At 69.8% G+C, this 112,675-nt stretch carries 105 protein-coding genes and 3 tRNA genes (2 of these 108 only partly in view); 41 read left to right on the top strand and 67 right to left on the bottom strand.

The features are described from left to right. The 3 genes from xylA to ACZZZB_RS14430 all read left to right on the top strand — a co-directional run. Positions 1 to 374: the final stretch of a xylose isomerase gene (gene xylA / locus ACZZZB_RS14440; protein WP_064295008.1), read on the top strand. Its footprint begins 817 nt before the window's first position; the window shows 374 of its 1,191 coding nt (coding positions 818-1,191); its start codon lies beyond the left edge, outside the window; its stop codon occupies positions 372 to 374. Between the two features lie 129 nt (positions 375 to 503). Then, positions 504 to 1,937, top strand: a complete 1,434-nt coding sequence (xylB, locus tag ACZZZB_RS14435) for a xylulokinase (protein ID WP_463530034.1) — start codon at positions 504 to 506, stop codon at positions 1,935 to 1,937. Between the two features lie 605 nt (positions 1,938 to 2,542). Beyond that, positions 2,543 to 3,580, top strand: a complete 1,038-nt coding sequence (locus tag ACZZZB_RS14430; protein ID WP_463530033.1) for an NADPH:quinone reductase — start codon at positions 2,543 to 2,545, stop codon at positions 3,578 to 3,580. Positions 3,581 to 3,605: 25 nt separating this feature from the next. Here ACZZZB_RS14430 and ACZZZB_RS14425 read toward each other — a convergent pair whose 3' ends face one another. Genes ACZZZB_RS14425 through ACZZZB_RS14410 form a run of 4 tightly spaced genes read right to left on the bottom strand, consistent with a single transcriptional unit; the run spans position 3,606 to position 8,959 of the window. Further along, a complete protein-coding gene (locus ACZZZB_RS14425) occupies positions 3,606 to 4,718 on the bottom strand; it encodes a glycerate kinase (protein WP_191941731.1) in 1,113 nt (370 codons plus the stop codon). A 4-nt stretch (positions 4,719 to 4,722) separates the two neighbouring features. Further along, positions 4,723 to 5,775, bottom strand: coding sequence for a M24 family metallopeptidase (locus tag ACZZZB_RS14420; RefSeq protein WP_463530032.1), 1,053 nt, complete (start codon positions 5,773 to 5,775; stop codon positions 4,723 to 4,725). Beyond that, positions 5,772 to 6,932, bottom strand: a complete 1,161-nt coding sequence (locus tag ACZZZB_RS14415; RefSeq protein WP_463530031.1) for a Gfo/Idh/MocA family protein — start codon at positions 6,930 to 6,932, stop codon at positions 5,772 to 5,774. The genes ACZZZB_RS14420 and ACZZZB_RS14415 overlap by 4 nt, the downstream gene beginning before the upstream one ends. Next, complete coding sequence (locus ACZZZB_RS14410) at positions 6,929 to 8,959, bottom strand: DUF6807 family protein (protein WP_463530030.1); 2,031 nt, start codon at positions 8,957 to 8,959, stop codon at positions 6,929 to 6,931. Before ACZZZB_RS14410 ends, ACZZZB_RS14415 begins: the two co-directional genes overlap by 4 nt. Positions 8,960 to 9,085: 126 nt before the next feature. On the opposite strand from ACZZZB_RS14410, the gene ACZZZB_RS14405 reads away from it, so the two are divergent. The 4 genes from ACZZZB_RS14405 to ACZZZB_RS14390 all read left to right on the top strand — a co-directional run bounded on the left by ACZZZB_RS14405 (position 9,086) and on the right by ACZZZB_RS14390 (position 13,881). Continuing rightward, a complete protein-coding gene (locus tag ACZZZB_RS14405) occupies positions 9,086 to 10,066 on the top strand; it encodes an NAD-dependent epimerase/dehydratase family protein (protein WP_463530029.1) in 981 nt (326 codons plus the stop codon). A 14-nt stretch (positions 10,067 to 10,080) separates the two neighbouring features. Further along, positions 10,081 to 11,022, top strand: coding sequence for a 5-dehydro-4-deoxyglucarate dehydratase (locus ACZZZB_RS14400; RefSeq protein WP_426737777.1), 942 nt, complete (start codon positions 10,081 to 10,083; stop codon positions 11,020 to 11,022). A gap of 2 nt (positions 11,023 to 11,024) precedes the next feature. After that, the gene (locus ACZZZB_RS14395; protein ID WP_463530028.1) at positions 11,025 to 12,119 is read left to right on the top strand and encodes a mandelate racemase/muconate lactonizing enzyme family protein; all 1,095 of its coding nucleotides are present in this window, start codon (positions 11,025 to 11,027) and stop codon (positions 12,117 to 12,119) included. A gap of 82 nt (positions 12,120 to 12,201) precedes the next feature. Beyond that, positions 12,202 to 13,881 (top strand): aldehyde dehydrogenase (NADP(+)), encoded by a 1,680-nt coding sequence (locus ACZZZB_RS14390; RefSeq protein ID WP_463530027.1) that lies wholly within the window; start codon positions 12,202 to 12,204, stop codon positions 13,879 to 13,881. 693 nt (positions 13,882 to 14,574) lie between these two features. On the opposite strand, the gene ACZZZB_RS14385 is transcribed toward ACZZZB_RS14390, so the two are convergent. From ACZZZB_RS14385 to ACZZZB_RS14360, 6 genes are all read right to left on the bottom strand, one after another. Beyond that, entirely contained in the window at positions 14,575 to 15,807 is a 1,233-nt protein-coding gene (locus tag ACZZZB_RS14385) for a dienelactone hydrolase family protein (protein WP_463530026.1), read from the bottom strand. Between the two features lie 263 nt (positions 15,808 to 16,070). Next, positions 16,071 to 17,432 carry a Gfo/Idh/MocA family protein gene (locus ACZZZB_RS14380; RefSeq protein ID WP_463530025.1) on the bottom strand — a complete coding sequence of 454 codons (1,362 nt, stop codon included), beginning with the start codon at positions 17,430 to 17,432 and terminating at the stop codon, positions 16,071 to 16,073. Then, positions 17,429 to 18,439, bottom strand: a complete 1,011-nt coding sequence (locus ACZZZB_RS14375) for a DUF6807 domain-containing protein (RefSeq protein WP_463530024.1) — start codon at positions 18,437 to 18,439, stop codon at positions 17,429 to 17,431. Before ACZZZB_RS14375 ends, ACZZZB_RS14380 begins: the two co-directional genes overlap by 4 nt. Before the next feature lie 95 nt (positions 18,440 to 18,534). Then, complete coding sequence (locus ACZZZB_RS14370) at positions 18,535 to 19,848, bottom strand: ABC transporter substrate-binding protein (RefSeq protein WP_124767322.1); 1,314 nt, start codon at positions 19,846 to 19,848, stop codon at positions 18,535 to 18,537. Between the two features lie 117 nt (positions 19,849 to 19,965). Further along, positions 19,966 to 20,892: a carbohydrate ABC transporter permease gene (locus tag ACZZZB_RS14365; RefSeq protein WP_079003233.1), complete on the bottom strand. Its 927-nt coding sequence runs from the start codon at positions 20,890 to 20,892 to the stop codon at positions 19,966 to 19,968. Continuing rightward, positions 20,885 to 21,841, bottom strand: a complete 957-nt coding sequence (locus ACZZZB_RS14360) for a carbohydrate ABC transporter permease (protein ID WP_079706748.1) — start codon at positions 21,839 to 21,841, stop codon at positions 20,885 to 20,887. The genes ACZZZB_RS14365 and ACZZZB_RS14360 overlap by 8 nt, the downstream gene beginning before the upstream one ends. A gap of 358 nt (positions 21,842 to 22,199) precedes the next feature. Here ACZZZB_RS14360 and ACZZZB_RS14355 point away from each other — a divergent pair, with 358 nt between their 5' ends. Genes ACZZZB_RS14355 through ACZZZB_RS14340 form a run of 4 tightly spaced genes read left to right on the top strand, consistent with a single transcriptional unit; the run spans position 22,200 to position 26,597 of the window. Beyond that, positions 22,200 to 23,369: a Gfo/Idh/MocA family protein gene (locus tag ACZZZB_RS14355; protein ID WP_463530567.1), complete on the top strand. Its 1,170-nt coding sequence runs from the start codon at positions 22,200 to 22,202 to the stop codon at positions 23,367 to 23,369. Beyond that, positions 23,366 to 24,553 (top strand): dihydrodipicolinate synthase family protein, encoded by a 1,188-nt coding sequence (locus ACZZZB_RS14350; RefSeq protein WP_463530023.1) that lies wholly within the window; start codon positions 23,366 to 23,368, stop codon positions 24,551 to 24,553. The genes ACZZZB_RS14355 and ACZZZB_RS14350 overlap by 4 nt, the downstream gene beginning before the upstream one ends. After that, positions 24,550 to 25,488 carry a sugar phosphate isomerase/epimerase family protein gene (locus tag ACZZZB_RS14345; RefSeq protein WP_463530022.1) on the top strand — a complete coding sequence of 313 codons (939 nt, stop codon included), beginning with the start codon at positions 24,550 to 24,552 and terminating at the stop codon, positions 25,486 to 25,488. The genes ACZZZB_RS14350 and ACZZZB_RS14345 overlap by 4 nt, the downstream gene beginning before the upstream one ends. A 59-nt stretch (positions 25,489 to 25,547) precedes the next feature. Next, positions 25,548 to 26,597, top strand: coding sequence for a LacI family DNA-binding transcriptional regulator (locus tag ACZZZB_RS14340; protein ID WP_194603782.1), 1,050 nt, complete (start codon positions 25,548 to 25,550; stop codon positions 26,595 to 26,597). Between the two features lie 299 nt (positions 26,598 to 26,896). Here the strand turns inward: ACZZZB_RS14340 and ACZZZB_RS14335 are convergent, their stop codons facing one another. The 6 genes from ACZZZB_RS14335 to ACZZZB_RS14310 form a co-directional block, all read right to left on the bottom strand. Further along, positions 26,897 to 27,784: a DarT ssDNA thymidine ADP-ribosyltransferase family protein gene (locus ACZZZB_RS14335; RefSeq protein WP_229940207.1), complete on the bottom strand. Its 888-nt coding sequence runs from the start codon at positions 27,782 to 27,784 to the stop codon at positions 26,897 to 26,899. A 116-nt stretch (positions 27,785 to 27,900) separates the two neighbouring features. Further along, positions 27,901 to 28,467 carry a DUF1648 domain-containing protein gene (locus tag ACZZZB_RS14330; RefSeq protein WP_229940208.1) on the bottom strand — a complete coding sequence of 189 codons (567 nt, stop codon included), beginning with the start codon at positions 28,465 to 28,467 and terminating at the stop codon, positions 27,901 to 27,903. Positions 28,468 to 28,649: 182 nt separating this feature from the next. Next, a complete protein-coding gene (locus ACZZZB_RS14325; RefSeq protein ID WP_229940209.1) occupies positions 28,650 to 30,155 on the bottom strand; it encodes an MFS transporter in 1,506 nt (501 codons plus the stop codon). Between the two features lie 160 nt (positions 30,156 to 30,315). Continuing rightward, on the bottom strand, positions 30,316 to 31,494 hold the full coding sequence (locus tag ACZZZB_RS14320; RefSeq protein ID WP_071258797.1) for a cystathionine gamma-synthase: 1,179 nt from the start codon (positions 31,492 to 31,494) through the stop codon (positions 30,316 to 30,318). Between the two features lie 133 nt (positions 31,495 to 31,627). Then, positions 31,628 to 32,992, bottom strand: coding sequence for a cystathionine beta-synthase (locus ACZZZB_RS14315; RefSeq protein ID WP_064295706.1), 1,365 nt, complete (start codon positions 32,990 to 32,992; stop codon positions 31,628 to 31,630). A 195-nt stretch (positions 32,993 to 33,187) separates the two neighbouring features. Continuing rightward, positions 33,188 to 33,496 (bottom strand): hypothetical protein, encoded by a 309-nt coding sequence (locus tag ACZZZB_RS14310; protein WP_463530021.1) that lies wholly within the window; start codon positions 33,494 to 33,496, stop codon positions 33,188 to 33,190. 171 nt (positions 33,497 to 33,667) lie between these two features. Between ACZZZB_RS14310 and ACZZZB_RS14305 the strand changes: the two genes are divergently transcribed. Then, complete coding sequence (locus ACZZZB_RS14305) at positions 33,668 to 34,345, top strand: metal-dependent transcriptional regulator (RefSeq protein WP_079706739.1); 678 nt, start codon at positions 33,668 to 33,670, stop codon at positions 34,343 to 34,345. On the opposite strand, the gene ACZZZB_RS14300 is transcribed toward ACZZZB_RS14305, so the two are convergent. Continuing rightward, positions 34,346 to 35,599 (bottom strand): Nramp family divalent metal transporter, encoded by a 1,254-nt coding sequence (locus ACZZZB_RS14300; protein WP_137243876.1) that lies wholly within the window; start codon positions 35,597 to 35,599, stop codon positions 34,346 to 34,348. A 166-nt stretch (positions 35,600 to 35,765) separates the two neighbouring features. Here ACZZZB_RS14300 and ACZZZB_RS14295 point away from each other — a divergent pair, with 166 nt between their 5' ends. The 3 genes from ACZZZB_RS14295 to ACZZZB_RS14285 all read left to right on the top strand — a co-directional run bounded on the left by ACZZZB_RS14295 (position 35,766) and on the right by ACZZZB_RS14285 (position 37,590). After that, on the top strand, positions 35,766 to 36,470 hold the full coding sequence (locus tag ACZZZB_RS14295; RefSeq protein WP_124767330.1) for a DUF3105 domain-containing protein: 705 nt from the start codon (positions 35,766 to 35,768) through the stop codon (positions 36,468 to 36,470). A 4-nt stretch (positions 36,471 to 36,474) separates the two neighbouring features. Further along, entirely contained in the window at positions 36,475 to 37,263 is a 789-nt protein-coding gene (locus tag ACZZZB_RS14290) for a DUF305 domain-containing protein (RefSeq protein ID WP_236555538.1), read from the top strand. A gap of 117 nt (positions 37,264 to 37,380) precedes the next feature. Beyond that, positions 37,381 to 37,590 (top strand): antitoxin, encoded by a 210-nt coding sequence (locus ACZZZB_RS14285; protein WP_079706736.1) that lies wholly within the window; start codon positions 37,381 to 37,383, stop codon positions 37,588 to 37,590. A 93-nt stretch (positions 37,591 to 37,683) separates the two neighbouring features. Here the strand turns inward: ACZZZB_RS14285 and ACZZZB_RS14280 are convergent, their stop codons facing one another. From ACZZZB_RS14280 to ACZZZB_RS14255, 6 genes are all read right to left on the bottom strand, one after another. Further along, positions 37,684 to 38,187 carry a hypothetical protein gene (locus tag ACZZZB_RS14280; protein ID WP_124767331.1) on the bottom strand — a complete coding sequence of 168 codons (504 nt, stop codon included), beginning with the start codon at positions 38,185 to 38,187 and terminating at the stop codon, positions 37,684 to 37,686. Positions 38,188 to 38,350: 163 nt separating this feature from the next. Then, entirely contained in the window at positions 38,351 to 39,142 is a 792-nt protein-coding gene (locus tag ACZZZB_RS14275; protein ID WP_124767332.1) for an aquaporin, read from the bottom strand. 122 nt (positions 39,143 to 39,264) lie between these two features. Beyond that, on the bottom strand, positions 39,265 to 39,879 hold the full coding sequence (locus ACZZZB_RS14270; RefSeq protein WP_463530020.1) for a GntR family transcriptional regulator: 615 nt from the start codon (positions 39,877 to 39,879) through the stop codon (positions 39,265 to 39,267). 86 nt (positions 39,880 to 39,965) lie between these two features. After that, positions 39,966 to 41,387: a mechanosensitive ion channel domain-containing protein gene (locus tag ACZZZB_RS14265; protein WP_463530019.1), complete on the bottom strand. Its 1,422-nt coding sequence runs from the start codon at positions 41,385 to 41,387 to the stop codon at positions 39,966 to 39,968. Continuing rightward, entirely contained in the window at positions 41,384 to 43,621 is a 2,238-nt protein-coding gene (locus tag ACZZZB_RS14260; protein ID WP_463530018.1) for an adenylate/guanylate cyclase domain-containing protein, read from the bottom strand. Before ACZZZB_RS14260 ends, ACZZZB_RS14265 begins: the two co-directional genes overlap by 4 nt. A 192-nt stretch (positions 43,622 to 43,813) precedes the next feature. Next, positions 43,814 to 45,703 (bottom strand): ABC transporter ATP-binding protein, encoded by a 1,890-nt coding sequence (locus tag ACZZZB_RS14255; RefSeq protein WP_463530566.1) that lies wholly within the window; start codon positions 45,701 to 45,703, stop codon positions 43,814 to 43,816. Positions 45,704 to 46,205: 502 nt separating this feature from the next. Between ACZZZB_RS14255 and ACZZZB_RS14250 the strand changes: the two genes are divergently transcribed. Then, the gene (locus tag ACZZZB_RS14250; RefSeq protein ID WP_191941750.1) at positions 46,206 to 46,823 is read left to right on the top strand and encodes an endonuclease domain-containing protein; all 618 of its coding nucleotides are present in this window, start codon (positions 46,206 to 46,208) and stop codon (positions 46,821 to 46,823) included. A 344-nt stretch (positions 46,824 to 47,167) separates the two neighbouring features. Here ACZZZB_RS14250 and ACZZZB_RS14245 read toward each other — a convergent pair whose 3' ends face one another. From ACZZZB_RS14245 to ACZZZB_RS14235, 3 genes are all read right to left on the bottom strand, one after another. After that, positions 47,168 to 48,142, bottom strand: coding sequence for a carbohydrate ABC transporter permease (locus tag ACZZZB_RS14245; protein ID WP_463530017.1), 975 nt, complete (start codon positions 48,140 to 48,142; stop codon positions 47,168 to 47,170). Next, complete coding sequence (locus ACZZZB_RS14240) at positions 48,139 to 49,272, bottom strand: carbohydrate ABC transporter permease (RefSeq protein WP_079706729.1); 1,134 nt, start codon at positions 49,270 to 49,272, stop codon at positions 48,139 to 48,141. The genes ACZZZB_RS14245 and ACZZZB_RS14240 overlap by 4 nt, the downstream gene beginning before the upstream one ends. Positions 49,273 to 49,399: 127 nt before the next feature. Next, positions 49,400 to 50,713, bottom strand: coding sequence for an ABC transporter substrate-binding protein (locus ACZZZB_RS14235; protein WP_159879891.1), 1,314 nt, complete (start codon positions 50,711 to 50,713; stop codon positions 49,400 to 49,402). Between the two features lie 298 nt (positions 50,714 to 51,011). Here ACZZZB_RS14235 and ACZZZB_RS14230 point away from each other — a divergent pair, with 298 nt between their 5' ends. After that, complete coding sequence (locus ACZZZB_RS14230; protein WP_191941751.1) at positions 51,012 to 52,061, top strand: LacI family DNA-binding transcriptional regulator; 1,050 nt, start codon at positions 51,012 to 51,014, stop codon at positions 52,059 to 52,061. Between the two features lie 113 nt (positions 52,062 to 52,174). Here the strand turns inward: ACZZZB_RS14230 and ACZZZB_RS14225 are convergent, their stop codons facing one another. From ACZZZB_RS14225 to rplJ, 5 genes are all read right to left on the bottom strand, one after another. Continuing rightward, positions 52,175 to 53,473, bottom strand: coding sequence for an MFS transporter (locus ACZZZB_RS14225; RefSeq protein ID WP_463530016.1), 1,299 nt, complete (start codon positions 53,471 to 53,473; stop codon positions 52,175 to 52,177). Beyond that, positions 53,470 to 53,931, bottom strand: a complete 462-nt coding sequence (locus ACZZZB_RS14220; protein WP_064294532.1) for a MarR family winged helix-turn-helix transcriptional regulator — start codon at positions 53,929 to 53,931, stop codon at positions 53,470 to 53,472. The genes ACZZZB_RS14225 and ACZZZB_RS14220 overlap by 4 nt, the downstream gene beginning before the upstream one ends. Positions 53,932 to 54,071: 140 nt before the next feature. Continuing rightward, positions 54,072 to 54,215: a hypothetical protein gene (locus ACZZZB_RS14215; protein WP_274500405.1), complete on the bottom strand. Its 144-nt coding sequence runs from the start codon at positions 54,213 to 54,215 to the stop codon at positions 54,072 to 54,074. Positions 54,216 to 54,544: 329 nt separating this feature from the next. After that, positions 54,545 to 54,928 (bottom strand): 50S ribosomal protein L7/L12, encoded by a 384-nt coding sequence (gene rplL, locus ACZZZB_RS14210; RefSeq protein WP_056014124.1) that lies wholly within the window; start codon positions 54,926 to 54,928, stop codon positions 54,545 to 54,547. A gap of 78 nt (positions 54,929 to 55,006) precedes the next feature. Beyond that, positions 55,007 to 55,525 carry a 50S ribosomal protein L10 gene (gene rplJ, locus ACZZZB_RS14205; RefSeq protein WP_079706724.1) on the bottom strand — a complete coding sequence of 173 codons (519 nt, stop codon included), beginning with the start codon at positions 55,523 to 55,525 and terminating at the stop codon, positions 55,007 to 55,009. Between the two features lie 317 nt (positions 55,526 to 55,842). Here rplJ and ACZZZB_RS14200 point away from each other — a divergent pair, with 317 nt between their 5' ends. Further along, entirely contained in the window at positions 55,843 to 57,000 is a 1,158-nt protein-coding gene (locus ACZZZB_RS14200) for an AAA family ATPase (RefSeq protein WP_194645148.1), read from the top strand. Positions 57,001 to 57,024: 24 nt separating this feature from the next. Here ACZZZB_RS14200 and ACZZZB_RS14195 read toward each other — a convergent pair whose 3' ends face one another. The 4 genes from ACZZZB_RS14195 to ACZZZB_RS14180 all read right to left on the bottom strand — a co-directional run bounded on the left by ACZZZB_RS14195 (position 57,025) and on the right by ACZZZB_RS14180 (position 60,535). Beyond that, positions 57,025 to 57,435, bottom strand: a complete 411-nt coding sequence (locus ACZZZB_RS14195) for a DUF5684 domain-containing protein (RefSeq protein WP_194645147.1) — start codon at positions 57,433 to 57,435, stop codon at positions 57,025 to 57,027. 101 nt (positions 57,436 to 57,536) lie between these two features. Further along, complete coding sequence (locus tag ACZZZB_RS14190; protein ID WP_426737756.1) at positions 57,537 to 58,157, bottom strand: phosphoribosylanthranilate isomerase; 621 nt, start codon at positions 58,155 to 58,157, stop codon at positions 57,537 to 57,539. A gap of 27 nt (positions 58,158 to 58,184) precedes the next feature. Further along, positions 58,185 to 59,780, bottom strand: coding sequence for a sensor histidine kinase (locus ACZZZB_RS14185; protein WP_463530015.1), 1,596 nt, complete (start codon positions 59,778 to 59,780; stop codon positions 58,185 to 58,187). Continuing rightward, positions 59,777 to 60,535 (bottom strand): response regulator transcription factor, encoded by a 759-nt coding sequence (locus tag ACZZZB_RS14180; protein WP_079003251.1) that lies wholly within the window; start codon positions 60,533 to 60,535, stop codon positions 59,777 to 59,779. The genes ACZZZB_RS14185 and ACZZZB_RS14180 overlap by 4 nt, the downstream gene beginning before the upstream one ends. Positions 60,536 to 60,770: 235 nt before the next feature. On the opposite strand from ACZZZB_RS14180, the gene ACZZZB_RS14175 reads away from it, so the two are divergent. The 4 genes from ACZZZB_RS14175 (at position 60,771) to ACZZZB_RS14160 (ending at position 65,548) form a co-directional block, all read left to right on the top strand. Continuing rightward, a complete protein-coding gene (locus tag ACZZZB_RS14175) occupies positions 60,771 to 62,294 on the top strand; it encodes an ABC transporter permease (RefSeq protein ID WP_463530014.1) in 1,524 nt (507 codons plus the stop codon). A 90-nt stretch (positions 62,295 to 62,384) separates the two neighbouring features. Beyond that, a complete protein-coding gene (locus ACZZZB_RS14170) occupies positions 62,385 to 63,065 on the top strand; it encodes an ABC transporter ATP-binding protein (protein ID WP_192005851.1) in 681 nt (226 codons plus the stop codon). A gap of 222 nt (positions 63,066 to 63,287) precedes the next feature. Beyond that, entirely contained in the window at positions 63,288 to 65,039 is a 1,752-nt protein-coding gene (locus ACZZZB_RS14165; protein ID WP_463530013.1) for an MDR family MFS transporter, read from the top strand. Between the two features lie 17 nt (positions 65,040 to 65,056). Further along, positions 65,057 to 65,548 (top strand): MarR family winged helix-turn-helix transcriptional regulator, encoded by a 492-nt coding sequence (locus ACZZZB_RS14160; protein ID WP_161578662.1) that lies wholly within the window; start codon positions 65,057 to 65,059, stop codon positions 65,546 to 65,548. A gap of 75 nt (positions 65,549 to 65,623) precedes the next feature. Here the strand turns inward: ACZZZB_RS14160 and ACZZZB_RS14155 are convergent, their stop codons facing one another. Continuing rightward, the gene (locus ACZZZB_RS14155) at positions 65,624 to 66,463 is read right to left on the bottom strand and encodes an NAD-dependent epimerase/dehydratase family protein (protein ID WP_463530012.1); all 840 of its coding nucleotides are present in this window, start codon (positions 66,461 to 66,463) and stop codon (positions 65,624 to 65,626) included. Positions 66,464 to 66,572: 109 nt separating this feature from the next. Here ACZZZB_RS14155 and ACZZZB_RS14150 point away from each other — a divergent pair, with 109 nt between their 5' ends. Beyond that, on the top strand, positions 66,573 to 66,833 hold the full coding sequence (locus ACZZZB_RS14150; RefSeq protein ID WP_159879909.1) for a thioredoxin domain-containing protein: 261 nt from the start codon (positions 66,573 to 66,575) through the stop codon (positions 66,831 to 66,833). Positions 66,834 to 66,919: 86 nt separating this feature from the next. Here the strand turns inward: ACZZZB_RS14150 and ACZZZB_RS14145 are convergent, their stop codons facing one another. Genes ACZZZB_RS14145 through ACZZZB_RS14130 form a run of 4 tightly spaced genes read right to left on the bottom strand, consistent with a single transcriptional unit; the run spans position 66,920 to position 70,918 of the window. Beyond that, positions 66,920 to 67,954 carry a sugar phosphate isomerase/epimerase family protein gene (locus ACZZZB_RS14145; RefSeq protein ID WP_064294543.1) on the bottom strand — a complete coding sequence of 345 codons (1,035 nt, stop codon included), beginning with the start codon at positions 67,952 to 67,954 and terminating at the stop codon, positions 66,920 to 66,922. Then, on the bottom strand, positions 67,951 to 69,063 hold the full coding sequence (locus ACZZZB_RS14140; protein WP_463530011.1) for a Gfo/Idh/MocA family protein: 1,113 nt from the start codon (positions 69,061 to 69,063) through the stop codon (positions 67,951 to 67,953). The genes ACZZZB_RS14145 and ACZZZB_RS14140 overlap by 4 nt, the downstream gene beginning before the upstream one ends. A 2-nt stretch (positions 69,064 to 69,065) precedes the next feature. Next, on the bottom strand, positions 69,066 to 70,175 hold the full coding sequence (locus tag ACZZZB_RS14135; RefSeq protein WP_159879913.1) for a Gfo/Idh/MocA family protein: 1,110 nt from the start codon (positions 70,173 to 70,175) through the stop codon (positions 69,066 to 69,068). Beyond that, on the bottom strand, positions 70,172 to 70,918 hold the full coding sequence (locus ACZZZB_RS14130) for a sugar phosphate isomerase/epimerase family protein (RefSeq protein ID WP_274500396.1): 747 nt from the start codon (positions 70,916 to 70,918) through the stop codon (positions 70,172 to 70,174). The genes ACZZZB_RS14135 and ACZZZB_RS14130 overlap by 4 nt, the downstream gene beginning before the upstream one ends. A gap of 154 nt (positions 70,919 to 71,072) precedes the next feature. Here ACZZZB_RS14130 and ACZZZB_RS14125 point away from each other — a divergent pair, with 154 nt between their 5' ends. Together ACZZZB_RS14125 and ACZZZB_RS14120 are read left to right on the top strand one after the other, a co-directional pair. Beyond that, positions 71,073 to 71,735: a YqaJ viral recombinase family protein gene (locus ACZZZB_RS14125; protein WP_463530010.1), complete on the top strand. Its 663-nt coding sequence runs from the start codon at positions 71,073 to 71,075 to the stop codon at positions 71,733 to 71,735. A 42-nt stretch (positions 71,736 to 71,777) separates the two neighbouring features. After that, positions 71,778 to 73,004, top strand: coding sequence for an ROK family transcriptional regulator (locus ACZZZB_RS14120; RefSeq protein WP_192005865.1), 1,227 nt, complete (start codon positions 71,778 to 71,780; stop codon positions 73,002 to 73,004). Here ACZZZB_RS14120 and ACZZZB_RS14115 read toward each other — a convergent pair. Both ACZZZB_RS14115 and ACZZZB_RS14110 read right to left on the bottom strand, forming a co-directional pair. Further along, positions 72,971 to 73,744 (bottom strand): DUF998 domain-containing protein, encoded by a 774-nt coding sequence (locus tag ACZZZB_RS14115; protein WP_192005867.1) that lies wholly within the window; start codon positions 73,742 to 73,744, stop codon positions 72,971 to 72,973. The two genes, ACZZZB_RS14120 and ACZZZB_RS14115, sit on opposite strands and share 34 nt — an antisense overlap. Beyond that, positions 73,741 to 74,370, bottom strand: a complete 630-nt coding sequence (locus tag ACZZZB_RS14110; protein ID WP_159879921.1) for a Pr6Pr family membrane protein — start codon at positions 74,368 to 74,370, stop codon at positions 73,741 to 73,743. Before ACZZZB_RS14110 ends, ACZZZB_RS14115 begins: the two co-directional genes overlap by 4 nt. A 301-nt stretch (positions 74,371 to 74,671) precedes the next feature. On the opposite strand from ACZZZB_RS14110, the gene ACZZZB_RS14105 reads away from it, so the two are divergent. After that, positions 74,672 to 75,628 carry an NADP-dependent oxidoreductase gene (locus tag ACZZZB_RS14105; protein ID WP_124770005.1) on the top strand — a complete coding sequence of 319 codons (957 nt, stop codon included), beginning with the start codon at positions 74,672 to 74,674 and terminating at the stop codon, positions 75,626 to 75,628. A 50-nt stretch (positions 75,629 to 75,678) separates the two neighbouring features. Here the strand turns inward: ACZZZB_RS14105 and ACZZZB_RS14100 are convergent, their stop codons facing one another. The 9 genes from ACZZZB_RS14100 to ACZZZB_RS14060 form a co-directional block, all read right to left on the bottom strand. Next, positions 75,679 to 77,730: a hypothetical protein gene (locus ACZZZB_RS14100; protein ID WP_463530009.1), complete on the bottom strand. Its 2,052-nt coding sequence runs from the start codon at positions 77,728 to 77,730 to the stop codon at positions 75,679 to 75,681. A gap of 175 nt (positions 77,731 to 77,905) precedes the next feature. Next, the gene (locus tag ACZZZB_RS14095) at positions 77,906 to 78,457 is read right to left on the bottom strand and encodes a GNAT family N-acetyltransferase (protein ID WP_463530008.1); all 552 of its coding nucleotides are present in this window, start codon (positions 78,455 to 78,457) and stop codon (positions 77,906 to 77,908) included. 79 nt (positions 78,458 to 78,536) lie between these two features. Then, positions 78,537 to 79,226 carry a 50S ribosomal protein L1 gene (gene rplA / locus ACZZZB_RS14090; protein ID WP_079706704.1) on the bottom strand — a complete coding sequence of 230 codons (690 nt, stop codon included), beginning with the start codon at positions 79,224 to 79,226 and terminating at the stop codon, positions 78,537 to 78,539. Between the two features lie 114 nt (positions 79,227 to 79,340). Then, positions 79,341 to 79,772 carry a 50S ribosomal protein L11 gene (gene rplK / locus ACZZZB_RS14085; protein ID WP_056014074.1) on the bottom strand — a complete coding sequence of 144 codons (432 nt, stop codon included), beginning with the start codon at positions 79,770 to 79,772 and terminating at the stop codon, positions 79,341 to 79,343. Between the two features lie 93 nt (positions 79,773 to 79,865). Beyond that, positions 79,866 to 80,828 carry a transcription termination/antitermination protein NusG gene (gene nusG / locus ACZZZB_RS14080; RefSeq protein ID WP_079706703.1) on the bottom strand — a complete coding sequence of 321 codons (963 nt, stop codon included), beginning with the start codon at positions 80,826 to 80,828 and terminating at the stop codon, positions 79,866 to 79,868. Positions 80,829 to 80,967: 139 nt separating this feature from the next. Next, positions 80,968 to 81,240, bottom strand: coding sequence for a preprotein translocase subunit SecE (gene secE / locus ACZZZB_RS14075; RefSeq protein WP_079706702.1), 273 nt, complete (start codon positions 81,238 to 81,240; stop codon positions 80,968 to 80,970). Between the two features lie 41 nt (positions 81,241 to 81,281). After that, positions 81,282 to 81,354 (bottom strand) — tRNA-Trp (locus ACZZZB_RS14070). A 174-nt stretch (positions 81,355 to 81,528) separates the two neighbouring features. Next, positions 81,529 to 82,884, bottom strand: a complete 1,356-nt coding sequence (locus tag ACZZZB_RS14065) for a signal peptidase I (protein WP_463530007.1) — start codon at positions 82,882 to 82,884, stop codon at positions 81,529 to 81,531. A gap of 81 nt (positions 82,885 to 82,965) precedes the next feature. Then, complete coding sequence (locus ACZZZB_RS14060; RefSeq protein ID WP_124767354.1) at positions 82,966 to 83,565, bottom strand: hypothetical protein; 600 nt, start codon at positions 83,563 to 83,565, stop codon at positions 82,966 to 82,968. Between the two features lie 140 nt (positions 83,566 to 83,705). Between ACZZZB_RS14060 and ACZZZB_RS14055 the strand changes: the two genes are divergently transcribed. Beyond that, the gene (locus ACZZZB_RS14055) at positions 83,706 to 84,266 is read left to right on the top strand and encodes a DUF805 domain-containing protein (protein WP_463530006.1); all 561 of its coding nucleotides are present in this window, start codon (positions 83,706 to 83,708) and stop codon (positions 84,264 to 84,266) included. Here ACZZZB_RS14055 and ACZZZB_RS14050 read toward each other — a convergent pair. Then, positions 84,241 to 85,509 (bottom strand): low temperature requirement protein A, encoded by a 1,269-nt coding sequence (locus tag ACZZZB_RS14050; RefSeq protein ID WP_164486849.1) that lies wholly within the window; start codon positions 85,507 to 85,509, stop codon positions 84,241 to 84,243. The genes ACZZZB_RS14055 and ACZZZB_RS14050 overlap by 26 nt on opposite strands. Positions 85,510 to 85,747: 238 nt before the next feature. On the opposite strand from ACZZZB_RS14050, the gene ACZZZB_RS14045 reads away from it, so the two are divergent. Then, positions 85,748 to 86,821 carry an alkene reductase gene (locus ACZZZB_RS14045; protein ID WP_463530005.1) on the top strand — a complete coding sequence of 358 codons (1,074 nt, stop codon included), beginning with the start codon at positions 85,748 to 85,750 and terminating at the stop codon, positions 86,819 to 86,821. Between the two features lie 60 nt (positions 86,822 to 86,881). On the opposite strand, the gene ACZZZB_RS14040 is transcribed toward ACZZZB_RS14045, so the two are convergent. After that, positions 86,882 to 88,375, bottom strand: coding sequence for a helix-turn-helix domain-containing protein (locus ACZZZB_RS14040; RefSeq protein WP_463530004.1), 1,494 nt, complete (start codon positions 88,373 to 88,375; stop codon positions 86,882 to 86,884). Positions 88,376 to 88,526: 151 nt separating this feature from the next. On the opposite strand from ACZZZB_RS14040, the gene aceA reads away from it, so the two are divergent. The 4 genes from aceA (at position 88,527) to ACZZZB_RS14020 (ending at position 93,697) form a co-directional block, all read left to right on the top strand. Continuing rightward, positions 88,527 to 89,873: an isocitrate lyase gene (gene aceA / locus ACZZZB_RS14035; RefSeq protein ID WP_274500381.1), complete on the top strand. Its 1,347-nt coding sequence runs from the start codon at positions 88,527 to 88,529 to the stop codon at positions 89,871 to 89,873. Positions 89,874 to 89,967: 94 nt separating this feature from the next. Then, positions 89,968 to 91,623, top strand: a complete 1,656-nt coding sequence (gene aceB / locus ACZZZB_RS14030) for a malate synthase A (RefSeq protein ID WP_463530565.1) — start codon at positions 89,968 to 89,970, stop codon at positions 91,621 to 91,623. A gap of 168 nt (positions 91,624 to 91,791) precedes the next feature. Next, a complete protein-coding gene (locus tag ACZZZB_RS14025) occupies positions 91,792 to 92,412 on the top strand; it encodes a hypothetical protein (RefSeq protein ID WP_192005882.1) in 621 nt (206 codons plus the stop codon). 73 nt (positions 92,413 to 92,485) lie between these two features. After that, positions 92,486 to 93,697: a pyridoxal phosphate-dependent aminotransferase gene (locus ACZZZB_RS14020; protein WP_192005884.1), complete on the top strand. Its 1,212-nt coding sequence runs from the start codon at positions 92,486 to 92,488 to the stop codon at positions 93,695 to 93,697. Between the two features lie 48 nt (positions 93,698 to 93,745). Here the strand turns inward: ACZZZB_RS14020 and ACZZZB_RS14015 are convergent, their stop codons facing one another. The 8 genes from ACZZZB_RS14015 to ACZZZB_RS13980 all read right to left on the bottom strand — a co-directional run bounded on the left by ACZZZB_RS14015 (position 93,746) and on the right by ACZZZB_RS13980 (position 98,439). Continuing rightward, entirely contained in the window at positions 93,746 to 94,882 is a 1,137-nt protein-coding gene (locus ACZZZB_RS14015) for a UDP-N-acetylmuramate dehydrogenase (RefSeq protein ID WP_463530003.1), read from the bottom strand. Positions 94,883 to 94,893: 11 nt separating this feature from the next. Then, the gene (locus tag ACZZZB_RS14010) at positions 94,894 to 95,325 is read right to left on the bottom strand and encodes a MaoC family dehydratase (protein ID WP_244175598.1); all 432 of its coding nucleotides are present in this window, start codon (positions 95,323 to 95,325) and stop codon (positions 94,894 to 94,896) included. Next, entirely contained in the window at positions 95,322 to 95,771 is a 450-nt protein-coding gene (locus ACZZZB_RS14005; RefSeq protein ID WP_085512810.1) for a MaoC family dehydratase N-terminal domain-containing protein, read from the bottom strand. The genes ACZZZB_RS14010 and ACZZZB_RS14005 overlap by 4 nt, the downstream gene beginning before the upstream one ends. 63 nt (positions 95,772 to 95,834) lie before the next feature. Next, positions 95,835 to 96,632, bottom strand: a complete 798-nt coding sequence (locus ACZZZB_RS14000) for a sulfite exporter TauE/SafE family protein (protein ID WP_463530002.1) — start codon at positions 96,630 to 96,632, stop codon at positions 95,835 to 95,837. Further along, positions 96,629 to 97,219, bottom strand: a complete 591-nt coding sequence (locus ACZZZB_RS13995; RefSeq protein ID WP_463530001.1) for a histidine phosphatase family protein — start codon at positions 97,217 to 97,219, stop codon at positions 96,629 to 96,631. The genes ACZZZB_RS14000 and ACZZZB_RS13995 overlap by 4 nt, the downstream gene beginning before the upstream one ends. A 58-nt stretch (positions 97,220 to 97,277) precedes the next feature. Next, on the bottom strand, positions 97,278 to 97,583 hold the full coding sequence (locus ACZZZB_RS13990; RefSeq protein ID WP_192005890.1) for a DUF3253 domain-containing protein: 306 nt from the start codon (positions 97,581 to 97,583) through the stop codon (positions 97,278 to 97,280). 21 nt (positions 97,584 to 97,604) lie between these two features. Next, positions 97,605 to 98,033 (bottom strand): ImmA/IrrE family metallo-endopeptidase, encoded by a 429-nt coding sequence (locus ACZZZB_RS13985; protein ID WP_244650706.1) that lies wholly within the window; start codon positions 98,031 to 98,033, stop codon positions 97,605 to 97,607. Beyond that, the gene (locus ACZZZB_RS13980; protein ID WP_463530000.1) at positions 97,996 to 98,439 is read right to left on the bottom strand and encodes a helix-turn-helix domain-containing protein; all 444 of its coding nucleotides are present in this window, start codon (positions 98,437 to 98,439) and stop codon (positions 97,996 to 97,998) included. The genes ACZZZB_RS13985 and ACZZZB_RS13980 overlap by 38 nt, the downstream gene beginning before the upstream one ends. 244 nt (positions 98,440 to 98,683) lie before the next feature. On the opposite strand from ACZZZB_RS13980, the gene ACZZZB_RS13975 reads away from it, so the two are divergent. The 3 genes from ACZZZB_RS13975 (at position 98,684) to ACZZZB_RS13965 (ending at position 100,524) form a co-directional block, all read left to right on the top strand. Continuing rightward, positions 98,684 to 98,974: a hypothetical protein gene (locus ACZZZB_RS13975; protein ID WP_463529999.1), complete on the top strand. Its 291-nt coding sequence runs from the start codon at positions 98,684 to 98,686 to the stop codon at positions 98,972 to 98,974. A gap of 109 nt (positions 98,975 to 99,083) precedes the next feature. Beyond that, the gene (locus ACZZZB_RS13970) at positions 99,084 to 99,758 is read left to right on the top strand and encodes a hypothetical protein (protein WP_161578666.1); all 675 of its coding nucleotides are present in this window, start codon (positions 99,084 to 99,086) and stop codon (positions 99,756 to 99,758) included. Between the two features lie 76 nt (positions 99,759 to 99,834). Then, on the top strand, positions 99,835 to 100,524 hold the full coding sequence (locus ACZZZB_RS13965) for a M23 family metallopeptidase (protein ID WP_463529998.1): 690 nt from the start codon (positions 99,835 to 99,837) through the stop codon (positions 100,522 to 100,524). 103 nt (positions 100,525 to 100,627) lie between these two features. Here the strand turns inward: ACZZZB_RS13965 and ACZZZB_RS13960 are convergent, their stop codons facing one another. After that, a complete protein-coding gene (locus ACZZZB_RS13960; RefSeq protein WP_463529997.1) occupies positions 100,628 to 101,329 on the bottom strand; it encodes an SDR family oxidoreductase in 702 nt (233 codons plus the stop codon). A 92-nt stretch (positions 101,330 to 101,421) separates the two neighbouring features. On the opposite strand from ACZZZB_RS13960, the gene ACZZZB_RS13955 reads away from it, so the two are divergent. The 5 genes from ACZZZB_RS13955 to ACZZZB_RS13935 all read left to right on the top strand — a co-directional run bounded on the left by ACZZZB_RS13955 (position 101,422) and on the right by ACZZZB_RS13935 (position 106,781). Beyond that, positions 101,422 to 101,820: a MerR family transcriptional regulator gene (locus ACZZZB_RS13955; RefSeq protein WP_463529996.1), complete on the top strand. Its 399-nt coding sequence runs from the start codon at positions 101,422 to 101,424 to the stop codon at positions 101,818 to 101,820. Between the two features lie 140 nt (positions 101,821 to 101,960). Next, a complete protein-coding gene (locus ACZZZB_RS13950) occupies positions 101,961 to 102,539 on the top strand; it encodes a hypothetical protein (RefSeq protein WP_137243917.1) in 579 nt (192 codons plus the stop codon). An 82-nt stretch (positions 102,540 to 102,621) separates the two neighbouring features. Next, positions 102,622 to 103,173 carry a hypothetical protein gene (locus ACZZZB_RS13945; RefSeq protein ID WP_463529995.1) on the top strand — a complete coding sequence of 184 codons (552 nt, stop codon included), beginning with the start codon at positions 102,622 to 102,624 and terminating at the stop codon, positions 103,171 to 103,173. 37 nt (positions 103,174 to 103,210) lie between these two features. Then, positions 103,211 to 103,708 carry a DUF3592 domain-containing protein gene (locus ACZZZB_RS13940; RefSeq protein WP_463529994.1) on the top strand — a complete coding sequence of 166 codons (498 nt, stop codon included), beginning with the start codon at positions 103,211 to 103,213 and terminating at the stop codon, positions 103,706 to 103,708. Between the two features lie 271 nt (positions 103,709 to 103,979). Next, positions 103,980 to 106,781, top strand: a complete 2,802-nt coding sequence (locus tag ACZZZB_RS13935) for an immunoglobulin-like domain-containing protein (protein WP_463529993.1) — start codon at positions 103,980 to 103,982, stop codon at positions 106,779 to 106,781. A gap of 464 nt (positions 106,782 to 107,245) precedes the next feature. Here the strand turns inward: ACZZZB_RS13935 and ACZZZB_RS13930 are convergent. The 4 genes from ACZZZB_RS13930 to ACZZZB_RS13915 form a co-directional block, all read right to left on the bottom strand. Then, positions 107,246 to 107,322 (bottom strand) — tRNA-Met (locus tag ACZZZB_RS13930). 42 nt (positions 107,323 to 107,364) lie between these two features. Beyond that, positions 107,365 to 107,436 (bottom strand) — tRNA-Thr (locus tag ACZZZB_RS13925). A gap of 80 nt (positions 107,437 to 107,516) precedes the next feature. Beyond that, positions 107,517 to 108,269, bottom strand: coding sequence for a lytic transglycosylase domain-containing protein (locus ACZZZB_RS13920; protein ID WP_463529992.1), 753 nt, complete (start codon positions 108,267 to 108,269; stop codon positions 107,517 to 107,519). A 229-nt stretch (positions 108,270 to 108,498) separates the two neighbouring features. Beyond that, positions 108,499 to 108,876, bottom strand: a complete 378-nt coding sequence (locus ACZZZB_RS13915; RefSeq protein ID WP_137243944.1) for a PGPGW domain-containing protein — start codon at positions 108,874 to 108,876, stop codon at positions 108,499 to 108,501. A gap of 138 nt (positions 108,877 to 109,014) precedes the next feature. On the opposite strand from ACZZZB_RS13915, the gene ACZZZB_RS13910 reads away from it, so the two are divergent. Further along, positions 109,015 to 110,799: a glycoside hydrolase family 13 protein gene (locus ACZZZB_RS13910; RefSeq protein ID WP_463529991.1), complete on the top strand. Its 1,785-nt coding sequence runs from the start codon at positions 109,015 to 109,017 to the stop codon at positions 110,797 to 110,799. A gap of 202 nt (positions 110,800 to 111,001) precedes the next feature. Here the strand turns inward: ACZZZB_RS13910 and treZ are convergent, their stop codons facing one another. Then, a protein-coding gene (gene treZ, locus ACZZZB_RS13905; RefSeq protein ID WP_463529990.1) for a malto-oligosyltrehalose trehalohydrolase crosses the window boundary here: on the bottom strand, positions 111,002 to 112,675 show its 3' portion. It continues 102 nt past the right edge of the window; 1,674 of the gene's 1,776 nt are visible here — the last part of the coding sequence; the start codon falls outside the window, past its right edge — the gene reads right to left on this strand; the stop codon is at positions 111,002 to 111,004.

Genomic DNA, 112,675 nt, shown 5'->3' with positions numbered 1-112,675 from the left:
ACCTCCTCGAGCACGGTGGCGTGAACGGCGGCCCCGCGTACGACGGCCCGCGTCACTTCGACTACAAGCCGAGCCGCACCGAGGACATCACGGGCGTATGGGACTCCGCAGCCGCCAACATGCGCATGTACCTGCTGCTCAAGGAGCGCGCCGAGGCGTTCCGCGCCGACCCCGAGGTGCAGGAGGCGCTGGCTGCCGCCCGCGTGCCCGAGCTGCGCGAGCCGACGCTCAACCCCGGCGAGACCGTCGAGCAGCTGCTCGCCGATCGCTCGTCCTACGAGGACTTCGACGCCGACGCCTACTTCGGCGGCAAGGGCTTCGGGTTCGTCCGCCTGCAGCAGCTGGCCGTCGACCACCTCATGGGCGCGCGCTAACCGACACCCGCGAACCTGGCGTTCCGTCTCCTGATCCGAGAGGATCGGGGGCGGAACGCCGTTCCGCGTTCCACCCCACAGCAGACCCGGCGGTCACCCGACCGCCCACCACCGAGAACAGGGAGAGCGATGACGCTCGTCGCCGGCATCGATTCGTCCACCCAGAGCTGCAAGGTCGTCATCCGCGACGCCGAGACCGGAGCGCTCGTCCGCGAAGGACGCGCGGCGCACCCCGTCGGCACCGAGGTCGACCCGACCGCGTGGTGGCAGGCGTTGCAGGAGGCGGCCGCCGCCGCCGGCGGGTTGGCCGATGTCGCCGCGGTGTCGGTCGCGGCCCAGCAGCACGGCATGGTCGCGCTCGACGTCGACGGACGCGTCATCCGTCCGGCACTCCTCTGGAACGACACCCGGAGCGCGCAGGCCGCGACGGACCTCATCGCCGAGTTCGGCGCTGCGGAGCTCGCCCAGCGGACCGGGTGCGTCCCCGTCGCCTCCTTCACGATCACGAAGCTGCGCTGGCTGCGCGACGCCGAACCCGCGAACGCCGCCGAGGTCGCCGCCGTCGCGCTCCCCCACGACTGGCTGAGCTGGCGTCTGCGCGGCTTCGGTCCGGCCGACGAGAGCCCACTCGGCGCGGATCTCGCCGAGCTGACGACCGACCGATCCGATGCCTCCGGCACCGGCTACTGGTCCCCCACCGACGGCGAGTACGACCGCGAGCTGCTCGTGGCGGCACTCGGCCACGATGCGATCCTCCCGCGCGTGCTCGCGCCGGAGGAGTCCGCCGGGACCGGAATCGACGGTGGCCTCATCGGGCCGGACACCGTCATCGGGGCGGGTGCCGGCGACAACGCGGGAGCCGCCCTCGGGCTCGGTGCGACGGCCGGCGATGTCGTCGTGTCGATCGGCACGAGCGGGACGGTGTTCGCCGTGACGCCGGCCGTGGTCCGCGACAGCTCCGGCACCGTCGCCGGGTTCGCCTCGGCCGACGGCGCGTTCCTGCCGCTCATCGCGACACTCAACGCCGCCCGGATCCTCGACGCGGTGGCCGCGCTGCTCGGCGTCGACCACACGGAACTCGGTCGACTCGCGCTCGAGGCCCCAGCCGGGGCACGTGGTCTCGTGCTCCAGCCGTACTTCGAGGGCGAGCGCACCCCGAACCGGCCGGACGCGACGGCGACCCTCTTCGGCATGACCCTGGAGTCGACGACGCGCGAGGGCCTCGCTCGCGCGGCGATCGAGGGGCTGCTCTGCGGACTCGCCGACGGCCTCGACGCGGTGCTCGCGCAGGGCGTCACGGCGGAGCGCGTCCTCCTCATCGGTGGTGCGGCTCAGAACCCGGCGGTGCAGGCGATCGCTCGCGAGGTCTTCGACGTGCCGGTCGTCGTGCCGGCCCCCGGGGAGTACGTCGCCGACGGCGCCGCAGTGCAGGCGGCCTGGGCACTGAGTGGCACTCGCCCGGCGTGGGCTGCGGTGGGGGCCGGCGACGGCGCCGACCATGCGGACGCTCTCGCTGCGGACGCGTCCGGGATCGCGCGGGAGCAGTACGCCGCCCGAGCCTGAGGCGGCACCGGTCGCCGGTCTCGGTGCCGGTCACCGCGCAGACCCCTCCCGGTCACCGAGCCGCCCCCTCCGGTCACTGAGCCTGTCGAAGTGCCACACACCGGAGCCCCCAGACCCACAACGCTCCCCGGGGGCCCTTCGACAAGCTCAGGGAACGAGTACCCCCACCCCGGTCACGCGAGCCAGCCCCGGTCACCGAGCAACCCGCACCGGTCACTGAGCCTGTCGAAGTGCCACACACAGAAGCCTCCCGAGACGCAACGTCACCCCGGGGGCCCTTCGACAAGCTCAGGGAACGGGTATCTCCTCCCCGGTCACCGAGCGCCACCCGGCCACTGAGCGAACATCCTCCGGTCACTGAGCGAACATCCCCCGGTCACTGAGCCTGTCGAAGTGCCACACGCAGAAGCCTCCCGAGACGCAACGTCACCCCGGGGGCCCTTCGACAAGCTCAGGGAACGGGTATCCCCTCCCCGGTCACCGAGTAATCCTCCCCCGGTCACTGAGCGAACCCCTCCCGGTCACTGAGCGAACCCCTCCCGGTCACTGAGCCTGTCGAAGTGCCTCCGCGGAATCTTCCGCGGGGCGGAGACGTTGGCCCCGGTATGCGATCGATCGTCTACTCCACCAACGGTGACCCGTCCGTCCTCCACCTCGTCGAGCGCGAGCTCCCCGAGCCCGGCCCCGGCGAGGTCCGCGTCAAGCTCGCGTTCTCCGGCGTCAACCCGACCGACTGGAAGACCAGGCGCGGCGGCGGCCCCTCGGGTGGCATGCCCTTCCCCGAGGTCGTCCCGAACCTCGACGGTGCCGGCGTGATCGACGCGGTCGGCCCCGCTGCCGGCGACGCGGCGACCACCTTCGCCGTCGGCGACCGCGTCTGGGTGTACCTCGCCGCGCACGAGAGCCCGCTGGGCACGGCCCAGGAGTTCACGGTGCAGCCCGTCTCCCGTGTGGTCCCCCTGCCCGACGCCGCGTCATTCGAACTCGGCGCCAGCCTCGGCGTCCCCGCGATGACCGCGCACCGCGCCCTCACCGTCGCGCAGGACGGCCCGACCCGGCTCGCCCCCGGAGCCCTCGACGGCCGGACGGTCCTCGTCCAGGGCGGCGCCGGGGCCGTCGGCAACGCCGCGATCCAGCTCGCGCGCTGGGCGGGCGCGACGGTGATCAGCACCATCAGCAGCGACGAGAAGGCCCGCCTCGCGACCGCCGCGGGAGCGCACCACGTCGTGAACTACCGCGAGGGCGACACCGCCGCGGCGATCCGCGAGGTGGCACCCGAGGGCGTCGACCTCGTCGTGGAGGTCGCGATCGCGCAGAACCTCCCCCTCGACCAGGCGGTCCTCGCCCCGCGCGGCACGGTCGTCAGCTACGCGAACAACGGCGGTGACTCGATCACGCTCGACATCCGTCCGCACATGGGGCTCAACACGCGGCTGCAGTTCATGCTGCTCTACACGGTCGGCGACGCCGCGCTCCACGCCGCAGCCGAGGACATCACCGCCGCGATCGAGGACGGCGCGCTCGACGTCGGCGAAGACCACGGTCTGGCGCTGACGGTGTTCCCCCTCGCCGAGACGGCTGCGGCCCACGCCGCCGTCGAGGACGACACCGTCGGGAAGGTCCTCATCGACGTCACCGCATGACGTACGTCACCGCCAGGTGAGGTGATCAGGGGCGGTACCGGGTGGCCAGTGCCGCCCCTGCCGCACGCAGGTGGACGAGCGGTTCGGCCATCGCCGCCTCGACGCCGCCGGCCAGCTCCGTGAGCGATGCCGCCGCGAGGAAGATCCCCTCGGTGGGCGCCTGGATCGCCCCGGCGACGAGCATGGTCCGGTCCGCCGCGAGCCCGGCGACCCAGGAGGCGACCTTGCCGTCGGCCGTCTGGTCGTCGAAGCGGCCCTCGCCCGTGATCACGATCGACGCCGTCGCGGCCGCTTCCGGGAGGGCGATCGCCTCACCGACGCCGCGCGCGCCCGAGGTGGCGGTGGCGCCCCACAGCAGGAGGGCGTAGCCCGCACCGCCCGCGGCACCGGCGCCGGGTTCGACCGCTGCTCGTGTCGCTCGGTCCGACCCGAACGCGTCCGCAGCGCGGCTCACGAACCGGGCCAGGTTGGCGTCGAGGACCGCGACGTCCGCAGTGGTCGCACCCTTCTGCGGACCGAAGACCGCAGCGGCACCGCGGTCGCCGAGCAGCGGGTTGGTCACGTCGCTGAGGATGACCGCGCCGTCCGGCGGCAGCGCACGGAGTCCGGCGGTGTCGATGTCGCGGAGCGTCGCGAGTCCGGCGTTGCCGGGCGCCACCGGTCCACCGTCGGCGTCCATCAGCCGCGCCCCGAGCGCGGTGAGCAGCCCGGCTCCGCCGTCCGTGCTGGAGCTTCCGCCGATCGCGAGCAGCAGCCGTCGGGCACCGTGGTCTAGCGCGGCCGCGATGGCCTCACCGAAGCCGACGGTGTGCGCCGCGAACGGTTGCAGGGGGTCGAGGAGGGTGAGGCCGCTCGTCTGCGCGAGTTCCACGACCGCCGAACCGTCGGGCAACTCGAGCCACTCGGCGTCCACCGGGTCGCCGACCGGGCCGGTGACCGTGATCGGGTGCCGACGAGCGCCGGGAACGGCTGCCGCGAACGCGTCGAGCGTGCCCTCGCCACCGTCGGCCATCGGGAGCGACTGCAGGAGGTCATCGGGCCGGACGGTCCGCCACCCCTCGGCGATCGCCTCGGCGACCTCCGCGGCGGTCGCCGTGCCTTTGAATGAATCCGGTGCGATGACGATGTGCCGGGTCATGCCTTCAGCCTCCCACGGTGGACGGGGTCGGGCGGGTCGAGGCCGCGCTCGTCGTCAGCACCTCGACACCGTCGGGCGTGACCACGACGGTGTCCTCGACCTTCACGCCGGGGGCGGTCGGGTTCCAGGCGAACGCCTGCCACGGCTGGACGACATCGGTCGCTTCAGGCGTGGCGCGCGGATCGCGTCCCGCGTAGCCGGCCGCACCGCCCTGATGGTGCTTCGTCCACTCGTCGGCGTCGAAGCCCTGCTCGGCGTAGGCCGCGCTCCCTGTTCCGAGGATGTCGGCGAGCGAGGCGCCCGGCACGGTGGCGTCGAGGTAGGCGCGTTCGACGGCCCGGATGCGCTGCATGTCCGTGGCGAACGGCTCAGCCGGGGTGCCGCCCTCGTCGAACCACCGCGTGAGGTTCACGATGAGCCCGTCGCGGCGGCCGCAGGCGACGAGCATTGCCCGGGAACCGAGTCGCCCCCCGGTCGGCAGCGGGTGTCGGTGGGCGAGTCTGCTCTCCCCGGCGACGAGGAGGACGAGCGGGTCGATCCCGGCTGCGACGAGACGCCCGGCGAGGTCTGCGGCGACGGCGCGTTCCGTCCAGGCAGGGTCGAGCCCGTCGACGAGCGTCTCGAGCGCCGACGTCGTCTCCCGCCCGAGCGAACGGAAGCGCGCGAGTTCGGCCGGGAGGAGCGACGCACGTGCGGCGCGCAGCTCGGCAGTGACGTCGGCCTCCTGGAGCACCCCGTCCCCACTCGGCAACACCGTGTCGATCGGCGTGTGCCACGGCACCGTCCGAACCCGGATGTCGGGCAGCTCCTCGGCCTGCAGCCGGTCCACCTCGTTCGACGTCGCGACGAGCCATGCGTCGTCCGGCGAGACCACGACCGCGACGATCGGGTCGGCCGCGAGGCTCACATGGACGCGCGAGCCGTCGAGGTACCAGCTGACCGCGGCGGCGGACCGCAGCACGATCGTGCCGGCTCCGCGGGCTTCCAGGAGCGACACGAGTCGGGCGTGCTTGCGCCGGCGGTCGCCCTCATCCGGCCCGGGCCGCTCGTCGTTCATCGCCGGGCCCACTCGGTCCCGAGCTCGGCGAAGGTGCTGCCGGTGGCGGCCGCTTCCGCGACGAGCTCCTCGATCCTCGGGATGACCGGGCGGCGCTCGTCGCCCGTCCCGAGCCACTCGACGAGATCTGCGGGGATGCGGTGCGGCGCTGGAGCCGACCGGACCGCGTCGAGGACGGCGGTGAAGGCGGACGCGTCGGCCAGGGAGCTGACGAGTGCGGCGTCCTGACCGGCCCGGACCGCCTCGCGCGCGCGGAGGAGGTCGGGGAGCAGGTCGGTCCGGCCCGTCGTCCAGCGTCGCAGGGTGACGCCGTCGACGACCACCTCGACCTCGTCGCGCGTGTAGTGGAACCGGATCGAGCCGAGCTCCCCGTGGACCGTGACCACCGGATCGGTCGTCTCCTGCGCGCACAGGGTGAGCGCCGCGGTCATGATCGGACCGCGCTGTGGGGTGATGCGGACGACCGAGGTGTCATCGGCCTCGATGTCGTTCGCCCGGTACTGGTCGAGGTCGATGGTGGCGATCGCCGCGCGGTCGGTCGTGCCGCCGAGTCGGAGCATGGTCTGGACCGCGTGCGCGAAGGGGTTGGTGACGACGCCGTCCACGACGGGTGTGCCGTCGAGCGTGCGCCTGCCCGACCACGCGGCACGCGTCCAGTAGCCGACGGTGCGGACCCAGGTGCCTCTCGCCTCGAGTGCTGTCACGGCCCCGATCTCCCCGCCGGCGACGACGTCCGCGATCTCGCCGATCGCGTGCGATCCGAGACTCTGGAACCCGACCTGCACGAGTCCGCCGGTCCGGGCGGCGGTGGCCTGCAGCCGGTCGAGTTCGTCGTTCGAGGTCACCGGGGGCTTCTCGAGCAGGACGTCGGCGCCGTGCTCGAGGGCGGCGACGGCGAGGTCCAGGTGCGTGTGGATCGGGGTCGAGAGGATGACCACGTCCACCCGCCCGGCGGCGAAGCACTCCTCGAGCGAGTCGCGGAGCGGCGCGTCCCCGGCAGCGCGGTCCTCCTCGGTGAAGGTCCGGTCGACGAGTCCGACGAGGCGGATCGCGCCGGTCGCGGCGAGCGCCCTGGCTGCCGCCACGTGACTGGCGCCATGGCCGTGGATCCCGACGACCACGACGGTCGGGGCGGTGGGGTGGTCGGTGCTGGTCATGCGTCACTCCCTGTGCTGCGCGGTTCAGTACTGCGCGGTTCGGTGCCGCGTTCCTCGGCGGTGAGGAGCGCGCGGTGGATGGCGTCCGCCTGCTCCGCGTCCAGAGCACCGTCGACGACGACTGCCTCCAGACCGGTGACGAGCGGGGTGTCGGCGGTGATGGCGGTGCGGCTGGTGGCGGCGAGCGAGACCCCGACACCCGGGTACTCGGCCGCACGGAGGAACCAGGGGAAGGCGTTCGCTGCGGACTGTCGGAACAGGACGGTCGTGGGGCGTCGAGGCGGCGTCGGGGCGGGCTCGGCCGCGTCACCCGTCCCCGGGTCGGCGCTCCCGTCGGCGTCGAGGACGAAGGCGACCCACGCCGCACGCGAGCCGTGCGCGGTCGATTCCCCCGGTCCGTCCGCGCTGAGGACGGACCGGTGGGCGTCTGCGGGCAACCGCCAGAACCATCCGCCGTATCCGGCGCCCTCACGGCCGTTCGTGGCCGGCGACCCGATCGTCACCGTCGATCCCGTCGCACGGAGGACGCTGGAGACCGCGACGCGGAGCGCCGACCTCCCGCTCCCGACGCCGGGTACGGGCACAGCGAACTCCTCGACGACCGTGGTGCGCGACTCCCGCAGCTGCGTCGTCCCGTCGCGCCCGACCCAGTCGAGGGACTGACGCAGCACACCGGCGTCCACCTCGGTCTCGGTGACGCGCTGGACACCGTGGTTGTCGAGCATCGTCGACCCCTGCCCGGCGACGTAGGTGCGACCGCCCCAGTAGGAGACACCGTCGACGTCGGCGACGGCCATCGAGAGACCGACATGGTGGGGGTGGTCGTCGGGAGCGGATTCCGTGACGACGGTCCCGCCGAGCGAGGTGACGGGGTGCGCGAACGGTCGCGGGGCGTCGGTCGATTCGAGGCCGCTGCCGTCGTGGAGGACGAGCACCTCGCGGTCGCCGAGCCGGGCGGTCAGCTCCGGTGACGTGGGGTGCTGCTCGGTTCCGCGCCAGACCGGCGGACTCGCGGCCGGGCGGGCTACGGTGCTCTCCCGGGCGACGAACCGCGGTCGGAAGACGAGCGGGTGTCCACCCTCTGCGCCGCCGATGGTGTCGCGCAGTCTGGTCCACGCCTCGGCACCGAGCTCGCGTCGCGGGACGGACACCGTGCTGAGTGCCGGCACCGCGAACGCCGCGAACGGGATGTCGTCGAAGCCGACCACACTGAGCGCCGAGGGGACGGACACACCGGCACCGCGGAGCGCCGAGACGAGCCCGAGGGCCACGAGGTCGTTGAAGGCGACGACGGCGGTCGCATCATGCTGCAGCACCGTGTCGACGACCGCCGCGCCGTCCACCAGCGCAGAACCGGCCGTCACGATGTCGACCGAGAGGTCGTCGTAATCCGAGCGCGCGCGGGCGATGCCGACCCGTCGGAGGCGATCGCCCTGACTCGCGGCGGGCCCGGCGAGGTACAGGATGCGCCGGTGCCCGAGTGCGTGCAGCTCGGCGAGCACCTGCTCCATGCCGCTGGCGTAGTCGATGGACACCGACGGCACGGGCGAGTCGGCGAGCTCACGGTTGACGAGCACGACCGGGTGCAGTTCGGCGAGCAGCGCTCGAAGCTCCGGTTCGGCCAGGCGGGGTGAGCAGAGGACGATCGCGTCGCAGCGACGACGGGCTTCGCGGGCCGCCGCAGCCTCGTCTGCCGGGTCCTCCTCGGTGTCGGTCACGAGGACGCGGTAGCCGTCGGTCGCCGCGGCCCGGGTGACCCCGCGCAGGATCTCCTGGAACATCGGGTTCTCGAGGTCGGGCACGACGACCCCGATGGTGTTCGTGCGGCCGAGCGACAGGCTTCGGGCCAGCATGCTCGGCCGGTAGCCGAGGGCGTCGACCGCGGCGAGGACGCGGTCGGCGATCGTCGCGTCGACGGTCGCCTTGCCGTTGAGCACACGCGACACGGTGGCCTTCGAGACGCCCGCCTGCTCGGCGACGTCGGAGATCGTCGGTGTCGGTCCAGCACTGGGGAACCGGTTGCTCATACGTCCTCGTTCAACTCGTCACGGGTGGTGCCGTCTTCAATCATCCTATAGGCTCACTTCGAGAAACCGGTTTCCCGGTTGGTGCGGTCGGCCTGGTCGACCCGGACGTGGTCAGAGAGGACACCGATGCGCATCATCGTCACCGGCGGCGCAGGACGACTCGGGCGGAGCGTCGCGAGCGCCCTCGCCGAAGCAGGCCACGAGGTCGTCTCCGTCGATCGGACCGACCCCGGACTCCCCGGCGTCGAGGGCCGGACCGCCGACCTCCTCGACCACGACGCCACCCATGAGCTCTTCGCCACCCTGCGGCCCGACGCCGTCGTGCACCTGGCGGCGATCGCCGTGCCCTTCAGCGCGCCGGAGCACGTCATCCTGTCGACCAACCAGACGCTCGCCTTCACCGCCCTCACCGCCGGGATCGCCGCCGGGGCGACCAGGCTGCTGGCCGCGAGCAGCCCGACCGTCATCGGCTACGGCGCCCCGCACGGGTGGACGCCCGAGGCGCTCCCCATCACCGAGGAGCACCGGGTCGCCCCGTGGAACGCCTACGCGCTGTCGAAGGTCGCGATCGAGTCGACGGTCGCGATGCTCGCCCGAGCCCACGGCGACGCCGTCGTGACCGGGGCGTTCCGGCCGTGCTTCGTCGTCTCCCCGGAAGAGTGGGAGGGCGCGCCGACGCAGCAGGGGCACACCATCGTCGACCGGCTCGCCGATCCCGCACTCGCGGCCGTCTCCCTGTACAACTACGTGGACGCTCGTGACGCCGGCAGCTTCGTCGCCGCCTGGATCGATCGTGCCGAAGCCCGGCACTCCGGTGAGGTGTACTTCGTCGGCGCCGACGACGCCCTGGCCCTCGCACCCCTGTCCACCCTGCTGCCCGCGCAGGTCCCGAGCACCGCCGGATTCGCCGACGGACTCGTCGACCGAGCCGCCGCCTTCAGCAGCGCGAAGGCGACCGCCCACCTCGGGTGGCGCCCGGAGCACGACTGGCGGTCCGCACTCAGCCCCGCCGAGGCGGCCCGGCTCACGGATCTGCTCGCCGCCGACACCGGCCGGCCGACCACCACTCCTGTTCCAGCCCCAGCCCCAGCCCCAGCCCCACGATGACGAGGACCTCCACCATGCCAGCACCGCTCGCCTTCGACGGCGTCCTGTACTTCCCGATCACCCCCTTCGACGCCGCGGGCGAGGTCGACCTGGGGCTCCTCGGCACCCACCTCGAGTCGCGACTCGAACACCGGCCCGGTGGGGTGTTCCCCGCCTGCGGCACCGGCGAGCTGCACGCGATGTCGCCGTCGGAGGCCGCCCGCGTCGTCCGACGGACCGTCGAGGTCGTCGACGGCGCCGTCCCGGTCATCGGTGGCGCCGGAGGAGGCGTGGCGACCGCCAAGGAGCTCGCGGTGGCGGCCGAAGAGGCGGGAGCCGACGCGATCCTCCTCATGCCGCCGTACCTCGTCTCCGGGCCGGCGGCCGGTCTGCAGGCGTACGTCGAGGACGTCCTCTCGGCGACGAGCCTCCCGGCGATCGTCTACCACCGGAACAACGCCCGGTACACGACGGCGACGATGCGCCACCTCGCCCGCAACCCGCAGGTCGTCGGTTTCAAGGACGGCGTCGGCGACGTCGCGGCCGCCCAGGACATCGTGCTGGCGGTGCACGAGGAGGGACGCGATGACTTCGCCTTCTTCAACGGCCTCCTCACCGCCGAGCTCACGCAGGCCGCCTACCGCGGCATCGGCATCCCGCTCTACTCCTCGGCCGTCTTCGCCATGCTGCCCGAGCTCGCGACGCTGTTCTACCGCGCGTACACCGAGCACGACGAGCCGCTGCGCGAGCGCCTGCTCCGCGAGTTCTACCGGCCGCTGGTCGCCCTCCGCGACGAGACCCCCGGCTTCGCCGTGTCGCTCATCAAGGCCGGCGTCCGGCTCGACGGCCTGCCGGTCGGTTCCGTGCGGTCGCCCTTCGTCGACCCGACCCCCGAGCAGACCGACCGCCTGGAGGCGCTGCTCGCGACCGGTGCCGACCTCGTCGCCGAGCACGCGACGCTTGCCGCAGGGCGCTGACGATGCCCGGGATCGCCTCCATCACCACCTCGCTCGGCCGGTTCACCATGCCGCGCCCCTGGGTGCCCGAGGCACCGTGGCTGCATCTCATCCGTGTGGACGTCGTCGACGACGAGGGGGCGACCGGGTCGGGCTTCACGTGGACGCCGACCATCGGGGCCACGGCAGTCCGCGCGTTGCTCGACGACGACATCACCGCCGCCGCCGTCGGATCGACGACCGACCCCGAAACGCTCTGGCCGCGGCTGTGGGCGCATCTGCACGAGGCCGGTGGCGGCGGGATCACGACGATCGCGCTCGCCGGGCTCGACACCGCACTCTGGGACCTCCGTGGACGACGGGCCGGTCTCGGGCTCGCCGACCTCCTCGGCCGTCGACGCGACACGGTCCAGGCGTACGGCAGCGGCGTGAACCTCCACCTCGACGCCGCCTCGCTCGCCGCGCAGGTCGAGCGGTGGATCGCGGCGGGCTACGACGCCGTCAAGATCAAGGTCGGCAAGCCCGACCTCGCCGAGGACGTCGACCGCGTGACGATGGTGCGCGAACTGCTCGGACCGGACCGCCGGCTCATGATCGACGCGAACCAGCGCTGGGACGTCGACCAAGCGGTCTCGTCCCTGGAACGGCTCGGCGTCGTCGACCCGGCGTGGATCGAGGAGCCGCTGCGCTCCGACGACACCGCGGGGTACGAACGGCTGCGTCAGGCGACCGACATCCCAATCGCTCTGGGCGAGAACGTGCACACGATCCACCGGTTCCGCGACCTCGTCGACCGTGGCGTCGCCGACGTCCTGCAGCCGAACGTGGTGCGCGTCGGCGGCATCACCCCCTTCCTCGCGATCGCCGCGCTCATCGACGACGCCGGGCTGACGCTCGCCCCGCACCTGCTCCCCGACCTCTCCGGTCAGCTCGCCCTCACCCTCCCGCAGGTCACCGAGGTCGAGGACGTCGAGGACGCGGGCTTCGTGGCGATCGGCGCCATCGACCCACCCGGGCCGGTCACCATCGCCGGGGGCCTGGTGCAGGTCGAGCAGCGACCCGGCCTCGGCTTCGTCATCCGCGACCGGATCGCCGAGACCGTTATCAACGCCGACTGACGTTGTCTGATCGGCTGCCCGCCGGCCGACCAGACGCCCAAATCATCACCTGTCGCATCCGCATCCTCGAGGAGTCACCACCATGCACGACACCGACCACAGCACCGGCACGATCGACCGCACCACCCCCGCCAGGGCGCGCACCGACGACTCGGACGGCGTCGGCGGCCGTATGGACTACACCGACGGCAGCGGCAACGGCAGCAGCAGCAGCAGCAGCAGCAGCAGCAGCAGCGTGGGCCCCGGCGGCGACACCGTCACGCCCGCAGGTCACGCTGGCGACGCCGCGTCCGGCGCGGGACGTGCCGCCGTTCCGACCGTCGACGAGGTCGCCGCGGCAGCAGCCGCGGCCTCCTCCGAGCTCGCGTCCACCGTGCCCTCGACCCGGGCCGCTTGGCTCGAGGCCGTCGCCGACGCCCTCGACGCCCGGGTCGACGAGCTCGTCGCACTCGCCGACGAGGAGTCCCACCTCGGGACCGCGCGCCTCACGGGCGAGGTCGCGCGGACGACGGGCCAGCTGCGGCTGTTCGCCGCCGTCCTCCGCGACGGTGCCTTTCTCGAGGTCGTCATCGACCACGCCGACGCCTCCGCCACCCCGCCCAAGCCGGAGCTGCGACGCATGCTTCGGCCGACGGGGCCGGTCGCGGTCTTCAGCGCGTCGAACTTCCCGTTCGCGTTCTCGGTGGCCGGCGGCGACACGGCGTCGGCGCTGGCGGCCGGATGTCCGGTGGTCGTGAAGGCACACTCCGCCCACCCGCGGCTCTCGCGACTGACCGCGGGGATCGTGGTCGAGGCGTTGCACACGGCGGGTGCCCCGGAGGGCACGTTCGCGCTCGTCGAGGGTCGTGAGCAGGGCACCGCCCTCGTGCAGCACCCGGCGATCACCGCAGTCGGGTTCACCGGCTCACTCGCCGGCGGGCGCGCCCTGTTCGATCTGGCGTCGCAGCGGCCCGCCCCGATCCCGTTCTACGGCGAGCTCGGCAGCACGAACCCGGTCGTCATCACCGAGGCCGCGCTGCAGGGCGAGGCCGCGGGTGACCTCGCTCGCGGGCTGGCGGCGTCGTTCACCCTCGGCGTGGGGCAGTTCTGCACGAACCCCGGTCTCGTCCTCGTGCCGAGCGGCAGCGGGTTCGCCGAGCTCGTCGCGCAGGCCGCGGCGGACACCGTCGCCGGGCGCATGCTGACGCCGGGCATCGCCGAGGCGTACGCCGCGGGCACCGCTCGCGCCGCCGGCCATCCCGGGGTGCGGACGCTCCTCGGCGGCGAGACGGCGGCTGCGGATTCCGGCGTTCCGACCGTCCTCGCGACCACCGCCGCGACGGTGCTCGACGCGCCGGAGGTCCTGCTCGAGGAGATCTTCGGGCCGGCGACGCTCGTCATCGAGGTCGCGGACGACACCGAGCTGCACGCGGTCCTGGCCGAGGTCGGTGGCGCGCTCACCGCGACCGTGCACGCGGCGCCCGGTGAGGACATCGCCGGTCTCGTGTCGCGGCTCGAGCCGATCGCCGGCCGGGTGCTCTTCGGGGGCTGGCCGACGGGTGTCGCTGTGGGCTGGGCGCAGCACCACGGCGGACCGTGGCCGGCGACAACCTCGCTCCACACCTCGGTGGGCGCGTCGGCGGTGCGCCGCTTCCAGCGCCCGATCGTCTACCAGGACGCACCCGAGCGCGTGCTCCCCGAGACCCTGCACGAAGCGAACCCGCTCGGTCTCCCCCGCCGCGTCGACGGCGCCCTCGAACTCCCCGTCCCAGCCCGCGCCTGACCGCCGCCCTGTCCGTCCCCAACTCAGGACTTCCCCGGTGCGCCGCCCCAGCCCAGCCCCGACACACCGGACATCTCCTGAGTTGGGGACACTCCGACCGACCACACCCACCCCTGTTCACAACTCAGGACCCACCCGGCGCGCCACCCACCCCAGCGCCCGCCCCGGGCCCGACACGCCGCAACCGTCCTGAACTGCGAACACCGCGACCACCGTCCCCAACTCAGGACTCCCCCGGCGTGCCGCCCCAGCCCAGCCCCGACACACCGGACATCTCCTGAGTTGGGGACACCCCGACCGAGCACACCCACCCCTGTTCACAACTCAGGACACACCCGGCGCGCCACCCACCCCAGCGCCCGCCCCGGGCCCGACACGCCGCAACCGTCCTGAACTGCGAACACCGCGACCACCGTCCCCAATTCAGGACTCCCCCGGCGCGCCGCCCCAACCCAGCCCCGACACACCGGACTTCTCCTGAGTTGGGGACACCCCACCGCCCACGTTCACAACTCAGGACCCACCCGGCGCGCCACCCACCCAGCCCCGTCCCACACCCCAACACACCGCACCCGTCCTGAAGTGCGAACACCTTGACCACCGTCCCCAACTCAGGACTCCTCCGGCGCGCCGCCCCAGCCCAGCCCCGACACACCGGACGTCTCCTGAGTTGGGGACGAATACCAGGGCGAGTCAGGCGAGGGTGGCGGCGAGCCAGGTGCGCAGCTCGGCCTGCATCGGTGCCGACCAACTGTGCGGTTCGTCGTGGAAGGTGCCCGTGTAGGCCGAGTGCTCGGCACCGGACCGGTACCGCTCGGTGAGGATCGCGTGCGCTTCACGCATGCCCGCCGGCTCGAAGAGCTCGTCGCGCTCGGCGTACTGGACGAGCAGCGGCAGGCGGGGGCGCAGGGATGCGAGCTCCGGCCAGTCGCCGACCCGCGACAGCCCCGGTGAGAGGAACGACCACGAGTGCTGATCGGCGTGCCCGTCGAGCACACCGTCGAACGTCGACATCATCGCGACCACGCCGGCAGCACGGATCCGGTCGTCCATGGCTGCGAGCAGAACGACCCGGGCACCGCCACCGGAGAGACCGAAGCACGCGACGGCTCCGGAACGGACCCCGGGCGCGGCCGCGAGCTGGTCGAGCGCGATGAGGTCGTCGCGGAGGACGAGACCAGCGAGCGAGGTGCCCAGGACGCCCAGCTCCTTCGCGAGCTGCGGCTCGTTGGCCGTCGCGAGGAGCTCGGACCGCTGCCCGAGCGACACCGCCGCGACCTCCATCCCGCGTCGGATCGACTCAGCCCGACGGCCGGCGAGCTGCAGGTCGACGGTCCGATGGAAGCGTTCGGCGACGGCCTCGTCCGGGATCCGACGGGAGCCCCACCCGAACGCATCGTGGACGAGCACGGTGAACCCGTCGCGCGCGAGGTCGGACGCGACGGCGCGGCCTCCGTAGTAGCGGTCGCGGAACGCCTGCAACTCCTCGCGCGTGACGGCCGAGGTGGCAGGGACACCATCGGGTCCGTCAGCGAGTTTCTCCCGCCCGACGCGTGTGAACCCACCGTGGTCGTGCAGCGCCACCGCACCCGGGAGCACGCCCGTCTCGCCGGCCGGCCGTAGGAGCCACGCCGACGTCGACGCGCCGAACCCGGTCGACCAGCGGAGTTCGACCCCGTCGACGCCGTCGCGGGTCCAGCTGCCGAGCTCCTCGGGCGGTTCGGGCTGCGCCGGTCGTGGGAGGACACCGAGGACCTCGGCGAGGCGCGTGCGCGTGGCGTCGAGCGATCCGTCTGCGGTACTGACGCCCCGGATCGACTCGCGGAAGCGAGCTGCGAGCGCCCGCAGATCGGGGTCGCGCGCAGGTGGAGGTGCGACCGGTCGGGACCGCACTTCGACGGGCTCGGCGACCGGGACATGGTCCACGACCGGGACGTGGCCAACGACCGGGACGCCGACCGATACGGGACCGTCCCGCAAGGCAGCATCCGGGGCCGGGACCGACCCTGTCCGGGACCGAACATCGACAGGCTCGGCGACCGGAACAGACTCAGCGGCCGGAACAGACTGAGCGACCGGAACAGACTCGGTGATCTGGGCGGGCTCGGTCACCGGCTCAGCGGCCGGCGTCGATCCGACGTCCGAGTCAGCGCCGGCGCCGGAGCCGGACCCGGCCTCCGAGCCGCTGCTCACGGCCCGATCGTCGCCACCGGACGCCCGGTCAGCAGCGACTCGTTTCCAGCGATGCCGACCGAGATCGCCCGGACGCCGTCGTCGTAGCCGGCGGGCCGTCCCAGTTCGTCCTCGGTGACGCGGTCGAACAGGTGCCGCAGCAGGAACGCGTCGCCGCCGCCGTGTCCGCCGACGCCCTCGGGGATCTCGATCTCGCGGGCCTCCTCCCAGTGGCGTTGCAGCACGAGGCGTTCCCCGCGCGAGCGCACCGGTGCGACGGACGCGGCTCCGTCCGCGGTCTCGCCGTCGCCGCTCAGGCTCGGGTCGAGGACCACGCGGCCATCGGCCCCCACGAGCACGGCGGCGCGCTCCACGACCTCGAGCTCGACCCTGCCCTCCGTCCCGTTGACGGCGACGCGATACCCCTCCCACGGCGCGTGGGCGTTCAGGGAGTAGCTGAGCGAGGCGCCACCGTCGTACTCGACGAGGACGGACAGGTTGTCCTCGATGTCGATCCCGGGTGAGAAGACGTCGCGGTCGCGCAGGTATCCGTCGTGCTGCTCGGCCCGCAGGTAGAGCGACTCGAGCCGAGGGTCGTCGCGCAGGTCGAGGGCGAACGGGTCGTTCGAGCGCCCGCGAGCCGCCGCCTCGGCGTCGTCCGGCACCGATCCACGCCCCGGACGCGCCGCGAGCCCGCGCTCAGCCGCGTTGGCGTCACCGTAGAAGCGGAGGCCTCCGGTGGCGTAGACGGAGGCCGGCCGAGCCCCGATCCACCAGTTGACGAGGTCGAAGTGGTGCGACGCCTTGTGGATGAGGAGCCCGCCGGAGTGCTCCTTCTCGCGGTGCCAGCGGCGGAAGTAGTCGGCGCCGTGCGCGGTGTCGAGCACCCACTCGAAGTGCACGCTCGTCACCCGGCCGATCCCACCGTCCTGCACGATGCGGCGCAGCTCCGAGTTGCGCGGGCTGTAGCGGTAGTTGAAGGTCGTCACGACGTTCCGGCCGCTCTCGGCCACGGCCGCCGCGATGCGCTCGACGCCCTCGCGATCGATGGTGAGCGGCTTCTCGACGACGACGTCGGCACCGGCGAGGAGCGCGCGCGAGACGATCTCGGCGTGTGTGAAGTCCGGGGTCGTCACGATCACCCGGTCGACGCGTTGCTCGGCGATGAGCCGCTCGACGTCGTCCGGGCCGTATCGAGCCGGCAGCGGGACACCCTGCTCGGCGAGGACCCCCTCGTAGTGGTCGAGCCGGCCGGGGTTGCTGTCGCTCCAGGCGACGAGCTCGGCGACGTCGGCGTGCGGGCCGACGATGGCGTCGAGGTACATCTGCGAGCGGTGTCCGGTGCCGATGAGGGCGTAGCGTTCGCGGGTCGTGGTCATGCGTGTGGGTCCTTCCGGGTCGGTGCGGCGAGCGCTGTGGTCGGCGCATTGTCGTGGTGATCGGCGCGGCCCGAACGCGACCGTTCGAGCGCGTCTCGACCGGATGCGGCGAGCGCCGCGGCCCGACCGTCACCGACTGGACCGTCTGCGACGACGACGGCGTAGCGGAACTCGAGGGTCTCGTCGGCTCCGAACGGCAGTTCCTCGCTGAAGAACGGGGCCGGGCAGAGGCCGGCGAACTCCTCGGTGCGCGCGAACCACTGCGGCGGGTGCGCGGGGTTCCGCACGTCGTCGACGATGACGACGCTCGACGCCGCGGCCGTTCCGTCGTGGAGGCCGGTGAACCCCATCCACGCGTGGCGGGTGCCGCGGAGTTCCTCGCCTCCGCTCCCGTCGGGGGTGTGGAGGGTACCGCCGGTGAAGGATCGCGGGCCGCGCCAGAAGAGCCCGCCGTAGCCGGCGTTCTCCCGCCCCTTCGTCGTGGGCGATCCGATCGACAGGTCCCGGCCGGAGACGTTGCGCATCCGGGTCTCGAAGGTCAGCGTCCAGTCGCCGGCGGCCGGTCGCACGGTGAGCGCGCGCTCCTCGCCGACGAGGTGCCGACCGTCCTCCGTGATCCACCTGAGCGTGTGCGCGAACCGCACCTCGCCCGGGTCGGCACGGACGTCCGTGACCGCGACGTGCTCGGAGCGGCCGTTGTTCGCGAGTTGTTCGTAGGCGGTCCCGGTGAAGGTCGGGCCGCCCCAGAAGTTGTCGTCGCCGACGTGCGGGAGGGCCCAGGCGATCCCGGTGTGCCAGACGTGGTCGTGCGGTCGGGTCAGCGTCACGAGTGCGCCACCGGCCGTCCGCACCGGATGGAGGTACGGCTTCGGCGACTCGCGCTGGACCGTGTCCGGACGGTAGGTGTACCGCAGGATGTCGATCCCGTCGAGGTGCACGGTGATGGCCGAACCGACCTCGTGCGTCAGCGCGAGACCGGTCGGACGGGGGCGGTGGTCGGTGGTCACGGGATCCCCTCGGATGAAGCGGTGGTGGAGCTGCCGATCGACCGGCCCGGGGAACGGACGTCGTTCCCTGAGCCGGTCGAGGGGCTGTGGCAGGATCAGCCGGCTGCGACGGCGGCCTTGAGGTCCTTGATGAACCCCTCGGCGGCCTGGTCGGGCGTGTTCTTCCCGAAGAGGACCTGCTCGGTGTACTGCTTCACGAGCGCCTCGATCGCGCTGCCACCGGCGGGCGTGACGGTCGGCGGCTCACCGATGTCGTCGGCGAGACCGTCGAGGAACTCGACGACCGCCTGGTCGGTCTCGGCCAGCTTCGGCGTGATGTACTCGCGGATCTTCGTGTTGGCCGGGACGCCGCGCTCGGTGAGGAGCGAGTCGGCCGCGGTCTCGCTGTTGGCGAGGAAGTCGATGAACAGCGCAGCCTCGGCGGGGTGCTCGGTCCGGGCGGACGCCGACCAGTACATCGACGGCTTGTAGTACGCGGAACCATCGGCGCCGCCGTCCACCGTCGGCACCCGCAGGAGCTCGAGCGGCGACCCGCTCGCCTCGGTCAGGGCCGTCAGCTGGCTGTTCCACCAGGGGGCGAACGCAGCCGAGTTGGTCGCGGTGAAGGACTCGGCGAGCCCGCCGGCCTGCTTCTCGATGATCGCGGAGGGCGACGGCGTCGCTCCCGCGTTCACGAGGTCGAGGAGGTAGGTCCACCAGGAGGACAGGGTCTCCGGCTTGATGGACACCTCGCCCTTGTCGTTGTACAGCTCGTCGCCGTGCTGACGGGCCCAGTTGTTGAGGCCGCCGTCCTCGAAGCCGAAGGGCTGGAAGCCGTAGATCGATCCGCCACCGGCTGCCGAGACCTGCTCGCTCAGCTCGGTGAAGTCGTCCCACGTCCAGGTCTCGTCGTCGGGCATCTCGATGCCGGCCGAGGCGAGGAGGTCGGGGTTCACGACGAAGGAGTAGCTCGTGATGCCCGAGGGGACGCCGTAGAGCGAGTCGTTGACCGTGCCGGACGTCAGCGTCTCCTTGGGGAAGTCGCCGAGGTCGAGCTGGTCGGTGACCGTGTTCAGGTCGAGGAGCGCGCCCCGGTCGCCGTAGGTGGCGATGTACTTCTCGTCCATCTGGATGATGTCGGGGGTGTCGTTCGCCGCCGTCTCGGTGGCGAGCTTGTCCCAGTAGCCGGCCCAGTCCGTGAACTGCGGCTCGATGGTGATGTTCGGATACTCCTTCTCGAAGGCCGCGATGACCTCCTGGGTGGCCGCCGTACGGGCGTCGTTGCCCCACCAGGTGAAGCGGAGGGTGACGGGCTCGTCGGACAGTTCGGTGGCGGCGTCGCCCCCGGCGCTGCAGCCGGCGAGGAGGAGGGCCGCGACGGCTCCCGTCGCGATGAAGCCGGCGGCTCTGCCGTGCTTGCTGATGCTCATGCTGTTCCCTTTCGAATCGATCGATCCGGATCCGGAGCTGCTGGATCCGGTGGTGCTGGGTCTGGTGCTGGTGGTCTGGTGCGGGTGCTTCGGTGGTGCTGGTCGGTGGGTCGGGCCTCACTTGCCGCCGGTCGTCGCGATGCCCTTCAACAGGAACCGCTGACCGAACAGGAAGACGAGGAAGATCGGCAGGAGCGAGACGACACTCATCGCGAACATCGGCCCCCACGAGGTGGAGGATTGCGCGTCCATGAACGCCCGGAGGGCGAGCGGCACCGTGTACATCTCCGGTTTCGTCAGGTAGAGGAGCTGGCTGAAGAAGTCGTTCCAGGTCCAGATGAAGGTGAAGATGGCGGTCGTCGCGAGCGCCGGCACCATGAGCGGCAGGATGATGACCCCGAAGATGCGGGGGTGGCCGCAGCCGTCGATGCGTGCCGCCTCGTCGAGTTCCTTCGGGATGCCGCGGATGAACTGCACCATGAGGAACACGAAGAAGGCGTCCGTCGCGAGGATCTTCGGCAGGATCAGCGGCAGGTACGTGTTCACGAAGCCGAGCTGGGAGAACATGATGTACTGCGGCACGATGATGACGTGGATCGGCAGCATGAGCGTCATGAGCATCGCCGCGAACCACCAGCGCTTGCCGCTGAACTTCAGACGGGCGAAGGCGTAGGCGGCCATCGAGCAGGACACGAGGTTGCCGACGATGCAGCCGAGGACGATGAGCACGGAGTTCAGCAGGAACACGTGGAACGGCTCGGAGAGGGTGTTCCAGCCCTCGCTGTAGTTGCTCACCTCGAAGCTGTCGAGGACGATGCCGGGGTTCCGGAAGATCTCCTCCGTCGGGCGGAGCGAGGAGACGACGAGCCAGATCACCGGGTAGAGCATGATGAAGCCGACGAGGATCAGGCCGATGTGCTTCAGGACCGACTTCCAGGGCGACCACCCACGAGCCCGGCGGTACTGGCGTTCGGCCTCCTTGGCCTCGCGACTGCGGTTCTTGCTGTCCGTCGTGATGGACCGTGTGGTCAGCGTGTCAGTCATCGTAGTTCACCCAGTATTTCGAGGCCCAGAAGTTGATCGCGGTGAAGACTCCGATGATGAGGAGCAGGAACCAGGCCATGGCCGAGGCGTAGCCCATGTCGAAGTTCGAGAAGCCGCGGTTGTAGAGGTACAGCGTGTAGAAGAGCGTCGAGTCGGCCGGGCCGCCCGTTCCGCCCGACACGATGAAGGCCTGCGTGAAGGCCTGGAACGCGTGGATGATCTGCAGCACGAGGTTGAAGAAGATGATCGGGGTGAGCAGCGGCAGGGTGATCTTGGTGAAGCGCTGCCACTTCGTCGCGCCGTCCATCTGCGCCGCCTCGTGGTACATGACGGGGATCTGGCGGAGACCGGCGAGGAAGATCACCATCGGTGCACCGAAGGTCCACACGTTGAGCGTGATGAGCGTGGAGAGGGCGGTCGACGGGTCGGCGATCCAGCTGCGTCCCTCGATCCCGAAGATCGCGATGAACTGGTTCACGAGGCCTTCGCCGCCGAACACCTGCTTCCACAGCACCGCGATGGCGACGGAGGAGCCGAGGAGCGACGGCAGGTAGTACACGGACCGGTAGATCGCGAGGCCACGGAGACCGCGGTCGAGCAGGGCGGCCAGGGCCAGTGCCGCGGCGAGCTGGAGCGGCACCGACACGAAGACGTACACGAACGTGACACCGAGCGAGTTGTGGAGGCGCTCGTCGCCCATCATGCGGATGAAGTTGTCGAGGCCGATGAACTTCGGCGCCTGCAGCAGGTTGTACTTCGTGAAGGACAGCGCGAGCGAGGCGACCATCGGACCGACGGTGATGACGGCGAGTCCGATGAGCCACGGGAGGAGGAACAGGTAGGCGGCCTTGTTGTCGCGGCGGTTGTCCTTCTTGATGAAGGCCTTCTCGGCCGCCGTCTGCGGGCGCTTGCCGGCGCTGAGCTTGCGGAGCTCGCCGAGCGCGCTCACCGAACACCCCTCGCGAGTGTCGTCCTGGGCGCTCCTGGAGTTGCACGGACCACGTCGGACCTCCTTGTCGATCGTCGTTGATGACTTCCCGGAAAGCGTTTCCCGGCTGAGCTGCATCAAGTTCTATCACGGCCCCGTCGGACGATGCAACGATTCAATCCGCATCCGTGTCCGATCTGTGATCACCTGCGACCGAATCGGTTCGAACGCTTGCCTTGGCCCCGCACGCCGTTCTACAGTGACCCGGTAAACGCTTTCCGGATGGCCCGCGGCCGCCGGGACCGGAACACGAACCAGAGGAAGAGCCACCGTGTCAGAGCAGACCATCGGGATCATCGTCAACGGCGCCACCGGGCGCATGGGCTACCGGCAGCACCTCGTGCGGTCGCTGCTGGCCATCCAGGAGCAGGGCGGCGTGCAGCTGTCCGACGGCACCCGCCGCCAGATCGAGTTGATCCTCGTCGGCCGCAACCAGGCGACCCTCGATGAGCTCGCCACGCGGCACGGCATCGAGCACACCTCGACCGACCTCGACGCGGTCCTCGCCGACCCCCGCTGGGACATCTACGCCGACTTCCTCGTCACGAAGGCCCGCGCCACCGCGCTGCGCAAGGCGATCGCGGCCGGCAAGACCATCTACACGGAGAAGCCGACGGCGGAGACCTTCGAGGAGGCGCTGGACCTCGCACGCCTCGCCGCCGAGGCCGGTGTGAAGAACGGCGTCGTGCACGACAAGCTCTACCTGCCGGGGCTGCGCAAGCTCAAGCGCCTCATCGACTCTGGCTTCTTCGGTCGGATCCTCTCCGTCCGTGGCGAGTTCGGCTACTGGGTGTTCGAGGGCGACTGGCAGCCGGCGCAGCGCCCGAGCTGGAACTACCGGGCCGAGGACGGCGGCGGCATCGTCGTCGACATGTTCCCGCACTGGAGCTACGTGCTCGAGAACCTCTTCGGTCGGGTCGAGTCGGTGTACGCGAAGGCGACGACGCACATCCCCGAGCGCTTCGACGAGCGGGGTGAGGCCTACGCGGCCACCGCCGACGACGCCGCCTACGGGGTCTTCGAGCTCGAGGGCGGCGTGATCGCCCAGCTCAACTCGAGCTGGACGGTGCGCGTCGACCGCGACGAGCTCGTGCAGTTCCAGGTCGATGGTACGCATGGCTCCGCCGTCGCCGGTCTCTTCGGCTGCAAGGTGCAGCCGCGGAACGTGACGCCGAAGCCGGTGTGGAACCCCGACCTCGCCGACGATCACGACTACGCGGGCGACTGGCAGGACGTGCCGACGAACGACGTGTTCGAGAACGGGTTCAAGACGCAGTGGGAGGAGTTCCTCCGCCACGTCGTCGAGGACGGCCCCTACGAATACGACCTCCTCGCCGGCGCGCGCGGCGTCCTGCTCGCGGAGCTCGGCCTCGAGAGCTCGCGCACAGGCCGCCGCCTCGACCTGCCCGAGGTGACGCTCGGAAGCACGGGCGACACCGCAGGCGCGGACGAGGAGCTGGCATCGCTCGAGGCCTCGGTCGCACGATGACCTCCGTCCCGCTGCTCTCGACCGACGGCGCGGTCACCGCGCTGGAGCTCCGCGAGCCCGTCGTGGCCGAGCGCCCGACCACTCCCCTGGCGAGCCGCACCGCCTACGCCGCGGCGCACGTCGTCCCGACGGCCTGGGGCGACAACGTGCCGGGCGCGCCGGCCGAGCTCGACTGGGACGCGACGCTCGCCTACCGCCACCACGTGTGGTCGTACGGCCTCGGCGTCGCGGACGCGATGGACACCGCCCAGCGGAACATGGGGCTCGACACCGCCGCCACGCGCGAGCTGATCACCCGGAGCGCAGCCGAGGCCGCCTCCGTCGGCGGCGCGCTCGTCGTCGGCGTCAACACCGACCACCTCACCGACGAGACCGTCTCGCTCGACGCGGTCGCCGACGCCTACCTCGAACAGCTCGCGTTCGCCGAGGACGCGGGCGCCGGGACCGTGCTCATGGCCAGTCGACACCTGGCGAGGGCCGCGCGGTCCGCCGACGACTACCGTCGCGTCTACGACCGGGTCCTGTCGGCGGCGCAGGCACCCGTGGTCCTGCACTGGCTCGGCACGGCGTTCGACCCGAGCCTCGAGGGCTACTTCGGCGCAAGCGACGTCGCCGAGGCCTCGGACACCCTGCTGCGCATCATGACCGACCACGTCGACCACGTCGCCGGGGTCAAGATGAGCCTCCTCGACGCCGACGCGGAGATCGCCGTCCGACGTCGCCTCCCGGCCGGCACGACGATGTTCACCGGGGACGACTTCAACTACGTCGACCTCATCGCCGGAGACGCGGTCGGACACTCCGACGCCCTGCTCGGAGCGTTCACCGCGATCGCTCCGGCCGCGTCCGCCGCGATCCAAGCGCTCGACGCCGGCGACCCAGCCTCCTACGAGCGGATCCTCCGACCGACAGAGGCCCTGTCGCGGCAGATCTTCGCCGCACCGACCTACTACTACAAGACGGGTATCGCCTTCCTCAGTTGGTTGAACGGCCACCAGCCGGCGTTCTCGATGGTCGGCGGCTTGCACGCGGCCCGGAGCCTGCCGCACCTGTCGGAGATCGTGCGCCTCGCCGACGCGGCCGGCGCGCTCGAACACCCGGAGCTCGCCGCCGAGCGCTGGACGGGCCTGCTGCGCACAGCCGGTGTCGTCGGCACGCTGACCACTGCGGGAGGAGCCCGATGAGCACCACCGCCCTTCGACAAGCTCAGGGACCGGCGGGACAGGCTCAGGGACCGGCGGGCGGCAGTACCACCCCGCACCCGCGACTCTCGGTCAACCAGGCCACGATCAAGTACGCCACACTCCCGGAGGCGGTCGCAGCCGTCACGGCGGCCGACGTCACGAGCTTCGGCGCCTGGCGCGAGCCCGTGCAGGAGTACGGCGTCGCAGCCTCGGCGAGCCTCCTCACGGACAGCGGCCTGCGCGTCTCGAGCCTGTGCCGAGGTGGCTTCTTCACCATGCCCGAGGGTCCGACTCGCCGGACGTCGATCGACGACAACCGGACCGCGATCGATGAAGCCGCCGCCCTGGGCGCCCCCGCGCTCGTCCTCGTGGTCGGCGGCCTCCCGGCCGGATCCCGTGACCTCATCGGCGCCCGCGAGCTCGTCCGAGACGCGATCGGTGAACTCACCGACCACGCGCTCGAGTCCGGCGTGCAGCTCGCGATCGAGCCGCTGCATCCGATGTACGCCTCGGACCGCGCGGTCGTCTCGACCCTCGGTCAGGCCCTCGACATCGCGGAGCAGTTCGCTCCGGAGGCCGTCGGGGTGGTCGTCGATACCTTCCACATCTGGTGGGACCCGCAGGTGCTCGAGCAGATCGCCCGCGCGGGCGCGACCGGTCGGATCTCCAGCTACCAGGCGTGCGACTGGGCGACGCCGCTCGCCGCGGACGTCCTCCTCTCCCGGCACTATCCGGGTGACGGCGTCGTCGACTTCGGCTCGCTCACCCGTGCCGTCGAGGCGGCGGGCTACACGGGCGACATCGAGGTCGAGCTCTTCAACCAGGACATCTGGGACAGCCCGTTCCAGCAGGTGGTCGATCGCACCGTCGACGCGTTCCAGGCGACGGTCGTCCCGCACCTCGACCACGACGACGACGCGATCCACCACCCCTGATCGCCGCGGCCGCCCTGTGGCAGAGTGTGTCTCAGCAGCCGCCAGTACGAAGGAGCGCCATGTCGGTCGACGAGCACCGGTCGACGCCGGTCCCACCGACGCTGCACGACGTCGCCCGTGAGGCGGGGGTCTCCCTCGCCACCGCGTCGCGCGCGCTCAACGGGAGCACCCGGACGGTCAACGAGACGTTCCGTCGGCGGGTCCTCGACGCCGCGCTCCGCCTGAACTACACGCCGAACCTGTCGGCCCAGGCGGTCGCAAAGGGGCTGTCGTCGACGATCTCGCTCCTCGTCAGCGACATCGCCGACCCGTACTTCTCGTCCATCGCGGCCGGGGCCATCCGCGCGGCCGACGAGCAGCGCATCGCCACGACCATGGCCGTCACGCACCGCGACCACGAGCGTGAACTCGAACTCGTGCGGGTGCTCCGCGGGCAGCGGCCACGTGCCATCATCCTGACGGGCAGTCGCTGGGACGGGGTCGCGTCGGAGCACCGGCTGTCGGATGAGCTCGCGGCCTACGAGTCGACAGGCGGGCGCGTGGTCCTCGTCTCGCAGCGGACGCTCCCGTTCGCCACGGTGCAGCTCGGCAACGCGACCGGTGCCCGCGAGCTGGCCCGTGAACTCGTCGGTGCCGGGTACCGTCGCTTCGCCGTCATCGCCGGCGACGACCGCCTGCTCACCTCCCGCGAGCGCGTGAGCGGGTTCGCGGAGGGTTTGGCCGAGCACGGCATCGCGATCCATCCGTCGAGGATCGTCCGGGCCGAGTTCACCCGCGACGGCGGGCGCCAGGGTGCCGCCGAGCTCCTGCAGCTGGGACTCGACGACGTCGACCTGGTCTTCGCCGTCAACGACGTGATGGCGATCGGGGCGATGTCGGCGTTCCGCGCGGCCGGACTCCGCCTTCCCGAGGACCTCGCGGTCGCCGGCTACGACGACATCGCGACCTCCCGCGACGTCACCCCGGCGCTCACCACGGTCGCCGTGCCGCTCGAGGCGGTCGGTGAGCACGCGGTGCGACTTGCCCTCGACCCGGCGACGGACAGCACGACGACGGAGCCCGTCGGCGCGACGGTCCTCCTCCGCGAGAGCACGCCCGCGCGCGCCTGACCCGCCAGTCTGTCCCCTCCCCCGGGGCGTTCATCCGTGCACAACTCCTGCAGCTCGCCCCGATCGGGCCGTGCAGCGTCCGACGCGGTGATCCTGGGGCCATGCAGCAGGAGTTGCGGACAGCAGCACGCCCTGAGCCTGGTGCCCTCGGAAGGGGACGCGTTCACCTCCGCGCGGCCGAGGTGCGCACTCGTTTCCGCGCACAACTCCTGCTGAGGGCGGCTGGACCGCCCGACACGGCGCCGACAGCCGGCTTCCGGCGCCGTCCAGCAGGAGTTGTGAACGCGGTGACGCTTCGCCTACTCGGCGACGTGCTCCTGGAACCAGGGGGTGTAGGCGGCGACCTTGGTGCGGTGGCCGGCGCCGGCGACGAGTCGCTTGACGTGCTCGCGGACGTTGACCGTCGCGACACCGATCACGGTGACGCGGTCGAACGGCACGGCGTCGGCGACGAGCACCTCGGCGCGTCGGAGGGCCGCGGGGTCCTCGTCGGTCGCGAAGCGCTGCACCATGCGGTCGGCGGTCATCGCGTTCGCGCCGATGCTCGTGAGCACATGGGAGGCGTCACCGTCGGCGACCACGACCCGCGCGCGGGAGGGCCGGCTGGTGTCGGCGTCGAACTCGCCCGGGTGCACGGCTGCGCCGTCGATCGTGGTGACGAGCACGACGTAGTCGTTGACCGATGACGCGAACGCCTCGGCGGACAGACGGACGTCGTGCTCGCCCGCGCGGATGCCCGCCCAGAGGTCGGCGTCCGGGGTCAGGAAGAACGGGACGAAGTCGGCCGGCGTGAGGTCGTCGGTGCCGGCGAGGACCATCGTGCGACGCGCTTCGCGGTGGCTCGCGGCGGCGATGTCGACGACCGGCCCGTCGGGGAGCGCCGGTGACGCCACCGGCAGGATGCTGCCGGTCTCGAGGATGCGCTCGAGGTTGCGGATGTGGGTGACGTGGTACAGCCGCTGCTCGCCGACGCGCACGACGGGCAGGGCGGCCGCCGCCTTCGTCACCGTCTTCGTGGTGGCCGCGGTCCGCACGCGGGTCGGGGCCGGCTCGCGGAGCGAGGGAGCGACCGTCGACCGACGGACCTTGGGAGCGGGTGGTTCAGCGACCGGCACCTCGCGGGGCGGCGGCGGGAAGCAGGTCGCGCAGAGGCCGTTGTCGAAACCGTGTTTGCATTCGTCGCTCAAGAGAGTCCTTCTGCAGTCCGGCTCCGAGACACGAGGAGCGGGTCACTGGGGGGACGAGCCGAGACGTACGCATCAAGGGTACGCGGCTTCGGCACCCCTCGTGCACGCGGGCACCCTCAGGCGAGCCCGCGCTGCGCCCGGAACACCCGGACGCACGAGACGGCGAGCGAGCCGAAGAACGCCGCCATCAGCACCGGGAGCAGCCAGGGTGCCATCCACGCGGGCACACCGAGCCAGGTGGTGAGTGCGACGACGGCGATGAGGGCGGCGGTCGCGATCGTCAGATTCCCCAGCAGTCGCCCGGTGGCGTCCAGCGTGGCAGCCGTCACCTCCGGACGGGGCGACAGTTGCGTTGACCACGTCGATGCAGCGGCCGGTGGGTGGGTGTCACCATCCGATCGGGTCGTTCCGGCGAGCGGCAGGCAGGCGGCGACGATCCAGAAGATCGCCATGACCGCGGCGCCGATGATGACCGGGAGCAGGAACCCGCCGAGACGCTTGTCCGCCCAGGCGTCCGGCTGGAGTGCGGCGTCGAAGTGCACCGGCATCGGATCAGGAGCAGACGGATACACCACCAGGCCGACGACCAGCGTCGCCGCGACGATGACGAGGGCGACGAGATGCGGCCACACCGGAGGACGGCGAGCGGGGTGCTCCGCGCGAGCGGTCGTCGGGTCCTGCATCGCTCTCCTCATCAGCGCGAGCGCAACGGACGACGCTCGTCGTGGGCACACGGAATATCTGCATCAACGGTACCCGCTGCACCCGTCCTCCAGATCCGCGACGCCGCCTGGGCACTGCAGCGATGCGTGGGCGACGCTACCCCCCACGCACCGCAGCACTACCCAGGCGACGGCGTCTCGGCTCACCCGGTCGAGCCTGGCTCCGCTGGTCGGCTCACCCGACGCGCGACGACGACCGCCGCGACACCGGCGACCAGCGCGATCGCGAAGCACCCGGCGAACGCGATTCCGCCGGGAGCGATCCAGCCCAGCCCGGCGAACGCCCCGGAGCCGTCGAGCGCCGTGAACGCCAGCCCGGTCGCCGCGAGCGCGAGGGCACCGCCGATCGCGTCGCCGATGGACATCGCCGCACTGTTGAACCCCTGCGAGCGCTCGTCGGAGTAGGCGAGCGTCATGACGCTGAGTCGCGGGAACATGAGGCCCATGCCGCCACCGCTCACCACCCAGGCGACGATCGGCACCGCCGGTGGCAGGCCGACGAGGGCTGCGGACAGGGCGATCGCGACGGCGACCGTGACGAGCGACGACCCGATCTGCACGGCGTTCGCATTCGACAGTCGGTCCCCGAGGCGCCCCTGCAACCAGGACGACAGCGACCACGCGATCGCACCACCGGTGAGCGCGAGTCCGGCGAGCGCCGGCGTGAGCCCGTGCTCGCGGGTCAGCAGGTACGGCACGTACACCTCGGCGCCGAAGAACGCGGCGGAGGTCAGTCCGCGCACCAGGATGACCGTCGGGAGCCCGCGGCGTGCGGTGAGCGTGCCGAGCGGGATGAGTGGTCGGAGGGCGAGGATCGCGACCACGGCACCGACGACCGGGAGCGCCCAGGCGGTCCATCCCGAGAACTCCGTCGAGAGGTTGACCGCGAGGACCGCCGCCGCGACGAGCACCGCCCAGCCGAGTCGACGCAGCTCCGCGCCCGTCCGCGCGACGGGGGCTGCCTCGCCGCCGTCCTTCGCCGACTCCTGCTCGGCGGCCTGCCGCTCGGCGCGCTCGGTTGCGGAGGCCCGCAGCATCCGGAGGGCCGGCAGGAGGAGGAGCGTCGCGACGACCACGAGGCCGACGACCCCGAGGAAGACCCAGTGCCAGCTGAACCGCTCGGCGACCACCCCGGCGAGGAACGGCCCGATCAGGGAGGGGACGACCCAGGCGGCCGCGAACCCGGCGAAGATCCGCGGGTGCAGGGCCGGTGGGTAGATGCGGGCGACGAGGACGTACAGGGCGACGGTCATCGCTCCCGAACCGAGGCTCTGGACGAGGCGTCCGGCGACGACGGCCCACATCGTGGTCGCGGTTCCGGCCAGGAGGAGACCGACGAGGAACAGGACGACGGAGGCGAGCAGCGGCTGGACTGGACCGATCCGGTCGGCGACCGAGCCCGCGGCGACCATGCCGATGACACTGACGGCGAGCGGGCCGGCGAAGGCGAGCGCGTAGAGCTGCTCTCCGCCGAGCTCGCCACTCACGAGCGGCATGATCGTCGTGACGGCGAGGGACTCGAAGGCGCCGAGGAACACGAGCGCGCACGCACCGATGGTGACGAGGACGAACCGGCGGCTGAAGATCCCGCGGTCGCGGGGCGTCGGGTCGGCTCCGGTCGCGGGCTCGGGGGTCGTCGCTGTGGTCACGATTCCGAGCCTAGAACCTCAACGTGACTTGAGGTCAAGCGCTGACGAACCCCTGCCCGTTCACCATTCAGGACGTGCCCGGCGCGCCGTCGCGGATCGACGGGTTCGGCGCAGGACGCGCCGCAGCCCTCCTGAATTGCGAACGAGCTGGAACGGCCCGCTAGTGCTTGGCGCTCGCCTTCAGGACCTTCGCGAGCGCGCGGTCGAGGTCGGCGATGAGGTCGGCGACGTCCTCGATGCCGACCGACAGCCGGACGACGTTCTCGGGGACCGCCAGCTCCGTGCCCTTCACCGAGGCGTGCGTCATCTGCGCCGGCAGGCCGATGAGCGACTCGACGCCACCGAGCGACTCGGCGAGCGCGAAGAGTTTCGTCTTCTCGACGAGGCGCGTGGCTGCAGCCGGGCCACCGACGAGCGCGAGCGACAGCATGCCGCCGAACCCGGACATCTGGCGGGCGGCGAGCTCGTGACCGGGGTGGCTCTCGAGGCCCGGGTAGTAGACGCGCTCGACGGCGGCGTGGCCGTCGAGGAACTCCGCGATCGCCTGCGCGTTCGCGCTGTGCTGGCGCATGCGCACCGCGAGGGTCTTGATGCCGCGGGTCGTGAGCCACGCGTCGAGCGGGGCCGAGACCGCGCCCGCGGCGAACTGCACGAAGCCGAGCTGCTCGGCGAGCTCGTCGTCGTTCATGATGATGGCGCCACCGAGGACGTCGGAGTGACCGCCGAGGTACTTGGTCGTCGAGTGCACGACGATGTCGGCCCCGAGCGAGAGCGGCTGCTGCAGCGCCGGCGAGGCGAAGGTGTTGTCCACGACGGAGAGCACCTCGTGGCGGTGCGCGAGGGCCGCGAGTGCCGCGATGTCGCTGATCTTCATGAGCGGGTTGCTCGGCGTCTCGACCCACAGCAACTTCGTGCGGCCCGGGATGATCGCCGCTTCGACGGCCGCGAGGTCGCCGAGGTCCACGACCGTGTGCTCGATGCCCCAGGCGCCGTGCACCCGGTTGATCAGCCGGTAAGTACCGCCGTAGACGTCGTTGCCGATGACGATGTGGTCGCCGGGGCGGAGGGCCGTGCGGATGAGCGCGTCCTCGGCGGCGAGGCCGGAGGCGAAGGAGAAGCCGTGCTTCGCACCCTCGAGCGCGGCGAGCTGCGTCTCGAGCGCCGTGCGGGTCGGGTTGGCGGAGCGGCTGTACTCGTAGCCGCCGCGGAGCCCGCCGACGCCGTCCTGGACGAAGGTCGACGTCTGGTAGATCGGCGGGATGATCGCCCCGGTGGTGGGGTCGAACTCCTGTCCGGCGTGGATGCTGCGGGTGGCGAAGCCGTGGTCGTGCTTGCTCATGGGTGACTCTTTCGGTTCAGGATTCGGGGAGGTGTCGGGGTGGGCGACCGGTCGGACTGGCCCGGTCACCGGGGTCGGGCGTGGTCGGGACATCGCCCGGACTCCGCCCACACGACCTGCATGCCGCCCACGCTCAACCCGCCAGGTAGGTGAGGAGGTCGTGCCGCGTGATGACGCCGATCGGCTTGCCACCGTCGGTGACGAGGAACGCCGGGGCGGAACCGAGTGCCGCGCGCGCCGCCGGGATGGACTCACCGAGACCGATGAGCGGCAGCGGGTCGCCGACGAACGCGCTCGCGGCGTCGTTCATCTTGGCCGCGCCGCTGAAGACGGCGTCCATGAGGCTGGCCTCGTCGATCGCACCGACGACCTCGCCCATCACCACGGGCGGCTCGGCGCTCAGCACCGGGAGCTGCGAGACGCCGTACTCGGTCATGATGTCGACGACGTCGCGGACGGTGTCGCTCGGGTGCACGTGCACGAGGTCCGGCATCTCCGAGCCCTTGCCACGGAGGATGTCGCCCACCGTGCGGTCGTCGGCGACCTCGCTGAAGCCGTAGGACTGCAGCCAGGAGTCGTTGAAGATCTTGCCGAGGTAGCCGCGCCCGCCGTCGGGCAGGAGGACGACGACCACGGCCGACGCCGGGAGGTCGCGCGCCGCGACGAGGGCCGCCTGGACCGCCATGCCGCTGGAGCCGCCCACGAGCAGTCCTTCTTCGCGGGCGAGGCGACGTGTCATCGCGAACGACTCGGCGTCGGTGACGGCGATGATCTCGTCGGGGATGGAGGGGTCGTACGCGGTCGGCCAGAAGTCCTCGCCGACGCCCTCGACGAGGTATGGACGCCCGGTGCCGCCCGAGTAGACGGAGCCCTCCGGGTCTGCGCCGATGATGCGCACGCCGCCCTCGGAGACCTCCTTGAGGTACTTGCCCGTCCCGGAGATGGTGCCTCCGGTGCCGACGCCCGCGACGAAGTGGGTGATCTCGCCCTCGGTGTCGCGCCAGATCTCGGGACCGGTCGACTCGTAGTGGCTGCGCGGCCCGTTCGGGTTCGCGTACTGGTTGGGCTTGAACGCGCCCGGGATCTCGGCGGTGAGGCGGTCGGACACGCTGTAGTACGAGTCGGGGCTGTCGGGAGCGACGGAGGTGGGCGTGACGACGATCTCCGCACCGTAGGCGGTGAGCACGTTCCGCTTGTCCTCGCCGACCTTGTCGGGCAGGACGAACACGCAGCGGTACCCGCGCTGCTGGGCGACGAGGGCGAGGCCGACGCCGGTGTTGCCGGAGGTGGGCTCGACGATCGTGCCGCCCGGCTTGAGGTCGCCCGACGCCTCGGCGGCGTCGATGATGCGCGTCGCGATGCGGTCCTTCGAGGAGCCGCCCGGGTTGAGGTACTCGACCTTGACGAGCACGGTGGCCGCGATGCCCTCGGTGACCCGGTTGAGCTTGACGAGGGGCGTGTTCCCGATGAGATCGAGGACGGAGTCTGCGTAGTTCATGTCTGCAATCTGTTCCTGTGGTGCGTCACCGCACGACTCTCGCGTGCGTCACCGGATGGCTGGGGCGGCTGAGGCGGCATCCCGGGCAGGGACGGCTCAGCGGGGACAGCAGGAACACGACAGGCGGAGACGCATGCTGACCACCCTACCCGGCGAGTGCAGGGAACGCAGCCGGATGACGGGGCCGATCCGACGTCAGTGGATCGCGACGAGTCGCTGCCGCGGACCGAGTGCCGAGACAGCCGAGGACACCAGCCGGACGGCGAGGGTCAGCACCATGAGGACACCGATCGCCGTGAGCACGACCGCGGCGAGCAGCAGCACCGCGACGAGCGCCGGGAGCCGGCGCAACGCGAGCTCGACCGGGCGACGACGGGGTGCCCCGTCCGCCCCGGGCGCGTACAGGTGGCCTTCGCCCGCCATGGCCGCGGCGACGAGTTCGAGCGTGGCGCGCGCGCCGGATCCGAGCCGTGCGGTCGAGGTGCGCAGCGCCTGGGACATCACGTGGCCCTTCTCGTCGGATGGATCGGTGTTCGCGGGTGCGAGGACTCGACCGTAGCAGTCGGGTGCCCTGTTCGGGGGTGCCGGTGCCCATTCTGCCAGGCGGGCGTGAACGCACGGTGGCCTGCCGGCGGCCGCATGATGGACGCGCACCGCGCTCCCTAGACTGGAGGCATGACCGTCTCCGGCCTCTCCGCCGTCTCCCAGGACTACCTCAAGACGATCTGGACGACCTCCGAGTGGGCCGACGAGTCGGCCACCGTCAAACTGCTCGCGGATCGCATGGGCGTCCGTCCCGCGACCGCCTCCGACGCCGTGAAGCGACTCGCCGCCCAGGGACTCGTCGTGCACGAACCCTACGGCAGCATCGAGCTCACCCCCGCCGGGCAGGCGCACGCGGTCGCGATGGTGCGGCGGCACCGGCTCATCGAGACCTTCCTCGTCGAGATGCTCGGCTACGGCTGGGACGAGGTCCACGACGAGGCGGAGATCCTCGAGCACGCGGCGAGCGACACGATGATCGAGCGCATCGACGCCGCGCTCGGCCACCCGATCCGCGATCCGCACGGCGACCCGATCCCCTCTGCCGACGGCACCCCGCACCGCCCGGACGCGGTCCGGTTGAACGAGGCGCCGTCCGACAGCCCGCTGACGGTGTGTCGTATCTCGGACGCCGACCCGGAGACCCTCCGCCATCTGAGCACCCTCGGCATCGTCCTCGACACCGAACTCAGCGTGGACGACCACCGGGCGTTCGCGGGCGAACTGGAACTCCGGCTCACCGCCACCGGCACCCGCCTCACGCTCGGTCGCCTCGCCGCCGACGCCGTCTGGGTGACGGTCGTCGCCTGATCACCCGAAGAACGTCAGCACGATGAGCGCGACGTTCAGCGTGACGATGAGCGCGACCACGATCCAGGCGAACACGCGGGTGGCGAGCTGGTCGACGTGGACACCCATGATCCGCCGGTCGCCCGTGTAGCGCACGAGCGGGATGAGCGCGAAGGGGATGCCGAGGCTGAGGAACACCTGGCTGAGCACGAGCGCGGTGGTCGGGTCGATGCCCGCAGCCAGGATGACGAGTGCCGGGATCAGGGTGATCACGCGTCGGGCGAGCAACGGGATGCGCACCTTGAGGAGCCCTCCCATGATCGCCGCTCCCGCGTAGGCGCCCACCGAGGTCGAGGCGAGCCCCGAGGCCAGCAGGCCGATGGCGAAGATCACGCCGATGACCGGCCCGAGCGCAGCGGTGATCGCCGCGTGCGCCCCCTCGATCGAGTCCGTCCCCTCGACACCGCCGAGCGACGCGGCCGCGAGCAGCAGCATCGCGATGTTCACCGCTCCGGCGAGGACGAGTGCCGCCGCGACGTCCCAGCGGGTCGCCACGATGAGCCGACGGATGGCACCGTCGCTCGTCTGGACGCCGTGCCGGTCCCGACTGAGCGAGGAGTGGAGGTAGATCGCGTGCGGCATGACCGTCGCGCCGAGCATGCTCGCGGCGAGCAGGACCGTCGCCGTGCCCTCGAACCGCGGCACCAGGCCACCGGCCGCGGCACCCCAGTCGACGGGGCTGACGAACAGACCGGCGAGGAAGCCGACGGCGATGACGGCGAGGAGCGTCAGGATCGCGAACTCGAAATGCCGCTGGCCGTACCAGTTCTGCACGGCGAGGAGCACGATCGAGAAGACCCCGACGATGACGCCGCCGAGCACGAGCGGGATCCCGAACAGCAGGTACAGCGCCACGGCGCCGCCGATCACTTCGGCGAGGTCGGTCGCGGCGGCGACGAGCTCCGCCTGCACCCAGTAGAGCCGACGCGGCCCGGTGCGCAGTCGCGAGCCGAGCAGCTCGGGCAGGCTCTGCCCGGTGACGAGGCCGAGCTTGGCGGAGAGGTACTGGACGAGCACGGCCATCGCGTTCGCGGCGACGAGCACCCAGACGAGCAGGTAGCCGTACTGGGCTCCCGCCGTGAGGTTGGCCGCGACGTTCCCGGGATCGACGTAGGCGATCGCCGCCACGAAGGCGGGCCCGAGGAGGAACAGGAGTCGTGGTCCGCGGGGCGCGCGGGTCGTCGGAGCGGCGAGGTCACTGGTCACGTCGGCCATGTTAGCAAGACCAAGCTACATTTGTTAGACGAGTCTAACTCTTGGATTCACCGGCTGTCTGCTTGGATGAGCCTGAGAATCGACTGCGCATCGTCAGGCGCCGGAACGGCCCCCGGAAGCACATCTGGTTCGATAGTTACGCATACAACTTTTTCGAGAGGCCCCCGTGACCCCTGCAGCAGATCGCCCCAAGAACACCCCCGTCCCGCCCGCCGTCAAGCAGCAGAGCGTGAAGCAGGAGCGCGAAGCCCAGCGTCAGGCCAAGGTAGCCGCCTTCAAGCAGGCGCAGAAGCGGAAGAACCGCAACCGCCGCATCGGGATCTGGGCCGGTGTCGTGGGCGGTGTGGCCGTCATCGCGGTCCTCATCACGAGCGTCGTCCTCACCCTGCCGAAGAACGCCAGCTACCCCGGCGGTGGCACCGGCACCGGCCAGGACATCGCGGGCGTGGAGCTGTTCCAGAACACCTCGGAACACGTCGAGGGCACGGTCGACTACCCGCAGAATCCGCCGGCCGGTGGCCCGCACAACCAGTACTGGCTGAACTGCGGCATCTACACCGAGGAGCAGACCAACGAGAACGCGGTCCACTCCCTCGAGCACGGCGCGATCTGGGTCACCTACGACCCGTCCCTCAGCGACGCGGAGCTCACGAAGCTCAAGGAGCTGCTCCCCACCACGTACGTCGTCCTGTCGCCGAAGTCCGACCTCCCCTCGCCGATCGTGCTGAGCGGCTGGAACTCCCAGCTGCAGGTCAACAACGCGAGTGACGCGCGCATCGCCGACTTCTTCGAGGAGTTCTGGAAGAGCAACAACGTCCCGGAACCCGGCGCGGCCTGCACCGGCGCGATCGACGGTCCCGGCAAGGTCTGATCCGTTGACCCCGGCGAGCACACCCGACGCACCGGCGACCGGTGAACCGGCCGACGGCGGCGTGACCGACGAGGAACTCGCCGCCTGGGAGGCGCAAGGCTCCCCCGACGGTTCCAGCCGGACGCGCATCGTCATCGCCGCGATGGCCGTCATCGCGATCATGGTCGCCGCGGCGATCGGCTTCTCGGTCGGTCGACTGAGCACCCTCGCCGACCCGACACCCACCACGACGAGCGCCGAGGCGGGCTTCTCGCGCGACATGCAGGTGCACCACAACCAGGGCGTGGAGCTCGCCATGATCATCCGCGACCGGACGGACGCGGTCGACGTGCGCACTCTCGCTTACGACATCGCGACCACCCAGGCGCAGCAGTCGGGCCAGCTGTACGACTGGCTCGTCCAGTGGAACCTGCCGCAGGGTTCACGGCAGCCGGACATGACGTGGATGACGCTCCCCACGCTCACGGGCGCGAGCGGCCATGCGCACGGCGGTGACACGGCGACCCCGGGGTCCACCCACACCCCGGGCGACCCGATGCCGGGCCTCGCCACCCCCGCCCAGATCGACCAGCTGACGGCGGCGTCCGGACTCCAGGCGGAGCGGGTGTTCCTCACGCTGATGATCGCCCACCACCAGGGCGCGGTCGAGATGGCCGAGGCGCTGCAGCCGCGGACCACGAACGCGACCGCGCTGGCCTTCACGCGCGCGGTCATCGCGAGCCAGCAGGCGGAGATCGAGCTCATGACCCGCATGCTCGACGACCGGGGCGGGCCGGTCGACCTCGCCGGCTGACCCCTCCCGTCGACCGCCCGGGCGACGGGCGGGCTCCGACAAGGGGCTAGCCAGAACCCGGCCGACGGCGAAGAATGATCCCGACGCCCGAACGGGCCCGATGAACAGGAGCGACGAATGGCACTCGACGACATCACCAAGAAGGCTCAGGAATTCCTGAAGGACAACAAGGTCAAGGACGCGCTGAAGAGCGAACAGGCCGAGGACATCAGCGACAAGCTCCTCGGCAGCGTGGCCGACGCGGCCAAGAAGGTCACCGGCGGCAAGTTCGACGAGCAGATCGACGGCGCCCGCGACGCGGCGGACAAGGCCGTCGGCAACGAGTAGTCCCCGGCTCGACACGCGTGACGGCCGGGTCCCGACGGGCGCCCGGCCGTTCGTGTCTGCGCCGGTCAGCGCTCGATCGCCCTTCCGGGTCGATCAGTGCCCGTCGACGCCGGCGTCCACGGGATTGCTCCGGAACCGGTCGAGCGCGATGGCCACGAGTTCGGGAGCGGACAGGTGCGTGTCCTGCATCAGGTCCGAGAGGACTTCTGACGCGCGTCCGCTGAGCGTCAGTTGCACGGTCGCGGAGCGGTCTTCATCGACACCGCTCAGCGCGCGACGACGTTCGCCCAGGCTGAGGATGGCCGACCGCAGATAGGTGCGGCTCGCGACGGTGTCGATCTCCCATCGGCCGGCGCGACGGTTCGCGACGACATTGCCGCGACGGATGTTCGTCATGAGCGACGCTCGGCTCACATGGAGCTTCGCGGCGAGTTCCGCCGTCCGGACCGGACGGGGGAGGTCGTCGATGAAGTCCTCGACGAGCGCCTCCCGGAGGAGCTCCCAGGCGACGTCCGGAGGGAGCGGCGCATCGGGCATGCTGCCGCCGTCCTGCAGCGGACCCACCCACGCGGTCGTGGGGGCGTCGCGTTCGGTCATCGTCATCGCCCCTCCAAGGTTCCGGCGCTCGAACCTCAAGCATGCTCGGTGCCCGTGGAAAGCGCGTCCCCCAATGCGGGTTGCCCGCGTTCGCGGGGTGCCGGCCCGAAACGACGCACCCCGTCCACCAGGGCGGACGGGGTGCGGGCGACGCTCGGACGACTCAGCTGCGGTTCGCGACCGGTCGGGAACCCACCGGGCGGGTCCCCTCGAACAGGATCCGGTAGCTGAATCCGGCGATCAGCGCGCCGATGATCGGGAACACGATGAACACCCAGACCTGCGCGAGCCAGTCGGCCCCGCCGAAGATGGCGGTCGCGATGGAGCGCGCCGGGTTGAGCGAGCCGTTGTCGATCGGGATCGCGATCAACAGGAACAGCGTGAGCGTGCCGCCGATGGCGATCGGCGCGAAGCCCGCGGCGGCCCGCGTGTGCGTGACGCCGAGGATGACGTAGAGGAAGAGTGCGGTGATGACGACCTCGATCACGATCGCCGAGACGAGTCCGAATCCGCCGGGCGAGAGCTCACCGAACCCGTTCGAGACGAAGCCGCTCGCGACGGCCTTGTCGAGGAATCCTGCCGGTCCGCCGGCCGCGAGGCCGAACACCGCGAGTGCGCCGAGGAACGCTCCGACGAGCTGCGCGAGGATGAACGTCCACGTCGCACGCCAGGGGAACCGGCCGGCGGCGGCGAGCCCGAGCGTCACCGCCGGGTTGAAGTGCCCGCCGGAGATAGGGCCGAACGCGTAGGCGGCGATGGTCACCGAGAGGCCGAGGGCGATCGCCACCCCGAGGAAACCGACGCCCAGGGGGTTGGAGGTCTCCTCGCCGAAGAATGCGGAGAAGGTCGCCGTCCCGACGAGACCGAAGACCAGCAGGAAAGTGCCGGCCAGCTCTGCGAGGAGTTGCGACGCGGTGGTCGGTTCGACGGAGGGTGGGACTTCCGGGGAGGACATCTGGGCTCTTCTCGCTCGAGGTGACGACGTGGACGCGGAGCTCTGGCGAGCACCGCGCCATCAGCAGACTATTGCCCCGCGTCCCACCGGCGACAGCCCCGAGGGCAGCATGTCGCCGTCGCTCAGTGCACCTCCAGGTCGTGGAGCGGGACCTGGAGCCGGAAGACGTGCTCGATCGCGAGCTCCGCGCCGACGGCGTCGCCCGAGGCGATCGCGGAGCGGAGGTGCGGGTACCCGACGCGCAGATCCGACCAGTCCACCGTCTCGGCCGACCGCGTCGCCGCGACGCGGTAGATCAGGGCGCCGATCACGTCCTTCGTCGCCGTGACGAGGACCGGGTTCTCGCAGTGCTTCAGGAACCGGTCCACGAGCCCCCAGACGCAGCGGCCGTGCGCATCCGCGTCCTCCGCCGTCACCGTCGTCATCGTGTGCTCGACGAACGCCAGGAGCTCCGCCCGTTGCCCAGCGGTCAACGTCGGGACGGTGACCCGGACGACGCCGCTGACGAGCGCTCCGAGGGTCTGCAGGACGGCTGTCCGGTCCTCGGCCCGTGGCTGCGCGACCCGGGTGTGCCGCTGCGGTGCCGTCTCGACTAGTCCGACGCGCTCGAGTTCCCGGAGTGCTGCGGCGACTTCCTTACTCGGAGCGTCGAGCCACTCCCGGAGCTCCTCCTCGATGAGCAGCTCGCCCGAGGGGAGCGTCCCGTCGTAGATCGCGTTGCGGATCCGCTCGGTCACGGAATCGCCGACAGGCGACGGCCGCGACCCGGACGGTCCATCGGGGTTCGGCATCGGTTCCTCGCTCGGCTGGGGACGGCTGCTGGCTACCGGCCGATCGTACCGCGGACGATCCCCGCCTCGGCGAGCGCCGCCTGTGCCTGCCGGTGCTTGTTGTCGATCGAGGCACCGATCTCCTGAGCCAGGCGGGGCTTACTGCGAACGAGCTGGTCGATGGTGGACAGCGGCATCCGCAGGACCAGGGTCGTGCCGTCGGCGATCGCGGCGGCCATGGCGACCTCCCTCGTCAGCGCCGTCTGGCCGATGAAGTCGCCGACGCCGAGTCGTTGGAAGGTGATGAGCCCGTCCGTCGTCGGCACGGCGAGATGGACGCCACCCTCGACGAGGAACCGCATCGCGCCGGGGATCGTGCCCGCCTGCTGGATGGTCTCCCCCGGCCCGTACCGCTCGAGTGTGCACGTCCGGGCGAGCTCGTCGTAGTCCTCCTCCCGCGCGTGGAGGGTCGGCGCCAATTCGGCGATGGCACTCCGCAAGCGCTCCGGCGTCGCGACCGGGTCGGAGCCGTCGCCGTCGAGCGCGAGACCGCGGCGCCGCGAGGCGTACCAGAGCCAGGCGCGGAACAGGGCGACGGCGGCGGCGTCGGTGGAGGGCCCGGACACGGGCAGGGTGACGGCGAACCGCGCTGCGCCGAGGTAGGACGCGGACACCACGTCCCCCGGCTCGAGCATCGGCAGTCCCGATCCGACCTCGCGGAGCAGCCGGAGCACATCGTCCGGCGGGTCGTCGGTCGAGAAGGTCACCTCGACGCTCGCGGTGTACGCACCCACCGGTTGGCTGAGGTTCGTGAACGACGCCCCCGCGAGCGAGGAGTTCGGCACGATCTGGATGCCGTTGCCGGTGTCGAGGTGGACCGCACGCCAGTTCACCTCGACCACGCGACCGCGGACGCTTCCCGTGTCGAGCCAGTCGCCGAGACGGAACGGCTGCTCGAACAGCAGCAGCAGTCCCGAGATGACCCCGCCGACCGCGTTCTGCAGGGCGAGGCCGATCACGATCGACGTCACGCCGAGCGCGGTGACGAGGCCACCGATGTCGGCTCCCCACACCCACGAGAACAGGATCGCGAGGCTGATGAGGATGAGGGCCAGCCGGGCGAGGTCCACGAAGATCGACGGGATCCGGTCGCGCCACGACCCCTCCTCGGCGTTCGCGAACAGGGCGACGTTGAAGGCGGAGAGGATGAGCAGGATCACGAGGAACCCGAGGAGGGTGCCGACGATCCGCACCCAGGTGCTGTCGTCCGCCCGCGCCGTGGCGAACACGAGGAGCGCGAACACCGCGCCGACCGGCACCACGTAGTTGCGCAGCAGACGGATCGGTTTCGCCGCAGCGTGCTTCCGGCGGTTGAGCGCACCGAGCACCTCGGTCAGGACGATGAGCAGCACGGGGACGCCGACGGCCAGCGCCACAGCCCAGGGGAACCACGCCTCCTGCCACACCTGCGTCATGACTTCGGCCCCGAGACGACCTGCCAGACGGCCTGCGGACCGCCGCGCGTCTCCACGGTGCCGGCGGCCTCGAAGGCGACGGTGTCCTGCATGCGGTCGCGGACCCGCTGACTGACGAAGATGCCGGCCGTCCCGGAGACCGACTGCACCTGGTTGGCGAGACTGACCGCGTCACCCCACATGTCGTAGGCGAGGCTCGTCCGGCCGACGAGGCCGCTCGTCACGACACCGGCGTCCACGCCGACCCGCAGGGTGAGGTTCGCCTGGTGCTGCGCATTGAAGCGTTCGACGATCGTGCGCATCTCGAGCGCGAAGTCGAGGGTCCGACGCACGTTGTCGACACGTGGGACGATCAGCCCGCAGCTCGCGAGATACCCCTCCCGCAGTGTCCGCACCTGCTCGATCCCGAGCCGCTCGGCCGCCTCGTCGAAGCTGCGGACCAGCGCGTTGAGCATCGACAGCTCCCGCTCCGGATCGAGGCCGCGGGTCAGGTCGTCGAACCCGACGAGGTCGGCGAAGATGACGGACACGTCCTGGTGGACCTCGGAGATCGTCTCCTCACCGTCCTTGTAGCGCTTGGCGACCGACGCCGGCATGAGGGTGAGCAGCAGCTTCTCGTTCTCCGCTCGCTGCTCCTCGATGAGCTCCTGCTCGAGTCTCAGGCTGCGGCTCATGTCATTGAAGGCCGTGCCCAGGTCACCGAACTCGTCGCGTCGGGTGTTCGGCACCTCGACGCTGTAGTCGCCACCGGCCACCCGCCGCACCGCGCCGACGAGTGCCCGCACCGGCCGGGCGAACACCTGCGCCAGGAGCAGGGAGAGCAACGACACCACGACCACGATGGCGAGCACCGAGATGACGAGGTTGCGGGTGAAGTCGGTCACCGGCGCGAAGGCCTCGGCGGCGTCGACCCGGGCGACGAGCACCCACTGGAGCCCGTCGATGTCGACCGGGGTGTACGCCGTGAGGTTCTCCTCACCGAGGTAGCCGCGCCCGATGGTGGTGCCGGTCTCGCCCGCGAGCGCACGCTCGACCGAGACGGTGCGGGTCGGTTGGATCTGGATCGTCCCCGCGACGGCAACGGCACGCGCGGCGGTCTCCGGCGGTGTGCCGGCGGCGACCGCGGCCCGCTCGTACGCCTTCGGATCCTCGATCAGCAGACGGGAGGTCGAGCGCATGAGCTGATCGGGCCCGGCGAGGTACGTCTCGCCGGTCTCCCCCAGGCCGTCCTGCTCCCACTGGCCGGAGCCGGTCATGATGTCGTTGATCGCCTCGATCGGGACCTGCAGCGCCATCACCCCGTCGACCCGACCGTTCTCGCCGACCGGTGAGAAGATCCACTGCGTCGGGACGTTGAGCGACGGCTGGTAGCGCTCGAAGTCGGTGATGCCCACGTAGTCGATCGCATTCGACCGGAGCGCCGCGGTGAAGCCGTCCTCGAGCACCCCGCCCTTGTAGGGGCCGGTCAGGACGTTCGTACCGAGGTCCGGGCCCTTGTAGGCGCTGTAGACGACGTCGCCCTCGTCATCGATGAGCAGGGCGTCCTCGTACCCGAAACGGTCGATGATCTCGCGGAAGTAGTCGTGGTACTGCGCGTGCACGGACGACCAGGCGCTCCCGTCACCGGCGTCGTCGACGGTGATGGCGGTGTCGTAGTCGAGGTCGCCCGGCGTGTACACCGACTGCAGGTAGGTCTCGGCCGGGTTCGTCGGGATGAACGCAGCCGGGTCCGCCTCGTCTCCGGTGCGTTCGGCGAGCTCCGGAGCGAACGTGTCCTCGTAGAACGACGTCACCGTCGACGCGCGCGCCGGGTCCACCGGCTGCTCCTCCAACTCGTGGAAGGCGTCGTGGAAGCCGTTCATCGCGTCGACCACGGTGGTGCCGCGGGTGTAGACGACGAGCGAGTCGCGCGTCTGGTCATAGTAGTTCGTGATCTCACGGGCGCGGGACTCCCGGACCTCGGTCAGCCGCTCGAACGACGCCTGGCGCAACGAGTCACTGCCGGACAGGTACCCGACGATCCCGGTCACGATCGACGCTCCCACGCTGACGAGCAGCAGCATGACGAGCAGCTTCGACTGGATGCTGAAGCCGGGGCGACCGAACCGTCCGCGACCGAACCCGCGGGACCTGGCGGCCGAAGAGGGTGCCGGCGGAATCAGTGGGACTGTCGGGCCCGTCGGCGCGGCGCCGTCTGGCGAGGATCCGGATGGTGCGTCCACAGCTGCGGTCATCGACGAGTCCCCTACTCGATCCGGCGGTGCGCGGTCACCCCCTCCTTCGGGGGTCACGATGGCGCTCACTCTAGCCACCCGTGCCGCGCGCCCACAATGGCTGGGCCGCGATTCTTCGCCGGCCGGACTGCGCCGTCAGGCCTACACACGTCAGCGCGTCGTCGACGTGCCCGACCCGACGCGACGTCCTGCTCAGACGGTGACGGCCTGCTGGGCGTAGAGGGTCGCGTACACGCCGCCGGCGGCGAGCAGTTCCTGGTGGGTGCCGCGCTCCACGATGCGCCCGCGATCGAGCACGAAGATGACGTCGGCGTGCACGATGGTCGACAGGCGGTGCGCGATCGACACCGTGGTGCGTCCGCGGGTCGCGTCATCGAGGGCGACCTGGACGACCCGTTCGGAGATCGTGTCGAGAGCGCTCGTCGCCTCGTCGAGGATGAGCACCTCCGGATCCTTCAAGAGCACGCGCGCGATGGCGATGCGCTGCTTCTCGCCGCCGGACAAGCGGTAGCCGCGCTCCCCGACGAGCGTGTCGTAGCCGTCCTCGAAGCGAGCGATCGTCTCGTGGATGTTCGCCGCGCGGCAGGCGGTCTCGAGCTCCTCGAGGGTCGCGTCGGGCTTCGCGTAGCGGAGGTTCTCGGCGATCGTCGCGTGGAAGAGGTAGGTCTCCTGACTGACGATGCCGATGCGGGAGACGAGGGACTCCTGCGTGACGTCGCGGACGTCTGCGCCCGCCACCATGACCCGTCCGCCCGAGACCTCCTGGAAGCGCGGGATGAGGTAGGAGATGGTCGTCTTGCCTGCTCCCGACGGTCCGACGAACGCGGCGAACTGTCCGGGTTCGATCGTGAAGGAGACGCCGTCGAGGGTGGGTGTCGAGTCGTCCTGGGCGTCGGCGTAGCGGAAGGTGACGTCGTCGAAGCGGATCTGCGGTGCGACGCTCGGGAGCGGTGCGGCGCCGGGGCGGTCGGCGATCGCGGGCTTGAGGTCGAGGTACTCGAAGATCCGCGCGAAGAGGGCGCCGGAGGTCTGCAGGTCGAGGGCGACGCGCATGACGCCCATGAGCGGGAACAGCAGGCGGGCCTGGATGGTGGTGAAGGCCACGATCGAGCCGGCGGTGACGTCCACCGCCCCACCGGTGATGAGCCAGCCGGCCACCAGGTAGACGATCGCGGGGATGGACGACAGGAAGATGTTCACCATCGCGAAGAACCACTGGCCGCTCATCGCCTGGCTGACCTGGAGGCGGATCTGGGTGCGGTTCTCGGCGCTGTAGCGCTCGACCTCGGTGTCCTGGCGGTTGAAGCTCTTCGCGAGGAGCACGCCGGAGACGCTCAGGGCCTCCTGGGTGATCGCGGTCATCTCCGACAGCGACTCCTGCGTCTTCGTCGCGATCCGTGCCCGGACCTGACCCACGCGGCGCTGCGCGATCACGAGGATCGGCATGAGGATGAGGGCGACGATCGTCAGTTGCCAGTTGAGGATGAGCATCGCGACGAGCGCAGAGATGACCGTCACGGTGTTGCCGAGCACACTCGACACGGTGTTGGTGAGGACGTTCGCGACGCCGCCGACGTCGTTCTGGAGGCGCGACTGGATGATGCCCGTCTTCGTGCGGGTGAAGAAGCTCAGTTCCATCGCCTGCAGTTGCGAGAACAGCTTGATGCGCAGGGCACCCATGACACTGTTGCCGACGGTCGCCGTGAGGTAGGTCTGCCAGACGCCGAGCAGGGCGGCGATGATGAACAGCGCCACCATCACGCCGACGATCTCCGCGAGGGCGACGAGGTTCGGGGTGCCGCCGTCGGTCGGGAACAGGCCGACGTCGAACGCCTGCTCGACCAGCAGCGGAGGGAGCACCGCGAGGGCGGCACCGATGACGACGAGCACCATCGTGAGGATGATCTTGGCGCGGAAGGGTACGAACAGCGCGACGATGCGCTTGCCGAGGTTCGGGATCCTCGGTGCCTCGGCGTTGAGCGCCTTCTGCGCCGCCATGTCGCCACCGCTGACACGGCTGCCCGCGCGAGGCCCGCCGCCGCCGGGTGCACCGCCGCGTGGCCCGCCCCGTCCGCCGTGCATGCTCATCCCGCCACCCTATCCCCGCCCACCGTCCCTCCCGCCCCTCTCCCCGTCCCGCGGTTCACAACTCAGGAGTGGCTCGGCGTTTCGCCTCCGTTTGTGTACCTGCTGGCCGACACGCCGTCCCCGATCCTGAGTTGTGAACCGACGCGAGCGTGCTCCACAACCGGTCGAACCGGTCATCGGTGCACATCGGCGCAGGCGTGCGTCATCGCAGCGGATGCGACACGAGGACGCTGGAGCGATGATCGGACTCGCGACCGCCGTAGAGCACCTGGGACAGGTGGCGACTCGGCGTGAACTGATCGACCACGGTTTTACGGGGCGACAACTGACCTTCGCGGTGGCGACAGGACTCCTCGTCCGACCACGCCGTGGCTGGTACGCGGCACCCGCCGCAGATCCAGCCTTGATCCGGGCCGTACGGGTGGGCGGGCGACTGGGCTGTGTTTCAGCCGCGGAGCGTTACGGCTGGGCCGTTGCTCGGAGGGGTGAGTTGCATGTGAGCCTCACCGAGAACGCCTCACGACTCCGCCATCCCGATGACCGGACGACCTACCCCAGTGGCGAGGAGTTCCGCGACCTGCAAGGTCTCGTTCTGCACTGGCACTCGCCCCTCTCCAGAGATGACCGACCGAAGCTCCTGACCTCGCCGTACGAGACCACCCTGCAGATCGCAGCCTGCCAGCATCCCGACCTCGCCGTCGCCGCATTCGACTCCTTCATCAACGTCGATCCACGCGGCGCAGCTCATCTCGAGGACTGGCTGCGGGAACTCCCCCGCCGGTTCTTCGACGCCCTCCCCCGGCGAGAGAGCGGCTGCCACAGCTTCCTCGAGACCATCGGCCGGATCCGCCTCGAGCGTGCGGGCATCCGCGGAGTCCACCAGGTACTTATCGATGGGGTAGGACGGGTCGACCTCGTCCTGGCGGGACGGATCGTGATCGAGTGGGACGGACGTGAGTTCCACGACACGCCAGATGCTCACGAGCACGACCGCTGGCGGGACGCGATGCTGGTGATCCGCGGGTACCGCGTCCTCCGATTCACCTACCGGATGGTCATGGACGACTGGTACGCCGTCGAAGGAGCCATTCGTTCGGCTCTCGCCGAATCGTGACCTCTACTGGTCGTTCGATGTGCCGTTGCTCTCGGTGCACAACTCAGGATGTCCGCGGAGTGTTGCGTCCACAACCCGGTCAATCGGGCGGGGCACGCCGAGGCTCTCCTGAATTGTGAACACTGCCGTCGAACTCCCACACCTGTCTCCTTGTTCACAATTCAGGACGGATTCGGCGAGCCTGACTGAGTCTCCCGGCGGCAGGTCCGACACGCCGAGGCTCACCTGAATTGTGAACCAGACCCGACGACCGGCAGACGCACGGACGCCCCGGGAGCGTGAGCTCCCGGGGCGTTCGCGCACCGACGACGCTGTCGATCGGAGGATCGAACCGCGGCGTCGGGTCAGCCCTTCGTCGAACCGGCCAGGAGCCCGCGGACGAAGTACCGCTGCAGCGCGAAGAACACGATGAGCGGGACGAGGATCGAGATGAACGCGCCGGCGGTGAGCAGGTGCCACTCATTGCCACGCGTTCCGGTGATCTCCGCCAGCAGCTTCGTGATCGGTGCGACCTCGCCGTCCGCGAAGATGAGCGCGACCAGGAGGTCGTTCCACACCCACAGGAACTGGAAGATCGCGAACGACGCGATGGCGGGCATGGTCAGCGGCAGCACGATCCGGAAGAAGATCTGACCGTGACCCGCGCCGTCCACGCGTGCCGCTTCGATGACCTCACCGGGGATCTCCGCGACGAAGTTGTGCAGCAGGAAGATCGCCAGCGGCAGCGCGAACATGGTGTGGGCGATCCACACCTGGGCGAAGGTGCCGCTCGCGTCCAGTCCCTCGCCGACCTGTAGACCGAAGATGTTCAGGCCACGGGAGAAGGTCGACAGCAGCGGGACGAGCGCCATCTGGATCGGCACCACCTGCAGCGCGAACACGAGGATGAACAGGAAGTTCTTGCCGCGGAAGTCGATCCACGCGAACGCGTACGCCGCGAGGCTCGCCACCACCAGCGGGATCAGGGTCGCCGGGACCGCGATGGCGATCGAGTTGACCCACGAGCCCGCGAGGTTCAGCGTCGAGTTGCCGGCCTGCAGCACCTGCACGTAGTTGTCGATGGTGACCTGGAAGTCGGAGAAGATCGTCCACCAACCGGTGGTCTTCACCTGCTGCTCAGGCCGGAACGAGGAGACGAAGAGACCGAAGGTCGGGATCGTCCACAGCACAGCGATGACGACGGCCGCGATGGTCGCGCCACGGCTCGTGAGCCGCTTCTTCGTCCGTCGGCTCGCAGCCTCGATGCCGCGTTCACCCTTCGCGAGCTGGTCCTTCGTGGACTCGTCGATCGGTAGTTCGATCGGCTGCACAGCACTCATCGGATCTCCCTCTGCTTCTTGATCTGCCGTGCGTTGTAGATGACGATCGGCAGCACGAGGATGAACAGGATCACGGCGAACGCCGCACTCCGGCCGTTCTCGAAGTTCTTGAACTGGGTGTACATCTCATTCGCGATGACCGAGGTGCCGTTGTTGCCGGCGGTCATGGTGCGGACGATGTCGAAGACCTTCAGCGACGCGATCGAGATCGTCGTGACGACGACGACCAGCGAGGAGCGGATGCCGGGGACGATGACGTTGGTGAAGCGCTGCCAGCCGTTCGTGCCGTCGAGCTCGGCGGCCTCGATCTGCTCGGTGGGGACACCCTTGATCGCGGCGGACAGGACGACCATCGCGAACCCGGTCTGCACCCAGATGAGCACGACGATGAGGAACAGCGTGTTCCACGGCTCGTTCTGCAACCACTGCACCGGGGTGCCGCCGAACCACACGACGATCTGGTTGAGCAGACCGATCTGGGTCGCGCCGGCCTCACGGTAGGCGTAGATGAAGCGCCAGATGATGGATGCGCCGACGAAGGAGATCGCCATCGGCATGAAGACGAGGATCTTGAAGTACTTCTCGCCGCGGGACTTGTCGATGAACACCGCATAGGCGAGGCCGAAGGCCGTCGACAGCGCCGGGACGAGGAGCACCCAGATGATCGTGTTGATCACGGTGCGGATCGCGCTCGGCTGCGTGAACAACCAGATGAAGTTGTTCAGCCCGACGAAGTTCTTGCCGGACGCCGACATGAATGCGGCGATCGTCGTGTTGATCGACGGCAGGATCAGGCCGATCAGCAGCAGCAGGAACGCCGGTGCGAGGAAGCCGACGAGCTGGACGAGGTACCCGACGCCCTTCTTGGAGCGGTAGTCGAGGAGGAAGAGCACGCCACCCAGAACGGCTGCGACAGCCGCGGCCCACAGGAACGAGCCGAAGAAGAGGACGACGATGACGGGCACCAGGACGCAGAACGCCAGACGGATGACCGTGTAGAGGGTGCCCTTGCGTGGCGCGATGTCCACGAAGAAGAGGAGGAGGGCCACCACCGCGCCGAAGGCGATGACGACGATCGGGATCTGGGCGAGCGGTGGCAGTCCGCCCAACCAGTTGAGGAAACCTGACATAGCTGGCCTTTCGAGTACGGCGTTGGACCCTGAGTGAACCCTAGGGGGTTCCACTGCCGAGGCGGAAGCGCCGGAGGGTGATCACCCTCCGGCGCTTCCGCTCATGAGCAGCAGTTCCGGATATCGATTACTCGCTGGAGGGCCAGCCGGCTTCGATGTCCTTGAGGACCTGGTCGGTCTCGTCGCCGTTGATCCAGTTCACGAGGCCCTTCCAGAAGGTTCCGGCGCCGACGGCACCGGGCATCAGGTCGGAGGCGTCGAAGCGGAACGTGGTCTTCTCGTCCTGCAGGATCTCGATCGCCTGGCTGAGGATCGGGGTCGAGGCGTTCGCCGGGTCGAGGCCGTTGTTGGCCGAGATGACGCCGCCGAGCTTGACTCGCTTGTTCGCCCACTCAGGGCTCGAGAGGTACTCCTGGACCTTGACGGTGCTCTCGTCGTCGCTGAACGCGCCGACGATCTCGCCACCACCGGTGACAGCGGTCTCGCCCTCCTTGATGCCGGGGGTCACGAAGGCCCACACGTCACCGTCGGGGGCGACGGTCGCGCCGGCGTCCTCGAGGAAGCCGGAGAAGAACGATGCCTGGTGGTGCAGTGCGCAGGCGCCGGAGGCGAGCGCCGGAGCGACGTCACCGAACTCGGTCGAGTTGATCGACGACACGTCGCCGAAGCTCGCGTTCACGTACTCCGGGTTCTTGAGGATCTCGCCGACCGAGTCGAACGCTTCCTTGATCTTCGGGTCAGTGAACTTGACCTTGTTGGCCACCCAGTCGTCGTAGACGTCCGGGCCCTGCTGGCGCAGGACGAGGTCTTCGATCCAGTCGGTGCCGGGCCAGCCCGAGGCGTCGCCGGAGCCGAAGCCGGCGCACCAGGGTGCGGAACCCGTCTTCTCCTGGATCGTCTTGGTCAGCGTGAGCAGCTCGTCCCAGGTCTTCGGGACCTCGACGCCCCATTCCTTGAACTTGGCCGGCTGGTACCAGACGAGGCCCTTGACGCTCGCCATGAGCGGCGCGCCGTAGACGGTGTCGTTGACGGTGCCGTAGGCGGCCCAGTCCTTCGACCAGTACTTCTCGATGTTCGCCTTGACGCTGTCGGGCGCGGGCTTCAGGTAGTCGCGCTTGGCGAGGTCGGCCAGGAGGCCGGGCTGCGGGAAGATCGCGAGGTCGGGCGGGTTACCGCCCTGGGCGCGGATACCGATCTGCGACTCGAACTCCTTGGAGGACTCGTACTTGATCGTGATGCCGCTGTCCTTCTCGAAGTCGGCCCAGCTCTCCTCGAGCAGCTTCGCCTCGGTGTCGGCGATCGTCCCGTAGATGGTGACGGTCTTGTCGTCGTCGCCACCGCCGCTGCTGCCCGATCCGCCTGAACAAGCGGTGAGCGCGACGCCCGCGACGGCCAGGACGGCCAGCGGCAGGGCCGTCCGGCGGGTCCGAATGAAACTCATCTGTGTCCTCCTCATTGAGTGCTGCAGGTTCGAACGTCTCCAGGGTCGAGCCGTTCCGATGATGCACTGGTGCGGAATCGGCCCGGATGCGGAACCGTTTCCATGCGTCAAAGTACTTCACCCGGCGACAGGATGCAAGCACGAGAACATAACGAAATAGACAGTGAGAGCGCTCCCACCGAAATCACGCGGTCGGCCGGACCGTTCGTGTTCCAGATGTTATGGATCAGTTCCAGTCTGCAGTTCCAGGTCTGTTCCAGATTCGCTATGGTGGTGCTACCCAACGGAGGGAGTCGGCATGAGTGGTGCCATCAGTGATGTCGCGGCCCTCGCCGGCGTTTCAAAAGCGACGGCCTCGCGAGCGCTCACCGGGCGTGGATACGTGTCGGCCGAGACCCGGGAACGGGTCGTGCAGGCCGCGGCCACGATCGGGTACGTCGCCTCGCCCATCGCCGCGAGCCTGTCCACCGGACGCACGCTGGCCATCGGCGTCCTCACCTCGTTCCTCAACCGCTGGTACTTCGGGGAGGTCCTTGAAGGCGCCGAGGGGGCCCTCCGTGCGCGGGGCTACGATCTGACGCTCCACCACCTGCCGCCCGACTCCCCGGAACGCGACCGCATCTTCGACGCCTACCTCACGAACAAGCGCTTCGACGGCATGATCTCGATCGGGATCGAGGCCTCGCAGGACGAGATCGCGCGCCTGCTCGCCAACCCCCGTCCACTCGTGTCGATCGGCGGCAACATCCGCGGGGCCCACTCCATCAACATCGACGACCAGGCGCTCGGCCGCGAGGCGACGGAGCACCTCATGACACTCGGGCACACGCGCATCGCCCACATCACCGGTCACGACGCCGAACTGCAGACGGACACCGTGCACGGCAGGCGCCTGGCCGGCTACCTGGCGGCGATGGAGGAGGCAGGGCTCACCTCGGCCGTGCACGTCCTGCCCGCCGTCCATTCGCTGCCGGGCGGATACGAAGCCGCGGCGCAGTTGCTCCGGGATGCGAGGATCCGCCCGACGGCGGTGTTCGCCTCGACGGACGAGGTGGCGATCGGCATCATCATCGCCGCACGACGCCTCGGGATCACCGTTCCGGCGGAGCTGTCGGTCATCGGGATCGACGGGCACTCCTACGCGGAGATGTTCGCGCTCACCACCTTCGAGCAGGAGCCCCGAGCGCAGGGGCGGCATGCCGTCGAGATCCTCCTCCAGGACCTGGAGGACGAGCAACGCGCGCAGGCCCCGGACTCCGAGGAGCCGGGCAGCGCCGTCTCCGAGGTGCGCTGGCCGACGCGTCTGGTGATCCGACAGACCACGACGCGCCCCGAGTCCGCCGAGTAGACACCCCGGCTGCGCTCCCAGCGCGGTGCGCTGACGCGAGCGCGCCCCACTGACGTGAGCGCGGGCCCCCGGAGGGGAGCGCTCGCGTCAGTGGGGCGCGGTGACGGGTCGGATCAGCTCGCGTCGGCTGCGGTGATCGCGATGGCCTCGTCGAGCTCGCTCTCCACCGGGCCGTCGACGCGGGCGAGGTGTTTGCGACCGAGGACGACGATGAGGACCGCGACGATGAGCGAGCCTGCGGCCACGTAGTAGGGCGCGGCGGGCGAGAGGAGCTTCGCGATCTCCGCGGCGGCCGGCGGCGCGATGGCCCCACCGAGGAACCGTACGGACGAGTAGGCCGAGGATGCGACGTTGCTCGGCAGGTCCGTCGCCTCCATGACCGACTCGGTCAGCACCGTGTTCATGACGCCGAGCAGGAGCCCGCCGACGACGATGCAGACGATGAGGCCGGTGGTGGACTGCACGAGGAGTCCGGCCGCGACGAGGTCCAGCGCCAGCAACGGCAGGACCAGCTTGATCACGGAGGTGCGGCGCATCCGAGCCGTGAGCAGCGGTGCGACGAACACGCTCGTGATCGCCAGCGCGACACCCCACCCGAAGAAGGTGAACCCGAGACCCATCGCATCGAGGCCGAGCGGGAACGGCGAGTAGGCGAGCAGGGTGAAGAAGCCGATGTTGTAGAACAGGGCTGCTGCCGCGAGGATGCCCAGCGACGGGATCGCCAGCGCTTTGAACGGCGCGGACAGCTTGAGCGGCGCGGGCTTCGGTCCCTCGGTCTTCAGCAGGGTCACGATCGCGATGAACCCGACGGCCATGAGCGTCGCGGTGCCGAAGAACGGCCACTTCCAGCCGATACCGCCGAGGAGACCACCGAGGAGTGGACCGATCGCGATGCCGAGCCCGAGTGCGGCCTCGTACAGGATGATCGCGTTGGCGCGGCCGCCCGCTGCGGCTCCGACGATGGTGGCGAGTGCCGTCGAGATGAAGAGCGCGTTGCCGAGGCCCCAGCCGGCCCGGAAGCCGATGACGGCACCGACGGAGTCGGACAGGCCCGCGAGGAGCGCGAACAGGACGACGAGCGCGAGTCCGATGAGGAGCGTGCGCTTGGCACCGATCCGGCTCGACAGCCAGCTCGTGAACAGCATGGCCACGCCGGTGACGAGCAGGTAGCTCGTGAAGAGCATCTCGGCCTGCGTCGGCGTCGCCTGGAGGTCTTCGGCGATCGCGGGGAGGATCGGGTCGACGAGGCCGATGCCCATGAAGGCGATGACACTCGCGAAGGCGACCGCCCAGACGGCCTTCGGCTGATGCAGGATGCCGCCGAGGCCGGCACTGTGGCTGGTGCCGTGGCCGTGGCTCGACGCTGCGGACGTGGGCACGGAGGACGTGCGTGCGCTGGTGTCGGCGCTCATGCCGTCAGCTCCGAGGCGACCTCGACGGCAACGCGGGCCTGGATGATCTCGACGGTCCTGGCGATCGCAGCGAGGTCGTCGTCCTCGAGGTCGGTGAAGGCCGGCTCCAGGGCGTCGGTGAGCTCGTCGCGCCAGGCGAGGAGAGCGGCCGTCCCCTTGGGGGCGATGGCGATGAGCCACGCGCGGTGGTCGTCGACGTCGGCGATCCGCTTGATCCAGTCGCGCTCGTCGAGGCTCTGTACGAGCTTCGTCATCGTGGGTTGGGACACCCGGCTCTGGCGGGCCAGTTCGCCGACCCGGACGGGGCCGACCGTGGTGAGCACGGAGAGTGTGCGCCAGACGGCGGGCGATTCGGAGGATCCGGTGGCCTGGGCGGCAAGGCGGGTGAGCCGGTGCGATGCCGTGATGAGGTCGCCGAGGATGGTGTGCAGGGGTGAATGCGTACGGTTCTCGGTCATGATCCATCCAGTATACATAGCCAGGCTATGCATTCGCACACGCAGTCCGGTGATCACCATTCAGGAGGCTCCCGGCGCGTCGGCACCGAGAGCCTCCCGCAGGGCGGGACTCGCCCAGGCGGACCTGAAGTGTGAACCGGTCAGCGCATCCAGGTGGTGAAGGACTGGCTGACCCGCGGATCGGGCGGGTGGGCGTCGGTCGCCCGTTCCGACTCGGTGAAGGCGGATGCGAGCTGGGCTCGGATCCAGGTGATGGTTGCACGCCAGCGTGCGTGGGTGTTCATGGTGGTGGGTTCTCCCGATTCGGGCACCGCACCGACGGCCCACGCTCACACGGAGCGGGACGACGACGCGGATACCTGCGTGAACCGTCGACGAACGTCGTCGACGGGTGCAGAGCATCCGCGTCCGTGTGGAGTGACGCGACGAATCGCAGGCCCCCCGGTTAACTGACGGAGGGCACCGCTCCCGAACGGATCGGGGGCGATGCCCTCCGATCACGGATGTCTCTGCCGAGTGCGTGCAGCACTCGTCTCAAGAAGATCCGCGATCGTCAGCGGCGACCGACCGGAGTCGGTCGCCAGCCCAGTGGTTGTCCCCCGCAGGGGACCGACTACTTGAGCGTGACGGTGGCGCCGGCAGCCTCGAGGGCTTCCTTCGCCTTGTCAGCGGCTTCCTTGTTGGCGCCTTCGAGGACGGCAGCCGGAGCGCCGTCGACGAGAGCCTTGGCCTCGCCGAGGCCGAGCGAGGTGAGCTCGCGGACCGTCTTGATGACCTGGATCTTCTTGTCGCCAGCAGCCTCGAGGATGACGTCGAAGTCGGTCTTCTCTTCGACCTCTTCGACAGCAGCGCCAGCAGCAGCCGGGCCGGCGACGGCGACGGGAGCAGCAGCGGTGACCTCGAAGGTCTCCTCGAACAGCTTGACGAACTCGCTGAGCTCGATGAGCGTGAGCTCCTTGAACGCGTTGATCAGTTCTTCGTTTGACAGCTTTGCCATGATTGTTCTCCTTGTTTCATGCCCTGCAACCGCATCACGCGGCGGACAGGTACGGGGTTGATTGTTCGCGGAACCGAATTACTCGGCCGCGGACTCCTGCTTCTCGCGCAGCGCCTCGACCGTGCGAACGGCCTTCGAGAGCGGTGCGTTGAAGAGGTAGGCAGCTCCGAACAGCGAGGCCTTGACGGCGCCGGCAAGCTTTGCCAGCAGCACTTCACGGGACTCGAGGTCGGCGAGCTTGCCGACTTCTTCAGCGGTCAGCGGGTTACCGTCGAAGTAACCGCCCTTGACCACGAGGAGAGGGTTTGCCTTGGCGAAGTCACGAAGAGCCTTCGCGACGGTGACCGGGTCACCGTGCACGAATGCGATCGCGGACGGACCGGCGAGCTCGTCGTCGAACGACGAGATGCCGGCGTTGTTCGCCGCGATCTTGGTCAGCGTGTTCTTCACCACGGCGTAGGTTGCGTCCGCACTGATGCTCTTGCGCAGGTTCTTGAGCTGAGCAACAGTGAGGCCGCGGTACTCGGTCAGCAGAACGGCGGTCGAGCTCTGGAACTTCTCCGTGAGTTCGGCAACCGAGGCTTCCTTGTTCGCCATGGCCACTCCTTTTCGAATCTTGAATGCATGCAGCGGAGGCCGCACACACCAACCGCCGGGCCGGTGAAGGGTTCGGGCATGAAAAAAGCTCCGGCGCAAGCGCACGGAGCTGGGGAAAGGCAAGCCTCGATCAGATCTTCATACACCTGCGCTGGACGTCTCGTCATGAGAACCTTCGACTGTCTCGTTTGCACGCGACAGTGACCGGCGGTCTTTGGTTTCGACAACCATAACACACCCCCGGCCCCGTCCCGACAGGCGTGCACCGGGCATCCACCACCCGTCCGGATGTCCGAGGCGCCCGGCACCATGGAGCCATGATCCAGACGCTCGCCATCTCCGGCTACCGGTCCATCCGAGACACCGTGCTGCCGCTGCACGGCCTCGACGTCGTGACCGGCGCGAACGGCACCGGCAAGTCCAACCTCTACCGGGCACTCCGACTCCTCGCGAGTGCGGGCGACGGCGATGTCGTCGGATCCCTCGCCCGCGACGGCGGGCTCTCCTCGACGCTCTGGGCCGGCCCCGAGCACGTGAGTCGGGCCATGGTCGACGGCTCCGTCCCGGTCCAGGGCACGCGCCGCTCGGGTCCGATCAGCCTGCGACTCGGATTCGCGACGGACACGCTGGGGTATCTCGTCGACCTCGGGATCCCGCAACCGTCCACGACGCTGTTCGGCCGCGACCCCGAGATCAAGCGGGAGCAGATCTTCGCCGGCGCACTGGCCAAACCGAGCAGCCTGCTCGTCGACCGACATGGTCCGGCGGTCCGGGTCCGCGACGGGTCGTGGCGTCCGATCGGTCGAACGCTCGGCACCTCGGAGAGCATCCTCACCGAGTTCTCGGACGCCGACGCGACGCCCGAGGTCCTCCGCGTGCGCGGCCAGGTGCGCGGCTGGCGGTTCTACGACCAGTTCCGGACCGACCGCGAGGCCCCGGCGCGTGCGCCGCAGGTCGGGACGAGGACGCCTGTGCTCGGGCACGACGGCGCGGACCTCGCCGCCGCGGTGCAGACGATCATCGAGTCCGGCGGCCGGAATCGCCTCGACGCCGCCGTCGACGATGCGTTCCCCGGCAGCGTGCTGCGCGTGCGCGCCGACGACGGGGTGTTCCGGCTGGAGCTCGAACAGCCGGGGATGCTCCGTCCACTCTCGGCCGGCGAGCTGTCCGACGGCACGCTCCGTTACCTCCTGCTCGTCGCGGCGCTCCTCACGCCACGCCCGCCCGAGCTCATGGTGCTGAACGAGCCCGAGACGAGCCTCCACGGGGACCTCCTCCCCCAGCTCGCTCGGCTCATCACCGCGGCGAGCGCCGACACACAGCTCGTGGTCGTCTCCCACGCCCGTCCGCTCATCGAGGCCATGCTCGAGGCCGGCGAGGTGCATGAGCACCGGCTGGTGAAGCGACTCGGCGAGACGACCATCGAGGATCAGGGTCTGCTGTCGACGCCGCCGTGGGCCTGGCCGTCGCGGTGAGCGTCCGGCTCCGGTGACCGCCGTCTAGGCGCGGTCGGCCTGCTTGCCCAGGTAGCGGTCCGAGCCGTAGCTGAGGATGAAGAACCCGATCAGCTGGAACAGGACGAGTCCGAAGATCCGGAACACCGTGCTCTTGTCGAACTGCTTGCCGATGTGCCAACCGACGATCCATCCGAACACGATGTTCACGAGCGGGATGAAGTAGAGGATGGTCGCCGCGCCGGAGAAGCCGGCGAGCTTGACGACGACGTACCAGTTGTAGATCGGGATGATCGCGGTCCAGCCGGAGCGGCCCGACTTCTCGAACATCCCCCAGACGGAGGCGACGAACAGGGCGTAGCCGATGATGCCGCCGAAGACGTTGGCGGGGGCGTTCATGAACTCGATGGCGGCACGACCGTTGTCGTCCGCGGCGAGCAGGATGGTGTCGAACACGGTGGTGGCGCTCCTTATGGTCATCGCGGTCGACCGACCGCCTCATCCGACGAATGTAGCGTGCGGGTCACACCGCGGACCAGCGGGTGTCCCGCAGACGCTCAGACGGCCCGGGCGGTGCGGGCGGCGTGCACGAACGACCGGATGAGCTCCGGCGACTTCACCCCGCGCGAGGACTCGACCCCGCTGGACACGTCGACCCCCCAGGGCCGGAGTTCCGCGATGAGGCCCTGGACGTTCTCCGGTGTGAGCCCACCCGCGAGGATCCAGGTGCGGGTGGGTGGGTTCGCCACGAGGGCGATCGTGTCGAAGGTCTTCCCGGCTCCCGGGTCAGGTGCATCGAGGAGCAGCAGCTCCTCGGCGTAGGCGGCGCGCTCGGCGGCGTTCTCGGAGGCGTAGTGCACCGCCGAGGTCGCCCGGAGCGTCCGCCATCCCATCGCCTGCAGCTCCTGGAACGCCTCGGGTGGTTCGTCACCGTGGAGCTGGACGGCCTGCACCCCGGCAGCACCGGCGATCCGCGAGACCTCCTCGACCGACTGGCGCCGGAAGACGCCGACCGTGAGCACCGACTCGGGGACGTCGGCGAGCAGCGAGGCGACGCGTTCGGGCTCGACGGTCCGGGGCGACCCCGGCGCGAAGACGAATCCGATCGCGTCGACTCCGGCGTCCACCGCCGCAGCGACGTCGGACGCCTCGGACAGACCGCACACCTTCACCCACATGGGGACCACGCTACCCGGCCGCACGGATCACTCCGCCGTCGGGACGAGGACGTCCGGGGTGGCGACGGCCGGTAGCTCCACGCGGAACACCGTCCGTCCTGGTGTGCTCTCGCACCTGACCGTGCCGTGGTGCGCGGCCACGACGGCGTGCACGATCGCGAGCCCGAGGCCGGTGCTCCCGGTGGCCCGGGAGCGGGAGTCGTCACCGCGGACGAAGCGCTCGAAGAGGTTGGGCTGCAGCGCAGGGTCGATGCCGGGGCCGTCGTCCGACACGGTCAGCACGGCGATCTCGCCCGCAGGACCGCTCTCGACCGCCAGCCCCGTCCGCACGGTCGTCCCGGCGGGCGTGTGGGTCCGCGCGTTGGCGAGTAGGTTGACGATCACCTGTTGCAGTCGGGACGCATCACCCGTGACGAGGACGGGCTCCTCGGGGAAGTCCAGTTCGAACACGTGGTCCGGCCCGGCGACATGGGCGTCGCCGACGGTGTGGATGACGAGTTCGGTGAGGTCGACGGGGCGCTTCGCGAGTTCGCGTCCCTCGTCCAACCGCGCCAGCAGCAGCAGGTCCTCGACGATCGTGGTCATGCGACCGGCCTCGGAGCGGATCCGGCCGAGGGAGTGCGTGACGTCCTCCGGCAGCGCGTCCGACTTCCGGGCGGCGAGTTCCGAGTATCCGGCGATGGACGCCAGCGGGGTCCGGAGCTCGTGGCTCGCGTCCGAGACGAACCGGCGCACCTTGTTCTCGCTCGCCTGCCGGGCGTTCAGCGCGGACGAGACGTGCCCGAGCATGCGGTTGATCGCCGATCCGACGCGTCCGACCTCGGTGCGCGGGTCGGTGTCCGACTCCGGTACCCGGACGGCGAGCGCCACCTCACCGCGGTCGAGGGGCAGTTCGGCGACGACCGCGGCCGTCGCGACGACCCGGTCGAGCGGGCGGAGCGAGTACCGCACGATCGCGAACGCGGCCAGCCCGGCGAGCAGCAGGACCACGACACTCATGATCGCGATGAGGGTGACGAGCTGCATGACCGTCGACGCGACCTCGGCGAGCGGCAGCCCGATGATCCTCGTCGCGCCGCTCGCGTCGGTGACGGCGACGACGCGGTAGTCGCCGAGGTGCTCCCCGAGGTTGATGGTCGACGGTCGGTCACCGGCCGACACCGTGAGGATCATGGCGTCCTGACTCTCGGTGCACGGGACCGTGCTGCCGTCGGCGTTGAGGTATCCGGCGCTGACGATGGTGCCGTCGACGACGATCGCCCCGAGTGCGCCGGGGCCGAGGCCCGGAGCGCCGATGAAGGCGGGCGGCTCGCGCGTCCCCGAACCGCCACCGTAGCCGTCCGGGATCGCGGCGTCGGGGATCGACTCCGGCGCAGGGAGTTGACCGTTGCGACCGTAGTCGACGATGCGCTCGGCGGCCTTCGTGAGCTGGTTGTCGACGCCCTCGGTGAGAAGGCCGCTCACCGCCACCGCGCTCGCGACACCGACGACGGCGCTGCCGAGGGCGAGGAGCCCGACGACGACGACCATGAGGCGTCGACGGAGCGTCCACGGAGCGCGCTTGGGGTGGGTGGAGTCGGTGGTCGTCGCTGCCGGGTCGGTGACGGGGGCGCTCGTGGTCACGAACCGACCGTCGGGATCTTCAACATGTAGCCGGCGCCGCGCACGGTGTGGATCATGGGCTCGCGCCCGGCGTCGATCTTCTTCCGCAGGTAGGAGATGTAGATCTCGACGACGCTCGCACGACCGCCGAAGTCGTAGCTCCACACCCGGTCGAGGATCTGGGCCTTGCTCAGCACCCGGCGCGGGTTCCGCATGAGGAACCGCAGCAACTCGAACTCGGTCGCGGTGAGTTCGATGGGCTCGCCGTCGCGCGTCACCTCGTGGCTGTCCTCGTTCAGCACGAGGTCGCCGACCACGATGTCCGGGCCGGACTCATCGGCGGCCAGCAGGGTCGAGCGGCGGATGAGCCCGCGCAGCCGGGCGACGACCTCCTCGAGGCTGAAGGGCTTGGTCACGTAGTCGTCGCCGCCGGCGGTGAGGCCCGCGATGCGGTCGTCGAGCGAGTCCTTGGCGGTGAGGAACAGGACGGGGACGTCGCTCCCCGAGGTCCGCAGGCGGTTCAGCACCTGCAGGCCGTCCAGGTCCGGCAGCATGATGTCGAGCACGATGGCGTCCGGGCGGAAGTCGCGGGCGATCGTGAGGGCCTCGCGGCCGTCGGCGGCGGTCCGGATCTCCCAGCCTTCGTAACGCAGGGCCATCTGCAGGAGGTCCGTGAGCGTCGCCTCGTCGTCGACGACGAGCACACGGACGGCGGTGCCGTCGGCCCGTTTGAGTGCGCTTCGCGCGGCACCGGGCGCCTGGGTCGGGATGTTCACGCGTTCAGTATTCGCCTCCGCCCTATGAGCTGTCTATGAACCGACCACACGGATGCTGTGCCCTCCCCGAGCAGGCGAGGCGCCCACATCGACCTGGGCCGATTCATAGCGTCGCCGAGGCGCAGGCCAAGCGGGCCTCCGTAGCGTCCGGTCCAAGTCATCCGCGACGTGCGGATCGTCGGCGTCGCGCAACGGGGACGCCGGAACGTGCACCAGAGCAGAAGGAAACACAGACATGTTCGGAACGTATCTCCGGCGGGAACTCGTCGGTCGTCGGAAACAGACGATCATCATCGCCATCGGGATGGCGCTCGCCATCGCCCTCGTGATCATCGTCAACTCGGTCGCAGCCGGTGTGAAGACGGCGCAGGCGTCGGTGCTGGAATCCGTCTACGGGGTCGGAACGGACATCACCGTGAGTCAAGCCGCCGAAGCGCCGACGGAGGGCGGCGGCCCCGGCCAGAACTTCGACTTCGGCTCGGGCGACGGGTCGACGAGCGACGGCACGACGACCGTCAACCAGTCGCGGTTGGAGGCGGCGCGCGCCACGTCGACCTTCGACGCGACGGCGCTCGGCACGATCACCGACGTCGCCAACGTCGAGGCCGCCGCAGCCACCCTGTCGCTCACGAACACGACCTTCACGGGCGAGCTGCCCGACTTCTCGCAGGCGCAGGGATCCGGCGGGACGGCAGGCGCGCCCGGCGGTGACGCGTCCGGTGCGACCCCGCCGCAGGGCGGTCCGGACGGCGCAGGCGGGAGCTCCTTCGGCGTCGACTCCTTCACGGTCCTCGGTCTCGACCCCTCGGGCGACGCCGTCGGTCCGCTCTCGGCCGTCACCCTCAGCGACGGTCGCTCGCTCGCAGCCGACGACACGGGCACGGACGTCGCCGTCCTCGACGCCTCCTACGCGACCGAGGCGGGGATCGCCACCGGCGACACGATCGACATCGCGGGCACCACGTTCAGCGTGGTCGGCACGGTGACCGCCTCCGGAGCCGACGCCACGACCGCCTCGAACGTCTACATCCCCCTCGACGTCGCGCAGACGCTCGCCGGACTCGACGGCCAGGTCAGCGACGTGTACGTGCAGGCCGCCTCGTCGACCGACATCACGCAGGTGCAGACGGACATCGAGGCGGCACTGCCCGACGCGACCGTGAGCACCCAGGAGGACCTCGCGTCCACCGTGTCCGGCTCGCTCGCCTCGGCGTCGACGCTCGTGTCCAACCTCGGCACCTGGCTGTCGCTCATCGTGCTCGCCGCCGCGTTCCTCATCGCGATCCTGTTCACGATCTCCGGCGTCACGCGCCGCACTCGCGAGTTCGGCACGCTCAAGGCGATCGGCTGGAGTGACCGGCGCATCGTCGGCCAGGTCGCGGGTGAGTCCGTCGTGCAGTCACTCATCGGCGGCGCCGTCGGTGTCGCGGTCGGCCTCCTCGGCATCCTCGTCGTGAACCTCGTCGCCCCGACGCTCAGCGCGGCGGCGACGACATCGGCCGGTGGCGGACTCGGCGGACCCGGCGGCGCCGCGGGCGTGCCGGCGGACGCGGTGGCGGGAACGGCCGGTGGGTTCGGCGGCGCCCCGGGCGCTGCGGCCGCGACCACCACCGACATCGTCCTCCAGGCTCCCGTGACCGCGTGGATCATCGTCATCGCCGTCGGGATCGCCGTCATCGGCGGGCTGCTCGCGGGTGCCATCGGCGGGTGGCGCGCCTCACGGCTGCGCCCGGCCGAGGCGCTCCGCTCCGTCGCCTAGGCGACGCACCAGACGCCGCCGGGTGGTCGTCTCCCCCGCGACCACCCGGCGGTCCCACTTCTCACTCCGACCAGCAGAACGAAGGACCCCATGTACACGATCACCGGCCTCACCAAGCAGTACCGCCAGGCGAAGCGCTCGGTCACGGCGCTCGACGGCGTCGACCTCGACATCCCCGACGGACAGCTCGTCGCCATCCAAGGTCCGACCGGCGGCGGCAAGTCGACGCTCCTCCAGATGCTCGGCGCGCTGGACCGACCGACCGCCGGCAGCATCTCCCTCGCCGGCGACGACCTCTCGACGCTCAGCGAGACGAAGCTCGGCAGGATCCGCGCCACGGAGATCGGCTTCGTGTTCCAGGGGTTCAACCTCATCCCGACGCTGACGGCACAGGAGAACGTCGAGATGGCCCTGGTCCCGATCGGGACCCCTCGGGCCGAACGCGAGACCAGGGCTCGGGCGGCGCTCGCGTCCGTCGGACTCGCGGAGCGGGGTTCGCACCTCCCCGCCGAGTTGTCCGGCGGGCAGCAGCAGCGGGTCGCGATCGCCCGTGCGCTCGTCAAAGAGCCCGAGGTGCTGCTCGCCGACGAACCGACCGGCAACCTCGACGAGGAGACCCGCGACGAGATCATGGACCTCCTCGAGGGTCTGTGGCGCGACCGCGGGCTCACGGTCATCGTGGTGACGCACGACACCGCGGTCGCCAAGCGCGCCGAGCGTCGTCTCCACATCGCGAACGGGAAGCTCAAGGACGTCACGACTCGGCGCTGATCGCCCACTCGGCAGGCTCGGGGAGCGGCTCACATCCGCTCCCCGAGCCACCTACTCCCTGTCGAAGGGCCTCGGGAATACCCCGCCGTCGTGATTGGTTGACACTGATCAACTACTTCTCATATAGTTGACGCATATCAACTAGCTGACGTCATCACGATCGCGGAGCCCATGTCACACACCACTTCAACACCCGCCACGCCCGCTCGCGCGGACAATGGCATGACGCATCGCCAGGTGCTCGAGGCCCTCTCCGGCCTCCTCCTCGGCATGTTCGTGTCGATCCTCGCCGGAACCGTCGTCTCGACCTCCCTCCCCCGGATCATCTCCGACCTGAACGGCGACCAGACGGCGTTCACCTGGGTCGTCACGGCCACGTTGCTCGCCACCACCGTCTCGACGCCCATCTGGGGCAAGTTCGCCGACCTCTTCAACCGCAAGCTGCTCATCCAGCTGGCGCTCGGGATCTTCGTCCTCGGCTCGGCGCTCGCGGGCTTCTCGCAGGACACCGGCACGCTCATCGGCTTCCGCGTCCTGCAGGGCCTCGGCGCCGGTGGTCTCACGGCGCTCAGCCAGATCATCATGGCCGACATCATCAGCCCGCGTGAGCGTGGCCGGTACATGGGCCTCTTCGGTGCGGTCATGGCGGTCGGCACGGTCGGCGGCCCGCTCTTCGGCGGACTCCTCACCGACTCGCTCGGCTGGCGCTGGAACTTCTTCGTCGGCGTCCCCTTCGCGATCGCAGCGATCTTCCTCCTGCAGCGCACGCTCCACCTCCCGAAGCGGAACGTCGGCAAGGTCAAGATCGACTACCTGGGCGCCGCCCTCATCGCCGGAGGCGTCTCGCTGCTGCTCATCTGGGTCACCCTGGCGGGGACGCAGTTCGAGTGGGCGAGCTTCACGACGCTCGTCATGGTGGGCATCTCCGTCCTCCTGCTCGCCGCCGCGGTCATCGTCGAGATCAAGGTCGACGAGCCGATCATCCCGATGTCGCTGTTCAAGAACCGCACCTTCACCCTCGCGGTCGTCGCGAGCATCTCGGTGGGTGTGGCGATGTTCGGCACCTCGGTGTTCCTCAGCCAGTACATGCAGCTGGCGCGTGGAGCGACGCCGACCGAGTCGGGCCTGCTGACGCTCCCGATGATCGGCGGCCTCCTGATCGCCTCCATCGTGGTCGGGCAGTTCATCTCCCGCTTCGGCCACTGGAAGCCGTACCTCATCGTCGGCTCGATCCTCCTCACCGTCGGCCTGTTCCTCATGAGCACGATCCACTACGACTCGAACTACCTGCTCGTCTCCGTGTACATGTTCGTCCTCGGCGCCGGTGTCGGCATGGTCATGCAGAACCTCGTGCTCGTGGTCCAGAACGATGTCCTGCCGCAGCAGCTGGGTACGGCGAGCGCGGGCGTCGCGTTCTTCCGCAGCCTCGGCGGCACGATCGGCGTCTCGGTCATGGGCTCGGTGCTCGCGACGAAGGTCACCGACATGCTCTCCGACCGACAGGACGACCTGCAGGCGGCAATCGTCGCCCTCGGTGCTCCCGGCGCCAAGATCGCCGAGACGCTCTCGAGCGGCACGATCCCGAAGGTGAGCACGCTGCCCGAGTCGGTGCGGACCATCATCGAATCCGTCTACGGTGACGCGGTCGCCGACATCTTCCTCGTCGCCGCACCACTCGCGATCCTGACGATCATCGCCGTGATCTTCCTGCCGAACAAGAAGCTCGGTTCGAAGAACGCCGTGCAGCGCATGGCTGAGCAGGGCACCGGAGCGCCGGCCCTCGTCGGCGCGGCCACCGGTTCCGTCACGACGGCCACCGCGTCCACGTCGACCCAGTCGTTCGCGACCGGTGCGCTGGACGTGGCCGAGGCCATGATCGGTGGCGAGGCGGACACCCGACTCGAGCGAGGACGGGACGAGACCGCCGACAGCGGCGCGGAGGCCGAGGCACACAGCCCCCGCCACGGCCGCTAGTCCGTACAATGCGAACGATGTCCATCGATCACGACGCCCAGGCCGGGCCGGACGCTGCCGACGACGCAGCGGCCGGTACCGCGCACGACCTCGCGATCGGTGCCGTGGAGGAGCAGTTCGCGCTGCTCATCAACCGCATCCGCAACGGCATCCGCGACCGCGCCGAGCGGATCTCCCCCGGACTCCAGCCGGCCGGCTACAAGCTGCTCAGCATGGTCTCGCGCTCCGGAGCGATCCGCGCCGGTGCCCTGGCCGAGATGCTCGCGACGGACAAGAGCGCGGTGAGCCGCCTCATCCACCAGCTGGAGACGCTCGGCCTCGTGACGAGGACGCCGGACCCCGAGGACGGCCGCGCGAGCCTCGTCGTCGCGACCGCCGAGGGCGAGCGCCGGATGGAGTCGACACGGGCCAACGACCAGGCGATGCTCTACCAGCAGCTCTCGTCCTGGGACGAGGCCGAGGTGCGGCGGCTCGCCGAACTCCTCGCGAAGCTCAACGGCGCCCTCTGAAGTCCCTTTCTCAGGAGTCCCCCGGAGCGCCGGGCTTGCGAGCGAGTGACGCGCCGAGGAACTCCTGAGAACGGGTCAGCGCCAGCTGTGCTTCGGGTCGTACCCGAGGACCTCGCGCGCGTGGTCGATCGAGAGCAGCGTCCCGTTGCCGGCGATGTCGCCGTTGACGGGCACGTCCGGGAAGACCTCCGCGACGAGCTCGACGTTGTCGCGCGACATGACCGTGTCGGCCGCAGCGATGATGAACCGGTCGAACCCGGTGGCCTGGTGCTCGAGCGCGAGCCGCACGGCCTGCGCGCCGTCACGGCCGTCGATGTAGCCCCAGAGGTTCCACTTGCGGAGAGTGGCGTCGGCGTCGAACGACGGGAACGCCGCGTAGTCGGCCTCGTCCATCACGTTGGAGAAGCGGAGGGCGATGATCTTGAGCTCGGGGTGCCACCGCGTGAGTTCGATCGCCAGCTGTTCCTCGAGGTGCTTCGAGAGCGAGTACGTCGACTCGGGTCGCGCCGCGTAGGCCTCGTCGACGGGGATGTAGGGCGGCGGGGTGTCGAACGGCAGCCCGAGGACGGTCTCGCTCGACGCCGTGACGATGTTCGTGATGCCGGCCTTGATAGCGGCGTTGAACACGTTGTAGGTGCTGAGGATGTTGTTCTGGAAGGTCGCCGTGTTCGTCGAGAGCCCCGGCGCGGGGATGGCGCTCAGGTGGACGACCGCGTCGAACCCGTCCGGCGCCTGCTCGTCCACGCCGGTGAGGGCGTCGAACACTTGGCCCGCATCACGCAGGTCAATACGGACGAAGCCGTCACCCCGCTCCCCTGCCTGGTCGAAGTTGATCACCAGGTGACCGTGCTCCCGAAGGTGGCCGACCACTGTTCGCCCGAGCTTGCCCGAGCCTCCCGTCACTGCGATTCTCATGACGCCCATCCTGGTCCATCAACCCGCGATCGCGTGGACGATTGACAACTCCCCCAGGATCGGGCGACCGAAGCGGAATGGTCGACCGCCGGGTCGCGTTGGACGAGACGTGAAGCTCACCCTGTACACCTCCGCGTTCTGCGCTCCCTGCATGCAGGCTCGCGCCGTCCTGGCCGAGGTCCCGGCGCTCGTGGCCGGTGCCGTCGTCGAGGAGCGCGACGTCGCCTTCCGTGCGGCGGAGGCGGAGGCCGACGGCATCCGCTCCACCCCCACGGTCATCATCACGGCCGACGACGGCACCGAGGTGTTCCGTGCGACCGGCGCGCCCACGCTCAACCAGGTGCTCGTCGCGGCGGCGAAGGCGTTGTAGCCCTTCGACAGGCTCAGGGACCGAAGAGGCGGCTCAGGGACCGAAGAGCAGCTCAGGATCCGAAGGAGGCAGTTCAGGGTCCGGGGCTACTGGGTGCTGAACGCCGCGTCGAAGGACTGCTCGGGCAGCTTCCAGAGCAGGTTCCGGATGTACCCGACGGCCTCCTCGGCACCGTGCAGACGGTCCATGCCGGCGTCCTCCCACTCGATGGAGATCGGCCCGGCGTAGCCGATGCTCGACAGGGCACGGAAGGCATCCTCCCACGGCACGTCGCCGTGACCGGTCGACACGAAATCCCAGCCGCGTCGCGGGTCGCCCCAGGGCAGGTGCGAGCCGACGATGCCGGCGTGACCGGTGGCCGGCCGGATCCGCGTGTCCTTGCAGTCGACGTGGTAGATCCGGTTCGCGAACTCGACGATGAACCCCACCGGGTCGACGCCCTGCCACATCATGTGCGACGGGTCCCAGTTGAAGCCGAAGGCCGGGCGGTGGTCGATCGCCTCGAGGGTGCGGACACTCGTCCAGTAGTCGTAGGCGATCTCGGACGGGTGCACCTCGTGGGCGAAGCGGACCCCCTCGGCGTCGAAGACGTCGAGGATCGGGTTCCAGCGGGTGGCGAAGTCCTCGTACCCGGCGTCGATGACGGAAGCCGGCACCGGCGGGAACATCGCGGAGTACTGCCAGATCTTGGACCCCGTGAAGCCGACGACCGTGTCGACGCCGAGCTTGCGCGCGACCCGCGCGGACCGCTTCATGTCCTCGGCCGCGCGCTGACGCACCCCCTCCGCGTCGCCGTCGCCCCAGGTGTAGTCGCGGACGATCGCCTGGTGACGGAAGTCGATCGGGTCGTCGCACACGGCCTGGCCGGTGAGGTGGTTCGAGATCGCGAAGACCTCGAGGCCGTGCCGGTCGAGGATGTCGAGGCGGGACTGCAGGTAGGCGTCGTCCTCATCCGCGCGCTTCAGGTCGAGGTGGTCGCCCGAGGCCGCGATCTCGAGGCCGTCGTAGCCCCAGGAGGCGGCGAGGCGGGCGACCTCTTCGAAGGGGAGATCCGCCCACTGTCCGGTGAACAGGGTCACTGGGAGGCGGCTCGCGTACTGCTTGTCGGTGGTGTCGGTCATGCGATGATCCTCTGCTCGTCGTCGGTGGAGGTGGCGATCGCTTCCCAGCGACCGGTGTCGGCCGCGTCGAGGACGGCCTCGGTGATGCGCGCGGTGCGGAGTCCGTCGGCGAAGACGGGCAGGCCGTCCGGCGACTGTCCGGCCATCGCCGCGTAGCTGTCGGCCACGAAGGCGTTGAAGGCGTCCTGGTAGCCCATCGGGTGCCCTGAGGGGACGATGGACAGGCGTGCGGCGTCCGGGTGCAGCTGGTCGGCGTCGCGCGGCAGCACCTGCGTCCCCGACCGACGGCCGAGCCAGAGCGTCTCCGGCGCTTCCTGATCGAAGCCGATGCTGAGTTCCGTCCCGGCGATCTCGAGGTGCAGCCGGTTCTTCCGACCGGGCGCGACCTGCGAGACGAGCAGCGTGCCGATGGCGCCGCCCTCGAGCCGGATCACGACCGCGGCCGCGTCCTCGGTCGTGACCTCCGGAGTGTTCGCGCGCTCCGCGAAGAAGGTGCGGACCGTCGAACTGAGCTCCGTGATGCGCGCGCCGGTGATGAACTCGAGGAGGTCGACGAGGTGCGAACCGATGTCGGCGAAGGCGCGCGAACGGCCCCCGGCCACCGAGTCGACCCGCCAGTTGTCGTCGGCTTGCGCGAGCAACCAGTCCTGGAGGTAGGACCCGCTGATCGTGAGCAGGGTCCCGAGGTCACCGGCGGCGACACGCGCCCGGGCCTCCCGGACGAGCGGGTGGAAGCGGTACACGAACGGCACCGTGCCGACGACACCGGCCTCGGCCGCGGCGGCGACGAGACGCTCGGCGGTCGCGGCGTCGGTCGCGAGGGGTTTCTCACAGACGACGTGCTTGCCCGCCGCGATGGCCGCGAGTGCCTGCTCGGCGTGGAGCGCGTTCGGCGTGCAGACGTGCACCACGTCGACCGAGGGGTCGGCCAACAGCTCGTCGAGCGAGCCGTATCCACGCTCGAACCCGAGGCTCGCGGCGACCTCCCGCGAGCGTTCGGGTGTCGAGGCGACGACACCGACCAGCCGGGCACCCGCAGCGCGGGCCGCCCGGCTGTGGACGGTGGCCATGAAGCCACCGCCCACCACCGCGATACCGGGACCGGCCACGGTCATGCTCCGAAGGTGCCGTCCGCCGGGGTCCACGACTCCGGCAGTGCGGGAGCGAGTTCCACGGTGCTGACGACGTCCACCGAGGTACGGCTCAGGCCCGACTCGGCCGTCGAGACCATGACGTCGAGCACGTGGTAGGCGAGCTCACCGGAGGCGCGCTCGGGACGACCGGCGCGGATCGCCTGGGCGAGCTCGACCACCCCGGTTCCGCGACCCTGCGTCGGACCGGTCGACGGGATCGACTCGGGCTCCTCGCCACCGCCGTAGACGAGCAGGTCGCCCTCGAAGGTGTTCGGGTCGGGGACGACGAGCGTGCCGGTCGAGCCGGCGACCTCGAACTGCGTGCGGCCGAGCTTGGAGTCGAAGCTGAAGACGCTCTGCGCGAGCTGGCCGCTCTCGAACTCGAAGAGGGCGCTCACGTGCGTCGGCACCGTCACATCGAACGACTGACCGGCGCGCGGGCCGGATCCGATCGTCCGCTGCGGGAAGGCCTGCGAAGCCAGCGCGGTGACGCGGGCGATCGGACCGAACAGCTGCACGAGCGCCGTGATGTAGTACGGGCCGATGTCGAAGAGCGGACCGGCGCCGTCCTGGAACAGGAAGTCGGGGTTCGGGTGCCACGACTCCGGGCCGGGACTCTGCATGAGGGTCAGCGCGGTGAGGGGCTGGCCGATGCCACCGGCCTCGACGAGTCGGCGAGCTGATTGGATACCGGCGCCGAGGAAGGTGTCCGGAGCCGTGGCGACGCGGAGCCCCTTCTCCTTCGCGGCGGCCAGCAGGGCCTGCCCGCTCTCACGGTCGAGCGCGAAGGGCTTCTCGCTCCACACGTGCTTACCGGCGTCGAGGATCTGCATGGCGACCTCGACGTGGACCTTCGGGATCGTCAGGTTGACGACGATCTCGATCTCGGGGTCGGCCAGGAGTTCGGCGACCGAGCCGTGGCCGGGCACCCCGTACTTCTCGGCCTGCGTCTTCGCCCGCTCGAGGTCGAGGTCCGCGACGAACCGGACGTCGAGGTCGGGGAAGGTGACCATATTGCTGAGGTACTGGTCGCTGATGACGCCGGCGCCGATGAGGCCGACACCGACCGTTCCGGTGCTGTTGCTCATGCCTGGACTCCGTTCGTGGTGAGGTACGTGAAGCTCTGCTCGAGCCCCTGGAAGATGTCGCCGTCGAACGCGTCGAACTCGACGACGCGGAGGGCCTGCGGTGCCGCGGCGAGGATGTCGAGCACCGGGACGACCCCGGCGCCCGCGGGCAGCTGCTTCAGCGTGTCGCGGGAGGCGTCGCCGTCCTTGACGTGGATGAAGCGCACACGATCGCCGATCGCAGCGAGGACGTCGACCGCGCGGCGTCCGCCGACCTCGACCCAGTAGGTGTCGACCTCGAACACGACGGCCGGGTCGGTGAGCGCGGCGAGGTGCTCGAGCGGGCTGGTGCCCGCGACGTCGCCCTCGAGCTCCCACCAGTGGTTGTGGTAGCCCACCTGGACTCCGTGACCGGCGGCGACCGCCGCCGCGGCGTTCAGCTCGTCGGCGATCGAAGCGACCGTCTCCGCCGTGGCGAAGCGCTCTTCGGCGATGGCTGGGTCGATGAGGACCTGCACGCCCTGCTCCGCCGCCGCGCCGAAGGCCGCCGACAGGTCGATGTCGTCGGCGATGACCTTGCCGTGCGCGCTCGGGGTGGCGAGGCCGGCATCGTGGATGTCCTGCAGGCTGACGCCGGGACCGAAGCCGAACGGCTCAGCCTGGCGGAAACCGATCTCGGTCAGGCGCTGCAGCGCTGCGGCACGATCCGCGGTGAGCGGCTCCCGTACCGAGTAGAGCTGGACAGAGAGTTGGGAAGTCGACACGATGCTCCTCAATGATGATGGTGTCAGGCAGCCGCTGCTGCGAGATCCAGGCTAACCACACTTCTGTCGGTGGTCAAACAAAAGTCTCCCACCGGTCGCCGCTCCCCCGGCGACGAATACCGCAGGAGTCGGAAGCGTGGGGGACAATGGAGAGGTGAACTCAGCTCTGCTCTCCCGGATCGTCGCTGACTCCAGCGACCGCATCTCGTGGTTGCGGGCTCGTTCGCGCGGGATCACCGCGACCGACGTCGCCACCCTCTCGACCCCGGCCTCGATCCAGCGGGCGGCCGACGCGAAGCTCGGCGGGACGGGCTTCTCCGGCAACGCCTTCACCGACCACGGTCGCGCCCGCGAGCCGGAGATCGCCCGGTGGGTCGCCGCGACGCACGGGATCAACCCCTCGTCGGCGCTCTTCCGGGCCGAGGTCGAACACCGTCACCTCGCCACCCCCGACGGCATCGCCGTGACCGAGCGCGGGGCCGTCGTGCTCGCGGAGATCAAGACCACGACGAAGTCCTGGCGCTCGATCCCCCGCAACTACCTGCGTCAGGTGTGGTGGCAGCAGTACGTGATCGGCGCGGAGCGGACGCTCGTCGTCTGGGAGGAGCATAAGGACTTCGTCCCCATCGACGACGAACCGCTCTGTCGATGGGTCGAGCGGGATGACGTCGAGATCGCGAAGCTTGTGGGCCTTGCGAACGCACTCATCGACGAGCTGTACCACCGCACCAATCCAGCCGCCCGGCGCCCGGTCCTCCCGGAGCCTGCGCCCGTCACTCGGCAGCTCCGGGAACCACTGCTGAGCACCGACTTCTGACGACAAGTCGACAGAAGTCGGCCGAGGTGGTTGACTGTCGCCATGACCGAGCCGCTACGCCCCTCCCCCGGAGCACCGGGCGCCGGCGACCTCTTCCAACTCTTCCGCGGCGGTGAGGCACGCACGAAGTCGGAGTTGTGCGCCCTGACCGGCCTGGCCCGCTCCACCGTCTCCCTCCGGATCGACGCCCTCGTGGCCGCAGACCTGCTCCGTCCCGCTGGAGAGGCAGCCTCCTCGGGTGGTCGCCCGCCCGCACGGATCGCATTCAACCCGCTCGCGCGCGTCGTCGTCGCCGTCGACCTGGGGGCGACGCACGGGACGGTGGCCGTCACCGACCTGGCCGGCGCGATCCTCGCGACGAGCCGCGCGGAGCTGCAGATCGCCGCAGGACCCGAGCCCGTCCTCGACTGGGTGGTCGAAGCGGCGTCGGCCCTGCTGGCCGCTCCGCAGACCTGGGCCACACCCCAGCCGGTCGCGCCCCCGGTCATCGGGATCGGGATCGGGCTTCCGGGGCCGGTCGAGCACTCGACCGGACGGCCGACGAACCCGCCGATCATGCCGGGCTGGGACCGTTTCGACGTCCCCGCCTACATCCGTCGGACCATCGACGTCCCGGTCCTCGTCGACAACGACGTCAACGTCCTCGCGCTCGGCGAGCACGCGATCTCCTGGCCGGACACCGACGACCTCGTCTACGTGAAGGTGTCCACGGGTATCGGTGCCGGCATCATCGCGGGTGGCGAGCTGCAGCGCGGGGCACTCGGTGCGGCCGGCGACATCGGGCACGTCCAGGTCCCCGTCGGCCGAGACTCCCCGCGCGCTGCGGACGACGAGCGCGACCTCGAGGCCATCGCGAGCGGGCCTGCGATCGCGACCGAGCTCCGCGCCCGCGGGATCGACGCCGTCAGCAGTCGCGACGTCGCAGCACTCATCCGCGCGGGCGACCGTATGGCCATCGAGACCACGCGGCAGGCCGGCCGGGAGATCGGTGAGGTGCTCAGTGTCGTGGTGAACCTCCTGAACCCCTCGGTGATCGTGCTCGGCGGGACGATGACCCGGGCGGGTGAACATCTCCTCACCGGTGTCCGCGAGGTGGTCTACCGCCGGTCGATGCCGCTCGCCACCGGACACCTCGGCATCGTCACCTCGACGGCCGGCGAGGAGGCCGGGGTGTTGGGAGCGGCGATCATGGTGCTGCGCGACGCCCTGTCCGCACCGGCGATCGACGCGATGACTCAGCCCCGGGCGCTCGAGGCCGCGTCGACCTGACGCGCGTCCTCCAGTGCGGAACCAGGGCGTCCGACGTCGTCCGCCTTCCCGACGGCGAGGACTTCCGCCAGGCCGTACCCGACGAGCCAGAACAGGGCGATGGTCATCGCCGCGAACTCCAGCCAACTGCCGACCTGCTGCCCGACCTCCGCGAGTGAGAGCAGGCCACCGAGCCCCGCGACCACCGCGACGGCGGATCCGGCGAACCAGGACAGCCGCCGGACGGCGCGCAGCCGCGACCCGAGGGCCGACCCGATCATCGCCAGGCAGGCGAGGGCGAAGCCCATCACGGCGAAGGAGATGTGCACCGCGTCCTGGAGCGTGAACAGCGGATTCGACGGGATCGGGCACTCGTAGGTGCAGGTCACCCGGGACGCCACGAAGAAGCACAGGCTCGACAGTCCGACGAGCAGCCAGGGGATGAGCAGCAGTCCAACCCTCGTGCGGCGCTGACCGGGCTCGCGGGACGGGACGGCTCGCTGCAGCGCCACAGCGATGCTGAGACCACCGACCGCGACCATGAGCAGTGCGGCGTTGAAGACCGGAGCCGTCACCTCGCCGGTGGCACCGAGGCCGCTCACGTAGCTGTTCTTGCCGAGGCTGAGTCGTGCGGCCCAGATCATGATCGTGGCGACCACGAGGAGCACGCCACCGATGATCGCGAACCCGAGGGCGACGGATCGGCGCCGACGGACGGCCGACGGGCGAGAGACCCGCTGGTCTGATGTGGCCCCCGTCATCCGCGGATGAGCCTCGTCCGGCTCAACGCGATGACGGCGCAGCCCATCAGGCCGATGAACCCGGCGATGGCGATCATGTAGACGACGACGGCTCCCCACCCGCCGGGCTGAGCCGGGTTGAGGAACGGGTACGGGTACCAGCCGACGATCGATCCGCGGATCATCGTGTAGACGGTCCAGACGAGCGGGAACGCGATGATCGCCCACACCTGACGCCATTCCAGGCGGGACTTGCCGGGCGTCACGATCCAGACGAGCACCAGATAGATCGGTGCGATGAGGTGCAGCACCTCGTTCGACCAACCGAGGGTGTGCCCCTGGTCGAGGGCGATGCCGCGGAGCAGCAGGTTGTAGACGACGCCCGTGGTCGCCATGTAGGTCACGACGCAGCCGAGGACCAGGTTGTACCAGGCCGGATCGCGTCGCAGGCGGAAGCAGAACCCGGCGCCGACCAACAGGACGATCGCACTCAGCGCGTTCGACAGGATCGTGAAGTAGCTGAAGAAGTTGACGAAGAAGTCGTCGGGCGCATCACCGAAGGACAGGGTGTAGACGAACTGGCCGACGATGGCGGCGATGATCACCCCACCCGCGATGATCCTGATGACTCCGAACAGTGCGCGCATTGCGCCACTGTATCGGAAGCACGCGCCCGAGGATCGGGCGACAGTCGGGCCGTCGTGTCCCCCGAAGAGAGGGAATCGTTTCCAGCCAATTGACACCCCCGTAACAGCGCCGACTCATTCGACGGCTTTGATGAGAACAGAGCCGGACCACGCACCGGAGCGAGACTCGTCGCCGAGCCGACCTCCGCCGGGTGGAGCTTTCGGGGGATGAACGACGAAGGAGTACTCGATGCGTCAAGGAGTCGGACACTCCTGGTCTCTGGCGACAACCGCGGACGCGGTGAAGCCGGCACCGGAGACCATGCGAGCCGCGGTGATCGACGCCGTCGGCAGCCCAGAGGTCCTCCGGATGGAGACCGTACCGACACCGCGTCCGGTCATGGCGGAGTTCCTCGTGAAGGTCGTCGCGGCCGGCGTGAACCCGGTCGACGCCAAGACCCGCGCGGGCCGGGGCGTCTCCTCTGCCATCACGGCGATGCCGGCCGTCCTCGGGTACGACTTCAGCGGCATCGTGGTCGAGTCGCCCTTCGCTGCCGCCGGCCTCCTGCCCGGTGACGAGGTCTACGGCATGACGAGCTTCCCGCGGACGGGCGGCAGCTACGCCGAGTACGTCGCGGTGTCCTCCCTGAGCCTGACGCGGAAGCCGACGACACTGTCGCACGTCGAGGCCGCCGGGGTCCCTCTCGCCGCGCTCACCGCGTGGGGCATGGTCGTCGACGTCGCGAAGGCGCACGAGGGGCAGCGCATCCTCATCCACGCCGGGAGCGGCGGTGTCGGGCACTTCGCCGTGCAGTTCGCCACCTATTTCGGCGCGCGGGTGATCGCCACCGGCTCCGGTCGCAACGTCGGTTGGCTGCGCGAACTCGGCGCCCATCAGGCGGTCGACCACGAGTTGCACCGGTTCGAGGACGTCGTCGACCAGGTCGACGTCGTGATCGACCTCGTGGGCAACACCGTGGACGACACGGGGTCGCGTTCCCTGCGGGTACTGCGCCCTGGCGGGCTCATCATCAACGCGCCGACCGGTTCCTGGCCGACACTCGAGGAGGAGGCCCGGGCCGCGGGCGTCCGCGCGACGCGGTTCACCGTGGCCCCCGACGGCGCCACACTCGACACCATCAGCAGGCTGCTGGAGTCTGGGGACGTCCGGGTGTTCGTCGACCAGGTGTTCGACCTCGACGCCGTCCGGCAGGCCCACGTGCTTCTCGAGGGCGGTCACTCACGCGGCAAGATCGTCCTCAAGGTCGCCGACGGCTGACGACCGAGGCCGTCGGGTGACGACGCCGCTACGGCGCCGCCACCCGACGCTCAGCGGACGAGGATGAAGTCGTAGGGCAGTGTCCTGACCACCGTGCCACCCACGGCTTCCGTCACCGTGCCACCCGAGTACCGAGCAGGCAGGTAGTCCGACGGCCAGGTGATGCTCCAGTCGCCCTGCGGTCCGGCCGTGATGCTCCCGAGGTCCGTGCCCCAGGCCCCGCGGATCTTGATCAGGGCGCCGGGGTTCGCGTGGCCGGAGAACACCGGCCGGGTTCCAGCGATGGTGCCGCCGAGTGCGGGCGACACCACCTCGAGGCGTGGGACGACGACGGTGAAGTCGTAGACGACCGAGTGGGTCTGCTCGCCGTCCACGAACTGCCGGACGGTGCCGCCGACGTACCGTGCGGGCAGCAGGGTCTTGTTCCAGGTGATGGTCCATCGGCCGTCGTCGGCGACGCGGTCGACGGCGCCCAGGAGGTCTCCCGATGCACCGCGGATCTCGATCGCCGCACCCGGCTGCGCGGTGCCCGTGAACACGGGGTTGGTCTCCAAGACGATCGCCCCGACCGACGGGGAGGTCACGACGAGGGGCGCCACCCGCCAGTCGACTCGGAAGTCGTACGGGACGCTCGTGAACGGCTTGCCGTCGAGGTACTGCCGGACCGAACCGCCCGAGTAGGTCCCGGGGGTCAGCGCCTTGTTCCAGGTGAGTGTCCAGGTGGCGTCCGTTTCCACGCGGGTCTCACCCAGGAGCGAACCCCACGCTCCGTAGACCTGGATCAGTGCACCGGGCTGACCGGTCCCGGAGAACACCGGGGCGCCGGGCTCGAGGACCCCACCGATCGCCGGTGAGAGCAGGACGACCGGGGCGTCGGGAACCGGCGCACCGGCCTCGACCGTCGCGGTCCACACCTGGTCGATCCCTGTGGCGCGCACGGCGCCGTCGAACACGCCGACGGCGGCATCGGCGTTCGCGGTCAGCGCCAGGGTGAACGATCGGTTCGCGGCCGTGATCGTGCCCCGGTAGCTGTTGCTCGCGGGGTACCAGCTGAATCCGGCCGGCGCATCGCCGGTGGGCCTGAGCCCGGCCGGGACGACGATCTCCGCGGATCCGGACACCGATTCGGTGAAGGCGACGGGGACCTCGACGGCGTCCCCCTGTCGTACGGTGACGTTCGGGATGGCGACACCAGGCGCGATGGGTGCCGCGAGGACGTTCGCCGTGAAGTCCGCGAGCTTCACCCGGTTCGTGGACCAGCTGACGCTCCCGCCGGTGGCCAGGCCGAGCCGCGCGTCGGCGTCGGCAGTGAGGGTGAAGGTGACGGCGGTGGTGCCGATCGGCAGGGTGCCCCCGGCACCGGTGCTGTCGAGCGCGAATGCCGGGTTCGCCACGGCGGTGATCCTGGTACCGAGCGGCGGCACGATGTCGATCCGTTGACCACCCGCGTCGGTGTTGAAGGTCGCCTGGACCTGGACCGATTCGCCCTGCCGGAGCGACGGGGTCGGCACGGAGGCCGACGGCGACAGGTCCGGCACCAGCTGGCTCATCACCAGCTTGCTGACGTCTGCGTCGTTGTTCGGCCCGAATCCGAGTTGCATGTCCTTCGTGCCGACCCCGAGGACGTTCAGGCGCCGCCCGGACGGATCGGTGAGGAACCCGTCGGCGGCCAGCGTGAACTGCGTGCTCGCCGAGGAGCAGCTCGCCACGCGCACGAGATCGGTCCTCGTGCCGCCCCGGTCCGTGGTGAGGCATTGGCCGTTGATCTCGATCCGACCGCTGGTGCCGACGGCAGGGAAGGTCGCGGTGGCGGCGGCCGCCAGCGCTGCCTCGTACGACAACCCGTAGGGCCCGCCGGTGCCGATCGACTGCGGGTGGGTGAGCCACTGCGAGGACCCCCGCGGCGCCCATCCGTGGAATCCGGTGGACCACGCCGGATCGGTCACGAACTTGCCGCGCAACCGCGGCTGCGTGGCGGTCACCGACGTCTCCGCGTCTGATCCGGCCTGACCGACGGGCGCGGCCGATGCCGGACCGGACGCCAGTGCTGTGGCGGCGACGGCCGTCAGGACGACCATCGAGAGGGCTGTGTGGGGCTTCATGGAGGGGCGTCCTTTCGTGATCGGGCCTGTCGGCCCGCGCCGCCTCGGCCTCCACCAGGAGGGAGACGTGCTTGGGAGGATCGAGGGCGCAGCTCACCGAGCGCCGCTCATTTCTTCCACAAACATATCAGTCGAACAGCTTGCTCGTCCGCACGCTTACCGAGGCCTGCCAGGGCTAGCCGATCAGGCCCCGTTCCGACATCCGCTCCATCACGAAGTCGTCGTGCCGCTCGGGCCCGACCAGGAACGTCTTCGTCCCCACCACCTCGAAGCCGCTCTTGCCGTAGAACCGGATCGCCCTGGCGTTCTGCTGGTTCACCCCGAGCCACACCGATCGCGCCCCGCGCGACCGGGCGTCGTCGAGCGTCGCCTCCATGAGCATGCGCGCTCCGCCGGCACCGTGGCTCGCGGGGAGCACGTACAGCTTGCTGAGTTCCGCTGTCGGGCGGTGCGTGACTGCGGCGAGCACGTCGGGGTCGATCGGATCACTGAAGACGAGCATCGTGTAGCCGATGGCCGTGCCGTCATCGTCGTCGACGAGGAGCCGGAGCGCGCGTCCGGGATCTGCCAGGTAGCCGGTGAACCGGTCGAGGGTGAAGTGCTCGGCGATGAACGCGTCGATGTGCTCCTGCGCGGTGCCGGGTGGGCAGGCGAGGGCGAAGGTCGCTGCGGCGAGCGTGGCGAGGGTGGCGGCGTCGTCGGCCTGAGCAGTGCGGGTGGAGACCATCCCTGCATCGTACGACGCCACCCCGGAGAACGACGAAGGCCCGGTCGCGTGACGCGACCGGACCTTCGTACTGGTGAGACTAGATGGAGTTGACGTCCAGCGGGATGCCGGGGCCGAACGTGGTCGACACGGCGCCCTTCTGGATGTAACGGCCCTTCGAGGAGGACGGCTTGAGGCGGAGGATCTCCTCGAGCGCGGTGTTGATGTTCTCCTCGAGCTGCGATGCGTCGAACGAGGCCTTGCCGACGACGAAGTGCACGTTGGAGTGCTTGTCGACGCGGAACTCGATCTTGCCGCCCTTGATGTCGGACACGGCCTTGGCCACGTCCGGCGTCACGGTGCCGGTCTTGGGGTTCGGCATGAGGCCACGGGGACCGAGGACCTTACCGAGACGACCGACCTTACCCATGAGCTCCGGGGTGGAGACCGCGGAGTCGAACGAGGTGTAGCCCTCGGCGACCTTCGCGATGAGCTCGTCGCCGCCGACCTCGTCAGCACCGGCCGCGATCGCGGCCTCTGCTGCCGGGCCCGTCGCGAAGACGATGACGCGGGCGGTCTTGCCCGTGCCGTGCGGGAGGATGACCGTGCCGCGGACCATCTGGTCCGCCTTGCGCGGGTCGACACCGAGCTTGAGGGCGACCTCGACGGTGCTGTTGAACTTGGCGGAACCGGTCTCCTTGGCGAGGGCGACGGCCTCGTTCGGGGTGTAGAACTTGTCAGCCTCGATCTTCTCGGCTGCGGCCCGGTAGGCCTTCGACTTCTGTGCCATGTGTGTTCTCCTATGAGAAATGTGGTCATCTGCGCCTGGCCGGCGCTGCCACGAGTGAAAAAGAAAGGTGCGAGGGTGTGGCCTGGACGGCTCACCCCGTGCGGTTCGGAAGGACTAGCCCTCGACCGTGATGCCCATGGAGCGGGCGGTGCCGGCGATGATCTTCGCGGCTGCGTCGATGTCGTTCGAGTTCAGGTCAGGAGCCTTCTGCTCGGCGATCTGACGGACCTGCTCCTTGGTGAGCTTCGCGACCTTGACGGTGTGCGGGGTACCGGAGCCCTTGGCGACGCCGGCGGCCTTCTTGATGAGCTCCGCTGCGGGCGGGGTCTTCAGGATGAAGGTGAACGAACGGTCCTCGTAGACGGTGATCTCGACGGGGATGACGTTGCCGCGCTGCGACTCGGTGGCCGCGTTGTACGCCTTGCAGAATTCCATGATGTTGACGCCGTGCTGACCAAGGGCGGGGCCGATGGGGGGAGCGGGGTTTGCGGCGCCGGCCTGGATCTGCAGCTTGATGAGACCCGTGACCTTCTTCTTCGGTGCCATGTTTCTTCCTTCTTCTGGGGTTCGAACGCCATCGGACGATGTGCGCTCTCCCGCGCGCCCGTCGGGCGGCGGTGGACTGTGGAGCCGTGTGGCTTAGAGCTTGGTGACCTGGTCGAAGCTGAGCTCGACCGGAGTCTCGCGCTCGAAGAGGGAGACGAGCACCGTGAGCTTGCCGCTCTCGGGCTTGATCTCGCTGATGGAGCCGGGGAGGCCCGCGAACGAGCCTTCCTTGATCGTGATGGTCTCGCCGATCTCGAAGTCGACCTCGGCGGGGATGACACGCTGCTGCGTGGCGCTGCCCTTGGTGCCGGAGCCCTTGACGGGCGCGGTCTCCTTGACCTCGACGAGCGACTTCAACATGTTGAAGGACTCTTCGAAGCGGAGCGGCGTGGGGTTGTGCGCGTTGCCGACGAAGCCGGTGACGCCAGGCGTGTGGCGGACGACCGACCAGCTGTCCTCGTTGAGGTCCATGCGGACGAGCACGTAGCCGGGGATGCGGACGCGGGTGACCATCTTGCGCTGGCCGTTCTTGATCTCGACCACGTCTTCCATGGGGACCTCGACCTGGTAGATGTAGTCCGCGACCTCGAGCGTCGACTTGCGCTGCTCGATGTTGGCCTTCACCTTGCGCTCGAAACCGGCGTAGGAGTGGATGACGTACCACTTGCCGGGCAGGAAGCGGAGTTCCTTGCGGAACGCGTCGTAAGGGTCTTCCTCGGACTCCTCGGCGGGCTCGGCGTCGGCGTCGGTGGGGTCTGCCTCTTCTTCGGCGATGGCCTCTGCTGCGGCTTCGACCTCGGCTGCCTCGTCGAGTTCGAGGGCGTCGTCGACGACGGCGTCGGCCTCGGGGTCGACGGCCTCGGCCATCGCGTCGAGCACGGCGTCGAGGTCGACCTCGGTGTCGCCGGTCTCCTCGACGTGGACGGCGTTGTGCTCAGCGGGGTCGACGGAGTGCTCGTCGGCCGAGAGCACGTTGCCCTCCTGGGCCTCGTCGTCCTCCGAGGACTGCTCGGCAGCGGTTGCCCAGTCGACGTCGTTCGAGTTTCGCTCAGACACTGATTTCCATTCCGTTTCTGTTGTGCGGATCGTGGGTGATCCCCGACCGCGGCGCCAGATCCTGACGCATGACGACTGCGTCGCCGTCTGTGATTGTGGAACCCGGGTGCCGGACCGGAGCACCGGAACCTGAGCGGAACTAGCTCGCGGTACCGAACACCAGCGTGACGACCCAGGCGAAGACGAAGTCGATGCCGTAGACGAGCGCCATCATGATGCAGACGAAGACGAGCACCACGGCCGTGTAGCTGAGGAGTTCCTTCCGCGTCGGCGTGACGACCTTCTTGAGTTCCGCGAAGACCTGCTTCAGGAACAGGACGATGCCCGAGAAGAAGCCGCGCCGTTCGGCACGGTCCGCCTTCGCCTTGACGACGACGTCCTCGCCGGGCGTGTCGGTACTCTTCGGGGCCACTCGTTACACCTTTCGTGTGCCGGTGCATACGCACCGACTCGCAGGGCGGACAGGACTTGAACCTGCAACCTGCGGTTTTGGAGACCGCTGCTCTACCAATTGAGCCACCGCCCTTCAGTGCTGACGCACCGGAGGGGTCGAAGCTACCCTGAACTCCTGAGCGTTGCCTCACCACACGGGTGAAAACAGGCGCAGAAAATCATGGCAGATTTCAACTACCTCCATCCAGTGTACGGCACGGTCGCCCGGCTGTAAAACCGGCGGGACCCTGCAGCCGACCACGGTCGGTCACGGGCGCCCGGCTGCCGCGTGATCGGCGACTTCCTCGACCGACAGCGCGCGCAGATGAACGCCGACGGCGTCGAGGTCGCCCCCGAACCAGGGCGACGTGGGGGCGTTCGGCCAGCCAGCCGTCACGTTGTCGAAACCGATACGCCAGTAGCCGCGGTAGTTCGTGGAACCGGTGCTCGGGTTCGACGCGACCAACTCGCCGTCGAGGTACAGCTCCATTCCTGACGACTCGGACATGACGGCGACCACGTGATGCCACTCGCCGTCCACCACCGGTTCAGGCGACATGACGACCTCAGGCGAACCGGACTGCACGCCGAACACCAGTCGTCCGTCAGGGCCGATGTACAGGTGCCGATCGGCCTTCCAGGACCCGACCGTCTGTGCCACGCCGAAGCCGATCAGCTTGCCCTGCGGGCGCGTGGTGCGGAACCAGGTCTCGAGCGAGAAGGTCCGCGGCGAAGAGACCTGAGGCATCGTCGTGACCTGGGTCCCGACTCCGTCCAGTCGGGCGAAGGGACCGTCCCCACAGACACCGTCGACGCGCACGGCCTCGTTGCTGATGAAGGCGAACCCGGGGCCGGACCCGGCGTTGACGAGCGCCGTACCGCTCGGCTCGTTGAAGTCGAACCACATCTCCGGAGCACCGAGCGGCTGGCCGAGGCAGGAGAACACCTCGGTTCCGAGGTGGTTGCCCGAGGAGTCCGCGGCGCTCGTCCAGGACGCACCGGCGGTCGGCACGACTGCCGCGATCGCCAGGACACCGGCCAGAGCGACGCCGCCCACCGGGGCCATGGCCTGCAACCGCCCACGCGAGGTCGTGCGGCCACGCTCGTCGACGAGGAACCGCCGCGTCCACACGATGGCGCAGCCGGTCGCCGCCGCCGAAGGAGCGAGCAGGGCCAGCTCCGCCCACCGACCCTCGTGCGCCCACACGATCGGAAGTCCGATGAACGGGACGCGGAGGATACCGAGACCACGGACATCCTGATCGTCCACGAGCCGCCGATCCGGTTGACGGTTCGCGTCGCCTTGCAAGCGGAGCCGGTCGAACGTCCGCTCGACGATGCGATGCAGGAGGTAGGTGTCGTCCTTCGCGGGGTCATCGACGAGCACCACCTGGCCGGCCGCGGCGTCGGCGCCGTCGATCGGCATCGAGACGACGACGTCGCCGGTCCTGATGCGCGGCTCCATGGAACCTGACGCCACGGTGGTCGGAACCCACCCGACGAGCTTCGGCACAGCGGCCCACGCCAGGAGGCACAGCGCGAGCAACGCGAGGACGCGCGCACCGAGGGCGACGACCACGATGCCGGACGACACGATGCGCCGGCGGGCGGATGACGGTTCCATGAGAGCTCCCAGAGGGACGAGGTGGACGGGGACAGGCGGGCCGCGGTGCTCCCGTCAGCGGGACGAGAGCACCGGGATCGCCTAGGAGGTGCGACCCTCCCAGACGAGGTCGACCGCCGCCGTGCCGCCCTGGACGGTGTTCGGCGCATCCGGGGACAGCGTGTACGTGACCTTGAAGACGCGCTCCTCGCCGCCGCCGACGGAGGCCCACGAGCCGAGTCCGGACGCGTGGTCGAACGCAGTGTTCGCGAGGCCGGCGAGGGTGCCGCTGTAGACGGACGCGCCCGTGGTCGCGGGGACGAAGTCCTCGCAGGACCCGTAGCCGCCGCCGGCGCCCTGGAGGATGTCGAGCTGCAGGTGCTGGTCGAGGTCCTGCGTCTGCGCCGCGTTGTCCGCGTAGAGACGGATGTCGGACGACAGCGAACCGTCCGAGGTGACGGCGATGCAGTTCACACCGGTCGAGCCGGGCTGCAGGTCGTCCGCGGCGAACATCGCGGCGCCGGAGTCGTCATCGCTCAGCGCGATCGCTCCGGCACTCCAGGCGTTACCGGAGTTGTCGGTCGACGAGGTGAAGGCGGCGTAGGAGGCGGTCGAGACGATGACGCCGCTCGCCAGGACGGCGACGGGCAGTGCGGCCCAGCGGACGAGACGGCGGGATCGAGGGGACAGGGCGGTGGTCATGGTGATTCTCCAGGGTCGGGGCCGAAATCGGCACGTGTTGTACAACTAATATTCCATATGTTGTTCTGAAATACAACATGTGCTGGCGATGTCGGTAGGGTGGACGCACGAATGCACGACGACTCGACCCAGGGGGACCGATGAGCAGCGCAGACGAACACGCAGTCACCGTGAATGCGGCGGCGACGGACCGCAAGGACGATCGCCGGATCCCGGCCCGCTTCGCGGATGACAGCCCGCTCCCGGGCGCCGGCCCGATCCAGGCGTTCCTCCGCTTCTGGAAGCGGTATCCGATCTTCACCGGGCGGGCCAGCCGGAGCGAGTTCTGGTGGTGGGTGGTCGTCCACGCGGTCATCGTCACCGCGCTCCTGGTGATCGGACGCGGTGTCGACGTCGCGACCGGGGTGACGGCCGGTTTCTGGGAGGGTCAGGTCACCGAAGGACCCGCATGGGGTGTCCAGAGCGTCCTGTCCGGGATCTGGGGCCTCGCGACGATCATCCCGGGGCTGTCACTGAACGCCCGTCGCATGCACGACACGGACCACAGCGGCTGGTGGCAGCTCATCAACCTGGTCCCGATCTTCGGCTGGTTCTTCTTCATCTGGCTCGCGGCGCAGCCGAGCGACCGGGGCGGTGCCCGCTACGACACGGGGCCGCACCGCGAGGGCGCCCAGATCAAGCCTGGTGACGCTCCGCAGTGACCCGCCGGTCCGGGAGGACCGTGTCGGCGATCGCGGCGAGGACGAGCACCAGCGTGCAGAGACACCCGAGGACGAGTTCCCCGAGCTGCGGCACGAGGAACGCGGCGACCGCGCAGCCAGCGAGCATCGCGAGGCCGATGACCGGCGCGAGTGGAACGGCACGGTCGACGACGAACCGGAACAGCGACAGCCCGAGGAGGTAGAGGACCGGGCCGCCGAGGATCACGACGCCCCCGGCGAGTTCGACGGCGTCGGCCGGTCGGTCGAGTATCTCCTTGTCCCCCACCGAGACGAGCACGATCCCGGCGACGATCACGACGTGGGCGTAGCTGTATCCGTCGCGCGCGATGCGTCCGAGACGTCCCGGCCCTCGTCGACCGGGACGACCCTCGTCACCGTCGGCGCGGTCGGCCTCCTCCTCGGCGGCCTCGACCGCTCGGCGTCCCGCCGCCTCCGTGCGGTGGAAGTACAACCACCACAGCGCGACCGCGGAGACGAAGGCACTCAGCATCCCGACGACGGCGGCGACCGACGTCTCGAGCTCGACGAACGCGAACCCGGTGACGAGCAGCGACTCGCCGATCGCGATGATGATGAAGAGCGACGCCCGCTCCGAGAGGTGCGCACCGGAGAGCTCCCAGCTCTCGACCTCCGAGGTCCGCACACCCGGCAACCGGAATCCGAGGGCCCCGCCGCCGTACTCGATGGCGACGGCGCAGATCCAGAACGCCAGTTGCCAGTCGGTCGGCACCAGCGCGCCGGCGATCCAGAAGACCGCGGCGAACGCGGTCCAGACGAGGACGCGTGCGAAGCTCAGGGCCACGTCGCGGTCGTGCCGCCAGGTCGCCACGACCATGAACAGCGTCCGGATGAGCTGGAGCACGACGTAGGCGACGGCGAACGCCAGCGCGCGGTCGGTGAACGAAGCCGACACCGACACCGCCGCGACGAACGCCAACAGGCCGAAGCCGATGAGCGCGAGTCGCACCGCGAGCCGTTCCGGGTCGAGCCAGTTCGTCACCCAGCTCGTGGACACCCAGGACCACCAGAGCGCCAGGATGAGGACGATCGACTCGAGCGCGGCGGTGACGCTCTGGTCGTCGGCGATGAGCTTGCTCAGCTGGGTGAGCGCGAAGACGAAGACGAGGTCGAAGAACAACTCGACGAAGGTGACGCGCTCGGCGCGTTCACCGGACTCCGGACGACGAAGATCGGAGACGAGGCCGAATCTGGGGGCGGGCATCTTCGTATCCTGGCAGGGTTCCCGGTGCCGACGCCTCCCCCTCGGATTCGTCGACACCGGGTCGTGCTCGTCGCGAGCTGCGGGGACAGAGCCCGACGACCACACCGTGAGCCTAGCAAGAAGTATTCCAGATACACAAGGTCCAGAAGCATCATCGGAATATCGACGGCCGCAGCCGGGTTGCGTCCGGAGGCCGCGTCCTCCGCGAGCCGCATCCCCCACGAAAGGCATCACCCGTATGGATCTCTTCGCGCCCGTCCGACTCGGCGACCTCGAACTCGCCAACCGCGTCGTCATGGCCCCGCTCACCCGCATGCGGTCCGGAGCCGACGGCGTCCCCGGCGACCTCGTCGCCGAGCACTACAGCCAGCGCGCAGGACTCGGGCTCATCATCACGGAGGGCACCTACCCGAGCGCCGAGTCGCGCTCCTACCCGGGCCAGCCCGGCATCGTCACCCCCGAGCAGGTCGAGGGTTGGCGTGGCGTCGCGAAGGCCGTGCACGGAGCGGGCGGGCTCATCGTCATGCAGCTCATGAACGGCGGCCGCGTCTCGCACACCGACATCACGGGCACCGACCGCATCGTCGCGCCGAGCGCGATCGCCATCGCCGGCGAGGTCCGGACGCCGGCGGGCGCCCAGCCGTACCCCGTCCCGCACGCGCTGAGCACCGAGGAGCTCAACACGGTCCGCGAGGAGTTCGTCCAGGCCGCCCGCAACGCGATCGAGGCAGGCCTCGACGGCGTCGAACTCCACGCCGCGAACGGCTACCTGCTGCACCAGTTCCTCTCCCCCGTCTCCAACGTGCGCGACGACCGCGCCGGAGGCAGCCCGGAGGCCCGCGCGTCGTACGTCGCCGGGGTCGTCAGCGCCGTCGCCGCGGCGGTCGGTGCAGCGCGCGTCGGCATCCGCATCTCCCCGATGAACGGCGCCGGTGACACGGCGGAGACCGACGAGGCCGACGTCCGCGCGACCTACGAGGCATTGCTCGACGCCCTGGCACCGCTCGGCCTCGCCTACGTCAGCATCCTCCACGAGGACCCGGCCGGCGCGCTCGTCCAGGACCTGCGTGGTCACTTCGGCGGCAAGCTCATCGTCAACAGCGGCTTCGGCACCGTCACGACGCGCGACGAGGCGATCGCCCTCGTCGAGCACGCGCATGCCGACGCCGTCGCCGTCGGGCGTCTCGCCATCGCGAACCCCGACCTCGTCGAGCGTTGGGCGGGCGAGCACGAGGAGAACACCCCGAACCCGGCCACCTTCTACGGCCCGGGCGCCGAGGGCTACACGGACTACCCGCGCCTCGCGAGCTGATCACGCTGAGGTGAGGCACCTCGTCGCGCGACACCTCGTCGGGCGACGAGGTGCCTCACCTCAGTCCGCCCGTGGCGCGTGCGACTCGAGGAACTCGTACACCTCGACGGAGTCGACCCCCGGGAAGGATCCGGTCGGCAGCGCGGCCAGCAGACTCGTCGGCGTCCGCGCCGCCGGCCAGGCCTTCCCCTCCCACCGTTCGGCGAGCGCCGGCGACGCCCGACGACAGCATCGCTCGTCGGGGCAGTTCGAGGTCGACCGATGCGGCGTCTCGCGTCCGCGGAACCACTTCACGTGCGCGAACGGGACGCCGACGCTGACCGAGTACTCGCCCTCCTTGGCCTTCTCGATCCGCGAGGTGCACCAGAAGGTGCCGGTGTCCATGTCGGTGTACTGATACCAGGGGCTGAAGCGGTCCTCGACGTCGAAGACGGTCCTGGCCGTCCAGTTGCGGCAGACGAGCGAGCCCTCCACTGCTCCGAGGACGTCGGACGGGAACGTGACCCCGTCGTTCTCGTACGCCTTGATGATCGTCCCCGACTCGTGCACCTTCATGAAGTGCACCGGGAGCCCGAGGTGCCTCGTCGCGAGGTTGGTGAAGCGGTGCGCGGCGGTCTCGTACGACACCGCGAACGCGTCGCGCAGGTCCTCCATCGAGATGCGCCGGAGCTGTTTCGCCTCGCCGAGGACGCGCACGGCGTCGCGCTCGGGCAGCAGGATGGCCGCCGTCAGGTAGTTGGTCTCGACGCGCTGCCGCAGAAAGTCCGCGTAGTTTCCCGGCTCTTCGTGTCCGCACAGGTGACTGGCGAACGCCTGGAGGATGGGGGAACGCGAATCACGGGACATCGAGGGTTCGGTCGGCAGGTAGATCCGACCGTTGCGCCGGTCGGTGACCGAGCGCGTCGAGTGCGGCAGGTCGCCGACGTAGTGGAGCGAGAACCCGAGGTGCTGTGCCATCTCCGCGACCGTCTGGTGCGAGACCGGCCCTCCGGTGTAGCCGACGGCGTCGAGCAGTCCTTTCGCGACGGCCTCGAGCTCGGGGAAGTGGTTGTCGGCCGCGCGCATGTCCGCCCGGAGGACCGCGTTGGCCCGGCGCGCCTCCTCGGGTGTCGCCGCACGCTCCCGATGCAGGCGGGCGACCTCGTCGTGCAGCGCCAGCACGGTGCGCAGCGTCTCGTCCGCCGTCCCTTTCGAGACGCGGATGGGCGCGATCCCGAGGGCGGAGAAGACGGGCCCCCGCTGGGCACGCTCGACGGCGATCTCGAGCGCGGCCCGGTCGCTCGGCGGTTCGTCACGGAGGAGGTCGTCGACGGTGGTGCCGAGGGCCGCGGCGATGACGCGGAGCATCGAGAGGCTCGGCTCCCGATGCCCGTTCTCGATCGCCGACGCCTGCGACGGTGCGCGGTCGATCGCCTGCGCGAGCTCGTCGAGGGTGAGGCCCGCACGGGATCGGGCATCGCGGATCCGGCGACCGAGGACGAGGGCGTCCGCGTGCGGACCAGGTCCGTCACCAGCGGTGGCGGAGACGGGTGGAGCAGCGGCGGTGCTGGTCATGGTGATCATGCTCACACGCGCCGGTTGTTCCGGCAAACAGAAGGTCGGCCGTTCTTCTGTCCACGGATGACGTCCGTCGGGGTTGCGGCGAGCGCAGGATCGTTCCCACAGCACGACCCGCCCCACCGACCTCGACACCACAGGAGTCATCGTGAGCAACGAAGCCACCCGACCGACCGACCACCGCACGCCCCTCCGCGCCGGCGACCAGACGCAGACGGCCGAGGAACTGCAGCGCGAGTGGGACACCGACCCGCGCTGGGACGGGGTCCGCCGCGACTACACCGCTGAGGACGTCGTCCGCCTGCGCGGCGGTGTCCGGGAGGAGCCGACGCTCGCCCGCCGAGGGGCGGAGCGCTTGTGGAACCTCCTCCACACCGAGGAGTGGGTGCCTGCCCTCGGCGCGCTGACCGGCAACCAGGCCGTGCAGCAGGTCCGGGCTGGCCTGCAGGCGATCTACCTCTCCGGCTGGCAGGTCGCCGCCGACGCGAACCTCTCCGGGCAGACCTACCCCGATCAGAGCCTCTACCCGGCGAACTCGGTTCCGGCGGTCGTCCGGCGGATCAACAACGCGCTGCTCCGGGCCGAGCAGATCGACTTCGCCGAGCGAGCCGTCGGGGAGACGCCGGGACCCGAGGCGATCGACTGGCTCGCGCCGATCGTCGCCGACGCCGAAGCCGGCTTCGGTGGACCGCTCAACGCCTACGAACTCATGGCCGGCATGATCCAGGCCGGCGCCGCGGGCGTCCACTGGGAGGACCAGCTCGCGGCTGAGAAGAAGTGCGGCCACATGGGCGGCAAGGTGCTGGTGCCGACGGGCCAGCACATCCGGACCCTCAATGCGGCCCGGCTGGCGGCGGACGTCGCTGGTGTCCCGACCATCGTCATCGCCCGCACCGATGCGCTGGCCGCCACGCTCCTCACGAGCGACATCGACGAGCGCGATCTGCCGTTCCTGAACGGGAACCGGACCCCGGAGGGCTTCTACGAGGTGGAGAACGGCATCGGTCCGGTGCTCGCACGCGGCCTCGCCTACGCGGAGTACGCCGACCTGCTCTGGGTCGAGTCCGCGGAACCCGACCTCGACCTCGCCCGGCGGTTCGCCGAGGCCGTCCACGAGCGGTTCCCGGGCAAGCTGCTCGCCTACAACTGCTCGCCGTCGTTCAACTGGAAGTCGCACCTCGACGATGCGCAGATCGCGTCCTTCCAGCGGGAGCTCGCCGCCATGGGATACGCGTTCCAGTTCATCACCCTCGCCGGCTTCCACGCGCTGAACCACTCGATGTTCACCCTGGCGAGCGACTACCGGGAGCGGGCGATGAGCGCCTACGTCGACCTCCAGGAAGCCGAGTTCGCCGCAGAGGCCAGCGGCTACACCGCCACCAAGCACCAGCGCGAAGTCGGTACCGGCTACTTCGACCTGGTCGCGACCGCCCTCAACCCCGGCAGCGCCACCCTCGCCCTCGCCGGGTCGACCGAGGAACAACAGTTCCACTGATCCATACCAGCCCCGCCCTTCGACAAGCTCAGGGACCGCTCGACGGGCCCATCCGACGCACGACCATCCGAAACGGAGTCACCCCATGAACACCATGCTCGCTTCCCCGTCCACACCCACCACCGCGCCGGTGCCCACGCAGCGCACCGGCCCCGCCATCGAGGTCGTCGGTCGTCTCGGTGACCGGTACGAGGAGATCCTCACCCCGGACGCCCTCGCCTTCCTCGCGGACCTGCACCAGCGGTTCGCGGGTGCGCGGCACGACCGCCTCGCCGAGCGCATGCGCCGACGCTTCGAGATCGGGAACGGCCGCGATCCGCGGTTCCGCGACGACACCGCGGCGATCCGGGAGGACCGCTCCTGGCGCGTCGCCGGCGCCGGGCCCGGTCTCGAGGACCGCCGGGTCGAGATCACCGGCCCCACCGATCCGAAGATGACGATCAACGCCCTCAACTCCGGTGCGAACGTCTGGCTCGCCGATCAGGAGGACGCGACGAGCCCGACGTGGGCCAACGTCATCGGTGGTCAGCTCTCGCTGCGCGACGCCGTCCGCGGCGAGCTGACGTTCACGAACGAGGCGGGGAAGGTGTACCGCGTCACCGCGACGGAGACGCCGACGATCGTCATGCGCCCGCGCGGCTGGCACCTCGTGGAGAAGCACCTGCGGTTCATCGACCGCTCCGGGGCGGCGATGGCGGCCTCCGGGAGCCTCGTCGACTACGGCCTCTACGTCTTCCACAACGCCCGCCCGCTCATCGACGCCGGCCACGGGCCCTACTTCTACCTCCCGAAGTTGGAGTCGAGCGAGGAGGCGCAGCTCTGGGACGACGTCTTCACGTTCACCGAGGAACGCCTGGGTCTCGACCACGGCACGATCCGCGCCACCGTGCTCATCGAGACGCTCCCCGCGGCGTTCGAGATGGACGAGATCCTGTACGCGCTCCGCGACCACTGCGCCGGCCTCAACGCCGGTCGCTGGGACTACATCTTCTCGATCATCAAGAACTACCGGGGGCGCGGTGCCCGGTTCGTCCTGCCCGACCGCAGCGAGGTGACGATGACGGTGCCGTTCATGCGCGCCTACACGGAACTCCTCGTGCAGACGTGCCACCGCCGCGGTGCGCACGCGATCGGCGGGATGTCCGCGTTCATCCCGAACCGGCGCGATCCGGAGGCGACGGCGCGCGCGATCGAGAAGGTCTCAGCCGACAAGCGCCGCGAGGCGGGTGACGGCTTCGACGGGACCTGGGTGGCGCACCCGGACCTCATCGAGACAGCCAGGGCCGAGTTCGACGCGGTCCTCGGCGATCGTCCGAACCAGCTCGACCGACTGCGGGAGGACGTGTCGGTGACACCGTCACAGCTCCTCGACGTGCGCATCGGTCGGGCGGTCACGGACGCCGGTCTCCGTGACAACGTGTCGATCGCCGTCCGCTACCTCGACTCCTGGCTCCGCGGGATCGGCGCCGCGGCGATCGACGGACTCATGGAGGACGCGGCGACGGCGGAGATCAGTCGATCGCAGGTCTGGCAGTGGATCCACCAGGACGTCGCGACCGACGACGGCCGTCCGATCACCCGTGAGCGGGTCGAAGGCCTCCTCGACGAGATGCTCGCCTCGCTCCCCCGCACCGCCGACGACCGCTTCGACGACGCTGCCGAGCTGTTCCGCGAGGTGGCACTCCGCGACGAGTTCCCGACCTTCCTCACCGTTCCGGCGTACACGCGGTACCTCGTCGACCCGGCGTAGGTGCCCGGCGTCCACAACTCCTGCTCACCATGGACCGTCAGCTCCGGCCCGCGCGCCATCCACGCGCGGCGGTCGAGGCCCTCGGTGCTGGAGCAGGAGTTGTGGACCGGCGCACGGCGGTTCCGGCGCCCTTGTCCGGTCCGCTCGGGCCCCCGTAGAGTCGGGCGTATGACCCGGAACGTGCAGGAAGCATCGACCGTCGGGACCATGTCGCCGGGTGGGCCGTCGTCGGCACTCCAGCAGGCGCATCGATGGAACGCCTCGAGCCGCTACGGCGCCTCGCTCGTGGCCATCGTCCTGGGCGGATACCTCGCCATGCGCGCCGGGCTGAACGTCATGTGGCTCCAGTCGGACGCCGACGTCATCGGCGCACTGCTCCTCCAGTTCTTCGTGGGCGGCGCGGTTCTCGTAGCCGGCGCCCTGATCGCCCCGGCCTCCCTGGCGCGCCGCGTGCTCGCCTCCGCCGTCGTCGTGGCCGGGCTCACGGTCCATGCGGTCGGGTCGGCGTCGGTGACCAACGCGACGCCGCCCTTCCTGCTCTACGGATCGATGTCGGTCACGATCGGCGCCTTCACCGCTGCCGCGGTCTGGTTGATCGTCCGTGGTCGATCCCTGCCGACCTTCGTCCTGCTCCTCGGGTTCGCCACCGTGCCACTGCTGACCGAGCGCCTGACCCACACCGGGTGGTCGGGCGTCACCCGAGACGACCTGCTCACGGCAGCCTCAGCCGCCATCGGCGTCGGGGTGGCCTGGGCGGCAGCGGCCGTCGACGGCGCCCGGTCCCGATAGGCTCCGCCCCCGACAAGGTCCGGTCCGCGTCACGCACTGTCCTCGCGACACCGGGTTCGGTACGCTCGGACTCGTGCCTGAATCGACTCCCACGCCCCGCCTGTCCACGAAGATCTCAGCGATCGCCGAGTCCGCCACGCTGAAGGTGGACGCGAAGGCGAAGGCGCTGCAGGCGCAAGGCCGACCCGTGATCTCCTACGCGGCGGGCGAGCCGGACTTCCCGACGCCCGAGCACATCGTCGAAGCGGCGCTCGTCGCCGCCCGCGACCCGAAGGCGCACCGGTACACCCCAGCGGCCGGCCTGCCGGACCTCCGCGCCGCCATCGCGGAGAAGACGCTCCGCGACTCCGGTCTCGAGGTCGACCCGAGCCGGGTCATCGTCACCAACGGCGGCAAGCAGTCGGTGTACGAGGCGTTCCAGGTCCTCCTGAACCCGGGCGACGAGGTCATCGTGCCGACGCCCTTCTGGACCACCTACCCCGAGGCCATCGCGCTCGCCGACGGTGTCGCGGTCGACGTCTTCGCCGACGCCTCGCAGAACTACCAGGTCACCGTCGAGCAGCTCGAGGCGGCGCGCACCCCGCGCACCAAGGTCCTCCTGTTCGTCTCCCCCTCGAACCCGACCGGGTCCGTCTACTCCCCCGAGCAGACGAAGGCGATCGGCGAGTGGGCGCTCGAGCACGGCATCTGGGTCATCACCGACGAGATCTACCAGAACCTCACCTACGATGGTGTCCGCGCGACGTCGATCGTCGAAGCGGTGCCCGAGCTCGCCGAGCAGACGCTCCTCGTCAACGGCGTGGCCAAGACGTACGCGATGACGGGCTGGCGCGTGGGGTGGACCGTCGGCCCGGCGGACGCGATCAAGGCGCTCGGCAACCTCCAGTCGCACCTCTCCGGCAACGTGAACAACATCGCGCAGCGCGCGGCGATCGCGGCCCTCACCGGTCCGCAGGATGCCGCTGAGGCGATGCGTGAGGCGTTCGACCGCCGCCGCAAGCTCATCGTCGGTGAGCTCAACAAGATCGACGGCTTCGAGACGCCGACCCCGCAGGGCGCCTTCTACGTCTACCCCGACGTCACGGCGCTGCTCGGCCGGACGTTCGGCGGGGTGACGCCCAAGACGTCGCTCGAACTCGCCGACCTCATGCTCGACCAGGCCGAGGTCGCGGCAGTGCCCGGCGAGGCGTTCGGGCCGTCCGGCTACCTGCGCTTCAGCTACGCGCTCGGCGACGACCAGCTCCTCGAGGGCGTCCAGCGCCTCCAGCGCCTGTTCGCATCCTGACCCGAGGTCCGCTCGCTCGTCCCCGGGCGAGCGGACCTCGCATCAGCGTCAGATCGTGACGCCGACCACGACGGGCTCAGGCTGCAGGAGGACGCCGAATTCGGCGTGGACCCGCGCCTGCACGAATCGCGCGAGCTCGGCGATCTCGGTGGCGGTCGCCCCGCCACGGTTCGTCAGGGCGAGCGTGTGCTTCGTGGAGACCGCAGCGTGCGATCCGGGGAGTGCGAACCCGCGACGGACGCCGGCCCGCTCGATCAGCCAGGCGGCCGAGAGCTTCGCGAGGCGCTCGGTCGGGGCCGGACGGGGCGGGTTGACGACCTCGCCGAGCGGGAAGACGTACTCGGTGTCGTCGTCGGCCGGCGGGTCGACGGGCCACCAGGGAGCATCGCCGGGGAGCGAGCGGGCGACGTGCTCCGACACGATCGGGTTCGTGAAGAACGACCCGGCGCTGGCGGTGTCGGGGTCGTCGGGATCGAGCACCATACCCTTCGACGTCCGGAGCGCGAGCACCGTCGTGCGCACCTGGGCCAGGCGGACCTGCTCGCCGACCTCCACGCCGAGCGCGAAGGCGAGCTGCTGATAGGCGATCGGTGCGGCCAGGCCGTCGGCGCCGACGTCGTCGAGGTCGATGATGATCGCCACGACCACGCCGGAGCGCTCGGGCTCTCCGCCACCGTGGCGCTTCAAGACCGACGTCCGGTACCCGAGACCGAGCTCCGTGGCGGGAACGCGCTCGACGGTCTGCGACTCCTCGTCGAGCAGGTCGACGGCGACGAGCGACGACACGATCTCCTGCCCGTAGGCGCCGATGTTCTGGACGGGGGCCGCCCCGCAGGATCCCGGGATGCCGGAGAGCGCCTCGATGCCCGCCCAGCCGTGCTCCACGGTGAAGGCGACGAGCGCGTCCCAGTCCTCACCGGCCTGCACCCGCAGGCGGACACGGCCGGACGGCGCGTCGAGGCGTTCGATGCCGCGGTTGGCCGCCCGGATGACGGTCGCGTCGACGGGCTCGTCGCCGATCAGCAGGTTCGACCCGCCGCCGAGCAACAGCCACGGCTGGTCGGTGTTCCAGACGTCGAGCACGGCCTCGATCAGCGCTGCCTCGCTCGTGCACTCCGCGAAGGCTGCGGCGGGCCCGCCCACCCCGAGGGTGGTGAGCTCGCTCAGACGGATGGCGTCGTTCATGGTCCTCCGGGTCAGGCGAAGCTGACGACGAGCTGCGCCTTGCCGAGCACCGTCTGCTCGGCGTAGGTGACGGTGAGGTCGACGCGCGCGGTGCGGGCTTCCTCGTCGATCTTGCCGACCTTGGCGACGATCTGGAGGTCGGCGCCGGTCTCGGGGTCGACGACGACCGGTCGGGTGAACCGCACCTGGTACTCGAGCACGCGACCGGGGTCGCCGATCCAGTCGACCACCGGCTGGGCCGCGATCCCCATCGTCAGCATGCCGTGGGCGAGCACGCCCGGCAGTCCAACGGACGCGGCGACGTCGTCGCGGTAGTGGATGGGGTTGAAGTCCCCGGAGGCGCCGGCGTACCGCACGAGGGCGTCGCGCGTCAGGTGGACGGTCCGCTCCGCGACGACGTCTCCGACAGCCGGCATGGTCGGGGTCTGCTGCACGTCGCTCATCCTTCGTCTCCTCGCACCACGAGCGTCGAGGTCGCGGTGACCACGGGCTCGCCGGTGGCATCGGTCATGACCGAGTCGCACGTCACCATCGAGTGGCCACCCAGGGACTTCACCGCGGTGACGGTCAGCTGCGCGGTGAGCTCGTCACCGGCGACGATCGGTCGATGGTGCACGAAACGCTGGTCGCCGTGGACCACCCGGCTGAAGTCGATACCCGCGTCGGGTGCGGCGAGCAGTTGCTGGAGCGTGTGCTCCTGGACGACGACGGCGAAGGTGGGCGGCGCCACGACGTCGGCGTATCCTGCGGCGCGGGCCGCCTCCGGGTCGAGGTTGATCGGGTTCGTCGCGAAGACGGCCCGCGAGAACTCGCGGATCTTCTCGCGTCCGACCAGGTACGGGGCGACGGGCGGGAAGACCCGACCGGCGAGCTCTGGGTTCACTGACACGCCCTCAAGCCTACCCGCTGCCCTGGCTCGCCGACCGGGCACGGACGGACCGGCAGCGGCCCGTCAGGAGCGCTTGATCGCCTGGAACACCATGCGGATGGCGATGACCACGAGGAACGCCGCGAAGAGCAGGTTGCCGACGAACGGCGGGACGACCGACGCGACGATGGCGCCGAGAGCGGTGGTCGTGCAGGCGGCGATGCCGATGATCGCTGCGGCCGTCAGGTCGACGTTGCCTCGCCGGACGTTGCCGATGGTGCCGGAGATCGCGGTCGGCACCATCATGAGCAGCGAGGTGCCCTTGGCGATGAGGTCGCTCGCGCCGAACAGCAGGATGAGCATCGGCACGACGACGACCCCGCCGCCGATGCCGAGCAGCCCCGACAGGACACCGGTCAGGAAGCCGAGCACGATGAGGCCGATGATCGAGCCGACGTGCAGGTCGATCTCGGCCGTGCGGGACGGGACGATGAGGAACAGCGAGACCACCACGACGAGCAGGAAGCCGATGAAGCCCCACTGGAGCGCCTTCTTGGGGAGCTTGGAGAGGAGGTAGCTGCCGAGTTGTGCGCCGCCGATCGCACCGATCGCCAGCAGGATCGCCGCCACCCAGTCGACGGTCCCGTTCACCGCATAGGACACGACGCCGACGAGCGAGGTCGGGACGATCGCGGCCAGTGAGGTCCCCGCGGCGAGCCGCTGGCCGAAGCCGAGGAGGAAGACGACGGCGGGGACGATGAGGATGCCTCCGCCGACCCCGAACAGCCCGGAGAGGAATCCGGCGGTCAGTCCGATGCCGATCAGCCAGGCGATGCCTGACGGGGAGCGGACCGGACGCCCGGTCGAGTCGTTCCCGCTCACTGCGCGCTGGAGCCGGACAGCGCCGTCTCGAGCGAGGGCGTCGTGCGAGCGGTACCGGCGTCCAGGAGCGACCAACCGGTGTCGGTCGCCTCGATGACCGAGACGGAGCAGTTCTCCAGCGGTGGGACCGTCGTACCGGAGAGGTGACTGAGGGTGAGGCGGATGAGGGTGCCGTGGCTCACGACGAGGACGTTCTGCCCGGGGAAGTCGCGTGCGATGGCGTCGATCCCGCGGAGTCCGCGTTCGATGACCGACTCCTCGGTCTCGAGGTTCGGGTACTGGTGGTCTGGCCAGTTCTCGAGGACCATCTGCGCCGTCGCGCCCTCGGCGTCGCCGTAGTGGCGCTCGACGACGTCGGGGTAGGTGGGGCCGAGTTCGAGTCCGAGCGCGTCCGCGATGATCTGCGCGGTCTCGCGTGCGCGCCCCAACGGGGAGCTGACGATGACATCCCAGGTGCCGGTGAGCCGAGGGGCGACCGTCGCCGCCTGCTCCCGCCCGGTGTCGTTCAGGGGGATGTCCGTCGTGCCCTGCAGCCGTCGTTCGAAGTTCCAGGCGGTCTGTCCGTGACGGATGAGGGCGATGGTCATGTCTCAAGCCTAACCGGCGTCGGACCGAGGTCTTCCGGCCTTCACCGCGACACGGAGCTCACTGCTCGTCGACGGCGTCCTTCGCCCATCGGATCCGGATGGGTCCGCGGACCGTCGCGCGGTCGACCGCCTCGTCGCCCTGTGTGATCCGCACCCGGCCTTCGTCGACCAAGAGCCACGCGACCCGGCGGGTGTCGTCCATCAGCGCTCGCCAGTCGTCGCCACCGACCGCTCGTGCGACGTCGGACGGACAGATGGACGAGGTCGCGGCCCGCTTCCCCAGCAGGTCGAGCATCGTCGACTCCAGGAGGTCGTCGTCCACGGCTGCCGCCGGCGTCGGGTCCGGTGCGGCTTCGTCGGTCATGGTCCCAGTATGCGCGCACCGCTAGGCGAGGTCGGCGTGCCGGGACAGATCCGCATGCTGCGCGACGAACGCCCGGGCCAGGCGCTTCGTGACGCCGAGTTCGGCGACGAGATGCTCGAGGTCCGGTGCCCAACGCGCGATGGCTCGGAACTCGTCGAGGTCGATGAGGTTCGACGCGGCGAAGCGGTCGGCCTGCACCTCGTGCTTCGGTCGGTCGTCCTCGTGGCCGAGCACGCAGTGCGCGATGCCATGGGCGAGGGCGTTCCGCCGATGCACGGACCGGAGCGACTCCTGGATGACGATCGTGTGCGCGGACGGCAGCCAGCGCTCGTGGGACACCCGCAGGGGCCGGAAGATCACCGCGAGACCGAGCTCCTCCGCGTGCGCATACGGGTCGTAGGCGCGTCCACGCTCACGGGGCTTCCGGCTCGGGTTGCTCCAGTTCTCCATCGATGATCGCCGCCCCACGTTCCCCCTCCAACTGCTCCGTCGTCCACGACGCAGCTTCCCTCTGCCGGCGTCTGCGATCCAGCTCGTCATTCGTAGCAGTGGTGTCCGACACGGGAGCCACACGCTCGTCGTCGCTCGCCTGCAGTTCGGCCTCGATCCGGGTCATCCCCCCGACCGCTTGCAGGGCGTCGGCCAGGAGTCGCACCGGATCGGCACCGGTCGCGGCGCAGAGCGTGACGAAGGTCGGGCCACTGATCTCGCTGCGACCGGCGAGGACACGTTGCAGCGTCGTCGGACTCATCCCCGTCGCCTCAGCCAGGGCGCGCTGATTCATGCGTCGCCGCTTGTAGGCGGCCACGAGTTCGTCCGCCAACGCCTGATTGACCATCGCCTCTGCTGCGTTCACGTTCCGATCGTAGCCAGAAACCCTGTCACGAACGGCAGAAAACCTGCCTCATGCGCTCTATAGTGTCACCTCCGACCTGAATGATGCCAGATGAGACAACTTCTGGGAACCATCCGGGTCGCATACCACCACCCACGACGCCTGAGGAGGCACCATGACCGAACACCGGACCTCACCGGAACCACCGCCCACACCACCGACACCACCGCCCGTCCCATTTCCTGCACAGCGGATCATCCGCACCGTGATCCAGACGACCGCGGCCGTGATCCTGAGCTCGGTGGCCTGCATCACGACCGCGAGCATCATCGCGCCACAACTCCTGGAGGCGATCCGAGAACTCCTTCCGGACGACGTCTACGCCTGGGCGGCGGCAGCCGTGGCCACGACGGCGGCGATCGCCGCAGCACTGGCCCGCATCATGGCAATCCCGGGCGTGAACGGGTTCCTGACGAGACTGAGTGCAGGATCCACTCCCCGCCACGCACGACCCGATTCAGGCACTGAATCTGCCACTCAAGAAAGAATTTCATGAATGATTGGCAAAATAAACTGGACAAGACGACGAGATCGCCATAGAGTCGTACTCGAACACACGTTCGAACGTCGGAGGACGTTTCCTCCATCAACAGAAAGGAGGGCTCATGGTTTACAACCCATTCGCCGGATGGCCGGTCACCGGCACCTGGCTTGGCCACCTGTCCTACTCGGACGGCGGTACGGACTATCCTCTCGGCTACAACACCGACCTGCCGGCACCTGCAGCGGGCACGCTGCAGAACCACGGCATGGTCGGATCGGCCGGCCGTCGAGCCACACTCTGGCTCGACACTCCAGTCGCTCGGCAGGTCGCGGCGGAGACGCGAGAAGGAGCCGGCCCCATGGTCGGCATCGTTTTCCAACACGCCGCCTCGTACAACGCCGAACGTCACTATTCCGCTGGCGAGATCATCGGAAAGTCCGGTGCATCTGCCAATGGCAGCGACTACGGCGGCGATGTGCATCTGCACATCCACGGAGTCAACAGCGCTGGACAGCGTGTGGACTTCACCAAATTCATCGACGGCAACACACAGAACCCAGGAGACACCATGACCCCCGCTCAGGAAGCAGCACTCAATGCCCGCCTCGACAACATCGAGAAGATCCTCGCTGTGAACGTCGTCGATGGAGTTGCAGGTGGGATCCGAGGCTACGTTTCGCACCTGCGATCCAACTTCGGAGGACGCTTCAACAACATCGAGAGCATCCTCGCGATCCAGAACGACGGCGGCATCCGCGCAATCGTCACTGCGATCAAAGCAAAGGTCGGCGCATAGCCGCTGCGAAACAGATGCCCCCGAGCAGACCGTAACTGCTCGGGGGCATCCCCATCGGCACCACGAAAGGAGCCTCATGGTTCTCAAGTATCAGCACCCGTTCGCTCAGATCGACCTCGCCGACGGCTGGGGATCGATGGCCGGCGGACGGACCCAACCGCACCGCGGGCTGGACTACCAGCCCGGCGCCGGAGCCGCGATCCCGGCGGTCGCAGCGGGCGTCGTCTCCGCCAACCGGTGGAACGCGGCCCTGGGGAACGTCCTGGTCATCGCCCACCCCGACGGCATGTACTCGGGCTACTCGCACCTGGCGGCCGCCTCACCGCATCAGGTCGGCGCGGCGATCGTCCGAGGTGAACCCGTCGGCGTCGTCGGGAACACCGGATCCGCCTCCAGCGGAGCCCATCTGCACCTCACCATCACCTTCACCGCGGACGGCACGTGGAACAACGCCGACATCCGCGTCACCACCGATCCGTATCCGTTCATCAACGCTCGCCTGAACGGCGAGGACCCCGTCCAACCACTCAAGGAGTCAGACATGCCCAAGATCATCAGTGTGCCAGGCGGCACCATCGCGCTCGTCACCGAGACGTTCGGCACGATGTACACCTCCACCAGCGGCGGACAGGGGTTCTCCATCGCCGCGAACACGAAGGCGTACGGCCAGGTCACCGGCCTGACCCAGGACCAGGTCACGACGCTCGTCGCCGAGGCGAACGCCCGAGGCCAGCGCATCGCCGATCTCGTCGCGGCCGCGCGGTAACCCACGCCGGAATGGAGGAAGCCCCCGAGCAGACCGTAACTGCTCGGGGGCTTCCTCCATTCTGCACCGTGCACGTCTCGTGCACAGGGCCCAGGTTCGATGCTCAGGCGAACTGCGCGTAGAACGCGTCAGGTCCGTGCGCGAGCGAGGCCTTGACCATGGCGCTCCACTCGTCGACGACGACCTCGGAAGCGCCGGCTGCCACGCCGTCGAGGCTCGCGCGCGCGACGTCCGCGGGGTCGACCATCGGCCCCTCGTAGCCGGCCATGATGTCGGTGTCGGCGGCCCCGAGGTGGAGCCCCTGCACCGTGACGCCCTTCGGGGCGAGTTCCAGACGGACCGCGTTCGTCATGTTCCACTCCGCCGCCTTGGCCGCGGCGTATCCGCCTGAACCGGGGTGCGCGAACCAGCTCAGGGCGGAGAGCACGTTGACGATCGCCCCTCCACCGTTCGCTTCGATCACCGGCGCGAACGCACGCACCATGGCGAGGTTGCCCCAGTAGTGCGTGTCCATCTCGCGCCGAGCGTTCGCGAGGTCGTCGGTCAACATCGAGCCCTGCGTCGCGATCCCGGCGTTGTTGACGAGCAACGTGACGTCGGTCGCGACCTCGGCCGCCGCAGCGACGGACGCCTGATCGGTGATGTCGAGCTGCAGCACCTCCACGCCCGGGATGTCGACGAGGTCCGGGCGCCGCGCGGTCGCGTACACCTTCGAGGCGCCGCGCTCGAGCAGCTGCACGACGAACCTGCGTCCGATGCCCCGGTTCGAGCCGGTGACGAGTGCGACGGATCCTGCGATGTCCATGATTCCCTTCCGCGTGCGGGGCGATCCCGCAGCAGCCTGGTTAGGCTAAGACCTCACATCAATGTCAGGTGCAAGCCAGGAACGGAAGCTCGATGCGCATCGGAGATCTCGCGGCTCGGACCGGGGTGAGCGTCCGCTCGCTCCGCTACTACGAGGAGCAGGGTTTGCTTGCCGCCACCCGCACGACGAGTGGCCAGCGGACCTATGAACGGGCGGCGGTGGAACGCGTCGAGCTCGTGCAGCAGCTCTTCGCGGCCGGCCTGCCGAGCCGCACCATCGTCCAACTGCTCCCCTGTGTCGATGCGGGAGTCGCGACGCCGGAGTCGCTCGCGCTGCTCCGGACCGAACGCGACCGCATCACCGCGCAGATGGCCGACCTCGAAGCAGCACGCGCCCGCTTGGAAGCGGTCATCGACATCACCCTCCACCCGACGCCGGAGCACTGCCCCGCGCTGCGGGAGGAGCTTCCCGCCGAGCTGGACGCCGCCTGACGCCACTCGGCACGGCTCCGGCAGGGTCGGCCCATCGCGGCTACCATGACCACGTCGGAGGTCGAGGGCTACCGGTCGCTCGCCTTCGCGGCAGCCGAGTCGGGCACGCCTGAGCCCGACTCCCGATCCGGGGGTCAGCGATGAGTGAATCAGCGAAGCAGGGGTCAGCGAAGCAGGGACCAGCGACCGCAACCGAGTCGGTCGCCGCCCAGGCGGCGCGCACCCGGCTCGAGGAGCGCGTGGCGGGCATCGAGTCGATCCTGATCTCGGTGCCGATGCTGCTGCTCGAGATCGCCCTCATCCTCTCGCTGTTCGTCCCCTACGCGAGCCAGACGAAGACGGATGAGGACCCTGAGTCCTTCAACCTGTTCTTCTTCCTCGCGGGATTCGCCGATCGCGACGACGACGGCGACCCGGAGGCCGCCTCGATCCTGTTCGCGAGTGCGTTCCTGATACTCATCGTCGTGATCGTCGGCACGATCTGCACCGCGCCGACCCTCGCGGGCAAGCGGGTCTCGTCGCGAGCGGGAGCGACCGCGGTGACCTTCATCATCGTGCTCATCCTCGGCAACATCGGCGCCTGGATGGTCATGCTGATGGGGGTCTACGCCGACTCGCCCTGGACCATCGGTCCAGCTCTGCCACTGCTCAACCTCGGCACCCTGCTCGCGGCGATGATCGCCTTCATGCCCGGCTACCGTCGCATCTGGGAGCGATAGCAGTTCGAGGTCAGTGTGCGATGGGGAGCACTGCCCATCCGACGGTGGTCGCGCACTCTCGCCGCGTTGCCATACTGAGTCCGTGAGTGGAACCGACGTTGCGCCGACGGGCGTGCTACAGGACTATCAGTGGGCCGTGGACGCCGAGCTGCAGAACACCCCATTCACCGTCACCAGCCTCCCCGACGGGTTCCAGGTCGGATACGACCTCGCGGACGCCCGCTGGTGGAACGTCCTCCAGCTGAACGAGGTGTCCGACAGCATCACCTACACCGTGCGGGTCGATGAGCGACGGCGGCGGTTCAGCATCACCGACACGGTCAAGCGGATGAGCTGGTCGGCTGGTGTCTCCGGCTTCGTGCCGCGCCTCTCCTGGTCGTTCTCCTGGCAGTCCGGCCGTGTCCGGTACGGCAGGGTCATCATGCTCGGGACCTCTCCCGGCGGGTTCGAGATCGCGTTCAGCCCCGAGAACGAACGCGCGCGGATCAAGGAGATCGGCGAAGAACTCGGTCTGCGTCCTCGCATGAGCCCCCACGTGCGCATCGGGCTCTGGGCGGCGGCCGGTGGCGTCGCGATCGGCCTGATCGTGCCCGCCATCATCATGCTGAGTCTTTCCCTCACCGGGAACCAATGATGCAGGAGCTTCGAATCGAGACGGTGGCGTACTGGTGATGGCAAGCAAGCGCGCGGCGGGCGACACACGGGGCTTCCTGCACAGCAGGGTGTTCCAGACGGTGGCGATCGTCCTGATGCTGTTGGCCGGTCCGGTGGCCGTGGTCGTCGGCTCCTTCATGATGGCTGCCGACAGCGACCTGTTGCAGAACGGGGAGCGGACGAGTGGGACGGTCACCGAGGTGGATGACGGGAGGGAGGCGTCGGACCACCGGTTCAGGACCGACTATCTGGCACCCGACGGTTCGCCACAGCGGGTCTGGGCGGACTGGCCCCTCGACGGCAAACCCACCGTGGGCGACGTCGTCACGGTGGTCTACCGAGCGGACGACCCCGGTACGGCGGTGCTCGAGGGCTACGACGGGCCGGGGACCTCGGTCGTCGGTGTCGGTGTCGTGCTGACCGGCGCGAGTCTCCTGGTCGGCACCGCGATGCTCGTCGGCGTCCTGCTCCGTGCAGGCCGGGGGCCCGACCCCGAGGAGATCTCGAAGCCGTGACCGTGCGGTGACCGAGGTCGCCGCCCGTCCGAGCATCTCGTCACCGGGTCGACTCGCACAGCTCCTCGCTCTTGACGGACCAGGTCTGCATGCGCCAGGGTCGACATCACGATGTGAGCGATCACAATCCGTGACCCTGATCCCGAGACGATGGAGTTTCCAGGTGAGTCCACAACGCCTATCGACCATGCGACCCCGGCACCTGTCCCGTAACTGGACAACCCCGCTGGTGGCCTCACCCAAGCGGGCCGCTGCCTGGGGCGCGATGATCATGGTAGGAGTCATCTCCGCTCTGGGCGCCACGCCGGCGACGGCAGCCGCCGACTCGAGTGCGCTGCTGCACTATCGATTCGACACGGCCGCGAACGGTGTAGTGCCGGATGTGAGCGATAACGGCAATGATGGGACGCTCAGGAACGTGGGCGGCACGGTCGCCGACGGCCTGCTCACCCTGCCCGGCGGCTCGGCCGACTCGGCGCCCTATCTCGACATCCCGACCGACGATCTGGCCGGGGTGCAGACGTTGACCTCGAGCATCTGGCTCGAGTCGCAGTCACCAGCTGGGAACACCGCTGCAGCCTTCATCGGCACCCCGGTCGGCGATGGCCAGTTCTCAGCGGGCTACTGGTTGCTCAATCCGGCGAATCCGAACGGGTACGTCAAGTCCGTCATCACGGATTCGGTGAACCCCGGAGCACCCTGGACGACCGAGGTGGGTGCCGGTTCGACCAACGCGCCCACCAGCGGACTCCGGACCCCGACCGGGATGGCGCTCTACACGACCGTGATCGACGGCCCGGCCGGAACCTTGACGAGCTACGTGAACGGTGAGCGGATCGCGCAGACCGCCATCACGCGCGACGTGGCGTCCTTCGGTCCGGACCTCGTCGCCTACCTCGGCCGCTCCACCTACGCGGACGCCGGGTGGAAGGGCTCCATCGACGAGGTCGTCCTGAGCGATGTCGCGATGACGGCGACGGAGGTCCAGGACGCGTTCATCGAGCAGTCGATCGAGAAGGCGTCGTCCGGGCTGCGCGTACCGACGGAGGCGACGAGCGACTTTCCACTCCCCTCGACCTCCTATGGCACGCGTCTGAGCTGGACCTCGGATGACGCCGCCATCGTCGTGGAGGACGGACTCGCGCGGGTGGTCCGGCCGACGAATGGCGAGCAGGACGCCACGGTGACCCTCACTGCCACGGTGACCGCCGGAGACCGACAGGAGACGCTGGCATTCCCCGTCCGGGTCGCCGCCGACCGCTCCGACGCTGAGAAGCTCGCCCTCGACCTGGAGGGCATCCGGATCACCAATTCGGACGACATCCGTTCCAACTTCTCCGTCCCCGGCAAGGGCCCGAACGGGTCGTCCTTCACCTGGTCCGTCATCGGCGGCACCGAGGCGGCGACGGTCCGCGCGGGAGTCGACGGATCGTCGAAGACCATCGACGTCGCACGCCCCGCCACCGGGAGCGCCGTGACCGTGACGCTCCGCGCCACCGCGCGCATCGCCGGATCCGAACTGACGCGGGACATCACCGTGTCCGTCCAGCCGCTGCCGTCGGACCAGCCGGATCCCGAAGCCTATGTGTGGGCGTTCTTCACCGGGGAGGGCAGTGGTGCCGAGCAGGTCAGCCTCGCTGCATCCAAGGGCAACGACGCGTTGAGCTGGAACACGCTGAACGAGGGCAAGCCGATCTTCACGTCGACCCAGGGCACGACCGGCCTGCGCGACCCGTTCATCCTCCGCTCCCCCGATGGCGACCGGTTCTTCATGATCGCCACCGACCTGAAGATCGACGGTCTTCCCGGCGGCTTCGCCACGGCCCAGATCAGTGGGTCGCGGTACATCGAGGTCTGGGAGTCGAACGACCTGGTCACCTGGTCCGAGCAACGACATGTGAAGGTCTCCTCGGACTTCGCCGGGAACACCTGGGCGCCCGAAGCCTACTGGGACGACAAGCTGGACACCTTCGTCGTGTTCTGGGCCTCGAACCTGTACGACACCACGGACGAGAGCCAGCGGACGAACGTGACCTACAACCGGATGATGTACGCGACGACCGACGACTTCATCACCTTCTCCGATCCCGAGCCGTGGATCGACGTCTCGCGTGGGCCCGGTCTCGGCACGATCGACTCCTCGGTCACGAAGTCGGGCGACTACTACTACCGGTTCACGAAGGACGAGGGGACGCTGACCATCCGCGAGGAGCGGTCGACGGATCTCCTCGCCACCGAGACGGGGACCCTGCCCGGTGCGGGAGGACCTGCCGACCAGTGGAGTCTCGTCAAGGACCAGGTCGCCTCCGGATTGCCGAACGGCGAGCCGGGCGGTGTCTACCTGAACGGCGAGGGCCCGAGTGTCTTCCCCGCGAATCCCGGCGACGCGAACGGGCTCGACTGGTATCTGTTCATCGACCAACCCGACTACCACGGTGGCCCGAACCACTACATCCCGTTCGGGACCGACTCCCTCGACGACGGCGACTCCTGGGAGCCGTTGGGGGCCAAGCTCCGGGAGAACCTCCCTCAGAACGCGGACGGCGGAAAGCCGAGGCACGGCACGGTCATCCCCGTGACCCGTGCTGAGTACGAACGTCTGTTGACCGCCTACGCGCCGGCTGTCGCCGTCCAGGACGTCTCAGTGCCCGAGGTCGTCACCGCGGTGGGTACGGCTCCGAGCCTGCCGTCCGCCATCCTGACGAAGGTGGACGGTTCGATCGAGACGGTCCCCGTGGAATGGGCGGCCGTGCAGGCCGATCAGTATGGTGCGCCCGGCAGCTTCACCGTGTCGGGAACGGCGGCAGACGATGCCCGCACGCCGGTCGACGTGACCGTCACCGTGCGGGCAGGGGGCGTACTGCCGGGTGAGCCCGAGCCGTCCACCCCGCCAGCGGCGGAACCGGGTTCGTCGTCGGGTGGTGACGCCGTCAGCGGCCCTGGCCCGAGGGACGGCCTGGCGTCCACGGGGGTCGACACGGAGGCCGTCGCGCTCCTGGCGACGGCCGGGACCATCGCCCTCCTCGTCGGCGGGCTGCTCACCCGGCGCCGCACGAGACGCGGGGAGATCTGAGGGCGATCTCGGCGTCGCACAGGCGTGGACGGCTGCTGTCCAGTCAGCGACGCGTGGACTCCACCGAGAACTCGACAGCATCGACGGTGTCGACGTCGAAGAGCTGCGGATGCCCTTGGATGAGGACAAAGGCACGGCGCTGCAGAGGATCATCCGGGCTGATGGCTTGGGTGTCGTCGCATACGCCGGTGACGACCGTGGGGACCTGCCTGCGTTCAGAGTGGCGCTGGCCAGCGGCGGGTAGGCACTCGTCGTCGAGGGCCCCGACGCTGCGGAGGAGGTCGCTCGGATGCCCGGAGTCCACTTCTCAGGTCCCGGCGAGTTCCAGCATTGGCTCCAGCAACTTGACGACGCTCTAAGCTGACCGGATCGCGACTCGCAGTCGTGCGCGATTCAGCGATCGCCGCAGCAAAAGAGAAAAGCACCGAAGAAATCTCCGGTGCTTCTCTCTTGAACAGCTGATCTGGTAGCAGGAGAGAGATTCGAACTCTCGACCTCACGATTATGAGTCGTGCGCTCTCACCAACTGAGCTACCCTGCCACGTCTCTCCGTATGCCGGCGAGAGCAGTGACGGAGAGAACGAGCCCCGAGCGGGACTTGAACCCGCGACCTCTTCCTTACCAAGGAAGTGCTCTACCACTGAGCTATCGGAGCGCGAACCAGACCGCTCACGCGGAAATGGCACCAGTAGAGACTAGCATCCCGCGAGGGGTGCTTCGTACACCGGATCGGGATCAGTTCGCGGCGAAGGTGTCCGCGGCGTGGACGACCTTCTGCAGGTACGACGCGGCCCCGTTGTACGAGCCGATCGCCGCGATCCAGTCGGATTCGATGCGGAGGTCCCGGCCGCCGTGGCACAGGTAGTGCGCTGCGGCGAGCGCCGCGTCGTCGATCTGTTGCGGGTCCGCGGCGCCGTCGCCGTTCCCGTCCGCGCCCCACCGCTGCCAGGTCGACGGGATGAACTGCATCGGCCCGACCGCGCGATCCCATCTGGCGTCACCGTCGAAGGCGCCGCGGTCCGTGTCGGTGACGGCATCGAACTCGGTGCCGGTGAGCGCCGGGCCGACGATGGGTGGAACGGCCCGCCCGGCGTCGTCGAGGGCACCGCCGAAGATCGTGCCGTGGCCGGACTCGACGCTGCCGAGCGCGGCCAGCGTGTTCCAGGCGATCCCGCAGCCCGGCTGCGTCTCCGCGACGGCGAGCGCCGCACCGGCGTAGGCGACCATCGCCCGCTCGGGGATGCCGAGGCGGAGCGCCGTGGCCGTCGCCCAGGCACGGTCCACCCGGTCGGTGACGGCCGCCGGCGCTGTTCCAGCCGAGCCCGCGGCGGGGATGCCCGGTCCCTCGACGGCAGCATGTGGCGCGGTTCCGAGGGTCGAGTCCCGTGCTTCCGCCCGACTGATGAGCTCCGGTCCCCAGACGACCGCCGCCACGATGACGGCGAGACCGACGATCGCGACCGCCCCGCCGGCGACGAGCCATCCCACACGGACGCCCGACCGACGGTTCCGGCGTGTCGGTGCGACGGGGCGCCGGGAGCCGTTGCGCGCGCCGGACGGTCGGGACCGCGGCTTCCGCGTCGAGCGGGTGGCGCTGGTCGTGCGTCGTCCGGGCGCAGCGGTCTTGCGTTGTGCGGGCCGACGCGCACCACTCCCCTTCGCCGACGTCCCCACCGGTCCACCGTACCCGCGCGTCGGTCAGCGATGCGCCGCAGGTTCAGTGCTCCTGGGCGGCCTTCGCAGCCTGCTTGGCCTGACGCTTCGCCCGAAGGTCTTTCGCGACGGCGACGCCCTTCTTGGCGGCGGCGTTCGCCTTCGTGCTGGCCTGCTTCGCACCCTCGAACTCCGAGGCGAGGACGGCGAGCCCGCCGACGGCGATCAATGCTCCCGGTCCGGGAAGCGGGATCAGGGCCACGCCGAGGGCCACGGTGCCACCGCCGACGACACCGACGCCCGCCCGGTAGACCCGGTTCGCGGTCGGATTCCGACGGATGATGCCACGCGTCGTCCGGGCCGCTGATCCGGCGATGCCTCCCGCCTGCGCGGCGACGCGCTTCGCCGTACTGCGGGCCGAGCCGTCCGATTCCGTGGTCATCTCTCCACTCTAAGCAGGGCGGGCGGGTCGGTGGCCGGGAATCCGGTCCGAATCGACAGCCGCGCGCCCGCCCTGGCGACGCCGCGCTGGCCAGTCCACGAGCGGCGACGGGCCCCGTGAATGGCCTAGGGTAGCGACATGGACTCCGCCCTCCCGACCACGTCGGCGACCGCAGCTCAGCATGCCTCCCCCGCAGGAGGCTCCACCCCCGGTTCGGAGTGGTGGCGCTCCGCCGTCATCTACCAGATCTACCCGCGATCCTTCGCGGACGCGAACGGCGACGGCCTCGGCGACCTGCCCGGGATCACCTCCCGCCTCGGCGCCCTGCAGGAGCTCGGCGTCGACGCCATCTGGCTGTCCCCCTTCATGACGAGCCCGCAGAAGGACGCCGGCTACGACGTCGCCGATTATTGCGACGTCGACCCCATCTTCGGCACGCTCGCCGACTTCGACGCGATGACCGCTGCTGCGCACGCTGCCGACATCCGCGTCATCGTCGACCTCGTCCCCAACCACTCCTCGAGCGCCCACCGCTGGTTCCAGGAGGCCCTCGCGGCCGGGCCCGGCTCGGCGGAGCGCGCCCGGTACATGTTCCGCGACGGCAAGGGCGAGCACGGCGAGATCGCCCCCAACAACTGGGAGTCCGTCTTCGGCGGTCCGGCCTGGACGCGCGTCACGGAGGCCGACGGCACGCCTGGCCAGTGGTACCTGCACATCTTCGACTCCTCGCAGCCCGACTTCGACTGGACGAACCCGTGGGTCCGCGAGCAGTTCCGCGACATCCTCCGGTTCTGGCTCGACCGCGGCGTCGACGGGTTCCGCGTCGACGTGGCGCACGGCATGATCAAGGCCGACGGCCTGCCCGACTACACCCCACCGGCCGAGGGCGGCAGCATGGGTGGCGCCTCGGCGGGCGTCGCACTCGAACCCGGCATCAGCACCGGGCCCGCCTCGTGGCCGGAGACCGCGCCGTACTGGGGTCAGGACGGCGTGCACGAGATCTACCGCGACTGGCACGAGCTCCTGGAGACGTACGACGGCGACCGTGTGCTGTGCGCCGAGGCCTGGGTCGACCCGCTCGACAAGATGGCCCTGTGGGTGCGCCCTGACGAGATGCAGCAGGCGTTCAACTTCCCGTACCTCGAGACCCCGTGGAACGCCGCAGACCTCAAGGCGGTCATCGGCGAGTCGCTGCGGGCGTTCGCGCAGGTCGGCGCTCCGAGCACGTGGGTGCTGTCCAACCACGACGTCGTCCGGCACGCGTCCCGCCTCGCGCTCACGGAGGAGAACCCCCAGGGCTACGGCGTCGGTCCGAACACCCCCGGCCAGCCGGACCGGGCCCTCGGGTTGCAGCGGGCCAGGGCGGCGACCGCCCTCATGCTGAGCCTGCCCGGTGGGGCGTACCTCTACCAGGGCGAGGAGCTCGGGCTCCCCGAGGTCATCGACCTGCCGGATGACGCCCGACAGGACCCGACGTGGTTCCGCACGAACCACGAGCGGTACGGCCGCGACGGCTGCCGCGTGCCGATCCCGTGGGAGGCCGGCCACCCCGCGTACGGCTTCAACACGACCGGTGCGTCCTGGCTGCCGCAGCCCGACGACTGGAACGACTACTCGCGCGACGCACAGGCCGGTATCCCCGGTTCGACGCTGGAGCTGTACCGCACGCTGCTCCGCCTGCGCCGCGAGCACACGCTGGGACTCGGCTCGATCGCCTGGATCGAAGGGGCTCCCGACACCATCCTCGCGCTGACGAACGGTGCGGTCACGGTCGTCGCGAACACCGGTGCCGACGACATCGCCGTGCCCTCGTCGCTCGCGGACTCGGCCGTGCTCGTCGCGAGCGGACCCTTCGACGGCAGGACCATCCACGGCGACACGACGGTTTGGTTCACGACGCCGTCGACCCTGCCCGTCGGCTGAGACACTCCGCCGGCCGGTGCGCCAGCGCGGTGCGCCGACGTGACCGCGCGCGTTCCGGCGTCGGCGCGGTGCGCTGACGCGAGCGCGCCGGAATCGGCCCCGCCGCGGGGCGTGCGCGTGAGCGCGCCCCACCGGAGGGGCGCGCTCACGCCGTAGACCCGCGCCCGGGTCAGCGCACCGCGCTGACCCGAGGCCCAGGGACTCAGTGGTGCAGGATGGCGACGGAGTGCGCTCCGAGCCGCAGTGACCCCTCCGTCGTGACGACCTCACCGAAGCTGTCGAGGAGTTCGCCGACCCGCAGTGCGAGCTCGACCGGTTCCGTCCCGAAGTTGACCGCCAAGGTGGCCGAGCCACGACGCAGGACGAACGAGCCGGTCGCCTCGTCGACGATCGCCGTCGTGTCGGCGAACGCCGGATCGGTGAACGCGGGGACCGTCCGCCGCAGCTCGATCACCCTGCGGTACCAGGTCAGCAGCGTCGCGTGCCGTCCAGCGGATCGTTCCGACCAGTCGAGCACCGACCGACGGTAGGTCTCGGGATCCTGCGGATCCGGCACGTCCGCCTCGTTCCAACCCATCCGTGCGAACTCGGCGATCCGGCCCTTCGCCGTCGCCTCACCGAGCTCGGGCTCCGGGTGCGAGGTGAAGAACTGCCAGGGCGTCGAGGCAGCCCACTCCTCCCCCATGAACAGCATCGGGGTGAACGGTCCGAGCAGCGTGACGGCGGCGGCGATGGCGAGCTGCCCGTCGTCGAGCGTCGCGGCCAGCCGGTCACCCGTCGCCCGGTTCCCGATCTGGTCGTGGTTCTGGTCGGAGACGACGAGCCGCCAGCTCGGCGTCCGTTCGAGGTCGATGCGGCGGCCGTGGTGGCGCTTGCGGAAACTCGACCAGGTGCCGTTGTGGAAGAACCCCTCCTCCATGACCTTGCCGAGTGCACCGAGCGGCGCGAAGTCGGCGTAATAGCCGGACACCTCACCGGTGAGCGCCACGTGCAGTGCGTGGTGGAAGTCGTCGCTCCACTGCGCGTCGAGACCGTACCCGCCAGCACCGCCGGGGCCCCTGGGCGTGATGAGCTTCGGGTCGTTCAGATCCGACTCGGCGATCAGCGTGAACGGTCGGTCGAGGTCGGCGCTCAGCGCATCGACCGCGGCGTCGATTTCCTCGAGGAGGTGGATCGCACGGGTGTCGTGCAGGGCGTGGACGGCGTCGAGGCGCAGGCCGTCCACCCCGTACTCCTCGAACCACAGCAGCGCGCTGTCGATGATGTACCGCCGCACCTCGTCGGAGTCCGGCCCGTCGAGGTTGAGGCTGTCGCCCCAGGTGTTGCCGGCGCCGTCCGCGAGGTACGGGCCGAAGCGCGGCAGGACGTTGCCGGAGGGGCCGAGGTGGTTGTACACGACGTCCTGGATGACGGCGAGCCCGCGCTCGTGACACGCGGCGACGAAGCGACGGTAGCCGTCCGGTCCGCCGTAGGCCTCGTGGACAGCCGACCAGAAGACGCCGTCGTAGCCCCAGTTCCAGACGCCGTTGAACGCGTTGACCGGCAGGACCTCGACGGCGTCGACACCCAGCTCGACCAGGTCGTCGAGGCGTTCGATCGCCCCGTCGAAGGTGGCCGCCTCGGTGAAGGTGCCGATGTGGAGCTCGTAGAGCACGGCACCGATGAGCGAGCGACCCCGCCAGCCGGTCCCGTCGCACGGCACGGGGTCGGACGCGACGACGCGGGACGGCCCATGAACGCCGTCCGGCTGCCGACGCGAGCGGGGATCGGCGAACGGACCCTCGCCGTCGACGAGGTAGCGGTAGTCACTGTCGACGACCGCCGCACGTGGCTCGGCACCGTCGAGCGCGATCCACCACCCGTCGGAGACGTCGCG

This window comes from Plantibacter sp. AC185, from assembly GCF_979258065.1.
Note: the sequence above shows the minus strand (reverse complement) of the source record. Positions and strands in the feature narration are given on the sequence as shown.

Excerpts from the sequence above, each read along its gene's own strand:
- xylB (WP_463530034.1), top strand. The coding sequence starts at position 504 with ATGACGCTCGTCGCCGGCATCGATTCGTCCACCCAGAGCTGCAAGGTC.
- ACZZZB_RS14430 (WP_463530033.1), top strand. The coding sequence starts at position 2,543 with ATGCGATCGATCGTCTACTCCACCAACGGTGACCCGTCCGTCCTCCAC.
- ACZZZB_RS14425 (WP_191941731.1), bottom strand. The coding sequence starts at position 4,718 with ATGACCCGGCACATCGTCATCGCACCGGATTCATTCAAAGGCACGGCG.
- ACZZZB_RS14420 (WP_463530032.1), bottom strand. The coding sequence starts at position 5,775 with ATGAACGACGAGCGGCCCGGGCCGGATGAGGGCGACCGCCGGCGCAAG.
- ACZZZB_RS14415 (WP_463530031.1), bottom strand. The coding sequence starts at position 6,932 with ATGACCAGCACCGACCACCCCACCGCCCCGACCGTCGTGGTCGTCGGG.
- ACZZZB_RS14410 (WP_463530030.1), bottom strand. The coding sequence starts at position 8,959 with ATGAGCAACCGGTTCCCCAGTGCTGGACCGACACCGACGATCTCCGAC.
- ACZZZB_RS14405 (WP_463530029.1), top strand. The coding sequence starts at position 9,086 with ATGCGCATCATCGTCACCGGCGGCGCAGGACGACTCGGGCGGAGCGTC.
- ACZZZB_RS14400 (WP_426737777.1), top strand. The coding sequence starts at position 10,081 with ATGCCAGCACCGCTCGCCTTCGACGGCGTCCTGTACTTCCCGATCACC.
- ACZZZB_RS14395 (WP_463530028.1), top strand. The coding sequence starts at position 11,025 with ATGCCCGGGATCGCCTCCATCACCACCTCGCTCGGCCGGTTCACCATG.
- ACZZZB_RS14390 (WP_463530027.1), top strand. The coding sequence starts at position 12,202 with ATGCACGACACCGACCACAGCACCGGCACGATCGACCGCACCACCCCC.
- ACZZZB_RS14380 (WP_463530025.1), bottom strand. The coding sequence starts at position 17,432 with ATGACCACGACCCGCGAACGCTACGCCCTCATCGGCACCGGACACCGC.
- ACZZZB_RS14370 (WP_124767322.1), bottom strand. The coding sequence starts at position 19,848 with ATGAGCATCAGCAAGCACGGCAGAGCCGCCGGCTTCATCGCGACGGGA.
- ACZZZB_RS14365 (WP_079003233.1), bottom strand. The coding sequence starts at position 20,892 with ATGACTGACACGCTGACCACACGGTCCATCACGACGGACAGCAAGAAC.
- ACZZZB_RS14355 (WP_463530567.1), top strand. The coding sequence starts at position 22,200 with ATGGGCTACCGGCAGCACCTCGTGCGGTCGCTGCTGGCCATCCAGGAG.
- ACZZZB_RS14350 (WP_463530023.1), top strand. The coding sequence starts at position 23,366 with ATGACCTCCGTCCCGCTGCTCTCGACCGACGGCGCGGTCACCGCGCTG.
- ACZZZB_RS14345 (WP_463530022.1), top strand. The coding sequence starts at position 24,550 with ATGAGCACCACCGCCCTTCGACAAGCTCAGGGACCGGCGGGACAGGCT.
- ACZZZB_RS14340 (WP_194603782.1), top strand. The coding sequence starts at position 25,548 with ATGTCGGTCGACGAGCACCGGTCGACGCCGGTCCCACCGACGCTGCAC.
- ACZZZB_RS14330 (WP_229940208.1), bottom strand. The coding sequence starts at position 28,467 with ATGCAGGACCCGACGACCGCTCGCGCGGAGCACCCCGCTCGCCGTCCT.
- ACZZZB_RS14320 (WP_071258797.1), bottom strand. The coding sequence starts at position 31,494 with ATGAGCAAGCACGACCACGGCTTCGCCACCCGCAGCATCCACGCCGGA.
- ACZZZB_RS14315 (WP_064295706.1), bottom strand. The coding sequence starts at position 32,992 with ATGAACTACGCAGACTCCGTCCTCGATCTCATCGGGAACACGCCCCTC.
- ACZZZB_RS14305 (WP_079706739.1), top strand. The coding sequence starts at position 33,668 with ATGACCGTCTCCGGCCTCTCCGCCGTCTCCCAGGACTACCTCAAGACG.
- ACZZZB_RS14300 (WP_137243876.1), bottom strand. The coding sequence starts at position 35,599 with ATGGCCGACGTGACCAGTGACCTCGCCGCTCCGACGACCCGCGCGCCC.
- ACZZZB_RS14285 (WP_079706736.1), top strand. The coding sequence starts at position 37,381 with ATGGCACTCGACGACATCACCAAGAAGGCTCAGGAATTCCTGAAGGAC.
- ACZZZB_RS14280 (WP_124767331.1), bottom strand. The coding sequence starts at position 38,187 with ATGACCGAACGCGACGCCCCCACGACCGCGTGGGTGGGTCCGCTGCAG.
- ACZZZB_RS14275 (WP_124767332.1), bottom strand. The coding sequence starts at position 39,142 with ATGTCCTCCCCGGAAGTCCCACCCTCCGTCGAACCGACCACCGCGTCG.
- ACZZZB_RS14265 (WP_463530019.1), bottom strand. The coding sequence starts at position 41,387 with ATGACGCAGGTGTGGCAGGAGGCGTGGTTCCCCTGGGCTGTGGCGCTG.
- ACZZZB_RS14260 (WP_463530018.1), bottom strand. The coding sequence starts at position 43,621 with ATGACCGCAGCTGTGGACGCACCATCCGGATCCTCGCCAGACGGCGCC.
- ACZZZB_RS14255 (WP_463530566.1), bottom strand. The coding sequence starts at position 45,703 with ATGCACGGCGGACGGGGCGGGCCACGCGGCGGTGCACCCGGCGGCGGC.
- ACZZZB_RS14245 (WP_463530017.1), bottom strand. The coding sequence starts at position 48,142 with ATGAGTGCTGTGCAGCCGATCGAACTACCGATCGACGAGTCCACGAAG.
- ACZZZB_RS14240 (WP_079706729.1), bottom strand. The coding sequence starts at position 49,272 with ATGTCAGGTTTCCTCAACTGGTTGGGCGGACTGCCACCGCTCGCCCAG.
- ACZZZB_RS14235 (WP_159879891.1), bottom strand. The coding sequence starts at position 50,713 with ATGAGTTTCATTCGGACCCGCCGGACGGCCCTGCCGCTGGCCGTCCTG.
- ACZZZB_RS14230 (WP_191941751.1), top strand. The coding sequence starts at position 51,012 with ATGAGTGGTGCCATCAGTGATGTCGCGGCCCTCGCCGGCGTTTCAAAA.
- ACZZZB_RS14225 (WP_463530016.1), bottom strand. The coding sequence starts at position 53,473 with ATGAGCGCCGACACCAGCGCACGCACGTCCTCCGTGCCCACGTCCGCA.
- ACZZZB_RS14220 (WP_064294532.1), bottom strand. The coding sequence starts at position 53,931 with ATGACCGAGAACCGTACGCATTCACCCCTGCACACCATCCTCGGCGAC.
- ACZZZB_RS14215 (WP_274500405.1), bottom strand. The coding sequence starts at position 54,215 with ATGAACACCCACGCACGCTGGCGTGCAACCATCACCTGGATCCGAGCC.
- rplL (WP_056014124.1), bottom strand. The coding sequence starts at position 54,928 with ATGGCAAAGCTGTCAAACGAAGAACTGATCAACGCGTTCAAGGAGCTC.
- rplJ (WP_079706724.1), bottom strand. The coding sequence starts at position 55,525 with ATGGCGAACAAGGAAGCCTCGGTTGCCGAACTCACGGAGAAGTTCCAG.
- ACZZZB_RS14200 (WP_194645148.1), top strand. The coding sequence starts at position 55,843 with ATGATCCAGACGCTCGCCATCTCCGGCTACCGGTCCATCCGAGACACC.
- ACZZZB_RS14190 (WP_426737756.1), bottom strand. The coding sequence starts at position 58,157 with ATGTGGGTGAAGGTGTGCGGTCTGTCCGAGGCGTCCGACGTCGCTGCG.
- ACZZZB_RS14175 (WP_463530014.1), top strand. The coding sequence starts at position 60,771 with ATGTTCGGAACGTATCTCCGGCGGGAACTCGTCGGTCGTCGGAAACAG.
- ACZZZB_RS14170 (WP_192005851.1), top strand. The coding sequence starts at position 62,385 with ATGTACACGATCACCGGCCTCACCAAGCAGTACCGCCAGGCGAAGCGC.
- ACZZZB_RS14165 (WP_463530013.1), top strand. The coding sequence starts at position 63,288 with ATGACGCATCGCCAGGTGCTCGAGGCCCTCTCCGGCCTCCTCCTCGGC.
- ACZZZB_RS14160 (WP_161578662.1), top strand. The coding sequence starts at position 65,057 with ATGTCCATCGATCACGACGCCCAGGCCGGGCCGGACGCTGCCGACGAC.
- ACZZZB_RS14155 (WP_463530012.1), bottom strand. The coding sequence starts at position 66,463 with ATGAGAATCGCAGTGACGGGAGGCTCGGGCAAGCTCGGGCGAACAGTG.
- ACZZZB_RS14145 (WP_064294543.1), bottom strand. The coding sequence starts at position 67,954 with ATGACCGACACCACCGACAAGCAGTACGCGAGCCGCCTCCCAGTGACC.
- ACZZZB_RS14135 (WP_159879913.1), bottom strand. The coding sequence starts at position 70,175 with ATGAGCAACAGCACCGGAACGGTCGGTGTCGGCCTCATCGGCGCCGGC.
- ACZZZB_RS14120 (WP_192005865.1), top strand. The coding sequence starts at position 71,778 with ATGACCGAGCCGCTACGCCCCTCCCCCGGAGCACCGGGCGCCGGCGAC.
- ACZZZB_RS14115 (WP_192005867.1), bottom strand. The coding sequence starts at position 73,744 with ATGACGGGGGCCACATCAGACCAGCGGGTCTCTCGCCCGTCGGCCGTC.
- ACZZZB_RS14110 (WP_159879921.1), bottom strand. The coding sequence starts at position 74,370 with ATGCGCGCACTGTTCGGAGTCATCAGGATCATCGCGGGTGGGGTGATC.
- ACZZZB_RS14105 (WP_124770005.1), top strand. The coding sequence starts at position 74,672 with ATGCGAGCCGCGGTGATCGACGCCGTCGGCAGCCCAGAGGTCCTCCGG.
- ACZZZB_RS14100 (WP_463530009.1), bottom strand. The coding sequence starts at position 77,730 with ATGAAGCCCCACACAGCCCTCTCGATGGTCGTCCTGACGGCCGTCGCC.
- ACZZZB_RS14095 (WP_463530008.1), bottom strand. The coding sequence starts at position 78,457 with ATGGTCTCCACCCGCACTGCTCAGGCCGACGACGCCGCCACCCTCGCC.
- rplA (WP_079706704.1), bottom strand. The coding sequence starts at position 79,226 with ATGGCACAGAAGTCGAAGGCCTACCGGGCCGCAGCCGAGAAGATCGAG.
- rplK (WP_056014074.1), bottom strand. The coding sequence starts at position 79,772 with ATGGCACCGAAGAAGAAGGTCACGGGTCTCATCAAGCTGCAGATCCAG.
- ACZZZB_RS14065 (WP_463530007.1), bottom strand. The coding sequence starts at position 82,884 with ATGGAACCGTCATCCGCCCGCCGGCGCATCGTGTCGTCCGGCATCGTG.
- ACZZZB_RS14060 (WP_124767354.1), bottom strand. The coding sequence starts at position 83,565 with ATGACCACCGCCCTGTCCCCTCGATCCCGCCGTCTCGTCCGCTGGGCC.
- ACZZZB_RS14055 (WP_463530006.1), top strand. The coding sequence starts at position 83,706 with ATGAGCAGCGCAGACGAACACGCAGTCACCGTGAATGCGGCGGCGACG.
- ACZZZB_RS14050 (WP_164486849.1), bottom strand. The coding sequence starts at position 85,509 with ATGCCCGCCCCCAGATTCGGCCTCGTCTCCGATCTTCGTCGTCCGGAG.
- ACZZZB_RS14045 (WP_463530005.1), top strand. The coding sequence starts at position 85,748 with ATGGATCTCTTCGCGCCCGTCCGACTCGGCGACCTCGAACTCGCCAAC.
- ACZZZB_RS14040 (WP_463530004.1), bottom strand. The coding sequence starts at position 88,375 with ATGACCAGCACCGCCGCTGCTCCACCCGTCTCCGCCACCGCTGGTGAC.
- aceB (WP_463530565.1), top strand. The coding sequence starts at position 89,968 with ATGCTCGCTTCCCCGTCCACACCCACCACCGCGCCGGTGCCCACGCAG.
- ACZZZB_RS14025 (WP_192005882.1), top strand. The coding sequence starts at position 91,792 with ATGACCCGGAACGTGCAGGAAGCATCGACCGTCGGGACCATGTCGCCG.
- ACZZZB_RS14015 (WP_463530003.1), bottom strand. The coding sequence starts at position 94,882 with ATGAACGACGCCATCCGTCTGAGCGAGCTCACCACCCTCGGGGTGGGC.
- ACZZZB_RS14010 (WP_244175598.1), bottom strand. The coding sequence starts at position 95,325 with ATGAGCGACGTGCAGCAGACCCCGACCATGCCGGCTGTCGGAGACGTC.
- ACZZZB_RS13995 (WP_463530001.1), bottom strand. The coding sequence starts at position 97,219 with ATGACCATCGCCCTCATCCGTCACGGACAGACCGCCTGGAACTTCGAA.
- ACZZZB_RS13990 (WP_192005890.1), bottom strand. The coding sequence starts at position 97,583 with ATGACCGACGAAGCCGCACCGGACCCGACGCCGGCGGCAGCCGTGGAC.
- ACZZZB_RS13985 (WP_244650706.1), bottom strand. The coding sequence starts at position 98,033 with ATGGAGAACTGGAGCAACCCGAGCCGGAAGCCCCGTGAGCGTGGACGC.
- ACZZZB_RS13970 (WP_161578666.1), top strand. The coding sequence starts at position 99,084 with ATGGTTTACAACCCATTCGCCGGATGGCCGGTCACCGGCACCTGGCTT.
- ACZZZB_RS13965 (WP_463529998.1), top strand. The coding sequence starts at position 99,835 with ATGGTTCTCAAGTATCAGCACCCGTTCGCTCAGATCGACCTCGCCGAC.
- ACZZZB_RS13960 (WP_463529997.1), bottom strand. The coding sequence starts at position 101,329 with ATGGACATCGCAGGATCCGTCGCACTCGTCACCGGCTCGAACCGGGGC.
- ACZZZB_RS13955 (WP_463529996.1), top strand. The coding sequence starts at position 101,422 with ATGCGCATCGGAGATCTCGCGGCTCGGACCGGGGTGAGCGTCCGCTCG.
- ACZZZB_RS13950 (WP_137243917.1), top strand. The coding sequence starts at position 101,961 with ATGAGTGAATCAGCGAAGCAGGGGTCAGCGAAGCAGGGACCAGCGACC.
- ACZZZB_RS13940 (WP_463529994.1), top strand. The coding sequence starts at position 103,211 with ATGGCAAGCAAGCGCGCGGCGGGCGACACACGGGGCTTCCTGCACAGC.
- ACZZZB_RS13935 (WP_463529993.1), top strand. The coding sequence starts at position 103,980 with ATGGTAGGAGTCATCTCCGCTCTGGGCGCCACGCCGGCGACGGCAGCC.
- ACZZZB_RS13915 (WP_137243944.1), bottom strand. The coding sequence starts at position 108,876 with ATGACCACGGAATCGGACGGCTCGGCCCGCAGTACGGCGAAGCGCGTC.
- ACZZZB_RS13910 (WP_463529991.1), top strand. The coding sequence starts at position 109,015 with ATGGACTCCGCCCTCCCGACCACGTCGGCGACCGCAGCTCAGCATGCC.